The following is an 82,236-nucleotide window of genomic DNA, read 5'->3' on the forward strand; positions in this document are numbered from 1 at the left end:
TGTTCAGCGTCGCCCTCGATAGCGGCGTCAGTACGTACGTTGCGTCGCTATCCCTGGGGCTTACTCGCGACCGGCCCGGCCTGGTCGAGCGACGAGGCGTACGCCACGAGGCCGTAGCGCGACACGCGGCCGTAGGTCGGCTTGAGGCCCGTGATGCCCGACAGCGCGGCCGGTTGGCGGATCGAGCCGCCGGTGTCGGTGCCGGTGGCCGCCGGTGCGATGCGCGCGGCGACCGCGGCAGCCGAGCCGCCCGACGAGCCGCCTGGCACCAGTGCAGGATCCCACGGGTTGCGCACCGGCCCGTAGAAGCTCGTCTCGTTCGACGAGCCCATCGCGAACTCGTCCATGTTCGTCTTGCCGAGCGTCACGGCGCCCGCGTCGTTCAGCCGCTCGACGACCGTCGCGTCGTACGGAGACACGAAATTGTCGAGCATCCGCGAGCCGCACGACGTCTTCACGCCCGCCGTGCAGAAGATGTCCTTGTGCGCGATCGGGATGCCGGTCAGCGGCCCCGCGGAGCCGTCCGCGAGCCGCCGATCGGCCGCCTCGGCCTCCGCGAGCGCCTCCTCCTCGGTGACGGTGATGAACGCGTTCAGCGCGTCGTCGAAGCGCGCGATGCGCGCGAGGTAATGCCGCGCGACCTCCACGGCCGACATGCGGCGCGCGCGTAATGCCTCGGAGAGCTGAGCCAGCGTGAGTTCGTGCATCGGTGGAGAGTTAGACAAAGGTGTCGGACACCATTTTCGCGGGAAAAAAGGTGTCTGACACCTTATTTGGGCGGTCAGTCGATGACTTTCGGCACGAGATACAGCCCCCGCTCGACGGCCGGCGCGTTGCGCTGGTAGAGCTCGCGCCGATCGGTCTCGGTGACGACATCGTCTCGCAGCCGCTGCGGCCGGTCGAGGGGATGCGCCATCGGGACGACCCCGTCGGTGGGCACGGCCTGTAGCTGCCCGACCATCTCGACGATGTCGGAAAGCTTCGCCGACACGTCCGCGATCTCGTCGCTCGTGATCTCGAGTCGCGCGAGCTCACAGAGCTTCGCGATGTCTTGCTCGTCGAGCATGGAAAGAACCGACCGGTGACCGAAGTCTCATTAGAATACACTTCGCTTGCCGATTGTCCTACCCGTTGCTAAAGTCGCCGCATTTATTTTTCCGCGGCTTTGGCGCCCAATGTTGAAGAGCTTTCTCGGGTATTTCTCGAACGATTTATCCATCGACTTGGGCACCGCGAACACTCTGATTTACGTCCGAGGCCGCGGCATCGTCCTGAACGAGCCTTCCGTCGTCGCGATCCGCGAGGAGCCGGGGCGCGGCGGCAAAGTCCTCGAGGCGGTCGGCACCGAAGCGAAGAACATGCTCGGTCGCACGCCGGGTCACATCACGGCGATCCGGCCCTTGAAGGACGGCGTGATCGCCGACTTCAGCGTCACCGAGAAGATGCTCCAGTACTTCATCAAGAAGGCGCACGGGTCGCGCTACTTTCGGCCGAGCCCGCGCGTGCTGGTCTGCGTGCCCTACGGCTCCACCCAGGTCGAGCGGCGCGCGATCCGCGAATCCGCCGAAGGTGCCGGCGCCCGGAAGGTCTATCTCGTCGAAGAGCCGATGGCGGCGGCGATGGGCGCCGGGATGCCCGTGCACGAGGCCCGCGGCTCGATGGTGCTCGACATCGGGGGCGGCACGTCGGAGGTCGCCGTCATCTCGCTGAACGGGATCGTCTATGCGGCGTCGGTCCGGATCGGCGGCGACCGGTTCGACGAGGCCATCACGAACTATGTCCGCCGGAACTACGGGATCCTGATCGGGGAGGCGACCGCCGAGCGGATCAAGCACGAGATCGGATCGGCCTATCCGGGCCAAGATGTGAAGGAGATCTCAGTCAAGGGCCGGAACCTTTCCGAGGGGGTTCCGCGCGCGTTTACGTTAAACAGCAACGAAATCCTCGAAGCGTTACAGGAGCCCTTGCAAGGCATCGTCGGAGCCGTCAAAGTCGCCCTGGAACAGACGCCGCCCGAGCTCGGCGCAGACGTTGCCGAGCGCGGGATCGTGCTGACCGGGGGCGGCGCGCTGCTTACGGACATCGACAAGCTGCTGACCGAAGAAACCGGCTTGCCGGTGGTCGTCGCAGACGACCCGTTGACCTGCGTCGCGCGGGGCGGCGGTCGCGTTCTCGAGCTGTTGGACGAGTACGGGCCTGCGGCCTTTTCGGTGGAGTAGGCTCGGGCCTTGCAGGGCACTCGGTCTCGGGCGATCTCGTTAGCGAACAACTGCCGCCTCGAGCTCGGGGGTCCTAAGGGGAGGCTGCGCGCCGCGGGGTGGGCATGGGCGCTCCAAGCACAGCAACGGACGGTCTCGGCCGCGGGGGCGCCCCGCTCGGGGCCCGCTTTCTCCTGCTCGCGCTCGCGAGCTGCGCGCTGATGGTCGTGGATCACCGCGAGGAGCACCTCACGCCGGTCCGCCAGGCGCTGTCGCTCGCGCTCTACCCGGTGCGGCTGCTCGTCGACGCGCCGTTCAGCGCATGGCGATGGGCGCGCGTCACACTCGCCGAGCGGAGCGCGCTGCTCGAGGAGAACGCCAGCCTCGAGCGCGAGCTGCTGCTCGCGAACGCGCGGCTGCAGCGGCTCGACGCGCTCGAGGCCGAGAACGCGCGTCTCAGAGAGCTGCTCGATTCCACGGCACGGGTCACGGACCGCGTGCTCGTCGCGGAGATTCTCGCCGTCGATCTCGATCCGTACCGTCAACGGTTCAATGTGAACCGCGGCGAAATCGACGGCGCGTATGTCGGGCAGGCGCTGCTCGACGCGAACGGTGTCGTCGGTCAGATCGTCGAAGTCGGTCCGTTGACGTCGGAAGCGGTGCTGATCACCGACGCCGACCATGCCGTCCCGGTCATCGTGAATCGCAACGGCTTGCGCACGATCGCGGTCGGCACCGGCGACAGCGGCCGGCTGCGCTTGCCGTATCTGACGAACAGCGCCGATATCCAGATCGGGGATCTGCTGCTCTCGTCCGGCCTCGGCGGCGTCTTCCCGGCGGGCTATCCGGTCGGCCGCGTCGTCGAAGTGCACATGCGTCCCGGCCAGTCGTTCGCGGAGGTCATCGCCGAGCCTGCGGCCGCGCTCGACCGCGACAGCGAGGTGCTGCTCGTCTGGACGGGGGACGACGACGAGCTTTCCGACCCGACGGCGGACCGGAGTGCCGCAGCGAGCCTTGCGGAGGCGGCGCCGCGATGAGGCTCGCCCCGGGGCTCACGTTGTTCCTCGCGCTGCTCCTCACGGCCCTGCCTCTGCCGCCGTCGGCCGCGGCGTTCAAGCCGGATTGGATTCCGGTCACCTTAATCTACTGGTCGCTCGCGTCGCCGCCCGCGTTCGGCCTGTTGGCGGCATTCGTGATCGGCCTCGGGCTCGACGCGCTCACCGGGGCGCTTCTCGGCCAGCACGCGCTCGCGCTCGTCACGGTCGTGTACCTGGTGCGGCGCTTCCGCCTGCGCCTGCGCGCGTTCCCGTTGTCGCAATGCACGATCGCGGTCGCCGTGGTGCTCGCGCTCTACGAGTTCGTGCTGTTCTGGGCGGACGGCGTCGCCGGACGCACGGTGCCGATCGGCGAGCGATGGCAGCCGGTCCTGTCCGGCACGCTGCTGTGGCTGCTCGTCTGGTCCGCGTTCGACCATGGGCGCGAGCACGCGCCCGCGAGGCTCTGACTGCCGATGGCGAAACGCTCGCAGACGCTGAAGGACCACTGGCGCGAGCAGCGGCTCTTTTTGTCGCGCGTGATCGGCGCGGCCGTCGTCGTCGTCGTGCTGACCGGCGTGCTCGTCGCGCGGCTCGTGCAATTGCAGATCGTCGACTATCAGCGCTTCAGCGAGCTGTCGCAGGACAACCGCTTGCGAATCGAGCCGCTGCCGCCGACGCGCGGGCTCGTCTTCGACCGCAACGGGCTGATCATCGCGGAGAACGTGCCGATCTGGCAGCTCGTGGCGATTCCCGAGCAGATCGACGACCTCGACGCCGTGCTGCGCGACCTCGAGTCGCTCGATCTGATAGACCCGAGCGAGCATACGGTGCTCGTCGACCTGATCCGCTCGCACCGCGCATTCGAGCGCGTGAAGCTGCGGGATCTGACGGAGACCGAAGCGGCGCGGTTCGCGGTCCGCAGGCACCGCTTTTCCGGCATCGACATCCAGGAGGGGCTGATCCGCTACTACCCGTTCGGCCCGGCGAGCGCCCACGCCGTCGGCTACGTCGGCAGCATCAGCACCTATGATCTCGAGCGCATCGACCGGAGCAACTATGCGGCCACGTCGCAAATCGGCAAGAGCGGGATCGAGCGCAGCTACGAGGACGTGCTGCACGGGCAGGTCGGCTATCGCCAGCAGGTCGTGAACGCTCAAGGCCGCGTGCTGTACGACCCGGCTTCGGCCACCGGCGACGGCGGCATCGCCGGGCTCGAGACGAAGTGGCCGGTGCCCGGCCGCAACGTCGTGCTGTCGCTCGACATGCGGCTGCAGCTCGCGACGCAGCAGGCTTTCGCCGGGCTGCGCGGCGCCGCCGTCGCGATCGACCCGGCGAACGGCGACGTGCTCGCGCTCGTCAGCGCGCCGAGCTTCGATCCGAACCGCCTCTCCGGCGGCTTGAGCCGCTCGGACTTCGCCGCGCTGAACACCGATCCCGACAAGCCGCTCTTCAACCGCGCGCTCGCAGGACGCTATCCGCCCGGCTCGACGATCAAGCCGTTCATCGGCCTCGCAGGCTTGCACCACGAGACCGAGCTTGCGCACGGCACCGTCTATTGTCCGGGCTTCTACACGCTTCCCGGGCACAGCCATCGCTATCGCGACTGGCGGCCTCAGGGGCACGGAACCGTCGACCTTCACGATGCGATCGTCCAGTCCTGCGACGTCTACTACTACCAGCTCGCGGTCGAGCTCGGCATCGATCGGATGGCCGCGGCGCTCGCCGGGTTCGGCTTCGGCGCGCCGACCGGCATCGACATCGCGGGCGAGGTCGGCGGCGTCGTGCCGTCGCGCGAGTGGAAGCGCAACGCGTTCAGCAGACCGGAAGATCAGGTCTGGTTTCCGGGCGAGACGGTGATCACCGGGATCGGCCAGGGGTACACGCTCGTGACGCCGCTGCAGCTCGCGAACGCCACGGCCGTGCTCGCGGCCCGGGGCCGGCGCTTCCGGCCGCGGCTCTTGATCGCTACGCAGGATCCGGTCGACGGCGAGATGCACCGGCTCGAGCCCGAGGCGCTGCCTCCGGTCGAGATTGCGCCCGAGCACTGGGAGACGATCCATCAGGCGATGGTCGGCGTGACGACGGAACCACGCGGCTCGGGGCGCACCGCGATGCTCGGCACCGAGTACGTCGTGGCCGGCAAGACGGGCACCGCGCAGGTCTTCACCCTCGAGCAGGAAGAGGACTACGACCCGGAGGAGATCGACGAGCGCCTGCGCGACCACGGTCTGTTCATCGCCTATGCGCCGGCCGAAGCGCCGGAGATCGCTGTCGCCGTCGTCGTCGAGAACGGCGGCGGCGGAAGCAGCGCGGCCGCGCCGGTCGCGCGCAAGATGCTCGACGCCTACTTCGCGGCCCGGCCCGCCGCCGAGATCGGGGACTATGTCGCTCGCCAGCCTTGAATGGGGGGCGAAGACCCGCAAGACGCTCGGCCGGCCGCTGCTCGGGAGGCTGGTCGTCGATCTGCCGCTGCTGTTGACACTGCTCGCCGTCACGGCGATCGGTCTCGTCGTCCTGTACAGCGCCGTCGGTGAGGATCTCGGGCGCGTCGCCCGCCAGGGCGTGCGCGCGGCGGCCGGCTTCGCCGCGTTCTTCGTGTTGGCGCAGCTCCCGCCGCGATATCTTCGCCTGTGGGCGCCGTGGCTCTACTGCGGCGTGCTCGGCTTGCTGCTCGCGGTGGCCGTCGAAGGCGAGATCAGCCAGGGCGCACAGCGCTGGCTCGACATCGGCATCATGCGCTTTCAGCCGTCCGAGCTGATGAAGCTCGCCGCCCCGATGATGGTCGCGTGGTTCATGCACGACCGCACGTTGCCGCCGACGTTTCCGCAGCTGCTCGTGCTCCTGCTGATCGTCGCCGTGCCGTCCGTGCTGATCGCGGAGCAGCCGGACCTCGGCACGGCGCTGCTCGTCATCGCCGCCGGCGGCCTCACGGTGCTCCTCGCCGGCATCAGCGTGCGGCTGATCGCGTTCGCAGTCGCGCTGTGCCTCGGACTCGCACCGCTGCTGTGGATGTCGATGCTCGATTATCAGCGCGCGCGCGTGCTCACGTTTCTGAATCCCGAGTCCGATCCGCTCGGCGCCGGGTACAACATCATTCAGTCGAAGATCGCGATCGGCTCGGGGCATCTCTTCGGCAAGGGATGGCTGAACGGCACGCAGGCCCACCTCGAGTTCCTGCCGGAGCGGTCCACCGACTTCATCTTCGCCGTCCTGGCCGAGGAGTTCGGCCTGCTCGGCCTGCTGTTGCTGCTCGGCCTCTACCTCGTGCTGATCGGGCGCGGCCTGTACATCGCCGCGCAGGCTCAGGACACTTTCACGCGCCTGCTCGCGGGAACGCTCAGTCTCACGTTCTTCGTCTACGTGTTCGTCAACGCGGGAATGGTCTCGGGGCTGCTTCCCGTCGTCGGTGTGCCGTTGCCGCTCGTCAGCGCCGGCGGCACGTCGATGGTGACCCTGATGGCCGGTTTCGGTATCCTCGCGGCGATCAACGGCCACAGGAAGTTGCTACCGGCATGACGATCCGGAACGCGTCGCGCAGCAGCCTGCTCCTCGCTCTTCTCGTCGGGCTGGTTGCCGGTTCGGCTTCTGCCGACGCGGATCCCGACGCGGTCGAGCATGCCAAGGCGGCGTTCGTCGAGCGCATGGTGTCGCGCCACGGATTCGCGGCCGACGAAGTCGAGAGCGCGCTCGCCGGCGTCGAGATCAACGAGAAGATCCTCGAGACCATTGCGCGGCCGGCGGAGCGCGTCGTGCCGTGGTACGAGTACCGGGAAATTTTTCTCACGCCGGAGCGGATCGCCGCGGGTGCCGAGTTCTGGCAGGCGCACGCGGCCGAGATCGCTCGCGCGAGCGAAAGCTACGGCGTCGCGCCGGAGATCCTCGTCGCGATCGTCGGCGTCGAGACCTACTTCGGTCGCCGCATGGGCAGCTACCGCGTGCTCGATGCGCTCGCGACCCTCGCGTTCGCGTATCCGCCGCGCGCGGATTTCTTCGCGTCGGAGCTCGAGTCCTTCTTTCTGCTCGCGCGTGACGAAGGTGCGGAGTTCTTCGACGCGGTCGGCTCCTATGCCGGCGCGATGGGCGCCGGGCAGTTCATCCCGTCGAGCTTCCGCGCCTATGCGGTCGACGCCGACGGCGACGGCCGGCGCGATCTGTGGGGCGATTGGGACGACATCCTCGCGAGCGTCGCGAACTACTTCAAGGCGCACGGCTGGCGGGAGTCCGGGCCGGTCGCCGACCGCGTCACCCTGACCGACGCCTGGTCCGGGCATTCTCCGGCGAACGGCCTCGAGCTCGACTACACGGTGGGCGCGTTGAGGCGTCTCGGCTACGCGCTGCCGGCCGAGCGGGCGGAGGACATGCCGGCGACGATTCTCGCGCTCGAGGGCGGCGCGGAGGCGCTCGAGTATTGGGCCGGGTACCACAACTTTCGCGTGATCACGCGGTACAACCGCAGCGCCAAGTACGCGCTCGCCGCGCACGAGTTGAGCCGCGCGATCCTCGACGCGCATCGTACCGCCTCGGCCGGAAGCGGCTGACGATGGGCCTTCGCGTGCGCCGCTGCGCGGCCCTGATGTGTGTCCTGCTCGCGCTGCTCCAGTGGGGCTGCGCGTCGCGGCCGGAGCGGGCGTCCGCGCGCGCGCCGGACCCGATCAACCCGCCGCGAAGCGCGCTCGGCAACCCGCCGTTCTACGAGGTGCTCGGCAAGCGCTACTACGTGCTCGAGTCGAGCGACGGCTTCGTCGAGCGGGGCATCGCGTCATGGTACGGGCGCAAGTTCCACCGGCATCGGACGTCGAGCGGCGAGCGGTACGACATGAACGCGATGACGGCGGCGCACAAGACGCTGCCGCTGCCCACCTGGGTCGAGGTGACTAACCTCGACAACGGCCGGCGCGTCATCGTCAAGGTCAACGATCGCGGCCCGTTCGTCGACGATCGCATCATCGACTTGTCCTATGCGGCCGCGGAGGCGCTCGACATGGTACGCGCCGGCACCGCGCGGGTCGAAGTGCGCGCGCTCGGGGCCGCGCCGATCGTCGCCGAGGCCCGCGGGCGGCGGTCCCGTCGCGAAAGGCGCGCGGCCCTCTCGCTGATCAGCGAGGCGCACGCGGCGTCGCCCGCACGCGAGGAGCGCGGCTCGGGCGCTCTCTTCATCCAGGTCGGCGCGTTCTCGCAGCGGGACAACGCCGCGCAGCTCGTCGAGCGGCTTCGCGACAGCGGCTTCGACAAGGTGTTCGTCGTGTCGGGATCGGACGACCGGCTTCATCGCGTGCGCCTCGGGCCGTTCACGACCGTCGCGGAATACGACCGCGTCACCGAGGGGCTGCGTCGCGTCGGCGTCGCAGATACCCGGCTCGTCGTCGGACCCTGAGCGCGCGGCTCGGGGCGTGAGAGCGGCTCGCAAAACCTATGCGATGTGTTGCTGGGTGCTCGCGGCGGCGCTCGCGGCCGCGGGCCACGCGAACGCGAGCGGCGTCGCGTCTCCGCCGTCCGTTCCGGCCGAGGCGTATCTGCTCGTCGATCACGTCACCGGGAGCGTCCTCGCCGAAGCGAACGCGGACCGTCCGCTGCCGCCCGCGAGCCTGACCAAGCTGATGACCGCCTACGTCGTCTTCGACGCGCTCCGCAACGGCCGCATTGCGCCGGACGATCGGGTGCTCGTCAGCGAGAAGGCCTGGCGGACCGGCGGGTCGCGGATGTTCATCGAGGTCGGCACCGAGGTCGCGGTCGCGGACCTGCTGCACGGGCTCATCGTGCAGTCCGGCAACGACGCGGCCGTCGCGCTCGCCGAGCACGTGGCCGGCTCCGAGGAGGCGTTCGTCGCGATGATGAACGAGCGCGCGGCCGCGCTCGGCATGGCGTCGACGACGTTCCGCAACGCGACCGGCCTGCCCGCCGCCGGGCACTTGACCACGGCCCGGGACCTGGCCGTGCTCGCGCGCGCCCTCGTCGACGACTTTCCGGAGTACCACTCGCTCTACGCCGAGCGGGAGTTCACGTACAACGGCATCCGGCAGTACAACCGCAACCGGCTGCTTCGGCGGGACCCGAGCGTGGACGGGCTGAAGACGGGCTATACGAGCCGCGCCGGGTACTGCATCGTCGTCACGGCCGCCCGCGAGGGCAGGCGCCTCGTGGCCGTGGTGCTCGGCGCGGATTCGAGCCGCGCGCGGCGCTCGGCCGCGCAGTCGCTGCTCGACTACGGGTTCTCGGCCTTCGAGACGTACAAGCTGTTCGCGAAAGGGGAACCCATCGGCGCGGCGAGGGTCTGGAAGGGTGTTGCGGACAGCGCCGCGGTCGGGCTCACGCAGGACGTTTACGTGACGATCCCGCGGGGTGCCTACGGCGCGCTCTCCGCCGTGATGCAGCTGCCCGCCGCGCTCGTCGCGCCCGTCCAGTCGAACGTCGAGATCGGCGAGGTCAGCGTCTCGCTGGACGGCGAGCCGCTGCTGACGGCGCCGCTCGTCGTGCTCGACGCGGTCTCCGTGGGCGGGTTGTGGACGCGGGTGAAGCACGCTCTCCTGATGCGGCTCGAGGACGATGAGTGACTCCGAATCCCTGCTGAAATTTCCGTGCCGGCTGCCGATCAAGGTGTTCGGCCGCAACGTCCCCGCGTTTCGCCGCACCACGATCTCGATCGTCGAGCGCCACTTCGGATCGCTCGATGCGACGGATGTTTCCGAGCAGCTGAGCCGTCGCGAAAGCTACGCGAGCCTCACGATCGTCGTGCACGCGGACAGCCGCGCGCAGGTCGACGCGCTCTACCGCGAGCTGACCTCGAACGACGACATCCTGATGGTGCTGTGAGCGCCGCGCCGCCCGCCGCCGACCCGACCCCCCGCTCGCGGGCGGAATTCGTCGTCCGCGATCTCGGCCGCCGGCCGCTCGAGCCGGTCTGGGCGGAGATGCGCGCGTTCACGGAAGCGCGGAGCGCCGAGACACGCGACGAGATCTGGTTCGTCGAGCACCCGCCGGTCTTCACGCTCGGCTTGAACGCCGACCGGTCGCATTTGATCGCGCCGGGCGACGTCCCGGTCGTGCAGATCGATCGCGGCGGCCAGGTCACGTACCACGGGCCGGGGCAGGTCGTGGCCTACGTCCTTGCCGACATCCGCCGCCTGAATCTCAACGTTCGCACGCTCGTGCAGGCGCTCGAATCAGCGGTCGTCGACACGGTCGCCGCGTACGGAATCGACGCGCAGCCGCGGCGGGACGCGCCGGGCGTGTACGTGGGCGGGCGGAAGCTCGCGGCCATCGGCTTGCGGCTGAGGCGCTACTGCTCGTACCACGGGCTCGCGTTGAACGTTGCGATGGACTTGTCGCCGTTTCGGCGCATCCACCCCTGCGGCTATGCCGATCTCGAGGTCACGCAGATCGCCGATCTTTGCGACGTGAACGACCCCGAGCGCGTGCGCCGCGATCTCGAGCCGCATCTCGTGCGCCGATTGACGGCGTTCGCGGCCGGGCCTTAGGCCCTCGGGCTCACAGCCGCTCGAGATAGCTGCCGTACGTAAACGTGAAGCCGACGACGAGCCACACGAGCCAGACGAAACGCGTCAGCTCCGGCAGCCAAGCGCGCTTCACGAGCCAGTAAGCGGCGGCCGGGATCGCGCAGACGGCGGCCGTGGCCCCGAGGAGGAGCAGCGCGTCGGCGGCCGCGGCGACGAGGCGGACGTCGCCGAGCGCGCCGACGCGAAGACCGCGGTTCAACACCGCGAGCACGGCCGTGGATGCCGCAAGCGCCGCGATGTGCCGCCATCCGAGCCCGGAAGGCGCCGCGCTCGGCGCGGGCGCGGCTTCTTTCGATTCCACGTAGATCGACGCGGAGCGGACGTACGCGCGCTTCGTCGACACCGACCGCCGTGCGAGGAGCCACAGGAGGAGGGCGAGCGCGAGCGCCGCCGCCCAGTGCGCCGCGCGGATTGCGTCGCTCGCCGCCGCGGCGATCGCGACGCTGCCGATCGCCCCGGCCGCGCCGGAGGCGGCGAGCGTGACGCTGGCCGGGCCCGTTCTGCGGTACGCCGCCGCATGCAGCGCGAGGAGCGCGAGCAGCTGCGGCACGCCCGCGTAGGGCAGGGCGGCGGCCCCCGGCGGCTGCACCTCGTTCTCGAGGACGGTGGCCGCGAGCATTACCGTCAGGACCGCGCAGGCGTAGAGCGCATAGTCCTTCGCACCCTTGTTCGGGCTGACGACGAGGAATCGGCGGGCGGCCGCGAACGCGCCGGCCGCGATGATCACATTCGCGATGACCGCGAGATACGCGGCGCCGAGCGCCGCGAGGTCGATCGACCCGTCAGCGAGCGGCGGCCAACCCAGGTGCGCTGCCACGGAAGGCATCGTCCCCGAGCCTCATTTCTCCGCGGCCGTCTTGTACGCGTCCGGTGCTTCGGCCGCGAGAAATTCGTACTTGCGCTTCCACGCTTCGACCGATTCGGTGAGCTTCGCGATCGTCGTTTCGTGCTCCTTGATCCGATTCCGTAGGCGCGCGGTCTGCTCCGCATCCGGCGGCCGCTTCGCGGCGCCGCCCTTCGGGTCCGCTCCGTTGGCCTGGCGCGCCACGGCTTCGCGGAGCGCGGCGACCTCCCGCTCGAGCGCGTCGATGTGCGCCTTTTGCTTATCGGAGATGCCCTTCAGGCGCTGCGTCTCGGTCTCCGAGCTTCGCAGCTTCGTCAGCTTGCGCTGCTGCTCGTCGGAGTCCTTCTCGAGCCGCGCGATCAGCTCGTTCTTCGCGTCGAGCTCGCGCCGCAGCTCATCGAGCTCGGCGCTGCGGTCGGTCCGTGCCTGGTTCAGCGCCTTCGCGGTCTTCAGCTCGTCCTCGAGGGCCTGGATGATCTCGACCTGATCCTTCGCCCGTTTCTCGAGCTCCGCGATGCGCGCGGCCGACTCGACGAGCTGCTCCTTCGCGTGCGTCGCGCCGTGATGTCGCGCGAGCGTTTCCTCCTGCTCCTTGATCTTCGCCTGCAGCCGGTCGATGCGCGCGAGGAGCTCGTGCTGCTTCGCTTCGGCCGCGGCCTTGTAAGTGCGCAGGCCGTCGAGGCCGGCCTTCAGCGCCGTGTTCGCCTTGTGCTTCGCACGGATGCGCTCGATCAGCGCGGCGATCAGCCGCTTGCGGCGCTTCACGAGCCGCTCGAAGTGCTGCGCCTTGCCGAGGCGCCACTTCGCTTCCTCGTAGCGCTCCTCGGCCTCCGCGAGGCGATCCTCGAGCTTCGTGATGATCTCGCGCCGCTCGTTCGCCACCTCGCTCAGGTTATCGGTGCACTCCTTCTCCTCGCGAAGCTCCTGCTCGAGCCCGCCGATCTGATCGACCGCCGCTTGGAGGGACTCCTCGAGGCTGGCCGCCTGCTCGCGCGCCTCCCGGAGCGCCTGCTCGAGCTCGGCGGCGCGCGCATTGGCGCCGCCGGCTTCTTGCTCGGCCGACTCGGCGCGCGCTCGGACTTCCTCGAGCTCGCGCTCGAAGCGTTCCGCCCGCGCTCCGGATTCGGCGAGCTCGCGTTCGAAGCGTTTCGCTCGCTCTCGGGATTCGGCGAGCTCGTGCTCGAGGTGTTCCGCTCGCTCTCGGGATCCAGCAAGCTCGCGCGCGAGCTGTTCCGCCCGCTCTCGGAATTCGGTCAGCTCGCGCTCGAGCCCTCCGGTCCGCTCTCGGGATTCGGCGAGCTCGCGCTCGAGCCCGGCGGCGCGCTCCTCGGCCGTGCGCAGCTGCCCTTCGAGCTCGGCCGCGCGCGCGCCGTCGCGCTCCCGGTCGCCGGCCGCCGCCTCGAGCTCCGCGCGGCGCGCGTCGAGCTCGGCCGCGAGGCGGTCCTTCTCGCGTGCGGCCTCGTCGAGCTGGCTGCGAAGCGCCGCCGCATCGGCGTCGAGCGCCCGGTTCCGTTCCGCGAGCTGCTCGGCCTCCCGCCGGGCGGCATCGAGCGCTGCCCGCAGCTGCTCCGCGTCGGTGCCGTGCGTCTCGATCGACGCCTGCAGCTCCTCGGCGCGCGCGAGCGCGTTCGCGAGCGAGGCTTCCGCGTCCGCGAGCGCGGCTTCGCGCTCTTGCAGCGCGGCGCGCAGCCGCTCGGCCTCCGCACGCGCGCCTTGCAGGTCGCTCGAAACGGATTCGGCGGCCTGCCGCGACGCTTCGACCTCCGATTCCAGCCGCGCGTGCCGCTCCTGCAGCGACGTCGAGCGCTGCCGCTCCTCGGCCGCCTCGGCCCGCAGCCGCGACGCCTCGGACGTGAGCGACTCGAGCCGCTCGTCGCGCTCGCGGAGCGTCGCGCGAAGCTCGTCCGCTTCGGCCAGGGAGCGTGCGTTCTGCGCGGTGAGCGCCTCGATCTGCTCGTCGCGGCGGCGTAATGCCGCCCGGCCGTCCTCGAGATCGTTCTCCAGCTGCCGCCGGCGGTCGTGCTGAGCGAAAACGTCGAGCCGCAGCCGCTCGAGCTCCGCCGAAAGCTGCGCGATCCGGCTCTCCCGCTCGGTCAGCGTCTCACGCAGGCGTTCGATTTCGGCCTCGAGCGAGCGCCGGACCTCGGCCGCGTCGGTGCCGCCGGCGCCGCCAGCCGCGGTCAGCTTCGCGATCAGCTCGTCGCGCGCGTTCAGCTCGTGGCGCAACTGGGCGAGACGGGCCTTGTACTCGCGGCTCGATTGATCGAAGTCGTCGATCTTCGAGCGCCAGAAGTTGACTTCCTTCTTCGTGAGCTTCTCGGGCCCGGATTCCGCGACCTCGAGCTTCTTCTTCAGCTGCTCGACCTTCGCGCGCTCGGCCGCGACGACCTCCTCGAGCTGACCGACCTCGCGCTGGAAGCGGTCGCGCTCGGCCTCGACGTTCTCGAGGCGATGCCGCAGCACGTCGACCTGCTCCTCGAGCCGATTCTTCGGGGAGCGCTTGCGGCCAAGCTCCTCGTTCAGCTTCGCCGCACGCGCTTCCGAATCGCGCAGAGCGTCCTGAAGGAGGGCGAAAGCCTGCTCGGCTAATTCCCGCGGGTTAGCCATTTCGTCCGATCGTTGCCGCTTCGAGGGGCCGAGCCTACAGACTTTGAATACATGCGACCTGGTACTCAGTCACGTTTTGACATAAAAATCCGTGGCATACTGCTCGCGCTTCTCCGAGGGACATTCGCGCAGTGGCGGCTCCGAAGACGATCGCGCAGGCCATCATGGACGGTGACGAGCGTGCGCTCGATCGCGTCGCGGCCGGTCTGCTGAAGCCGCTCGCCTGGAACTTCGTCGAGCGGCCGTGGGGCGGCATGCGCATTCGAGCCTACAAGGGGCTCTGCCCGCTGCCCGACCAGGCGCGGCTCACGGGCTCGGGGCTCGGCGAGGCGTTCGAGATCGCGGCCTACGACGCGGACGAGGAGGCGCGCGCGTATCCGAGCCGGCTGCGCTTCGAGGACGGCTCCGAGCTCGCGCTGCCCGCGCTGCTGCGCCGGCATGCCGACGTCCTGCTCGGGCCCGCGCTCGCCCGCGCTCACGGCGGCGCGTTTCCGCTGCTGCCGAAGACGCTCGACGTCAAGGAACTGCTGTCCGTGCAGGGCCATCCGGCCGGTCACACGGAGGTGTATGTCGTGATCGAAGCGGATCCGGGCGCGACGATTCGCGTCGGCTTCAACGACGACGTGGACCCCGAACGGCTCGAGCAGGAGCTTCGGGCCGGGCGCGCGCGCCAGCAGCGGCTGCTCGAGACGATCGGCACGCGCTTGAGCACGGCGCGGCTGCAGACGCTACTCGCGCCGTGGCTCGCGGCCCGGGAAGCGGGGCTCGCCGATCTCCCCGACGAGCTCCGCGATGTCCTCGGCGGCGCCGGATGGTCCGCGGCGGCCGAGCTCCTCGAGCGGCTGAAGGACGTTTACTGGTGGGTGCTCGACCGCATGAACGAGATTCCGGTCGCGGCCGGCACGATCGTGCACAACGCGAGCCCGGCGCGCGTCGTCGCGCCGGGCGGCGTACCGTCGGCCGAGGTCCATGCGCTCGGCAATCCCGAAGGCCGCGAGATCCTCGCGCTCGAGATCCGGCGGCCGGGACCGACGTTCCGGGCCTGGGACAACGTGCGCTTCCCGCTGCGGCGCATCGACATCGATACCGCGATCGCCGGATTGAACCTGCGGCGCGTCGCTCCGGAAGAGCTGCTGGCGCGCCGCGTGCTCGATCGCGCCGGCGTCTATCGCTCGGTCGCGGACCCGAGCTTCGCGCTCGAGCACCTGTGCCCGTCGCCGGGGACGCCGGCGGTCGTGCCGGCCGAGGCCGCGCACACGCTGCACGCGATCGCGGGTCGCGTCGACGTTCTGAACGAGGAAGGGCGCCTGCTCGGCTCGCTCGCGCGCGGCGAGAGCGCGCTCGTGCCGGCAGGCGTCGGCGCGTACCGCGTCGCGAGCGACGACGACGGCGCCGAGGTCGTGAAGGTGACGCTGGACGGCGCACGATGAGCGCCGCCTCGCCCGACGACCGGCCGCCGGAAGCGTCCACCGTCGGCCCCGCCATATTTCGTCATCGGATTGCCTCCGAATTGACGGAATCGACCGCGCCGGCGGCCCGATTGGGCCATAGTCTGCGCCCGATGAGCACGTCTGCCTCGACGCCGTATCGGCCGGCCCGGACGCTTCTCCGGTCCGCCGCGCGGATCGCCGCAGGCGGCCGGAGACCGTCGTAGTGGCGTATTCGTACTCGTTTCCGCTGCCCTCGTTCAGCCCGTCGGCTCCGGCCGCGCCGGGCGTGCTGATCGTCGACCTCGACGCGCTCGCGCGGAACTACCGCCGGGTCCGCGACGCCGCCGCACCGTCCGAATGCGCAGCGGTCCTCAAAGCCGACGCGTACGGCCTCGGTCTCGTGCCGGTGGCGCGCCGGCTCGCGCGGGAAGGCTGCCGGCGGTTTTTCGTCGCGAGCGCCGCGGAAGGCGACGAGCTGCGGCGGCTGCTGCCGCAGGTGCGAATCTACGTGCTCGACGGCGTCGCTGCGGGCGACGAGAAGCTCCTTCTCGACGCGGCGCTGACGCCGGTCCTGAACTCGCTCGAGCAAGTGGAGCGCTATCGCGCGGCCGGAGGGGTTGCCGCGATCCTGCACGTCGACACCGGCATGTCGCGGCTCGGCCTCGATGCGGCCGAGATCGACGCGATCGCGCGCCGGCCGGAGCTGCTCGACGGGCTCGTGATCGAGTACGTCATGACTCATCTCGCGTGCGCGGACGAGCCGGAGCACCCGCTGAACGCCGACCAGCTGCGGCGCTTCGACGCGCTCCGCGCGAAGCTTCCCGCCGCGCGGACGTCGATCGCGAACTCGGCCGGCGTATTTCTCAGTCCCGCGCACCGCGGCGACCTCGTGCGCGCGGGCATCGGCCTGTTCGGCGGCAATCCGTTCGTCGATCGGCCGAGCCCGGTCGAGCCGGTCGTGACGCTGCGCGCTCGGATCGTTCAGGTCCGCGACGTCGCCGAGGCGACGACCGTCGGGTACGGCGCCACCTACGTGGCCCGCCCACCGTGCCGCCTCGCCGTGTGCGGAGTAGGCTACGCCGACGGCTATCCGCGCGCGGTCGGCAACCGCTGCGCGGCATCGTTCAACGGGCGGCGGCTTCCGGTCGTCGGGCGCGTGTCGATGGATCTGACGTGCCTCGACGTCTCGTCCGTGCCGCCCGGCGAGATCGGGCCGGGCGACTACGTCGAGCTGGTCGGCAAGGAAACGACCCTCGACGAGATCGCGGCCGCCGCCGGCACGATCAGCTACGAGATCCTGACCGGCTTCGGCAAGCGGCTCGAGCGCCGGTACGAGGGCGACGGTTGACCGATCACTTCCGGAGCATGACCAGCGTCGACGGCGTCGTCACGCCGACCGAGGACGCGAAGGTTCCGGTGCTCGACAGGGGCTTCCTCTACGGCGACTCGGTCTACGAGGTGTTTCGCACGTACGACGGCGTGCCGCTCTTCTACGACGAGCACTGGGAGCGCTTCCGGAACTCGGCCGCGATGATCCGCCTCGAGATCGGTCTCGACAAGGCGGAGATGACGCGGCGTATCCGGACGGTCGTCGCCGCCACCGGCGCCGCGCGCTCGCGCACCGACGTGTATGTGCGCTACACCGTCACGCGCGGCGTCGGCCCGATCGATCTTTTCCCGGCGGAGACGCTGACGCCCTCCTGCGTGATCATCGTGAACCGGGCGCCGGCGTGGAGACGCGAGCTCTACGATCGCGGCGTCCGCCTCGTCGTGCCCGAGACGCGGCGCAACTCGGGCAGCGCCCTCGACCCGAACATCAAGGGCGGCAACTACCTCAACAACGTCCTGGGGCTCATCGAGGCGCGCGCGCTCGGCGCGGACGATTGCCTGATGCTGAACGACGCGGGCCTCGTGACCGAGGCATCGAACAGCAACGTCTTCTTCGTGATCGACGGCGAGCTCGTGACGCCTTCGCAGAAGGCGCGGAACCTGAAAGGCCTGACGAAGGCCGCCGTTCACGAGGCCTGCCGCGCCCGCGGGCTGCCGACGTTCGAGCGCGAGATCGGCGAGCGCGACGCGGCGCGGGCCACGGAGTGCTTCCTGACGAGCGCGACGCGCGAGGTCATGCCGGTCGCGAGCCTGCGGCTCGGCGATGGCCGGGAGGTCGTGTTCCCCGCCGGAGGCGGGGAGCTCACGCGGCGCGCCGCACGCTACTACCGCGAGCACGTCGCGGAGTACGTGGCGCGCAACCGCGGGCTGTCGCTGTTCGAGTAGGCGCCTGCGTTCGTCTTTCGCTCGTCCCGGCAGTGTCGTACCGCACCGTTCCTTACTCTTGAAAAATCTATAGCCATGCTAATAGCTCGTCGGGTGGAACTTGCCCGGGACGTTCGGCAGAGTCGTACAGGGGCTCATACACGACAATTCGGCCGGCGGACGCGAGCTCGCGCCCGACCAGACCGGTGCTCGAAAAAGGGGGGACGCTCGGAACGATGTTTCGACGTGAAGATCGCGCGAGCCGCGGCGCCGCGCAATGGGGAGGTTCGCTCGATGCTAGGAATCGCGGCGGTGTGCTGCGCGCCGCGGTGAGCCTGGCGCTCGCGTCGGCCGCGGTGGGGGTCGCTCACGGACAGGAGCCGCCGGCTGCGATCGAGGAGATTCAAGTCACCGGGACGCGTATTCAGCGCACCGGCATGACCACGCCGACGCCGGTGACCGTGATGACCGCGGACGAGCTCGAGTACCTCGCCCCCGGCACGCTGATGGATTCGCTCGACCAGCTGCCGCTTTTCATGAACAACAACACGGTGGAGACGGCCGGCTCGTGGACGACCGTGGGCGGTCAAAGCACGCTGAATCTGCGCGGCGTCGGGTCGAACCGCACGCTCGTGCTGCTCGACGGCCGACGGGTCGTGCCGTCGAACCGGCTGAGCACCGTCGACATCAACATGTTCCCGCAGATGCTGATCGAGCGCACCGAGGTCGTCACCGGCGGCGCGTCGGCGGCTTACGGCTCGGACGCGATCACGGGCGTCACGAATTTCATCATCGACAGCGATTTCACCGGCTTCTCGAGCAACCTCCAGGGCGGCATCAGCGACGTCGGCGACAACGAGAACACGCGCGCGTCGTTCGCGGGTGGATTTCCGGTCGGCGAGCGAAGTCATGTGGTCGTCGGCGCGGAGTACTACCGCGCGGAAGGCATTCCGAACTACGACGACCGCGACTGGTTCGACAGCTGGGGAACGATCAATTTCGGCACGAACGCGGCTGGAGAGCCGAACGTGCTGCCGCAGCGAATCCGGGTGGCGAACGTCAAGTCGCGCACGTACACCTACGGGGGATTGATCCGCACCGGCCCGCTCGCGGGCATCCAGTTCCTGGAGGACGGGACGCCGGCCGAGTTCTGCGACGGCGAGATCCTCGACTCGGGGGCGCTGCGTGCGCAGGCCGAAGGCGAGATTGCGGGCTCGCAGGTCGGCGGCTGCGGCGACCAGCGCGACCGCGACGACATGGTGCTCGCGGGGCAGGAGCGAGGCAGCCTCTTCGCGCGTGCGAGCATCGACATCGGCGAGGACACGCAGTTCTACGTTCAGGGTCTTTACGGTTACAACAAGATCGAGAACGCGAAGTTCGGCTACGTCTTCACCACGCCGTGGGCGCTGACGATCTACGACGACAACCCGTTTCTGCCCGAGGAAATCCGCACGCGCATGCAGGAGGAAGGCATCGAGTCCTTCCAGCTGCACAAGCAAATTCCGGAGCGGGATCCGCTGAATAACGCCAAGGCGCCGCTGACCGGCGACATGGTCTCGATCACGGCGGCCGTCGAAGGCGGCCTCGGCGAGCGCTGGCGATACAACGCCTACTACCAATACGGCGCGGCGAACCGTGATCTCGAGCTCTACGGCTTCCGCGTCGACCGGTTCTTCCGCGGCGTCGACGCGATCCGGGATCTGAGCAGCGGGGAGATCATCTGCGCGTCCACGCTGATCCAGCCGGACGATGGCTGCGTGCCGATCAACGTCTTCGGCCTCGGTAACGAGAGCCAGGCGGCACGCGACTGGGTCCACGATTCGATGTGGCTGAATGCCGACGTGACGCAGCATGCGGCCGAGTTCATGGTCGACGGCGAGGTCGCCGAAAGCTGGGCCGGGCCGATCTTCGTCGCCACCGGCACGAGCTGGCGGGAGGACCGGCTCGACCAGGTCGGCGGGAACGCGGGCGGCAGCCCGATTCCGGTGCCGCCGAACGGGCCGGTCACGGCCTTCGACGAGGACGGCAACCTGCTCTATCGCGGCCTCCCGCCGGTGTACGAGGGCTACAACCTGATCGACCGAGCGGGCGGCCCCACCATCAAGGGCGGCTTCTCGGTGTGGGAGGTTTTCGGCGAGACCTCGATCCCGCTGGCGCGCGACGCCGCGGGCGCCCAGGCGCTCGATCTGAGCCTCGCCACGCGCTTCGCCGACTACGAAGGCAGCGGCGGCGTCTGGGCCTGGAAGGTCGGGCTCGACTGGCAGATCACGGACGCGTGGCGGTTCCGGCTCACGCGCTCCCGCGACATCCGCGCGGGAAGCCTGTCCGAGCGGTTCGACGTGACGAGCACGGGCGCGAACATCACCGACCGGTTCCTCCCCGACGAGCCGACTTACACGATCCGCACCGTCATCGGCGGCAATCCCGAGGTTGAGCCCGAGAACTCCGACACGATCACCTTCGGGTTCGTGTTTCAGCCGGTTGCCGTGCCGGGGCTCGGTCTCTCGGTCGACTACTACGACATCAAGATCAACGGCGCGATCTCGCAGATCGGCAACCAGCGGATCATGGACTACTGCTTCGAGTTCGGCTCGTTCTGCGATCAGATCGTGCGCGCGCCCGACGGCACGGTCGACAGCATCTTCAATGTCTACATCAATGTGGACGAGGCGAGGACGCGCGGCGTCGACATCGAGACGAGCTATCGGCGCGGGATCGGCGCCGGCGACCTCGTGTTCCGCGCCGTCGGCAGCTATCTGACGGAGGCGTCGACGACGCCGTTCGACTCGCCGAAGATCGATCGTGCGGGCGAGGCCGGCGTCGCGCCGCCGTGGAACGTGACGCTCGTGTCGTCGTATCGGCGCGGTCCGCTCAGTCTCGGATGGACCGAGCGCTGGGTCAGCTCGGCGAAGGTCGACGCGTTATGGCAGGAAGGCATCGACATCGACGACAACACCGTCCCGTCGCATTCGGTCTCGAACTTCCGCGTGACGTACGATCTCGACCGCCAGGGTCGGACCTATTCCGTCTATGGTATGGTCACGAACGTCTTCGACGAGAACCCGGGGAAGTTGATGGGGCTCCCGAGCATCTACAGTGTCGTCGGGCGCACCTACACGGTGGGCTTCAACTTCAGGAACTGAGGCGAGGGAAGATCGGGCGGGCGCCGGGCAGCGCTCGCCGAACGGAGCTTGAGATGCCGTTCCTGCCCTTCGGGGCAGGGCCGGCGCACGACAGGACGTAGATGCGATATCGAGCCGTTGCCGCCGCCGGCGTGGGCCTCGCGTTGATCGCGGGCGGGTACTTTTTCCACGGCGCTTCTCGCAAATCCACGGAAGAGGCGTGGGCGCTGTTCGACAGCTACTGCGTCGACTGCCACAACCGTATCGATCTCACCGCGAACATCGCGTTCGATGCGCTCGACCCCGCGTCGGTCCCGCACGAGCCCGAGATCTTCGAAAAGGCCGTGCGCAAGCTGCGCGCGCGGATGATGCCGCCGCCGGGTGCACCGCAGCCGGAGCAGGCCGGCGTGGACGCGCTGGTGGAGTGGCTCGAGAGCACGCTCGACGCGGCCGCCGAGTCGGATCCCCATCCCGGCCGCGTCGCCCTCCACCGGCTGAACCGCAAGGAATACGAGAACGCCGTGGAGGATCTGCTCGCGCTGCCGATCGATGCCTCCGAGATGCTGCCGCGCGACGAGCGCAGCGACGGCTTCGACAACGTGGCGAGCGTTCTGCAGGTCACGCCGTCATTCCTGAATCAGTACGTCTCGGCCGCCCGCGAGGTGGCCGTGCTGGCGGTGGGGGAGGCCGCGCCGACGCCGGGCAGCAAGCAGTACTTCCGCCCGGCGGATGCCGAGGGCAAGCAAACCTTCCACGTCGACGGGCTGCCGCTCGGCACCCGCGGCGGCTGGGCAGTCGAGCACTGGTTTCCGGCCGACGGCGAGTACGAGATCAACATCCAGGACATGATCCAGGACATCTACTTCCTCGGCACCGAGCATTACCAGACCGTGCTCGTGACGCTCGACGGCGCCGAGATCTACCGGACGCACATCGGCGGTCCGGACGACCTGAAGTGGATCGACCAGGATCAGTCGCCGGCCGCCGATGCGATCCGTGCTCGACTGAAAGGCATAAGGTTTGAGACGACGGCCGGGCCGCACGACGTCGGCGTCACGTTTCTCGCGCGGAGCTTCGCCGAGTCGGATTCGCGCCTCTCGCCGCTCGTGCCGGGCGGCGGCATGGACCGGCTGATGCGCGTGACGGGCTTCGAGGTCCGGGGGCCGTTCGCCCCCACCGGCTTGAGCCCGACGCCGAGCCGCGAGCGGATCTTCAGCTGCTATCCGGAGCACCCGAAGGACGAGCGGCCGTGCGCCGAGCGCATCCTCGCGCGCCTCGCGCGGCTCGCGTATCGGCGGCCCTTGACCGACTCCGACTTGGACGTGCTGCTCGAGTTCTATGATTCCGGGGCGCGCCACGGTGGCTTCGAGGAGGGCGTTCGCGCCGGCATCACGCGCATGCTAGCGAGCCCGCACTTCCTCTATCGCGCCGCGGTCCCCCGGCCGGAGAACCGCGTAACCGACTCGATCTACCGCTTGACGGATCTCGAGCTCGCGTCGAGGCTCTCGTTCTTCCTGTGGAGCAGCATTCCCGACGACGAGCTGCTCACGCTCGCGGAGGCGGGCCGGCTTCGCGATCCGGGCGTGCTCGAAGCGCAGATCGAGCGCATGCTCGCGAGCCCGAAGGCGAAGACGCTCGCATCGAACTTCGCATATCAGTGGCTTGGGCTGAGCAAGCTCGACGAGATCGATCCCGATCCGAACGTCTACCCGTACGCGGCGAACCACCGCAGCGTCGTCGGCATAGACGGGGACATTCGCGAGGAATTCGTCGAGGAGGTCACGCTCTTCGTCGACAGCATCCTGCGCGACGACCGCAGCATCGTCGATCTCCTGACGGCCGACCACACGTTCCTGAACGAGCGCCTGGCCGTTCATTACGGCATCAACACCGTGAAGGGGGACCGCTTCCGGCGGGTCACGCTCGAGGATCCCGCGCGCTGGGGATTGCTCGGCAAGGGGGCCGTGCTGATGGTCACGTCCTATCCGAACCGCACCGCGCCGGTGCTGCGGGGCGCCTGGATTCTCGAGAACATCATCGGCGCGCCGCCGGCGCCTCCTCCGCCCGAGGTCGAGGCGCTCCTCACCGAGATCGACCCGGCGACGAAGGTCTTTCCTACAGTGCGCGCGCGGCTCGAGGAGCACCGCTCGCAACCGAGCTGCAACGGCTGCCACGGCGTGATGGACCCGCTCGGCTTCGCGCTCGAGAACTTCAACGGCGTCGGCGTGTGGCGCGACGTGGAGGAATTCACGGCCACGCCGATCGACTCCACCGGCCAGCTTCCCGACGGCACCGTTCTCGAAGGGCCGAAGGATCTTCGCGAAGCCCTGGTCCGCCGCCCCGAGCAGTTCGTGCAGACGTTCGTCGAGAAGCTGATGACGTACGCGCTCGGCCGCCGGATCGAGTACTACGACATGCCGACGGTTCGCGAGATCGTGCGGCACGCGGAGGAGAACGGTTATCGCTTCTCGTCGATCGTCGCGGCGCTCGTGCGGAGCGATCCGTTCCAGCTTTACGAGATCGAGGAGACGCCCGCGGATGCGGAGATCCTTTCGGTCGCGACGACGTCGGCGACGGACGCCGAATAGGCTCGTGGCTCGCGGCCCATGGGATGAGGAGATAGGCGAATGTTCGTGACGAAGAAGGCACTGTCCCGGCGCACCGTCCTGAAGAGCGCGAGCGCGGCGATCGCGCTGCCGCTGCTCGACGCGATGATTCCGGCCGCGACGGCGCTCGCGCAGACGGCCGCGAAGCCGCGGCCGCGGCTCGGCTTCGTCTACGTCCCCCACGGCTCCGTGATGGCCCGCTGGACGCCGGCGACGACCGGCACCGAGTTCGAGCTGCCGCAGATCCTCGCACCGCTCGAGCCGTTCAAGAGTGCGCTGACGATCGTCTCGAACTTGCGCAACCGCGCGGCCGAGAGCCCCACGCCGCATGCGATCACGGCCGGCACGTGGCTGAACTGCGCGACGCCGGCCGTGAGCCACAGCCCTGTCGCCGGCACCAGCGTGGATCAGGTGGCGGCGCAGCAGTTCGGCGCCGAGACCACGTTCCCGTCGCTCGAGCTCTCCACCGAGGGCGGCGGCCCGTGCGATCCCGCTTACGGGTGCAGCTACGGCCACACCATCTCGTTCCGCACGCCGACGCAGCCGCTGCCGATGGAGTACAACCCGCGCAAGGTCTTCTATCAGCTCTTCGGCCGCGGCGACACGCCTGAGGAGCGAAAGATGATCGTCGTCGAGACCAAGAGCTTGCTCGATTCGATCACGGACGAAGCCGCATCGCTGCAACGCAAGCTCGCGGTGCCCGACCGCGCGATGGTCGCCGACTATCTCGACTCCGTGCGCGAGGTCGAGCGGCGGGTGCAAAGCGCCGCGCAACGCGACATGTCCGGCCTCGACGTGCCGCCCGCTCCGGTCGGCGTGCCGAACGACTTCGACGCGCACGTGAAGCTCATGTTCGACTTGATCGCGCTCGCCTACCAGGCGGACTTGACGCGCGTCGTCACGTTCATGATGGGCAAGGAGGTCAGCATGCGGACCTTCAACAACGTCGGCGTGCCGGACGCGTTCCATCCGTTGTCGCATCACGGCAATAATCCCAGCAACATCGACCGGCTGGCCACCGTTTACACGTACCACACGGAGGTTTTCGCCGGATTCGTCGAGCGTCTCGCGAGCACGCCGGACGGCGACGGCTCGCTGCTCGATCACTCGATTCTGCTCTACGGCAGCAACATGAGCGACGGCAACCGGCACAACCACGATCCTCTGCCGGCGGCCGTGCTGGGCCGCGCCTACGGCCGGATCAAGGGCGGGCAGCATCTGAGCTACCCCGCCGACACGCCGCTCGCGAACCTGCTCGTCACGCTGCTCGACCGGGCGGGCGTGCCGGTCGAGTCGATCGGGGACAGCACGGGGCAATTCGCCGAGGTGTAGCTTCGTGATTGCGCGCTTCCGGCCGCCTTTCGCCGTTCGACGTCGAGACGATCCGTGCGCTCGAGGCGCGCGGCGCGGTACCGAGCGCGCGGCGGCGGCTCGTATCGCGTTCGCGCCGCTCGCTTTCGCGGCCGCGGCATTCCTCGCGTGGACGCCGGCGGGCTTTGCGGCCGGTACGCTCGTCGACGCCGTGAAGACCGGCGACCGCGCTGCAGCGCTCGAGATGATCGCGCGAGGCGCCGACGTCGACGCCGCCGAGGCGAACGGTACGACGCCGCTGCACTGGGCGGTGTACCGGGAAGACGTCGCGCTCGTCGAGCGGCTTCTCGATGCCGGTGCCGATCCTTCCGTCGAGAACGACTTCGGCTCGACGCCGATGGCGGAAGCCGCCGTCACGGGCAACGCCGAGATCATCCGGCTGCTGCTCGACGCGGGCGCGGATCCCGAGTCGCCGAACGCCGAGGGCCAGACCGCGCTGATGGCCGTGGCGCGAACCGGCGATCTGGAAGCGGCGAAGCTGCTGCTCGATGCCGGCGCCGACGTGAATGCGACGGAGCATTGGGGCGGGCAGTCCGCGCTGATGTGGGCGGCGGTGCAGTGCCATCCCGAGATGATGCGGCTCCTGATCGAGCACGGGGCCGAGGTCGATGCCCGCGGAGCGGTGCGGAACTGGCAGCGGCGCGTGACCGCGGAGCCGCGGCCCAAGGATCTTCACCGCGGAGGCTTCACGCCGCTGCTCTATGCCGCGCGCGAGGGCTGCGTGGATGGCGCGCGCGTGCTCGTCGAAGCCGGGGCGGACATCGATCTGGCGGATCCCGACCGCGTCACGCCCCTCGTCCTCGCGCTGATCAACATGCGCTTCGACACGGCGGCCTATCTGATCGAGGCGGGCGCCGACGTCGACAAGTGGGATTTCTACGGCCGCACGCCGCTCTATGCCGCGGTCGATCTGAGCACGCTGCCGCGCGGCGGTCGGCCGGACGTGCCCTCGACCGACGAGACGACCGCGCTCGAGGTCATCAGAATGCTGCTCGAGCGCGGCGCGAACCCGAACATTCAGCTCAAATGGCGTCCGCCGTACCGCAACGTGATCTTCGACCGCGGCGGCGACAACGCAGTCCTGACCACGGGCGCGACGCCGCTGCTGCGCGCGTCGAAGGTCGGCGACAATCTCGAGGCGATTCGGCTGCTGCTCGCGCACGGCGCGCGGGTCGATCTGCCGAACGAAGCCGGCATCACGCCGCTGATGGCGGCCGCCGGCATGGGGCACAGCGACAACCCGACCCGCGGGCGCTTCAACACCGAGGATGACGGTATCGCGGCGCTGCGCGTGCTGCTCGAGGCCGGCGCCGACATCAACGCCCGGAACGCCGACGGGCAGACCGCGCTCCATGCGGCCGCGCAGAAGGGCTGGACGAAAGTCGTGAAGTTCCTCGCCGCGAACGGGGCGGAGCTCGACGTGAAGGACGCGGCCGGGCGCACACCGCTCGACTACGCGAGCGGTAACTACCGCGTACGCCGCGGGGCGCCGGAGGCGCATCCCGAGACGGCTGCCGTGCTCGAGGAGCTGCTCGGGCGCTGAGGCGTCCGTCGGGATTCGCAGCATGACCTCGTCGACCCGCAGAGCTTTCATTCGCGCCGCCGCGCAAGGGGCAGCGGCGCTCTGCGTGGCGCCGGGGCTACTCCGACCATCGGCTGCGCAGACCTCGTCGGGCGGGAAGATTTCCGTGTCCCCGCTTCGGGGCGGACTCCTGCTCATGCAGGGCGCGGGCGCGAACGTGATCGCGATGCCCGATGCGGACGGCGTCGTGATGGTCGACGGCGGCCTCGCGTCGCATTCGGCCGGGCTGCTCGACGCCATGCGGCGGGAGACCGGCGCCGAGGTCCGCACGCTCTTCAACACGCACTGGCACCCGGAGCAGACCGGCTCGAACGTGCCGCTCGGCAAGGCCGGCGCGACGATCATCGCGCACGAGAACACGCGGCTGTGGCTGACCACGGACGTCACGTGGCCGTGGGCGCCGGAGCATACGTTCCCGCCGCTGCCGCCCGAGGGGCAGCCGAACCAGACCTTCTACACCGAAGGCGAGCTCGACAGCGCTCGCGGCGCTATCCGCTACGGCTACTTGCCGAAGGCGCACACGGACGGCGACATCTACGTGCACTTCGAACGCGCGAACGTGCTCGCCGCGGGCGGCGCCGTCACGGGCAAGGGCTGGGCGTTCATCGACTGGTGGACTGGCGCGTGGATCGGCGGGCTCGTCGACGCGCAGGCGAAGCTCCTCGAGATCGCCGACGCGCAGACCCTGATCGTGCCGGCCGACGGCCCGGTCGTCGATCGGGCCGAGCTCGAGGCCCAGCACGAGATGTACGCGACGGTCTACGAGCGCCTCCGCGACCTGCTGAGGAGCGGGCGCAGCCCGGACGAGGCGATCGCCGCGGAGCCCACGAAGGAGTTCGACGCGAAGATGGGCGACCCGCGGGAGTTCGTCCGGCGGGCGTTCGAGAGCCTGTGGGGGCCGATGTCGCCGGATGCGTGACGGCTAGGCTAGAATGGCGGTCCCCGGGCGGGGCCGCTCCCGCCCGCGCCCAGCCATCAGCGCGCCCGTAGCTCAGCTGGATAGAGCATCGGCCTACGAAGCCGGGGGTCGGGAGTTCGAATCTCTCCGGGCGCGCCACCTTCCATGTTGTCCGCCCGGCCTTGACACTCCGAAAACCGTCCCTATATTTCCTGGCACTCTCGGATCTGGAGTGCCAAATCGGCGAAAAATCCTAGACTAAACAGTTGCTTGACTAGGAGGCTGCAAGAGGTGAAGCCGCGTCCCTTGCACGATCGCAGGATCGTCGAGCGCGTGGAAGAGACCGATTTCTAGCCCGAGGCGGGGGGAAAAATGGTGTCTGACACCCTTTCCGCCAGGGCACTACTCACGCGGTCCCCGCGAGGGAGACCGCTTCGAAGACGCTCCGGAGGCCGGAGCAGGAGGCAAGACGCTCAGGAGACATCGGACGCGCGACGACTGTGACCCGCGTCCGAAGCTATGACGGAGGACGAATCATGCGAAGTCGAACGACCGGCGTATCCAACGATCCGCTGAACGTCATCGACGAATCGTTGCTCTACGAGGACTTCGACGTGGAGCGATTCCTCAAGTCCGTCGAGAAGCTCGACGTCGCCGCGAGACGCGCTCGCGGCCGTCGTGGAACCGCCCTCCGGGCGAGGAGGGAGTTTCCGCCTGAGAGAGACCGGCCCGCGCAACGCGGGAGGTAAGCGCGGGCCGCCGGACGGGCCCGCGCGGCTCGTCCCCCGAAACAGGGTGTCTGACACGAGGAAACAGGTGTCTGACACGATTTTTCTTTCGCCGCAGCCACACAACGGAGGGACACGAGCATCATGAGCGCCGACTCGAGCGGGGCGGCGATCCGCCGCCTCCGGCCGTACCGTCACGAAGGCGCGACGCGCGTCGCGATCATCGGCAGCTACGTGCCGAGGCGTTGCGGCATCGCGACCTTCAGCGCGGATCTGGCCGCCGCGATCACCGCCACCGGCGAAGCCGAGGTCGACATCGTCGCGATGAACGACCGCAGTGACGAATATGCCTATCCGGACGAGGTCAAGTTCGAGATTCCGCAGAACGTGCTCGACGGTTACGGCAAGGCCGCCGATTTCCTCAACATGAATCTCGTCGACGCCGTCTGCGTGCAGCACGAGTTCGGCCTTTACGGCGGCGCGGACGGCACGCATCTGCTGAAGCTCCTGCGACAGCTGCGCATGCCGGTGGTCACGACGCTGCATACCGTGCTCGAGAAGCCGTCGGATCGTCAGCGCGACGTGCTCCGCGAGATCGCGGACGCGAGCGATCGGCTGGTCGTAATGACGGACACGGGCCGTCGGTTTCTCGAGCAGGTGTATGCGGTGCCGCCGTCGCGTGTCGAGGTCATCCCGCACGGCATCCCGGACCTGCCGTTCGTCGATCCGAACTTCTACAAGGATCAGTTCGGCGTCGACGGCCGGAAGGTGATCCTGACGTTCGGGCTGCTCGGCCCGAGCAAGGGCATCGAGACGATGATTCGCGCGCTGCCGGCGATCACCGCCGCGCATCCGGACGCCGTCTACGTCGTCGTGGGTGCAACGCATCCGCATGTTCGCCAGGCGTCGGGCGAGTCGTACCGGCGCTCGCTGCAGCGGCTCGCGGCGGAGCTCGACGTCGACCGTCACCTGATCTTCCACGAACGATTCGTGAATCTGACCGAGCTCTGCGAATGGCTCGGCGCCGCGGACATCTACGTCACGCCGTATCCGAGCAAGGACCAGATCGTGTCGGGCACGTTGGCCTATGCGATGGGAGCCGGCAAGGCGGTCGTCTCGACGCCGTACTGGCATGCCGCCGAGATGCTCGCGGATCGTCGCGGAGAGCTGGTGGCGTTCGGCGATCCGGACGAGCTCGCACGCGCGATCGCCCGGCTGCTCGACGACGAGCGCGAACGTCATGCGGTGCGAAAACGCGCCTACATGTACACGCGCTCGCACACGTGGCCCACGGTCGGCGCCCGTTACGTCGAGCTCTTCGATCGCGTGCGTCGCGAGCGGGGCACGCGGCCGAGGGCCGCGTTTGCCGCCAAAACCGAGCGCGATCGGAGCCAGGCGCTGCCCGCCGTCCCGCTCGCGCATCTCGAGCGCCTCACGGACGACGTCGGCATTCTGCAGCACGCGAAGTCCTTCGTGCCGCAGCGCGAGCACGGCTACTGCACCGACGACAACGCCCGCGCGCTGATCGTCGCGCTCAAGCTGCGGCGGCACGTCGAGGATCCTGCGGCCCTCGACGAACTGATCGTGCGTTATCTCGCGTTCCTCGAGCACGCATTCGACGCCGAGCGCGGCGCGTTCCGCAACTTCCTCGGCTACGACCGCCGATGGCTGGAGGAGGCCGGGTCGCCCGACTGCCACGGTCGCGGGATGTGGGCCGCGGGCGTCGCGGCCGCCGAGTCGGAAGATCCGCGCATCAAAGGCGAATGCATCGCCTTGCTGCGCGCGGCGCTGTCACACATCGGGACCGTGCCGGATCTGCGCGCCCACGCAATGGCGCTGCTCGGCCTCGCCGCCGCGCACAAGGAATTCGCCGGCGATCGCGGCGTGAAGCGCGCGCTGCGGCGCCTCGGCGAGCGGCTCCTCGAGGCGTTCGGCGCGAGCCGTGAAGACGCCGAGTGGCCGTGGCCCGAGGAGATGCTCACGTACGCGAACGCGATCCTGCCGCACGGCCTGATCGCTGCGGGCGATGCGCTCGGGCGTGCGGACATGATCGCTGCGGGCGCCGCGGCGCTGCGGTGGCTGATGGGTGTGCAGACGATCGACGGACGCTTCGTGCCGATCGGCAACGACGGCTGGTACCGCCGAGGGGGGCCGCGTGCGCGGTTCGCCCAGCAGCCGATCGAGGCGGACACGTCGATCGCCGCGTGCGCGGCGGCCTACCGCGCGACCGGCGACACGACGTGGATCGGCGAGGCCACCCGAGCCTATCGCTGGTTCGTCGGCTATAACGACCTCGGCGTGCCGCTTTGCGACGAGAGCACGGGGGGATGCCGCGACGGGCTCGGTCACTCGAGCGTAAACGAAAACCAGGGCGCCGAGTCGACGCTCGCGTGGCTGCACGCGCTCGCGGAGATGCACGAGCTCACGGCCGCGCGTGAGCTCGAGTGGCAGCACGGCCAGGCGCAGCTCTACGGCGCGCGGCTCCGCAATGCATCGTGACGTGAGTGAACGGGGCAAGCGAATGACGGAAGCGAAAGCAATGACGCGGCCGGCGGCCGCGGCTCCGGATCGAAGGGAGGCGAGCACGGCGCCCGAGGTCTTCAAGCGGCATCCGGACAATCCGATTTTGACGGTCGACGACCTCGACTATCGCGCAAACAGCGTCTTCAATCCGGCCGCCGCGATCGTGAACGGCGAGACGATTCTGCTGCTGCGCGTCGAGGACAGGCGCGGCTTCTCGCACTTCACCGTCGCGCGCAGCGCGGACGGCATCGGCGGGTGGCGGATCGGCCCGACACCGACCTTCGAGCCGTCGCCCGCGACTCATCCGGAAGAGATCTGGGGCATCGAGGACCCGCGGATCACGTATCTCGAGGAGCAGCGCCGCTGGATCGTCGCCTACACCGCGTTCTCGCGCGGCGGGCCGCTCGTGTCGCTCGCGGCCACGTCCGACTTCGTGTGTTTCGAGCGCCTCGGCCCCGTGATGGCGCCCGAGGACAAGGACGCGGCGCTGTTCCCCGAGCGGATCCAGGGGCGCTGGGCTTTGATCCACCGGCCGGTGCCGGGCGCGATGTCGCTCGGCGCGCACATGTGGATCTCCTTCTCTCCGGATCTGAAGCACTGGGGGGATCACGAGATCCTGCTGCGCGCCCGTCAGGGCGGCTGGTGGGACGCGAACAAGATCGGCTTGTCGCCGCCGCCGCTGAAGACCGACGAAGGCTGGCTGATCCTGTACCACGGTGTGCGCAGCACGGCCGCGGGCTGCCTGTATCGGCTCGGGCTCGCGCTGCTCGACCTCGAGGATCCGCGGCGCGTGATCAGGCGCTCGAACGAATGGGTGTTCGCGCCGCGCGAGAGCTACGAGCGCGCGGGCGACGTGTCGGACGTCGTGTTCCCGTGCGGCTGGACGCTCGTCGGCGACGAGATCCGGATGTACTACGGCTGCGCCGATACATGCGTGGGGCTCGCGACGGCGAATCTCGGGGACCTGCTCGATTGGCTTCGGGCTCACGATTCGCCGTCGCCCGAGTGACGAGATGAGGCGCTCGTGCCGCTGTGAGAGAATGCGCCCAAAGGCGGCGTAGTGACCGGAACGGGCTGCTTCTCCGTACCGGGCTGCCTCGCGGGGAGGGCACCTCATGAACCTCTATGCCGTGCGGGTGTTCGTGCGCGACTGGGAGCTCACGCGCTTTCGCGTCGCATGGCCGCGAGGCAACGGGTCCGCGGTGCTCGCAAGCGCTCAAAAGTCGTACTGCAGGCTCACGCCCCAGGTGCGCGGAGGCAGATACGTGACGCCGATCGTGCGCGCCGTGGAGAGCGCGAACGTGCTCGTGGCGCGATCCACGTCGTTCGCGTTCTTCACCCAAAGCTCGGCGGAGAACTGCTCGTCCGCCGGCCTGTAAAGCAGCGCGAGATCCACCATCGTGTAAGCCTCGGCGCCCTCGAGGAGCCGGTTGAACTCCGTGAAGAAGACGTCGTCGCGATAGAAGACGTCGCCGAGGAACGTCAGGCCGCCGCCGCCGATCTGCCCCGGGATGTCGTACTCGACGTGCAGGTTCGCCGACCACTTGGGCGAATTGCGGGTCGGGTTGCCCGCGAGTTGAATTTCCGGCTCGTTCGGATTGAAGCCCGTGGGATCGTCGGGGAAGCCGGGCGGGCCGGGCGTCGCCACGTTGCGGGGATTCAACGGATCGGAGGTCAGGAAATCGTCGTACTGTGAATCCAGATACGCGACCGACGTGAAGAGCCGGAGCTGATCCGTGATTTGCCCGAGGAGCTCGACCTCCAAGCCGTCGGCCGACGCTTGCGCGGCGTTCTCGAAGATCGTGCTGAAGCCGGCCGGCCCGCCGCCGACGGTCTTGTTGATCTGCTGGCCTTCGAGCTCGTAGGTGAACGCAGCAACGTTCAACGCCAGGCGATCGTCCGCGAGCGTGGTCTTGTAGCCGATCTCGATGTTCTCGACGGTCTCCGGGTCCACGATGATCGTGCTTCCCGCCGCGTTCTCGCCGGCGCCGGCCTTGAAGCCTTCCGCGGCCGTCACATAGAGCAGCGGACCGCCGCCGCCGCCCGGTCGCCATTCGACGCCGACCGTCGGCGTGAAGTCGTCGAAGGAGCGCTCGACGGAGGTCCCTTCCGTGGTCGTGATGATGATCGGCCCGAGGCCGTTGCGCGCCACGACGAACGACGGATTCGCCGACGTGCGGGTCTCGTCGTTGTAGCGCCCGCCGACCTTGACCGCGAGATTGTCGGTCACGGCGATGACGGCCTGGCCGAACAGCGCCCAAACCTCGGTGCCGAGGTCCGACTCGATGCAGACGCGCTTCGGCGGAAGCGGACGCTCGCGGTCGATGCCGCCGCCGATGTGCTCGAACGTGTCGCAGAGATCGTGGGCGAACGCGGGATCGATCGGCACCTCCGGTACGAACTCACCGTCGATCTCGAGCCCAGTGGGTCCGATCGGCGGGAACGCGCCGACGGCAGGGTTCGCCATGACGTCGAGAATGTGCTCCTGCCCCAGCAGCGGCCCGAGACCCACCGTGTCCACCGGCTCCTGGTCCTCCTCGAAATAGAAGAGCCCGAATACCGCATTGACCCGATCCGTGTCGAAATTGACCTGAAACTCCGTGCTGAACTGATCGGCCTCGACGTCGCGGCGCTGCACGGTAGTGTTGAAGCCCGTCGTGGCCTGACTGTTCACGATCGCGGAAATGTCGAGGTCCTGCGTGATGAAGCCTTCGTACTCGCGGTAGTTCGTGATGTTCCTGAACGTGAAGCGGTCGCCCACCTGCCACTCCAAGGTCTCCGTCAAGGCCCACGTCTCCGCGAAGCTCTCCGGATCGAACTCCGAGGCGAGGTCGCGGGGATCGACGGCATAGCCGCCGATGCCCGGCGATCTCAGCCGCTCCACGTCGGGGTAGCTGACCGCCCTGAACTTCAGTGCCCGCGATGCGTCGTGCTGCGTGTAGTACTCGCCGGTGAGCAGCAGGCTAACCGTTTCGGACGGCAACAGCTCGAGGTGGCCGCGCGCCATGCGGCGGTTCAGGTCGTCGACGTCGTTGCCGGTTACCGGATTCACGCCGAATCCGTCGCGCGTGTCCGACTTGAACGCGAACCGCCCGAGTACCCGGTCGGTGATCGGGCCGCCGAAGGCACCTTCGATGTCGAGCTGATCGTAATCGCCGAGCGTCACCTGCCCGTAGCCTTCGAACTCGGGGGTCGGCTTCCTCGTGATCAGGTTGACGGAGCCGCCCACGGCGTTGCGCCCGTAGAGCGTGCCTTGGGGGCCGCGCAGCACCTCGACGCGCTCGAGGTCGAACAGCGACGTGAGCTGCGCCTCCGCGCGGGCGATCACCGCGCCGTCGACATGCACCGCTACCCCGGTCTCGCTGCCCGTGGTGGACGTATTGGCGCCGACGCCGCGAATGAAAAGCTTCGCCATGTTGAAGTCGTTGCCGAGCGTGATGCTCGGGACCGCGATCTGAAGATCCTCCAGCGTGTTGATCCGCGCGCTTTGAAGCCGGTCGCTGCCGACCACGGAGACGGCCGCGCCGACGTCCTGCAAGGACTGCTCGCTGCGTTGCGCGGTAACGATGATTTCCTCGAGCTGCGCCTCGGCCGGGGCCCAGGGCAGCGCGGCAGCGGCGGCGACGGCGCACGGCAAAGCGACGCGCACCGCGTTGATCTGAACGGGCATCGTCGTACTCCCCCTTGCGAGTGATCTCGATCCAGCCGATCGGATATCCGCGCCGCCGCCCGCTGCGGCGGCGACTCATCCCCCGGCCGACGCCGGCGGGGGTGCGGTCCAGCATGCAGGATGCGTACCACCAGGCCCGCTTCCCGGGGAAGGATAGAGCGGCGATATAGCGGCAATATAAGGGGGCCGGGATTCACGTCGACATCGTATCGGGCGAACCGCATACTCGGACCAAGTGGAGGAACGCGATGAATAAGGAACGCGCAGTTCTCGCCGGCGGATGCTTCTGGGGCATGCAGGATCTCTTTCGTCGACACGACGGCGTCCTGTCGACGCGGGTCGGCTACACGGGCGGCCGTGTCCGCAACGCCACGTACCGCAACCATGAAGGGCATGCGGAAGCGATCGAGATCATCTTCGATCCCGCCCGGGTCAGCTATCGGGAGATCCTCGAGTTCTTCTTCCAGATTCACGACCCGACCACGCTCGATCGCCAGGGAAACGACATCGGTTCGAGCTACCGATCGGCGATTTTCTACACGAGCGAAGAGCAGAAGCGCATCGCGGAAGACACGATCGCTGACGTCGACGCATCGGGGCTCTGGCCCGGCAAGGTCGTCACCGAGGTCGTGCCGGCCGGCGACTTCTGGGAGGCCGAGCCCGAGCATCAGGACTACCTCCTGAAGAATCCCGGCGGCTACACCTGCCATTTCGTGCGGCCGGGCTGGAAGCTGCCGAGGCGCAAGGACGAAGCGAAGCGGGCACGGCATACGCTCTGAAGCGAAGCGTTCGATCCCTCGACTGTTCTTGCGCTCGCCCTCCGGCGAGACCCCAAAACGTTGCGTGCTCCGATTGCGGCTCGAACGCGGTCGCTGCTCGGCGTGTCGATACATGAAGGAGCGCGAGTTCATCGTCGCCGACCGGCTCAGCGTGGCCGACTTCAACGCCGCGTACACGCTGGACTGGGCGAACGAAGTGAAGCTGCTCGACGGCACACCGCGATTGAGCGAGTACCTGAAGTCGATGTATGCCCGCCCGACCGCTCCGCCGACCATCGCCGAGGCGTTCGCGGCGCTGCGAAGCTAGTATCGTGTCCCGCAAGTATTTGCGGGACGCCACACTAGGCTAGGTACATCCTCGTATTGTCCTCCGAGTGCGCGGTGCTACGTTGAAGTAGGCTCCGGCGGTCCGGCACGACCGGTCCGCGGGTCCTGGGCCATACGTATACGTAGTTGAACTTACGTAAAGGAGGAGTGGCCATGCCGATCGGAGACATCGTACCTTGGAGATGGGGTGGTCTTCGTCGCGGAGAACCGGAGGAGCGATCGTTCGAGAGCTTTCGCCGCGAGATCGAGACGTTGCACCGGGAGATGGATCGGCTGTTCGAGGGCATGTGGCGGGAAGGCTTCCGCGCGTGGCCGTTGCCGGACTACTGGGCGCGGAGAGAGCTCGTCCCGCAGCTCGACGTGAGCGAGGACGACAAGGCCTTTCACGTCAAAGTCGAGCTGCCGGGCATGGACCAGCAGGACGTCGACGTCACGCTATCGGACCGCACCCTGACGATCAGGGGCGAGAAGAAGGAAGAGCGGGAAGCGAAGGACAAGGACTACTACCGGCGTGAACGCGCCTACGGAGCGTTTCGCCGCAGCATCGAGATACCGGCTGCGGTCGACCCGACCAATATCGAGGCGTCGTTCAGCAAGGGAGTCCTGACGATCGTGCTGCCCAAGACCAAGGAGGCGCAAGAGAAGGTCAAGCATATTGCGATAAAGGCCGCGTAACGGGCCTTCATTCGGGCGCGGCTTGCCCGCAAGCGGCACCGCGCCCGATCTTCCCCGAAGAAGGTGTCCCCCAAAATAGGTGTCAGACACCTTTTTTCCGGAAAAGGTGTCTGACACTTTTTTTCAGCGGACACCTTTTTTCAGCGGGTGACGTCAGTCGCCGTCCCGGCCCAGCCCGTCGGCGAGCGTCAGCAGCTCCACGACCTCCTCGTCCCGCAGCTGCGGGAAGCGCTCGTACCACGCGCCAACGGCGATGTACGGCTCGGGCGTGGACAGCACCACGACGTCGTCGGCCACCCCGCGGAGCGTCTCCACCGAATCCACCGCGGCCGTCGGCGCGGCCACGACGACGGCGGCCGGCGACAGCGCTCTCGCGGCCTGCACGGCCGCCTCCACGGTCGCGCCCGTCGCGATGCCGTCGTCCACGAGCACGGCGGTCTTGCCTCGCAGCTCGATGGGTGGACGGCCCGAGCGGTAGAGCCGCTCGCGCCGCTCGACCTCGGCGCGCTCCCGGGCCACCGCGGGCGCGACGTCGGCTTCGTCGAACGACAGCATGCCCAGCGCGTCGCGATGGAGGACGGTGACGCCGCCGGTTGCGACGGCGCCGATGGCGAACTCGGGGTTGAACGGCGCGCGGAGCTTGCGCACGACGAACACGTCGAGGGGCGCCCGAAGCGCCGCAGCCACCTCGTAGGCGACCGGCACCCCGCCGCGGGGGAGCCCGAGCACCAGCAAGTCGCGGCCCGCATACGTCCCGGCGAGGCGCGCCCCGAGCTCCCGGCCGGCCTCGCGCCGGTCCGCGAACACTCTGCCTGTCGGTCGGTACCACATGGCGGCGGACGGCCATTACTCCGGCCACGCTCGAGCAAGTATGCTCTCGGCAAGGACAAGGAGCGGATAACGGCTCATACCTATCGAAGCCCGAAGGCGGGCGTGCCATGACCAGCGTGCCGCAGGAGGTCACGTTCGTCGCGAAGGCGGCGTTCCTCGCGCGATGCGAGTCGTTGCCCGACCGGCCAGCTGCCGTCGAGCGCATCGACACGCATTTTGCGCGCGTGTTCCTCTCGGATCGGCTGGCCTACAAGCTCAAGAAGCCGATTCGCGTCGAGCACGCGGATTTCACCCGTGCGGCCGCGCGGCGCGCCTACTGCGAGCTCGAGGTCACGCTGAACCGGCGGCTCGCGGCGGACACCTATCTGCGCACGGTCCCGCTGGTCGAGACGCCGGCGGGGCTCGCCCTCGACGGCCGGGGCGTGCCCGTGGACTGGCTGGTCGAGATGCGGCGCCTGCCGGCCGCGCGAACGCTCGAGGCGGTCGCTGCGCAGGGCGCGGTGCGTGATGCCGATCTCGTCGCGATCGTGCGCAAGCTCGTGCGGTTCTACCGCGAGACGCCGCGCGCGCCGTGGGACGCGCAAACGTATGCGGCCGTGCTCGAGCGTCGGGCCGGCGACTACGCTCGGCGGCTCGCGGCGCCGGAGCTCGAGCTCGACGCCGCGCGCGTGGCGCGCGTGGCGGCGGCGCAGCAGGCATTCGTCGCGGCGAACCGCGACGCGCTCGCGCGCCGCATCGCGGCCGAGCGCGTCGTGGACGCGCATGGTGACTTGCGGCCGGAGCACGTGTTCTTGACCGACGATCCGCAGATCATCGATTGCCTCGAGTTCTCGATCGAGCTGCGCTGGCTCGATACGGCGGAGGAAATCGCCTTCCTCGACCTCGAGCTCGAGCGGCTCGGCCACGCCGAGCTCGGCGCGCGCCTGACGGCGCTCTACCGCGAGGTCTCCGGCGACGACGCGCCGCGGGAGCTCGCGATGTTCTACCGCAGCCAGCGGGCCGTCGTCCGCGCGCTGCTCTCGGCCTGGCATCTTCCAGGGCGAGGCGGCGCCGACGCGGACCGCTGGGCGGCGCGGGCGCGGTGGTATCTCGGCGCCGCGGAATCATCCCTCGCGCAGGCCGGCGGGGTGTGCCCGTGATGCGCGTCCGCGCACGTCGGTTCTCCTCTCCTGACACGTGCCGCCGCCTGCCAGGCTCGCCCGAGCGAGCGTTCGCATGACCACACCCACCCCCGAGCCGCAGGCGCGCTACGAGCACTTTCCGCACGACGCGGACGTCGGTGTGCGCGGCTTCGGCAGGAGCCCGGCGGAAGCGTTCGAGCAGGTCGCGCTCGCGCTCACGGCGGCCGTCACCGACCCAAACAAGGTCGCGCCGGATCGAGAAGTGGCGCTGCGCTGCGAGGCGCCGGATCAGGAGCTCTTGCTCGCCGATTGGCTGAACGCCCTCGTGTACGAGATGGCGACCCGCAACATGCTGTTCGGCAAGTTCAGCGTGCGCATCGACGGCGCCAGGCTCGAAGGCCGAGCGTGGGGCGAGCCGGTGGACGCCGCGAAGCACGAGCCGGCCGTCGAGGTCAAAGGCGCGACGTACACGGGCCTCAGGGTCGCGCAGGAACCGGACGGCACGTGGCTTGCCCAATGTGTGGTCGACGTCTGAGCCATGGAGACGTGTGAGCCATGGATCTGACACTGCTCGAACGCGAATCGGAGTATGCCTGGCGCATCGAGCCGCACGGCGACATGCGCGTGCCGGGCATCATCTACGGCGACGAGGCGCTCGTCCGCGCGATGGACGCGAAGGTCCACGAGCAGGTGTGCAACGTGGCCACCTTGCCGGGCATCGTGCGCGCCTCGTACGCCATGCCGGACGCGCACTGGGGCTACGGCTTCCCGATCGGCGGCGTGGCCGCGTTCGACCCGGACGACGGCGGCGTGGTCTCCGCGGGCGGCGTGGGCTTCGACATCTCCTGCGGCGTGCGGAGCCTCCACACCGGGCTCGAGCGCCGGGACGTCGAGCCCGCGAAGGAGCGCCTGGCCGATCAGCTCTTCCGCGACGTGCCCGCGGGCGTCGGCAGCACGGGCCGCATCCGCCTCGACGACGACACCATGGACGCCATGCTCACGGGCGGCGCCCGCTGGGCCGTCGAGCACGGCTATGGGGAGCCGCGCGATCTCGACCGCATCGAGGAACGGGGCGCGATGCCGGGCGCCGATCCGTCCCGCATCTCCGAGCGCGCCCGCAACCGCCAGCGCGACGAGATGGGCACGCTCGGCTCCGGCAACCACTACCTCGAGATCCAGCATGTCACCGAGATTTACTCGCCGGACATCGCCCCCGTGTTCGGCCTCGCGGAGGGCGACGTGCTCGCCACGATCCACTGCGGCTCGCGAGGCCTGGGCCACCAGATCGGCACGGAGTTTCTGCGCAGCATGGCGACGGCGGCGCACGAGCACGGCATCCGCCTGCCGGACCGCGAGCTCGCCTGCGCGCCCATCCGCTCGCCGATCGGCGAGGCGTACCTGGGCGCGATGCGCGCGGCCATCAATTGCGCGCTCGCGAATCGCCAGATCATCACGCACTTGGCCCGGCAAGCGTTCGCAAAAGTGCTGCCCCGCGCGGAGCTCACGCTGCTCTACGACGTCTCGCACAACACGTGCAAGATCGAGGAGCACGCGGTGAACGGCACGCGCAAGCGGCTCTTCGTGCACCGCAAGGGCGCGACGCGCGCCTTCGGCCCCGGTCATCCCGATGTGCCGGAGGCGCTGCGGGCCGTCGGCCAGCCGGTGCTCATCGGCGGCTCGATGGGCACGGGCTCGTACGTGCTGGCGGGCGCGCCGGGCAACGAGGCGCTGTCGTTCAGCTCCTCGTGCCACGGCGCGGGCCGCGCGATGAGCCGGCACCAGGCGAAGCGCACGTGGCGCGGCCGCGCGGTCGTCGACGAGCTCGCGCGCCGCGGCATCGTCGTGCGCAGCCGCTCGCTTACCGGTGTGGCGGAGGAGGCCCCGCACGCCTACAAGGACGTGGCCGCCGTCGTGCAGGCGGCGCACGACGCGGGGCTGTCGCGCATGGTGGCGCGCGTCGAGCCGCTGGTCTGCATCAAGGGCTAGCAAGCGTAGGGAAAGTTCCTGCTTGAATCGACGCGAGATCGTCACGGTCGCGTCATCGGTACATTACGGTTTCGATAGGGAGCGCGACGGAGAATCGGTCGATTCGACGACTCTCAAGGGCCCGTTCGCTCGAAGCTCGGGGCATACGGGCTCGGCTTTGAAATTTCTTGCGGTTGGTACTAGATCCGCGACCCGCCGCAGCGTAGATTCGGTGCCCCTGGAACGTCACGGGAATTCGGTCGGATCGATCGGTACTGCATTGCTGATTCGCACGTCTCTCGCGCTCGGGCGCGTCGATCCCGGCTTTAATCCGGAAGACGTTCTCATGATGCAGACGGACCTGACGGAGCCGAGGTTCAACCATCTGGCCGCGATGGAAGACGTCACCAGGAGCACGCTGGACAGAGTCCGTGCCATTCCGGGTGTTGCAGCGGCGACGGCTACTTGCTGCGTCCCGCTGCACTCGGGCTACGGAATGGTGTTCAACATCATAGGCCGCGAGCACGAGCGGCCGTTCACGGGCGGCGGCGACTTTTCGATGATCACGGGAGAGTACTTCGAGACGTTCGAGATCCCGGTCCTTCGAGGCCGCGTGTTCGACGAGCGCGATCGCTCCAACTCGCCTCCCGTCATAGTCATCAGCCGTGAGCTGGCCGAAAGGTATTGGCCGGAAGGCGAAGACCCGATAGGCGCTCAAATGCTTGTCGGCGGGGGAGGAGCGTTGTATCCGGAGCTCGCCGACGAGCCTGTCCGAGAAGTCATCGGTATCGTGGACGACGTCCAGGCGGTAAGCCTGTCCGCGCCGCCCCGACCCGGCATGTACGTCCCCTTGGAGCAGTACTGGCGCGCCGCCGGCCAGGACGAGAATACGTTGGAGTGGGTCGTTCGAACGAATGTCGATCCGATGCGGCTATCCGCGACGATTCAGGACGCGATTCAAAGCATAAGGAACATGATCCTTCGGCAGGGCCTGCTGCTCGTAGCGATCGGCACGGTGATGGGACTCGTGGCGGCGTTCTTCCTGGAGGATCTTCTGGTCTCGGTGTTGTTCGGGGTCGAGCCGCGCGACCTCGTCACGTTTGCCGGGATACCCTTGATCCTGATACTCGTTGCACTCGCAGCAGTGTCGATCCCCGCATACCGAGCCACGCGGGTCGACTCGCTCACTGCACTGCGCTACGAGTAGACCGAGGGTTCGCGGCGTTCGAAGAGCGTTCGCCTCAGTGGCTAACTAGCGCCGCTCAGCGCCGCGATCGCCGCCGCGAGCAGCGGCGCGCTGCCGAGCACGGTGAGCTTCGGGCCGAGCGACGGGCAGCGCGCGAGCGGGTCGCCTGCGGTGTCGGTCAACACGAGCGAGTCGAGCTCGGGCAGGGCGAGCGTCTCCGCCGCGCCCTTGCCCAGCACGCCATGGGTCGCCGCCGCGTGCACGGCCCGTGCGCCCCGCGCTACCGCCGCTCGCGCCGCGCGCGCGAGCGTGGTGCCGCCGCTGACCAGGTCGTCGACGATGATCACGGCGGCTCCGGCCACGTCGCCCGCGAACGCCTCGCCGGACACGCGCCCCTCGCTGCGCTGCTTCTCCATCACCGCGAGCTCGACCGCGCGCCCCGTGCGCTCCTCGAGCGCCGCCGCGAAGCGCTGGGCGCGCTTCATGCCGCCCGCGTCCGGCGACAGCACGACCACGCGCTCGTCCGCGGCGAGCCGCGCGGCGAAGTGCTCCACGAGCAGCGGCGCGGCCTCGACGTGCACCTTGCGGCAACGAAAGGCGTTCTCGAACGCCGCCGGATTGTGGACGTCCACGGTGACGACGACGTCGACGCCCACGGCCTCGAAGAGCGCCGCGACGTAGCGCGTGGTGATCGGGTCGTGCGGCTTGGTGCGGCGATCCTTGCGCGAATAGGCGAGATACGGCACGAGGGCGATGACCTCGGCAGCGCCGTCGTCCTTCAAGGCACCCACGAAGAAGAGCAGCCGGCAGAGCTTGTCGCTCGCGCTGCCGCGCGCGTCGCCGCTCAAGGTCTGGCACACGAAGACCCGCTCCCCGGCCACGCCCTCGAGCGGACGCACCTTGAACTCGCTGTCCTCGAACTCGCGCTCCTCGTGCGCGGCGAGCGGCACGCCCGCGTCGGCGGCGATGCGTTCGCCGAGCGGACGAGTCGCGTCGAGACAGAAGAGCTTCATCGCCGTCGCCATTCGGGGCCCGACGACTATATTAGGCCGAGACCCGGGCGATGCGGTGGACGCAACCCCGCGCTCGTGCTCGTCGCGACGGCGGCCGTGGCGGCCTATCTTCCAACGAGGCGCGTGGCTCGCGTGGATCCGATGGGGGCGTTGCGGGCGGAGTAAGGAGTCGGGACCGTTCGCTCATTCGAATGCGGCGAATGAGGGGTAATAGGCCGCTGCCCGCGTCGACATTCTTGACAGTGCACGGCCCGCGGGTGGGCTACGAACTCCTAACCTTCTGTTTTATCTCCAACGGTACGAATTTTGCATAAATGGTACTTTCCTGAGAGCAGGGGGCAAGCGAAATGCAACGAAAGGCCAGCGTCGTCTTGCGGTGCCGCGGTAATGCGCACGTCTTCCTCGCCCTGTCGCTGAGCTGCGCCGCATCGAGCGCGTTTGCGATTCCGATCTCGTCGGAGCTTACTGCGCATTCGGCCGCTCAACTGACAACCACCGGCGTCGTCGTCACGGACCAAGTGACGGACGGCGTATCGCAAGGTGCCACAATAGATCCCCTGTCGGCATCCACGTTCCTGACGATCAACGATGGATCAACCACGGCAACGGTGAGTAGTCAGGGCGAGGCAACTTGGCTCAACCCGAATGCGGGCACGGTAACGCTGAACACCTTCTTCGAGACGGTGGGCACGGCGAATGGGTTCGTCTCGGGCGGCGTTTTTCCAAGCGTGGAGTTCGCATATACGTTCATCGCGGATTTCGACGGCACGCTGAGCGTCGCTTACGAGACGGTGAGCGACTTTTCCATACCTTTCGCGATCATTGTGTCCGGGTTTTCGGGGTCGCACTTCGCCCTGGGGAATACCGCTGGTACCGCGATATTCGATCTGCTGGTCGGGGAGACGTATCGGTACAGCATCGTGTCGTCAACAACCCGAGGAGGCGAAAATCTGGGGGAAGGCCAAAGCAACTCGATGGGCACCTTTGACTGGGCTTTCACCCCGACCGGAACGACAACGCCGCCGACCAGTGTGCCGGAGCCGGCACCGCTCACCTTGCTTGCACTTGGGCTCTTCGTCTCAGTTCTTTCGCGGCGCCGAGCGAAATAGAAGAAAGCGGTTCTGCGGCCCCGCAGGTCATCGCCGCCCGCTCTTGCAGCCTATGCTCCAGGCCGGCGGCACGGCTACACTTACAGGGCGCTGCCGATCCGATGTGCCGGATTGGGCGAGAGGCAGCGACGGGGTCGAATCGAAGCCCGACACGGAGACGCGGAATGAAGATGAGAGTTGCTCTAGCAGTTCTGGTTGCCGGCAGCCTGGCCGCATCGGCCTCGGCGCAACAGCCATCACAGCCTGCCGAGGGCGCTAGGGCGGCCCGTCCCGCCGGCGCGGCGCCGCGGCGTTCGCCGCTTCCGCCGCCCGAGCCGATCGAGCACGTCAAGGACAACATCTACAAGATATTCGGCGGCGGCGGGAACACGCTGGTCGTCGTGCAGGAAGACGGCGTCGTCCTGGTCGACACCAAGATGCCGGGCAACGGCCCGGCGATCCTCAACGAGGTCAAGAAGGTCACCGACAAGCCGATCAAGCTGATCATCAACACGCACAGTCACCCTGATCACGTCGGCAGCAATGACTATATCCGCGAGCAGTATCCGAACGTGCGCATCGTAATGCACGAAGGCGCCAAGGAAGAGCTGAGCGGGCCGCGCGGAAATCCCAACCTCCTGCCGACCGAAACCTTCACGGATCGCATGACGATCGGCTCGGGGGCAGACCGGATAGAGCTTTATCACTTCGGCCCCGGCCACACGAACGGCGATACATTCGTGCTGTTCCCTGCCGCGCGTCTGTTGTGCATGGGCGATGTCATGGCGTGGAACATGGCGCCGTTCCTGCCCGCCGGCGGCGCCGAAGCGATCGCCGAAGAGACCGAGGCCCTCGTCGAGGCCATGAGGGGGAAGGTCGACCTGGTCGAGGAAGGCCACGGGCACATGAATACCTGGGAAGGTCTCGAGCGCCTGGCCCGCTTCAACCGGGCTCTGGTCGACGCCGCGAAGCTTCACTACGACCGCGGAGACCCGCCCGGCATGGCCGTTGCCGACTTGCAGAAGAACCCGGACTTCGCGCCGCTGCTCGATACTCACATCAAGAAGGGGCTCGAATACGGCAACACGCCGCTCGCGCGCGCGCACATGAACGTGAATGTCGCTTATGCCGAGCTCGCCGGTGAGACGATCGGTTTCGGGCTCGCCAACGGCGCGCCGCTGCCGGCCACCGACAAGCACAAGGGCTCCGACCCCAAGGACACGGCTCGGCCGACTCCTGACATGCTCGCGGACGCAGTGGACAAGTAGGCTTGCACCAGGCCCCGAAGCTTCGGCATCGGCATCTCTCCCGCCGCCGCTCGGCGCCGCCTGCAAATGCAGCCGACGATATCGGTCGAGGCCGCTTGCCAAGATCGAGAATGCCGAGCCCGATCTCGGCTGGTTCAGCCTGATGATCCTGAAGCACGACCTCACGGGTGATCCGGTCCTCGAAACGCCGCCGTTCAAGGAGCGTCGCTACCGGATACGCGGCCGCTGAGGCGGCGCCCGCCGGCGCCGTTCATTGTCCATCGGCGTTCACGAGCGGCGAACCAGGCCGCAGAAAAAAAAAGCGGCGGGCCACGAGGACCCGCCGCGAGTTTCAGGACGAAGCGTATCCGAAGCTAGAATCGAACCGCCAGACCCAGGAAGTACCGTCGACCGAGCGTGTCGTAGTAGCCGGCGTCGATGGTGCCGGGATTCGACAGACTGGTGGTCGGGGGTATGCAACCGGGAGCACCGTTGCAGACCGCGCCCAGATCCGTCCCGGGGGGATAGCCCGCGTCCGCGCCTACCAGCTCGGGATCCGTGTCGAACAGGTTCGTGATCCCGCCGCGCAACGACATCGACTCCGTCAGGTTCCAGTTGAACGACAGGTCAAAGATGCTGTAGGCGTCGGTCTCGATCTCCGAGCTCGGCGTGTAGCCCAGCAGAATCCCCTCGCCGCCGGCCGCAACACGCTGGTTGTTCTCGATGATCGCCTGCTGCGCCGCGTAGTCGGCCGTCCAGACGGGCGGCAGGTAGCGCATGCGCAGGTTCACGGTCCAGTCTCTCATCGAGTAGTTCAGCGAGCCGAACAGCCGATAGTCGTACGCGCCCCCGTCCGTGCCCGACAGGTTCGGGCCGAGAGAGCCTGCCCAATCGATTTCCGGGTCGAACGGGGCGGGCGACTGCTTGGTGCGGTAGTAGTCCAGGATCGTCGCCTGCATGTTGAGGCCCAGCGTGCCGGCGAACAGCGGCCGGGTCCAGTTCACCGCGAGGTCCATGCCTGAGGTTTCGATCGTGGCCTGGTTGTCGAACGACAGCGACGTCGTCAGCGGAGCGCCGTTGTTCTGGTCGCGGGGCAGGAGCTGGCACGGTCGCGTGGCGGCTTGCGCAGCCGCCTCCTCCGGCGTGCTGACGATGTTCGTGCCGAAGCACAGGAAGTTCGCGTAGTCGATCGAATACAGCATGATCGCGTCTTCGATCTCCACCTTGTACCAGTCCGCCGTCAGCGTCACGTTGCCGACGTCGGCAACGAGACCGAAGGTCCACGTGTCTGCCGTCTCCGACTTCAGATTCGGATTGCCTTCCTGCAATACCCACGCGAAGATGTCGCCGCTCTCTCCGGTCGCGTCCGATCGGTCGTAGAACTCTACGGCGCCGGTGCTGCCCGCACCGCCCATCAGCTCCTGACAGATCAGGTAGGTGCTCTGCGCGCCGGCTTCGGTCTGGCCGGGCGCGAGCCCGAGGTCCCTCGGATCAGTCTCGTCGGGTTCCTGGTTCGGATCTCCCAGGAGGCCGCGCATGCCGAACGGCGAGTTCGACCGGATCCCGCACGGATCGCCGAAGTTGCCGCCGGCGGTGAAGACCTCCTGCGAGTTCAGGAACAGCTCGCCGAGGTTCGGCGCCCGGGTCGCCCGGTTGAACCCGCCGCGGAAGCGCAGCCTGTCGTTGACCTGCCAGTTCAGCAGGCTCTTCCAGGTGTCCTCCTTGTCGGTGTGCTCATAATCGGAGGTTCGCCAGCCCAGCTCGAGCTCCAGCCGCTGGAACGCCGGCTTGTCCTGGATAACCGGCACCAGAGCCTCCAGGTAGTAGTCGTCCACCGAGGTGGATGCATCGAGGTAGCCGGTCGGATAGACGCCGACGACCTGGTCGGTGAAGGACACCGTCGACTGCAGGATGTCCGGGTTGAACACGGAGCTGTTGCGGCGCTTCTGGTAGCCCGCCGCCAGGCGCACGTCGCCCGCGGGCAGTTCTGCGACCGGCCCCTGGAAGTTCAGCTCGATGATGTCCTGCGTGTTTTGCGTCCGCGTTTGCAGCGTCGCGTTGATCGCATCGAAGCAGTCCTGCGAGAGCGGAGCGTCGCCCGAGAAGAAGGTGTCGTAGAAGCCGGACGTGCACGTGATGTCGGCTGCGCCGAAGTTCGGCCGGATGCTGTTCTCGTTGCCGGAGATCTTGGCGCCGCGGCCGTAATCCGGCTGCTCGATCAGCGCCCGGTAACGCTCGAGGGACAGATTGCCCGCCGCGACGTTATACGTGCTCGACTCGCCTCGCCCATAATAGGCCTCGCCCGTCCAGTCCGCGCCCAGATCGAAGTTGGCGCCCATTTCGATCTGCCAGACCTCGTTCGTATTGAAGGTGCTGCGCGGCGGGAGGCTGTCGTCCGGGTTCCAGTCCGGCTGCCAGCGCCCGGTCGGGTCGATACGGCTGTTCAGCAGAATGGCCAGCTCCACCGGAACCGGGTGCTGGGCGCCCGGTTCACCCGTCGCGATGAAGTCCGGGTTCGCAAACGCGTCCGGATTGTCGCGCACGGCCGTGACGACGTCCGGGTCGGTGTAATCCAGGCTCGGATCGACGGGGCTGTCCGTCGTCGGGTTGTAGGGAATCGTCCCCTCCCAGCCCGCGATCACGCTCGTGCCGAACAGCACCGTCTGCGTCTTGCTTTGAGCGAACGTCGAGCGCGCGAACAGGGAAACGCGGTCGTTGAGGTCGTACGTACCCGAGGCGAAGAACGATTGCCGCTCCTGCGGCGCGCTGGCGAACGCTCGCATGTTGTTCCACTTCAGGCCTTCGTACGTGTCGCCGGGGTCGAGGAAAGTGGAGCCGTCGAGGGCGATCGTTCTGACGTATTCCCGACCGTCCACGGGACCGCGGTACCGGGACAGACCGCCGGCGCCCGTGTTGGCGAAGATCGTGCCGTCCGGGTTGAAGGCGAATTGGGTCTGGAAGTTGCCGTAGCCAAACGGCAGAAAGATGGGTCTGCCTTCGGACGTGTCCGAGAAGAGCGCATTCACGGTGCCGAAATCGGGACAGTTCGCGATGGTCGGCCCGTCCGGGTCGGCCGGGTTCTCGATCCGAGTGTTGCAGTTGTAGCCGTTGATGCCCTGCAGGAACAGGAAGCTCCCCGGTGAGCGCGGATTGCTCCGATACTCGACGTAGGGATCGTGATTGATCTCGTAGGCCGCGTCGCGGTTGTAGCTCTCCACGCCGAGCGCGATGTTGCCGCGGCCGTCGTCGAAGTTGCTGCCGAACACGGCCGAGATGCGCGACTCGTCTCCATCACCGGCCGACGTTGCGCCGTACTGCATGTCGACCTCGAAGCCCTCGAAGTCGTCGCGCAGAATGAAGTTCGTGACGCCGCCGATGGCATCCGCGCCGTACACGGCCGACGCGCCGCCCGTGATCGTCTCGACGCGCTCGATCAGCGCGGAAGGGATGCTGTTGATGTCCGTCCACATCAGCGCGTTGATCGGCACCTGACGCTTGCCGTTCACGAGCGTCAGGCTCCGGTTCGGGCCGAAGCCGCGCAGCGAGATCGTTGCCACGCCGACGGAGTTGATCGGCGTGATCTGCACGTCTTGCTCGGTCGTGACGGGCGAAGCGGCGGGGTTGTACTGCGGCATCTGGTTCAGATAGGACTCGATGTTGAGGCCCGTCTGCGTTTCGAAGTCGTCGTTGTCGACGGTGACGATCGGACTGTTGGACTGAAAGTCCTGGCGCACGATGCGCGAGCCGGTCACGACGATCTCCTCGAGCGATTGGGGCTCTTGCCCATACGCGCTCGAGGAAACCGCAGTCACTGCCATCGACGTGATCGCCGTCGCAACGGATACGGACAGCAAGGATCGCTGTAGCTGCTCTGGTCTTTCGGACATAAAGAACCCCCCCGGTACGCAAGGTACCGTGTTCTTGACGGGATGTTTCCATTCATCGCCGGCATTTGTTGCTCTGGGGCAACAATGGCCGACGCCCCGACCGGCGAGTGTTACAACAATCGGACGCGAATTCAATCAGGGCGTCGCATTATTGTGACACCCGGACGGTCTCGGAGTGAGATGGGGTTTTCCGAAGCGGAAGGTGGAGCGACGACGGGGCGGCGCGGCTGATCAGTCGCGCCGAAAGCGGCGCCTCGTCGATCTAGGTATCGAAGCGGTCGGCGTGAGCGTGATCGGCTCGGTCACGACGCGCGAACGCGAAAGTCAAGCCAGTTTCCTTCGACATAACCGCGATCATCGGCTCGGACGGGACGCGCCCGTCCGGGCCGGCCGCGCCTTCACTCGCGCTTGCGTTCGCTCACGTAGATGTCGCTGGTTCCGCCGACCGGGACTCGGCCGAAATAGAGACGCTTGCCGTCGTGCGACAGCGTTGCGCGTTGCTCGGTGCCGTCCGTGTTGACGACGCCCAGATTGACCGGCGGTGTCCACGGTCCCGGCAGGAACCACGCGAACGACATGTAGACGTCCTGGCCGCCCTTCGGCGCCGGACCCAACGGCGAGCGCGTGCGGTTCGAGCTGAACACCATCTCGTAGCCGCCTTCCGGCCGCTCCCGCACGTTCGGCATCAGGTCGTCGAAGTCCGGCGTGCTGAGCGCCGCGATGGGCTTGCCCGGCCCGAACGTACCGTTGCTGCGCATGACGCTCACGTGTATGTCCTGATTCACGCCGATGGAGCCGTTCGCGGCGTTGCCGTTCGTCGAGTAGAACAGGAAGGTGCCGTACGGCGTCTCGACGAGCGACGGGCTGCGCTCGCCGCCGGCCGTGTTCGGGCCGTCGGGAGCGCATGCCAGATGGACGGGCTCGCTCCAGCCGCCGGCCGGGCTTTGCCGCGAGAGGTAGATGTCGCCGCCGGCGGCCTGTTCGCCCGGGCAAGCACCGGGCCGGGTCGACACGAACAGCAACGAGCGTCCGCGCACGGGCGTCGGGCAGAAGTCGCCGGCAGGCGAGTTGACGGGTGCTTCGAGCTTGCGCGGCTCGGACCACGGATCGCCGACGCGCGTTCGGTCCGCCGCCCAGATGTCGTTCGGATCCTCCCGGCTCGACGCGAACACGAGGCTCAGGCCGTCGGCAGTCTCGATCGGGCACCCGTCGCTCACGCCCGGCTTGCTGACGCCGTTCTCGCCCGGTCCCACGAGCTCGGCCTCTCCCCAATTCGGTGCGAACGGCCAGCCGTGCAGCTTGAAGAGCCAGCCGTGCGCGCCGGCGGGGATCGCGCTCCCCGCCCACACGGCCAGCACGGCCGCCCCGCCCGAGATCGTCTTACGCCACATTGTTGTTCCTCCTTCGATTTGGGTGGCTCGGCTGATTGAGCCGCAGGGCGCCCGGAAAGACATGGCCAAACCATGGAGATTTCGTGGAGAATCGTGGAGGCGGGCAAAAACCGAGGCGTTCGATGCTGTATCGGTTCGGTGATTGCGAGCTCGACATCGAGCGCTTCGAGCTTCGCCGTGCCGGTCGGCGCGAGCCGCTCGAGCCGCGAGTGCTCGAGCTGCTCGCTTACCTCGTCGCGAATCGCGACCGCGTCGTCACGCGCCGCGAGCTGAATGAGCACGTGTGGCACGGCCGGGTCGTCACCGACGCCGCGTTGAACAGCTGCATCAAGGCCGCGCGCGCCCACATCGGCGACGACGGCAAGACCCAGATCCGGATACGTACCGTGCACCGCAAGGGCTACCGGTTCGTCGGCGATGTGGTGGAACGGAACGGCAGCCCCGCGCCCGCGGCGCGCGGCGATGTCGAGCCGATCGTGGCCGCGGGCGACCGCCTGGACGGACTCGAGCTCACGCTGCCGAGCCAGCCGTCGGTGGCCGTGTTGCCGTTTCGGCTCGCGGGCGACGAGCACGCGCATGGCGTGCTCGCGGACGGTCTCACGCACGAGGTGATCACGCGGATCGCGCGCGCACGGTGGCTCTTCGTGATATCGCGCGGTTCCGCGTTCAAGTTCCGCGCGGGCCCGTACGACGCACGCGACGTCGGCCGCGCGCTGGGCGTCCGTTACGTCGTGCAAGGCGAGGTTCGCGCGGTGGGGGACGAGATCAGCGTTCGCGCGATGCTCGCCGACGCGGTCAGCGGACAGGAACGCTGGGCCGAGCATCTGCGCCGGCCGCTGCGCGACGTTCTCACGGTTCAAGAGGAGATGGCCGAGCTGATCGTCGGCTCGGTGGAATCGGAGGTCGAGCACGCCGAGCGGCAGCGGGCGGCCGTGATCGCGCCGGCGAACCTCGACTCGTGGAGCGCCTACTATCGCGGCTGCTGGCACATGTATCGGTTTACCGCGGCGGACTACGAGCTCGCGGAACAGTGCTTCCGCCGCTCGATCGAGCTCGACCCGCGCTCGCCGCGCGCCTACGCCGGCTTGTCGTTCATTCATTGGCAGCGCGCGTTTCTCGAGCTCGCGCCGGACCGCGCCGCCGAGGAGCGCCGCGCGATCGGCTTCGCCGAGGAAGCGTTGATGCTCGACCCGCGCGATCCGCTCGGTCACTGGGCGCTCGGCCGCGCGTATCTCTTGAGCCAGGATCTCGGCGAGGCGGTCGACGAGCTCGAGACCGCCGTAGAGCTCAACCCGAGCTCCGCCGTCGGCCAGTACTCGCTCGCGTTCGCATTGATGCAAACGGGCGACTCTCGGCGCAGCAACGAGGTCGTCGACAAGGCGCGGCGTCTGAGCCCCTACGACATGATGACGTTTGCGATGTACGCCGTGCGCGCGCAGAACCTCGCCGTGCTCGGGCGGTATGCGGACGCCGCCGCGTTCGCGACGCGTGCGGCGCGGCAGCCGAACGCGCACTACCAAGTGCTCGCGATCGCCGCGTACTGCAACATGCTGGCCGAGAACATCGAGGCGGCGCGGACGTTTTACAGGGAGCTGCGCACCGTCCGTCCCGCGTACGCGAGCGCGGACTTCTTCCGGGCGTTTCGGCATCAGCCGCGGGACAATGCCGCGTTGATCGAGCGGGCGTTCCGGCAGCTCGAGCGGCTGCGCTGAAGGCGCGCGACACCGCCGTCGAAAGCTCTTGCCGAAAGGGGGGCTTTCCCTATAGCCGTCCCCCACCGATGAGTTCTACCTTTCTCGAGGAAGCCCGAGGATGCCGGCCGGGACAGACCGCGCCCAGCGCGTTCGGCGGTCAAGACCGGCGGGCGGAAACGGCTCGCCATTCGAGGGTTGCGGGCCATGCTGCGTCGCTTCGCATTCGATCTACTCCATCTCCGAGGGCGACGCAACGCCCGTCTCGGCGGGAGCCGTTTGGCTCGACGAGGAAGTGGAGACGCGAGAGGAAGGCATCGAGCGCCTCCAAGACTTGATCGTCGCGAACGTCGACGCCGCGAGGCCGGCGATCCGGAGGCTGCTCGGCCTGCCGCCGTTGGAGCGAGCGCCGTTGCCGGAAGGCGCGGAAAGATGAAGACCCTGGGCGCGCGCGCCATCAAAGGTGAAGAGCGCGTTCCTCTCCAGGGCGACCGCCGGCTAACCGACTTGATGTGTCGGTCATCGACTCTTCCGATTCGAAGGAGATGAAGCATGGCAACCGACGCTCAAATGCCCGAGCCGAAGCAGCGTGAAGCGACGCCGCGGTCGATCGCGGCCGAGACACCGGCGAGCGCGCACGCCCACGAAAATGCGGACGCGCGGGCCCGAGAAATCGAGCAGCAGATGACCGACGACGAGCGCTTTTCGCTCGTCATCAGCGTGCTCGGCCACGTGCCGGGGGGCTTCGCCGGGGGGCGCGACCCGCGCATTCCCGAAGACGTCGAGAACATGAGCGCCGGCTACACGCCCGGCGTGCCGCGCCTCGGCATTCCGGCGATCCAGAGCTCCGACGCCAGCATGGGCGTCACCAATCCGGGCTACCGGCCGGACGACGAGGGCGCCACCGCATTCCCGTCGCTGATTGCCCTGGGTTCGAGCTTCAACCCCGAGCTCGTGCGCGCGGGAGGCGAAGCCATCGCCCGCGAGGCGCGGATCCGGGGCTTTAACGTTCAGCTCGCCGGCGGCTGCAACCTGGCGCGCGATCCGCGCAGCGGCCGCAACTTCGAGTACTACTCCGAGGATCCCTGGCTCAGCGCGGTCCTCGCCGCCGAGCAGGTGAACGGCATCCAGAGCCAGGGCGTCGTCTCGACGCTCAAGCACTACACGCTCAACTGCAACGAGACGAACCGCCACTGGCTGGACGCGATCATCGATCCCGACGCGCACCGCGAGTCGGACCTGCTCACGTTCCAGATCGCGATCGAGCGCTCGCAGCCCGGCTCGATCATGAGCGGCTACAACAAGATCAACGGCGAGTACGCCGGCGGCAACCATCATCTCCTCAACGAAGTGCTGAAAGGCGCCTGGGGCTACAAGGGTTGGGTGATGTCCGACTGGGGCGCGACGCCCGAGTGGGAATTCGCGCTCAAGGGGCTCGATCAGGAGTCGGGCGTCCAGGGCGACCGCGTGATGTGGGGCAAGGAGCCGTTCACGCAGGACCTCAGGGAGGCATACGCCAGCGGCAGACTGCCCAAGGAGCGCCTTTCCGACATGGTGCGCCGCATCCTGCGCTCGCTCTTCGCCGTCGGCGTCGACAAGTGGGGACCGGCCCCGAAGGTCGACATGGCGAAGCACCACGAGATCGCGCTGGAAGGCGCGCGCCAGGGCATCGTGCTGCTGAAGAACGAAGGCGTGCTGCCGCTGCCGACCGATAAGCCGCTGAAGATCGCCGTGATCGGCGGCTATGCCCAGCAAGGCGTGATCAGCGGCACGGGGTCGGGCGCGGTTGCGCCGGTGGGCGGCTTCGCCGGTGTCATCAAGATCGGCGGCGCGGGCATCATGGGGAAGCACCGTAACCTCTTCCTGTCGGCGCCGTCTCCGCTCGACGAGCTGAGGAAGCAGTTTCCGCAAGCGCAGCTCGACTTCGACCCTGGGTACACACCGGCGGAGGCGGCGTTGACGGCGAAGCGCTCGGACGTGGTCATCGCGTTCGGAATTCGCGTCGAGGGCGAAGGTTTCGACATGCCGGACCTGTCACTGCCGTGGGGGCAGGACGCAGTGATCGACGCGGCGGCGAGCGCGAACCCGAACACGATCGTCGTGCTCGAGACCGGCAACTCGGTGTCGATGCCGTGGCGCGACAAGGTGAAGGCGATCGCGCAGGCGTGGTACCCGGGCCAGGCCGGCGCGCAGGCGATCGCCGAGGTCCTCGCCGGGACGGTCAATCCATCGGGCCGCCTGCCGATCACTTTTCCCGCAAGCCTCGATCAAACCCCGCGACCCGAGCTGCCGGGGCTCGGAACGCCGTGGGGCAGCGCGGTGACCATCGGGTACAACGAGGGCGCCGAGGTGGGCTACCGCTGGTTCGCACTGAAGAACGAACGGCCGATGTACGCGTTCGGTCATGGCCTCGGCTACACCACCTTCGATTACGACGATTTGAAGCTCGACGGAGGCGAAACGATTACCGCGAGCTTCACCGTGAAGAACACGGGCAAGCGCAAGGGGGCCGACGTTCCGCAGCTCTATCTGACCGAGGCGGCCGGGGACAAGCGCATGCGCCTGCTCGGCTTCGAGCGCCTGGAGCTCGAGCCGGGCGAGTCGCGGCGCGTCACGCTCGCCGCCGATCCCCGATTGCTCGCGCGCTTCGACGGGAACAGCGGCAAGTGGAGCATCGCCGACGGTACCCATCGGGCGGCCGTCGGCAAGTCGGCAATGGATCTGGTGCTGACCGGCGCAACGCGACTGTCCGCGCGGCAGTTCGGCGTGTAGGCGTGCCGGGTCGATCTGGATAACCACCGCGCGGGCGGCGGCGAGGCGCGGCGTCGCAATGTACGCCGCTCGAAGAACCTCGCTGCGCTCGGCCGGTGCGCTACACCGCGAACCGCTCAGGCGGCGGCCGAAGCCTGCGGCACGCGCTCGGGCGCGATTCCGGCCGCGATCGCCGCCTGGGCCGCCGCCATCGCGGCCTCCCGCGCGTCCGGTCCGAAGCCCATCTTCTCCGCACGCACGAACGCCACGTCGTCGATGCCCATGAAGCCGAGCAGGTGCTTCAGATAGGGCTCCTGGAAGTCGACCGCGCGAGCGGGGCCGTTCGTGTACTCGCCGCCGCGGCTCTCGACGACGATCGCGCGCTTGCCTTCGAGCAAACCGCGCGGCCCGGCTTCGGAGTACGCAAACGTCTCGCCGGCTCGCAGCACGTGATCGAACCACGCGCGCAGCGTCGTCGGCATGCCGAAGTTGTACATCGGCGCACCGATCACGATCACGTCGGCCGCGCGCAACTCTGCGATCAGCGTGTCGGAAAGCGCGCGCGTGCGGCGCGCGCCCGGCGTTGGCGCATCACCGCGGGCGAGGCCGTCGAGCGCGTCGGCCGTGAGGTGCGGAATCGGCTCGCGGCCGACGTCGCGCTCGACGACGGACGCATGCGGCGCTTCGCGCTCGAGCGCCTCGACCACGCTGCGGACCAGCACCCGCGAGGCCGCGTCGTTGCCGGACGCGCTGCTGTTGATCACCAGAATGTTGCTCATGCTGCCTCCTTGATCGATGAGTGGCGAGCATGGTGATCCCGCGGACCGCTGGCAGGTAGCCCTCCAACGCGCAACCCGGTGTCGCGAATCGAGCAACACGAAGGCGGCTATGATCGGCGAGGAGTCGCTGCAAGTGCGACAATGCGACCGCCACCCACGCATCACGAGGATCGCCGCCGTGCTCGCCCTGGAGGATCTCGAAACCTTCGTCGCCGTCGCGGACACCGGGGGCATGACGCCCGCCGCCCGTCGCCTCGGCCTGTCCAAGTCGATCGTCAGCCGGCGCCTGCTGCGCCTCGAGGGGACGCTCGGCGTTCAGCTGTTGACCCGCACGACGCGCGGCGCTGCCCCGACCGAAGCGGGCGCGACGTTTCGCGAGCACGCGGCACGCGCGCTCGCCGAGCTCGACGCCGCACGCGACGCTCTGTCGCCGGACGGCGATCTGCGCGGTCTGCTGCGCATCGCGGCGCCGCTGTCGTACGGACCGACGCATCTCGCGCCGGTGCTGGCCCAGCTCGCGTGCCGTTATCCGCGGCTGCAGATGCACGTGTCGTACAGCGATGAGATCGTCGACCTGATCGGCGAAGGCTATGACGCCGCCGTGCGGATCGGCTCGCTGCCCGACTCGTCGCTCGTGGCACGGCGAATCGCACCGGTGCGTGCTCACGTCGTCGCGAGCCCCACGTACCTCGAAAGGCATCGCGCACCGCAGTCGCTCGACGAGCTGCTCGAGCACGAGGCGGTGCTGTTCAGCACGCTCACGTGGCGGCTCACCGACCGCGGCAAGCCGGTGACGGTGCGCCCGCGCGGACGCTTCCGCGCCGACAACGGCATGGCCGTGACGGCGGCCGCGCTCGCCGGCGTCGGCATCGCGCTGCTGCCGGATTTCCTCGCCGATTCGCATCTCGAGACCGGCGCGCTGGTCGAGCTGCTGCCGCAGCACGCGCCGCCCGACGTCGCGATCTACGTCGTGCGCCCGCCGGGCGCACGGGCGCCGCGCAAGGTCGCGGTGCTGACGGAGCTGATCGTCGAACGGCTCGGCAAGCGATAAACACGGCCGCGGGCCTCGCCGGGACTCTGCCGGCGCGGCGCAGGAACCGTGCCGAAGCGGTGTCAATCAGACCATGGTCCTACGTCGCTTCACACCGATTGACAGCGCAGAAAAATCGCTTTCGAATCGAAAATCTACGATGAACAAACACAGCCGTCCGGCCGTCAGACCGCCGTCGTGGCCGGGGCTCGTCGTCGGCACGTTGTTCTTCGCGTTCTCGCTGACGCCGAGCCTGCTGCCGCGCTCCGCGCTGATGCAAGGCGTGGTCTCCGGGGTCGCGCTCGCGGCGGGCTACGGCGTGGGCGTGCTCGCTCACGCCGTCTGGCGTTACCTAGGGTTGCCTGCGCCGGGGCCGCCGCGCGTCGCGCGAGCCGTCAAGTACGCCGCCGCGGGTGTCTGCGCATTGGCGGCTGCGTTCTTCCTTTGGAAGGCCTCCGAGTGGCAGAACTCCATTAGAGCGCTCATGCAAATGGAGCCGACCGAAGGCACGCAGCCGCTCGCAGTCGCCTTCATCGCGATACTGCTGTTCGGCATCGTGCTCGCGATTGCCCGTTTGTTTCGGCTGATGTCCTTGGGGATAGAGCGATTTCTCTCGCACCACGTGCCGCCGCGGGTCTCGCTCCTCGTCGGCGTCGTCGCGGCGGCGGCAGTATTCTGGTCGGTCCTCGACGGCGTGCTGTTTCACGTCGCGCTGCGCATCATCGACGGCTCCTTCCAGCAGGTGGATGCGCTCGTCGAGCCCGACGAGGCGCCGCCGCAAGATCCGCTTCGAAGCGGGAGCGCCGCGTCCGTGCTCGAGTGGGAAGATCTCGGGCGAGCCGGGCGCCGCTTCGTCTCGTCCGGTCCCACGCGAGCGGACCTCGAGGCGTTTTTCGGCCCAAGGGTCCATGTCGAGACGCCGATCCGCGTCTACGTGGGCCTCAACGCCGCGGAGACCCCGGCCGAGCGGTCCCGGTTGGCGCTAGAGGAGCTTGAGCGCGTCGGCGCGTTCGAGCGGTCGATGCTCGCGATCGTCACGCCGACGGGGACGGGCTGGGTGGATCCGGGCGCCATCGACACGCTCGAGTATCTGCAGCGCGGCGACGTCGCGAGCGTCGTCGTGCAGTACTCGTATCTCGCAAGCGCGCTCGCGCTGCTGCTCGAGCCCGAGCTCGGCTCGGAAACGGCGCGAACCGTCTTCGCCGATATCTACGGCCATTGGACGCGTCTGCGGTCCGATCGCCGTCCGGCTCTCTACCTCCACGGGCTCAGCCTCGGCGCGCTCCTCTCCGATGCGTCGTTCGACATCTACGACGTGGTGGGCGACGTCTTCCAAGGCGCATTGTGGAGCGGCCCACCGTTTCGAAGCGAGACGTGGCGCGCCGCGACCGAGCGGCGGGATCCGGGCACGCCGGCATGGCTGCCGCGCTTTCGCGACGGCAAGATCATTCGCTTCACGAATCAGGAGAATCGGCTCGAAACGCCGGGGGGTGCGTGGGGGCCGCTGCGCATCGCGTTCCTGCAATACGCCAGCGACCCGATTACGTTCTTCGAGCCGAGCATGCTCTACCGCGAGCCGGAATGGATGGCGCATCCGCGGGGCCCCGACGTCACGCCCGCGCTGCGCTGGATCCCGATCGTCACGATGCTGCAGGTGATCGCCGACATGCGCGCCGGCGACATCACGCCTCACGGCTACGGCCACAACTTGGCCGCCGAGGACTACATCGACACCTGGCTCGCGCTGACGGGGCGGCAGGACTGGACCGACGACGACATCCGCCGGCTCAAGGCGGTGTTCGTGCATCGAGAGCGGGCGGCCTCCGGCGAATAGGTGCCTTCCGCGGGCGAGTCGTCGAGCTCGATCGTGCGCGTCGAGAGGCCGTCCGGCAGCTCGTGATCGACCGGCAGAACGGGTGGGCGCCCGACGTATTGGACGAAAGTCCAACTGTCGGACGGCCGCCAAGCGCGCGACCATCGGTATGTCTTTGGTTTCGCTGATTACCGGCAACGGGTAATCGAACCATGAAGGAACGTTTCTTGACGAGCGCGAGGCGCTTCCTGATCGCGTCCATCGGCCTCGCCGGCCTCGCCGCATGCGAGACTCAGCGCGTCGGACAGAGCGCGACCGTGCAGTTCGGGATCGTCCGCGCCGCCGAGGAGGTGACGTTGGACTCGGCGGCGACGCAGGGCGCGGTGATCGGCGGGAAGCTTGGCCTCTTGACCGGCGGAAACCGCTCGAACGTCAGCAACGCGATCCGAGGCGCCGCGATCGGCGCCGCAGCCGGCGCCGCATCGGACGGCGGTCGCAGGGGCATGGCGTACACGGTCGACTTGACGGACGGCTCGTCTGCCCGGATCGTCACGGATCAACGCGAGATCATGCCGGGAGACTGCGTCGCCATCGAGCGAGTCCGTGACACTGCGAATATCCGTCGCAAGTCGCAAAGCTACTGCGACAGGGCCAGCCAGGACGCCGTCCGAGCGATACAAGTCATGGTCCGCTCCGACGCTGCCGAATGCCGAAGCGCGAAGCAGGAGCTCGTCGAAGCGCGCACCGAGGAGGAGGTCGACCTCGCGAGCCGCAAGGTGGACTTGCTCTGCAACGGCTGAACGCGGCCGGCGACAACCGATAGGCGCATCCGTGCCCGCCCCTACAGTCCGACGCGGACGACTCGGCCTGTGAAGTTCTCGGCGATGTAGATCGCGCGATCTTTCGCGACGTACACCATGCCGCTTCCGCCGATGATCGGTGCGGCCACGACCTCGGGCTTCGCGGTCGGGCTCGACAGGCGCAGCAGCCGTCCAGGCATCTGCTGCAAGAGGTCGGTGGAGATTTCGAGCACGTAGTACTTCCCGTCGACCTGCAGCACGTCCGTCACCGTCGTCAAGCCCGAGATCAGCGTCGACTGCTTGCCGGTGTGGATGTCGACGAGCCGCACGCTCGCGCCGCCGCTCGCGTACGGAATGCCCGTAAGCAGCGATACGAGATATTTCGTGCCATGGAGATGGCGGATCGAGGTCGGGACGGCATCCGACACGGGCGGGCCGACGCCGCTGACGTTCGGCACGGGCGGGAAACGCACCAGTGTCTTCGGCGGCCCGAACAACCCGGCCTGAATGATCGCGTTCTGGCCGGCATCGGCGATGAGCAGCCCCTCCAGCAACGAGCCGTGCGTCACGGCATAGGGATTCGAGCCGCGGTGATCGACGATCGGGTCGGGACGGAAATCCTTCACGTCGGCGACCATCCGCACGAAGAGGCGCTCGCCCGCCGCGTTCTCGAGACGCACGGTCAAGCCGTCCGCAAGCCTGTTGTGATCGGCGCGGGCTAGCGTGAAGCTGTCCGTCACGCCGTCGATCGGACGGTCGAACTGCAAACGCAGCACGGAGCTGAAGATCGGCGATACCGACGGCACCGGGTTCGGAACTTCGTGCGGTGGTCCATTGAATCGCAGCGCGTCACCCTGCCCGATCAGCAAGTGGACGATGCAGCAGCCGTAAACGTCCACTCCACTCGGGCCCGACACCCCGCCGGTGATAGCGACTCCCGACGGCAGGCCGCCGAGCAGCGTCCACACGGCGCCGCCCCGATCGATGCGCGACAGCTCCCCATCGTTCTGCGCCGTGCCGGCTTCGCTCACCAGCAGCGCACCGCGGTTCGTGACGTCGAGCTTGTACGGAGTGGACAACCCGGCCGCGTAGGCCGTCGGTTGGGCCTGGCCGGCCGCGGACGCGAGCCCCAGGCAGGCGGCCAAGGACACCGACCGGGCGATACGGCTCGTGGCGCGCCGTCGTGACGCGAGAAGCCACAGGGTCTTCATGGCTGAGCTCCTTGTTGGTTGTTCGTAAACGGACGCCGTGGAGCGCGAGCGTCGTAGTAATGAAGCAGCAGCCGCTCCGAGATGTAATTAGAATCTCGCTGAAAGTTTGTGCGAATTTCTGAGAGCCGTTGCCATGAGCGTCACCAGGCCGGAGATTTGCCAATTCCTCGGGTACCGCCTCGACTTCGTGCGGCGTCGGCTGCTGGCCCCGGACGGTTCGCCCGTGGCGCTGATGCCGAAGGCAATCGATACGCTCATGCATCTCGTCACGCACGCCGGCCGGACAGTCAGCAAGGAGGACCTGCTGAAGGCGGTGTGGCCGACCACCGTGGTCGAAGAGAACAACCTCACGCAGAACATCTCCGCGCTCCGCAAGGCCTTCGGCGAGAAGCGCCGCGAGCACCGCTTCATCGTTACGATCCCGGGTCAGGGCTACCGGTTCGTTGCGCCGGTAAGCGAGTTGTCGCGGGATGACGGCCTTCTACGCAATCACGCCGCCGTCCCGGTCGTTGCGTCGGGCGCAGCCGCGTCGGTCGATAGCGCCGGCTCGACGCGGCCTCTGACGGTCGCAGTGCTCCCGTTCAAGCCGCTCTTGCAGGAACAGCGTAACGAGGCACTGGAGCTCGGCATGGCCGACAGTCTGATCATGGAGCTCAGCCGAAGCACGCGCCTCATCGTCCGTCCGCTGAGCGCGACGCGGCGCTTCACGTCGCTCGATGAGGACGCGATCGAGGCAGGTCGAAGGCTGGACGTCGATGCCGTGGTCGACGGGACGATCCAGATCGGAGACGGTCGTCTGCGCGTCTCCGCCCGTCTGCTGCGCACCGAGGACGGCCGGAATCTCTGGGCCGGAAAGTTCGACGAGGAGTTCTCGAGCCTGTTTCGCGTGCAGGACGCCATCGCGCAGCGCTTGGCGCAGGCGCTGGAGATCCGCCTCGGTCCGCCTGCGAGCCGCCAGACCGAGAATCTGCAGGCCTACGAGCTGTACATGCGCGGACGCTTGCATGCATTGCGGCTCGTGATGCCCGAAGTGCGGCGCGGAATCACCTTCTTCGAGCAGGCCATCCTGGCGGACCCTTCGTACGCGCTGCCTCAGGCGGGCATTGCAGACGCCCTGCGCGCCATGGTGTTGAGCAACGACACGAGCCCCGCAGAGGTCGCGGCGAGGTCGAAAGTATCGGCCGAACGTGCGATCCAGCTCGCGCCGGATCTTCCCGAGGCGAATATCGCGCGCGGTCTCATTGCGCTCTTTTTCGACTGGGATTGGAGCGCCGCGGAGGACTACCTCGCGCACGCCGTCGAGCTCGCGTCGAACAGCGGCGAGGCGCACATCTATCTTGCGCATCTGTGCTCGATTCTCGGCCGCCATGGCGAAGCCCTCGCGCATGCGCGTCGGGCGAGGGAGATCAACCCGATCAGCCCGATGATCGTCGCGCTCGAGGGACAGTTCCTGGGTTTCGGAGGCGAGTCGGAGGCGGCAATCCGGCGGCTCAACGGCGCGATCACGATGGCCCCCACGTTCTGGCTGTCGCACCACCTGCTCGCCCAGGCGCTGATCGATGCCGGTCGGTACGAGGCCTCTTTGGCGGAAAGCGCCGAAGCCAAGCGTCTATCGCCGATGCAGACGTACTCCGACGCGCTCACCGGCGTGGCGCTCGCACGGCTCGGCAGACGAGATGAGGCTCGAGCGATTCTGGCGTCGTTGACGACCGCCTCCGATGAAAAATATGTGCCGCCGACGCATCTTGCGCTGTTGGAAACGGCCCTCGGCGCCTACGGCAACGCGATCGCGCATCTCGAAGCAGCGCTGTCCGTGCGAGACGCGCGGCTCGTGTTCCTGAAAGTCGATAGGAAGTGGGATGGTCTACGCTCGCAGCCGGGCTTTGAGGACATCACGCGGAGGATGGGTGTTTAGGTAGATCTTCGTATCGTGGCCCGCTCGCCTCGAGACTAACGTGGAAGTGCTCGTGCGGAACGGCCACCGGAGGTGAGCCATGACGATTCCAACCAGCGAGCAGCGGACGGAGACGCTGCGCGACGGCAGCCGCGTGCTGACCCGCCCGATTCGACCCGAGGACGCGGCCGCCCAGGCCGGATTCATCCGCGAGCTTTCGGCCCACAGCAGACACCTGCTGTTCCTCGGAGGCGTCACCGAGCTTCGACCCGCGGAGCTCGAGCGGCTGTGCGCGCCGGACTACGTTCACGACATGGCGTACGTCGCAATGGCCCGCGACCGCGACGGTGAGCGCCAGGTCGGGCTCTGCCGCTACGCGTCCTCCAAGCCGCCGTGCGACGAGGCCGAGATCGCCGTGGCCGTGGCCGACGCCTGGCAGCACAAAGGGCTTGCGACGCTGCTGCTGCGGCGCCTGATCGAGCATGCACGCTCGCACGGCGTCAAGCGCCTGTATTCGATCGATTCCGCGACCAATTACCGGATGCGGAGCCTTGCTCGGCACCTCGGATTCGTCGAGCAGCCGGATCCCGACGACGTCCATCAGGTCCTCTACTCGATGCGGCTCGATTGAGCCGCAAGGTGAGACTCCGGACGTGGTATTTCTCACTTGGCGTGAAGTCGATTTCGGCGGCGTGCTGCTCGCGGGCCTGATCGCCGGATATCTCATGGCGATCGCCGGGCTCTGGGCAGGACAGGTTCCCGGTCTCGTATCCGTCGACATCTCGGATTACGGCCGCCGTTACATGGTCTCCGATCGAACCAGCGCCTGGCTGCTCGGTTTCGCCTCGCATCTCGCGAACAGCATCGGCCTCGTTTTGCTTTGGGCGTGCGTCATCGAGCCGAACCTCTCGTGGCCGCGGCCGCTCGAAGGACTGCTGTGGGGCGAGGTCCTCGCGCTCGTGCTCGCCGGCTCCGTCGTCGCGCCGCTGTCCGGGCTGGGTTTCATGGGCCGCAAGACGGGCTCATCCCGGTTCGCTTTCACGACGATTCTGCTGCACGCGATTTGGGGCCTGACCCTCGGTTGGGTTTACGTGCCGTTGCAATGAACGGAGGCGTGCGCATCTTTCAGCCGAGAATCGTGCTCCATGGAAGCGGCGTCGCGATCGTCTCGGACATCACGGGACAACTTCACGCGGAAGAAGCCACGGCCTCTTCGCCGGCGACACGCGCGTGCTCTCGACCTACAAGTTTCAGGTCGGCGGCAATGCCTGGACGCTGCTCGGCCAGGCACGGACCGGCCATGGCAGCGCCCAATGGCATTTTCAGAATCCCACCTTGCGCGACGAGCGCGGGCTGCTCGAAGCGGGCACGCTGGCGCTGTCGCTGAGCCGTCGCGTCGACGGGGCGATGCATGACGACTTTGCGTTGCAGGCGTATGCACAACGCCCGGTGCTATGTCGGTTTACCCTGCAACTGGACGCGGATTTCACCGATCTATTCGAGGCAAAGGGCGGCTCTGTTCGCGCGCCGCTGCGCATGCTGAAGATCAGCGAACGCGGCAAAGGCCTGACGTTCCGGTATGAGCGAGGCGGCTTCCGGCGCGCGCTGCACGTGCGCATCGATTCGAGTGAACGTGATATGTCACTTGCGGGCACGCGAATCACGTTCGTGCTTGCCCTCGATCACGCGAAAAGCTGGCATTGTTGCCTCGACGCCGAGCCGGAAGTTCAGCGTCGCATCCTCAAGCTCGCCGGCGATCCGCACGCAACGCAACCGCAACGTGTTCCCGAAAAGAGAAGCGCGCTGACTCTGCAGTCGGAACGGTTGCTCGAGGAGGCGTTCGCGTGTGCGCGCGAGGATCTTCATGCGCTCGCGATCGAGCGCGGTGAGGCGCTGCCGTTTCTCGCCGCCGGTGTGCCGTGGTTCCTGACTCTATTCGGCCGCGATTCGTTGCTGCCGGCCGTCATGGCAGGCTTGGACGGCGCCTGGTCGGCGAAGGGTGCCCTGGCCGCTCTGGAGGCGCATCAGGCGCGCGAGCGCGACGATTTTCGCGACGAGCAGCCGGGGAAATTTCCGCACGAGCTGCGCGACGACGAGCTCACTTTCCGGGGGGAGCTGCCGTACTCGCCTTATTTCGGCACTCATGATGCGCCGTCGCTGTACTGCCTGACGTTGTGGAATGCGTGGCGGTGGACCGGCGACGACAAGCTCGTCTACCGGCACATCGACGCGGCGACGCGCGGGCTCGAGTGGTGCGAACGGCACGGCGACCTGGACGGCGACGGGCTTCAGGAGTACGCGACGCGCAGCCGCAAGGGCTACCGTAACCAAGGGTGGAAAGATGCCGGGGATGCGATCGTGGACGGCGATGGCCGACAGCCCGAGCTGCCCCTTGCGACCGTGGAGCTGCAGGGATACCTCTACGCTGCTCGGCTCGCCATGGCGGACTTGCTCGCCGTCGTGCGGCAACCGCAAGAGGCGCAGGCAGAGCTTCGGAAAGCGCACGCGCTTCGCCGCCTCGTCGAAGAGCGCTACTGGCTCGAGGAAGCTCGGTTTTATGCGCTCGCGCTCGATAAGGACAAGCGGCGTGTCGACGCGATCGCGTCGAATGCCGGCCACCTGCTGTCGTGCGGGCTGCCACGACCCGACCGCGCGTCTGCGGTGGCACGGCGCCTGCTGGCCGACGATATGTTCAGCGGGTGGGGATTGCGCACCCTGTCGTCGCACAATCCGGCCTACAACCCGCTCTCGTATCAGCGAGGGTCGGTCTGGCCGTTCGACACGCTGCTCGCGGCGGCGGGCCTATGGCGATACGGCGAGCATGACGCGGCGTTCAGGTTGATGCAGGCGATCCTGGAGGCCGCGGGCCGCTTCGAATCTTCGAGGCTACCCGAGCTTTTCGGCGGTTTCCCGCGCTCGCACGGCGTGCCTGTCCCATACCAGGAAGCGAATATTCCTCAGGCCTGGTCTGCGGCCGTCCCGATCATGATCGTCCAGCTCGTCTTGGGCCTCGTGCCCGATGCGCCGCAGGGCCGGTGCTACGTTCAACCGCGGCTGCCGCCGTGGTTGTCTCACATGACCGTGGCCGGTATCGAAGTAGCCAACGGCCGGCTCGACATCAGCCTGAGCCGACGCGGCCGGGAAACGACGATCGATCGCGTAAGCGCCACAGGGGTCGAAGTGGTCTGCGAGACTCCGCCGGCCGTGCTTTGGGGCAAGCCGCTCACCCCGACCCAAAAGGCGGTCTGAGTGTACTGAATCGGGCGTCGGTTTCATCGTATACTCGCGGAGATCCCATAAAAGAAAAGATTGCCAAGCAGGAGGGCCTTCGAAATGGCTGTATCGGCCAAGCACCGAGCACGACGGGCCGCGCCACCGCCGGCGGCGAGTGTCTTGCCGGGCATCGCTCTTGCAATCGGCCTGACGGTACTCGCCACGGCGCTTCCGGCGGCCGCTGACGACGAGGCCGAGGCGGCGCCGGCGACTTCGGTCGCCCGGCAAGCCCATGGCCTGGACGGCGCGTCCGAAGAAGCGAGCACCGACGAAGCCGCCGACGAGGCGATACCCGTGACGGCCGTCGTTGATGCTGTCGATCGAACGCCCGAATCGCAGCGGCAAGAGTGCCGGCAAGTGAAGGTGACCGGCTCGCGGATACCCAAGGGGATCTGCACGACGAAGGAGGAATGGGAAGCTTTCAGCGAGCTGACGTCCGAAGCGGGAAAAGAGTATCTGCGACGAACTCGTCAGAACGCGGAACCGCGCAAAGACCCCTTCACGACGACCCGGGCCGTCGGCGGGGCCTTCTAATGAGCTGATTCGGGCACGCTCGATCGGAGCCGGCTCCGCCTCTTTCGGCGCTCACGCGAATCCGAACAGCGGCGGGAAAAGAAACGCGACCACCGCCGCCCAGGCGGCGAGGACGTAGAGATAGAACGTCTGCCAGGCGCACAGGCGCGCGAAGGCGACGCCGCCCCGGACGAACCGGGCATACAGGATCAAGGAGCCGGCCAGATTGACGAGGAGGACGAGGTTCTCTCCGAGAGCCGCGACCCGGTTGGGCGTGAACCCGAAGTCCGAGATCCGGCTCCCGATCGCCCAAAGCGCCACCACGTCCACCACGAGCGCGCTCCCGACCAGCGTCAGCTGAATCCAGTCGAGGAGGCTCGGAGGCGCCGACGGATCGCGGGCCGAGACCGAGTAGAGCAGCAAGCCGAAGACCACGACGAGCAGGAGGTCGAAGGCGATGAGCACCTCCCGCTCGACGTCGATGCCGCGTCCGGTCCACACCATCGTCGCGACGAATGCGAGGAGCACGAGGGCGAAGAGCGGGGCGAAGATCCGAGTCAGGACGGGCGCCATGTTCTCGATGACGCTCTGCTTCGCCTCCACGAGCCACATGGCGACCACGGCGGCGCCCGCAACGCCGCAAGGCAGGATCCACCCTTGCACCTGCCGCTGCACATCGATACCGATGGCTTGGAAGAGGCCGAAGGTCAGGCCGATCAACACGCCGCCGCCGAGCGCGATCAAAACGTAGTAGATGAAAAGCTCGCCGGTGAAGCGGACGAAATCCATCCGCCGATCGCTCCCCGGCCACCGTCCGCCGACGTAGGCCACGCCCACGGCGAGCCACAGGGCGATCGGCAGGTGCAGAATCGTCAGGAACTCGGTGTCGGCGCCCGGCGAAGGGGAGAAGGGGAAGGCGTTCACGACGATCGCCGCCAACACGAAGACGGCGGCCAGCCACCACCGGGTCGATCGCGGAAGCGGCCGCTCCCACGCGAAGTACGCGACCATGAAGGGAAGGGTGAAGAAGCCGAGGTTGAGCGCGTAGAACGGGGCGCGGTCGACGAAGCCGATCCCGAAGAGGGCCGGAACTTTGATCGCGATGCCTGCCGCGACGGCCAGTGCGAGGGCGACCCACAGCTTTCGCGACGCGTCGATGGCGGGCATATCCGCCGCGCCGGCCCATCCGTCGCCGGCGAGAACGAGCTGCTTCCAGAGCCGGTCCGAATGCTCACGGGCGAACTCTCGTGTCAGGGCGTCGATGGCCCCGAGGCGCTTGACGGCCACCAAGAAGGCCTCGTCGTCGGCGAGCCCGCCGGCACCGAGCGCGGCGATCTGCTCGCGCAGGTGATCTTCGAGCTCCTCCGCGTCCGAGCCGGAAATCGCCCGGCTCTTGCGGAGGTGAGCCCGCCACGAATCGATCTGCTTCTCGACGCACTCCACCGCGGGCTCGCCCGGGCGCTTTCCGTCCATGACTCAACTCCGCTGGGGCACGGGGTCGGCGCTTCCATCGCTGTCGACGGAATCGGCCAGCGCCGACCAGATGTTTCGGAGCGTCCTGTCGACGGTCCGCCATTGGCGGCGCTCGTCGGCGAGCTGCTCCCGCCCGGCTGCCGTCAGCCGGTAATACTTCCGGCGCCTGCCGGACTCCGCCTTCTGCCACCGCGATTGGACGAGGCCGGAGCGCTCCAATCGATGCAGAACGGGGTAGAGCATGCCGTCGGTCCACTCGAGCGCGCCCCCGGACAGCTCGCGAACCCGCTTCAGAATGGCATACCCGTAGCTGTCCCCTTCGGCCAGGATGGCGAGCACGAGGGGCGTGGACGACGCCGCGACGAGGTCCTTGTTGATGCTCATCGCAGCGGCGGTGTCTTGGAGCGGTCGAGGCGGCGGATCGTATGCATAGCGGCATTATACATAGCTCTGCCATGTATAGCTAGCGCGGGTGCTTCCGCCGCGGGCGTGCTTCGCCGACGAGCCTTCCAGGGAAGCGTGGGCTAGCGAGGGGCGGGCTCTTCCCGCCGGCGTGCCATGGCGTGCGCCGAGCGGGCCGGCGCCGCTCGCGCCGCCCGGATCGGCGTGGACTCGCCAGGCCCGGATCGTCGGCTACGTGGCCTCGGCCAGGCCGTCGTCGACCTGAACGTTCTCCGGCTCGAGCACGAGCCCCGAGGCCTTCGCCTGCTCGACGAGCAGGATCGCGAAATCGCAGTCGACGCGGCCCGCCTCGACCGCGCGATTCACGATGTCGCGCGTGACCTCGGTCACCGGCAGCGGCACGCCGAGCCGGCGGCCGGCTTCCAACCCCAAGTCCAAGTCCTTCCGCAGCAGCACCGGCGTGAACGTCGGCTTCATGTCGAGGTTCACGAGCGCCGGCGTCTTGTAGCGCGTGAACATCGAGCCCATCACGCTGTCGTTGATGAAGCGCAGGAAGTCGTGGCGCGAGACGCCGCCTTTCTCGGCGAGCACGGTGATCTCAGCGAGGGACTGCGCGACGGCGCCGAGCAGCAGGTTGTGGCAAATCTTCACCATCCGCGCGAGCTCGCCTTCGCCGACGTAGACGGCCCCGCGGCCGAGCATCGCGAGATAGGGCTCGGCGGTCTCGAACGCGGCTCGAGGACCGGAGGCGACGATCGTCAGCTTGCCGGCGCGAACGACCTTCGCGTTGCCGCTGACCGGCGCGGCGAGCATCGCAGTCCCGTGCCGGGCGGCTTCCGCGCGCACCTCGGCGGAAGCCTCTTCCGAGACGCTCGAGCAGTCGATCAGGAGCTTCGGGCGCCGTGCGCCGCGGAGCACGCCGTCCGCGCCGATCGTGACGTCGACGAGATCGTTCGACGCCGACACGGTCGTGAAGACGATGTCGCGATCGCCGAGATCGCGCGGCGATTCCGCGAGCTCGGCGCCGCGCTCGGCGAGCGGCTCGACCTTGCTCCGGGTGCGGTTGTAGACGGCAACGTCGCACCCTGCCTCGAGCAGCCGCTCGGCCATCACGAAGCCCATGCGGCCGCCTGCGCCGATCCAGCCGATCTTGTGCGAGCGGACGGCGCCGGAAGCGGCTTGCTTGTCCATGTGCCGGTTCTCCTTTGGGGCGGCGCCGGCGCTAGAGCTCGAACGTGACCTTCGCGTAGAGCAGCCGGCCGCGCGGGTCGTGCACCTTCGAGTCGTACCCGCCGTTCGTCGCGACGTGCGGCGGATCCTCGTCGAAAAGGTTGATCGCGCCGAACGTGAGGAGCGGGCCGAAGTCGCGGTCGAAGCGAAACGAGTACTGCGCATCGACCGTGGTCTGGCTGTCGATCGGCGTGAACGCTTCCGGGCCCTCGCCGAGGGCCACCTGATCGTCGACGTAGGAGTCGATGTAGCGCACGAACACGTTGATGCCGTGATTCTCGCGCTGCCATCCCATGAACGTGTTGACCCGCCACTCCGGCGCCGACGTCGCGAAGTTCGCGAAATTCCGCCGCCCCGCGCCGTCGACGGCGCCGGCTTGCGGGTCCACGAGGTCATAGCTCGCGATGTAGGTCGCCTCTCCGCCGAAACGGAACGACCCGCGCGCCGCGTCGAGCGTCTGCACGATCGAGAGATCGAACCCGTCGGTCTCGAGCGACGACGCGTTGTCGTAGAACGAGTCGACGCGCAGCAGCAATCCGCTCACGGGGTCGCGGATCACCTGGCTCCGCGCCTGCGGATCGTTTTGCGCCGCGGCGTTCAGAATGGCCTGCGCGTTCTGCTGGATGATCACGTTCGAGTAGTCGAACGACCAGTAGTCGACGCCGAGCTGCAGCGAGTCCGTGATCGACCAGCTCACGCCGATGTTCGCGACGTCGGCTTCCTCCGGCTCGAGCGGATCGCCCTGCGGGTCGGGCTGCGTGCGCACGGGGAAGAACTGCGGCGTGCCGACGTTCGGATCGATGAGCTCCGCAAGGGTCGTCTGCGTGCCGAACGACTGGTACAGCGAAGGCGCACGGAACGCCGTGCCGACCGAGCCGCGCAGCGAGAGGGACGGCGTGGGCCGCCACAGCACCGTGACCTTCGGGTCGGTGGAGTCGACGGGACCGTAGTCCTCGTAGCGGGCGGCGAGCTGCATGTTCAGCGCTTCGGTGAGGGGCAGCGCGAGCTCGACGAAAGCCGCCTGAACGTTGCGATCCCCGCCGAAGTCCGGATTGCCCGTGACGAACAGGAAGTTGTCGCGGTTGGCGTTCTCGTCGTAGTCGTACGTCAGCTCCTCGCCGCGATATTGCGCGCCGACGGCGAGGCCCGCGGTGCCGCCCGCGAGCTCGCCGAGCGGCTTCGAGACGAAGCCTTCGACCGTCGCGAGCTCGCTCTGCGCATCGAAGCTGAAAAAGTCGATCATGTCGTCGAAGAGCTCGGGCGGGTTGATCGTGCCCGTGCCGGTGAGCGCCGTGCCGAACGGGTTGAAGTACAGGCACGGGTCCACGCCGGGCGTGCCGGTCTCCGGATCGCACTCGGGTCCGCCGAAGCCGTTGATCGCCGCGTCGAAGCGGTCGACGAGGACGTCGGGCGCGCTCCCGAAAAAGTCGTTCTCGCTGTACTGGACGCTCGCCTCCCAGATCAGGTCGTCGAGGGTGCCCGTCAGCGACGCGGCGAGCCGCCACGTGTCCGACTCGTGGATGCTCTCGATCGCGGTGCCGCCGGCGCCGATCACGCGGCCGATGAAGAGCACGTCGGTCCCATAGGGGTTGTCCGGGTGAGTGGCCGCCACCGTCGGGAACGCCGCGAACGGGAACGACGGCGAGTTGTTGCGCTTCGCCTCGTTGTCGGCGAAGTGGAGCTCGACCTGGCCCTCGATCCGGTCGTTGAAGAAGTGATCCACTTCGACGTACGCGCTCGCGCGCTGCTCCTCGGGCACGATCGACCAGAAGCTGCCGAAGTCGAACTGGCACAGTCCGATCGGGATCGGGCCGGCAGGGCTCGGCACGGACTGCACGATGCCCGGCACGACCTTCGGGTCCTGCGCGGCGATCGTCGTGCAATCCTGGTCGGCGAACACCGGCGGCCGCGCGTCGGGCACCGGGTCCAACCCGAGCTGCGGCTCGACGAAATCGGCGACGCCGTTCAGGTTGCTGTCGAACGCGGCGGTCCAGACGGATTGGTAGGCCGGGTTCCCGGGCAGCGACGGGATCAGGAACGAGCCGGGGTTGCCCGCCTGGCTCAGATCGTCGGCCGGGGTCGAGAGCCGGCGGTCGTTCGTCGTGAGCGGCTCTCGGTCGAGGTACGAGAAGGCGGCGAGAAGATGCGTGCGGTCGTTGCCGACGCCGTAGACGCCGCTGAGCTGCGTATCGTCCTGCGGATGCGCGTCGACGGTTTGCAGCGCGAGCTCGAGATCGAAGCCTTCGAACGTATCGCGCGTGATGAAGTTGACGACGCCGGCGACGGCGTCCGACCCGTAGAGCGCCGTGGCGCCGTCCTTCAGCACCTCCACGCGGTCGAACGCGATCATCGGCGGCAGCGACGACGTGTCGACGAAGTTCTCGCCGCGGTCGGTCGTCACCGCGCTTTGCGTCTGCCTCCGCCCGTTGATCAGCACGAGGGTCGAGCTCACGCCGAGACCGCGCAGATTCACGTTGCTCGTGCCGGTCGTCAGGTTCTGGGTGAACGCGTCGGCATTGTTCTGCGAGCCGGTATTGATCGTGAGATCCACGATCATGTCGCCGATCTCGTTGACCCCGAGCGCGCGGAGGTCCTCGCTGGTGACGGTCACGAGCGGCGAGGGCGAGTCGAACTGCGACTGGCGGCGGATATACGTGCCCGTGACGACGACTTCCTCGATCGGCCCGGCCTGCTGCTGCTGCGCGGCGGCATCCGGCGCCGCGAGCGCGGCGCCGAGCGGCGTCAGCAAGACGAGCGGCGTTCGCGGCATAGCGTCATGTTCACTCCACGAGGCTCGTATCGTTGATCGGGATCACGCTGCCGTTCGAGGCGGCGTACGTCACGGCTTGAGTCTGCATCTCCGTCGTCACGGCCCGGTCGATCGACGGATCGAGCAACGACCCGTGCCCGCCGGCCGTGAAGCGCACGATGCCGCTCACCGTGCCGGGCGCCGGCACGATGGCGTCCGTGCTCACGGTCGGCAGCCCCCAGAGCGAGGCGAGGTAATCGGTCGGCGCGTTCGGGACCGTGGTGTCGCCCCGCACCTCGATCACGTGGAGCGGGTGGAACGCGCGCGTGCTCACGGCGTAGTTCACGGGATCGACCGGGTCGATGATCGCCTGCAGATCGCGCACGAAGTTGTCGAAATTCGCCGTGCCCGGCGGCAGGCCTTGCGCGGCCAGCGCGTCCCGGATCGGATCGCCGAAGACCACCGCCTCGGGGTCGGTCAGGATCGCGGTCCACGGCCCCGCCGGGCTCGAGAGCGTGGCCGTGCGGACGTCGGTGTCGACGCCGAGAAACACGCTGCCGATGATGCTGCCGAGCGACGCGCCGACGAAATGGATGCGCGAGGCGTCGAGGTCGGGAGCCTGATCGCCGTCGAAATCGAGGGTCGGAATCGTGCGGGCGAGCTGGATCAGGTCGGAGACGGCCTGACGGAGGTTGTCGCGTGCGTTCAGGGGGTTCTGCAGGTTCAGAATCTGCCAGCCGTTGTCGATCTCGCCGTCCGGCACGAACACGCCCGTGTCGCCGACGTTGTCGAGATTGAAATGCCGCTCGTTGTCGCCGAAAGGCGTGCCCGGGCCCTGATAGAACGGGCTTTCGGTGTCCCTGACGCCGTGCAGCGGCAGATCGATCGCGACGACCGCGAAGCCCTGCGCGGCGAAGCTGTCCGCGATCGCGAACATCGTCGTGCGGTTGGACGTGATGCCGTGCACGTAGATGACGACCGGCCAGCCTTCCGCCGGTTCCGGGTGGCCGCTTTGAGCGTTCGGGAGCGTCGCGAGCAGCGGGATCGGAAGCTCCGGGACGCGCGCGACGGGGACGGGGTTCGCCGCGTTCGGCGGCATCAGATCGGCGTTCACCCAGAAGCTCGCGAGCGGATTGGCCGGATCCCCGAAGTACGGCACGGCGATCGTGCCCGCATACACGTCGGCGATGCCGGGCAGCCCCAGCCCGAGCTCGCCGGTGCTGATCCCGAGCGGCTCGAGCACGGCCGGCCGTGCCGTCGCCGACTGGCTCACGGCCTCGAGCACGTCGCCGACCGACTGCGTGCGCATGCTCCACGCGACGACGATCGATTCCCCCGGGATGCCGAGGAGCCCGACGCCGGCGTCGATCAGCGGCGTGATGGCCGGAAAGAGCGGATCGAGCTCCGGGGTGCCCGGCACGCTCCCGAGGCCGGCGAGGTGCGCGTCGCGGACCGCGCCGAACACGGTGTCCGCGGAGGCCGGCTCGCCGAACGTGTTCTCGATGCCGTCGGTCAGGATGAACGCGTACTGCGTGCGGGGCTCGAGCGGCACGAGCGGCACGATCTCGACGAGGCCGCCGCCGGTCCCGGCCGCCGTCGAGACGCGCACGTCGTAGTCGAGGCCGGGGACGAGCGGCGTACCGGCGGTTGCGTTCAAAACGAACACGGTGCCGCCCGACTGCGGGTTCGCGGGATCGAACGGTACCAGGGTCTCCGGATCCACCGGTCCGTTGAACGGCACGGTGATCGGAGCCGTCGTCGAGAAGCCGTCGAGCGTATTCAGCGCCTCGGCGAGCGGGCTCGTGATGCGCTCGGGCACCTCGAGCTTCTGGCCCGTGGGATTGTAGAGGTCGCTCGGGTAGGGGCCGACGTCGATCGGCGGGGCGTAGACGGCCACGAAGCCTTCGCCGGATGGCGGCGGCGCGGGCGTGAATTCGACCGCCTCCGGGCCCGTGGACGAGCCGCTTTCGCAGCCGGCGAGCACGGCGCCGACGAGCACGAACAGGATGGCAGAGCGCGGCATGGAACCCCCCTCGGAAGCGCCGCTGCCAGTATATGCATTCGTCGTCGGGAAGATAGCTTCGCAATCTGCGGAGTTCTCTTCTGCTGCGCTTCCTCGGTCCCGCGTCCGGGGCGCGGGCCCTGTCGGCCGGACTCCGGCTGCGGCGATTCGCGGGAGCCGAAACGGCGGCCGGCCTGTCTATAATGGGTGCTTCGAAACGGTTATCGAGGGACAGCCCATGAGCATGCCCGAACGCGCAGCCGCGCCCGATACGGAAATCCAGAATCTCGTCGAGAAAGCACGTGCCGCGCAGGCGGCTTTCGAGGCGTTCTCTCAGGAGCAGGTGGACGCGATCGTTCGCGACATCGGCAAGTACGTCTACGACAACGCCGAAATGCTCGCGCGCATGGCGGTCGACGAGACGGGCATCGGCGACTACAGCGACAAGGTTCTGAAGAACAAAGGCAAGGCAAGGATCATCTGGAACAGTCTCAAGGGCAAGAAATCGCGCGGCGTCATCGGCGAGGAGCCGGAGAACAACCTCGTGCTCGTGGCCAAGCCGATGGGCGTCGTCGCGTCCGTCACGCCGGTCACGAATCCGATCGTCACGCCGATGTGCAACTGCATGTTCGCGATCAAGACCGGCAACGCGGTGATTTTCGCGCCGCACCCGAAGGCCCAGAAGTGCACGCGGCATCTGACGAACGAGTTCATGCGCATCGTCAAGGCGCACGGCGGCCCCGACGATCTGATCCAAATGGTCGAGAACGGCTCCGTGGAGAAGACGCAGGAGCTGATGCGCTCGGTCGACGTCGTCGTCGCCACGGGCGGCGCCGCGATGGTGAAATCCGCTTACTCGTCCGGCAAGCCGTCGTTCGGTGTCGGCGCGGGCAACGTGCCGGTGATCATCGACCGCGACGTCGATCTGAAGGAAGCCGTCGAGAAGATCGTCGCGGGCGCGGCCTTCGACAACGGCATCATCTGCTCGCACGAGCAGTTCGTGCTCGCTCCGGAGGAGCGCTACCAGGAGACGCTCGAGGCGTTCGCGGCCACCGGCAAGGTATGGTTCACGAACGACGAGGCGCAGATCCAGAAGATTCGCGACGTCGTGTTTCCGGGCGGACAGCTGAACAAGGACGTGGTCGGCAAGCCGGCTCGTGAGGTCGGCCGCATGGCGGGCGTCGACGTTCCCGAGTCGGCCCGGCTGATTCTGGTCCCCGCGCGCGGCGCCGGCGAAGCGGACGTGCTCGCCCGCGAGAAGCTCTGCCCCGTGATTGCGATCTTGCCGTACAAGGAGTTCACCGAGGCGGTCGAGAAGGCCAAGGCCAACCTGCTCGTCGAGGGCGCGGGGCACTCCGCGGCCGTTCACTCGAACAACGAGGAGCACATCCGCAGCGCGGGCGTCGCGCTGCCGGTCAGCCGTCTCGTCGTGAACCAGGCGAGCTCGCTGACGGCGGGCGGTTCGCTCACGAACGGCTTCGCGCCGACGACGACGCTCGGCTGCGGCTCGTGGGGCGGGAACTCGATCTCCGAGAACCTCGACTACAAGCACCTGATGAACGTCTCGCGGATCGGCAAGGTCATCAGCGGCAAGAAGGTGCCGACGGACGAGGAAATCTGGGCCTGAGCGAAGCGAGAACTGCGCGGGGCGCAGCTGTCGAGTTCCCGCTGCTCTACACGTCCGAGGAGAAGGCGCAACGCTGGCGAAGTCCGTCTCGACCCCTCCGAGCATGCGCAGCACGGGTGGTTCTCGTTCGAGGAGAGCCTCGCGCGTGTCCACTACCGAGGGCTCGAGGACGGGCTGCGATCGGTCCACGAGTACGTGACCGGTACGCCGAGCCCGGCCAGGGAGCTCTGCCTCTACCCGTCAGAGACCTGAGCGAGCGCGCTGCCGGGTGGCGCTTGCGGCGGCTGACTGCGAGCTGCGCGGTGTGGTGAGCTCGCGCTGTGCGCGGCGTGCGTCGCGCTCGGCCGAATCAGACGCCGAAGAACAGATAATCGATCGCGGCGAAAATGTCTTCGCGCCGATCGGCCAACGACGCCACCGGTGTGCCGAGGCTCGTGGCCGGTAAGGTCGTCAAGGACGTGACGAGCAACACGAAGTCCTTTCCCTTGATCCTGACGAAAGGCGTGAGGCGCCCCGGGATGGCGGGCAACGCAGCGCGAGGGACGGTCGGGGCGACCGCGCGGTCGCGGCCGATGTGCGCGACCTCCGATTGCAGCACGACGACATACGGGTAAGTGCGGCGCGCCCGGGTGATTGGGTTCGCGAAGACCTCAAACTGCTTCATCGTCCGAGGCGAAATGCTCCCGGGCGAGATCGGCGAACGAGCCGTGCTTCTCGACGTAATCGTTGACGGCGGCCAAGTCGAGGCGAATTTCGGCGGCGAGCGCTTCGGCTCGGCGCCGCGCGACCTCGTTCGCGAGCGCTTCCTCCGCGACTTTCGATGTGTTCACGTTCAGCTCCTTGGCCTGCCGGTACAGCTCCGCGTCGATCGTAAGGCTCACCGTTCGCTTCGGCCCCTTCGCTTTTCCGGCGAAACCGCGCATAGCTCCTCCGTGTAGAGCACCGACAGCGTACGCCCGTGCAGAACACGTGTCGAGCACACGGGTTTTGCGCGGCCCGGCGGTTGCAGCCGGCCGGGCCGGCTTCTCTTTCCCGCGCTCGCTGGTGACCACGGCTCAGAGTACGGGCGGTGCCTGAATCCCGCCCGCGCCGGCGGGTTGACGCTGGGCGCTGCGGATGTGCGAGACTGGCTCGAGCGCGATGCTGCCCCGTGCTGCGAGTGCCGCGGCGCGGAAGGAGGACCATGAGGGGAGAGGCCGTTCCAGCCTGGGCGAGCTGGGTAGGGACCGTCGCCGTCGTCCTCGGCGTCTTGCTGACGGCCGAGCGCGGCACCGAGTGGATGAAGCAGGTGGTGATCGCGAATGCGACTCCGGTGAGCGGTCAGCTACCCGACGCCGAATGCCCGACCGACGAGCTGATCGAGGAAGGGTTGTCGGCGGCCGAGTGCGAGCAACTCGTCGCCAACGTGCGCAATCACATCGTCTCGGCGCCTCCTTGGTTCCCCGGTGTGCAGACGCTGTTGGCAGCTACGGCGACGATTCTGGCGCTCCTGTCGATCGGCGTCGGTGCGTCGCTGCTGGAAGGCCGCGCTTGGGCTCCCGGCGCGGCGGTCTATACGTTCGGGGCGCTCGCACTCGTGGACGCCGCGGGATTCGTGGCCGCCGTCAACGCGGGTCCGATCTTGCGTGACGCCTACTTGTGGGGGTTCCTGCTGTGGTTCTTCATTCATCTGATGATGACGATCGGCGTTGCTGCCGGTCGCGCGGGGGTGATTCGCCATGGATGATGCTCGAAACTGGGAAGCAACCGCGACGGACGACGCGTCCGACGGCGAGCTGACTCATGATGACGTCGAGCCCTACACCCGGACGGCCGTCGTCGTTCATTGGCTGATCGCGGTCGCGACGATTTTTCTTTTCGCGTCGAGCTGGTGGATGCTCGCATTGCCGCTGCCGTCGGACGACTTCACGTTCCGCGAGTTTCCGTTCCAGCTCCACAAGAATCTCGGCCTGACCATCGTCGTGCTGCTCGGCGTGCTGCTGTATGTGCGGCTCAAGCACCGGACGAGGGCGACGCGCTCTGCCGAGATGCGCCCCTGGATGCGCACGCTCGCCGCGGTCGATCACGTCGCGCTCTACGTGCTGATCCTGGCCGCCTGCGTCAGCGGCTACCTGTCGTCGTCCTACAGCGGATGGGCGACGACCTTGTGGTGGTCCGTCGACCTGCCGCATTGGGGCTACGAGAACGAGGAGCTCAACATCCTCTACTCGGACATCCACCTTTGGACGTGCTGGGCGCTGCTCGCGGTCATCGCCGTGCACGTCAGCGGTGCGCTGTATCACGGATTCCGCAACGACGGGATCGTGCGGCGAATGCTGCATCTGTAAAAGCGAGTGCTGCGACGCCGCAGCCTAGATCTCCACCGACCACTCGCTCCGTTCGAGGATCTTCCGGACCCGATCGAGGAACGCGGCGGAGTATGCGCCGTCGACGGCGCGGTGATCGAACGATTGCGCGAGGATGCCGACGGGACGAATCGCGATCGCGTCGCCTTCCGGTTGCTCGATCACCACAGGCTTCTTGCGCACGCCGTCGGTGGAGAGGATCGCGACCTGCGGCTGGTTGATGATCGGCGCGGTGATCAGCGTGCCGAACGTGCCGGAGTTCGAAAGCGTGTAGGTGCCGCCGGAGAGGTCGTCGGGCTTGAGCCGGCCCTGCCGTGCGCGGGACGCGACGTCCTGAATCGCCTCCGCAAGCTGCGCGACCGACCGGGTCTCGGCCGAGTGGATCACGGGAGCGACGAGCCCTTCGGGGCCCAGGTCCACGGCGATCGCGAGATTGACCTGCTCGTGCAGCACGAGCGAGTCGCCGTCGACGCTCGCGTTCAGGTGCGGGAACTCGCGCAGCGCCTCGCAGACCGCGCTCGCGATGAACGGCAGGTACGTCAGCGAATAACCGTGTCTGCCGCGCCACGCCTCGCGCACCGCCTTCCGAACGCGATCGACGTTCGCGAAGTCGACCTCGACGGCCTGCAGCACGTGCGGGCTCGTGGCCTTCGAGCGCACCATGTGCTCGGCCGTGAGCTTGCGGATGCGATTGAACGGCACGACGCCGCCCTGAAGCGAGACCGGCGCCCGGGCACGGCCGGTGTCGCGAAGGGCGGCAGGCTCCGCGGCCGGGCGCGGCGCGGCGCCGGGCGTTCCCGTTTGCGGGCGCGCCCCGGGCGACGGCCCGCGCTCTGCGGCCGGGGGATTCTGGAGATAGCGGATCACGTCGCGGCGCGTGATCCGCCCGTCGCGGCCGGTGCCTTCGATCCGCCCGAGCTCGAGACCGTGCTCGGCCGCGAGCCGGCGCACGGCGGGCGAAAGCCGCTCACCGGCCCGGCGCCCCGCTACGCGCCGCGCGGCAGCTTGCGGCGCACCGGCTTCGACGACCGCCGCCCCGTTGCTGCCGTTCGCGCCCTGAGCGGCGACGGCCGGCGACGCGGCGCGGGCGGGCGTCGATTCCGGCTCCACAGCCGCTTCGCCTTCCACTTGCACGACCGCGAGCACCGTGCCGACGGCGACCGTCTCGCCGGCCTCGACGAGAATCTTCGCGAGCGTGCCCGAGCCCGGCGACGGAATCTCCATCGAGACCTTGTCCGTCTCGACGTCGAGGATGATCTCGTCGGCTTCGACCCGGTCGCCGACTTGCTTGTGCCACGCGGCGACCGTCCCCTCGGTGACGGTCTCACCGAGCTGCGGCATCAATACGTCCATCCGTCCTATCCGTGAAGCAAAGGCCCCGAATTCCCCCCGGCGCCGGACGCCCGATCGCGGCGCCGCTGCGCGTCAGTCGACGAGCTCCCTGACGCTCGCGACGATCTTGTCTGCGCTCGGCAGTTGCGCGTCCTCGAGGTTGTTCGCGGCCGCGAGCGGGACGTGCGGCGTGGTGACGCGCACGATCGGGCCGTCGAGATCCCAAAAGAGCTCCTCGGCGACGATGGACGCGATCTCCGCGCCCCAGCCGCAGAGCCGCGGGTTCTCCTCGACGGTGACGAGGCGGCCGGTCTTCGCGACCTCGGCCAGGATCGTCTGCGTGTCGAGCGGCACGAGCGAGCGTACGTCGACGACCGTGGCCGAGATGCCGTGCTGCTCCTCGAGGATCTTGGCCGCCTGCATCGCGCGCGGCACCATCAGCGCGAGCGCGCAGATCGTGACGTCGTCGCCCTGGCGCAGCACGTTCGCCTTGCCGAGCGGAACGACGTGCTCGCCGTCCGGGACCTCGCCCTTCGTCGCGTACAGCGACTTCTGCTCGAAGAAGAGCACGGGGTCCTCGTCGCGCACGGAGGCCGCGAGCAGCCCCTTGACGTCGGCCGGGCTCGACGGCGCGACGACCTTGAGGCCCGGCACGGCCATCGCCCAGTTCTCGACGCTCTGCGAGTGCTGCGCGCCGAAGCGCGAGCCGCCGCCGTTGCCGGAGCGGATTACGAGCGGGAGCGTGACCTGACCGTCCGTCATGTAGCGGGTCTTCGCGATCTCGTTCGCGACGATGTCCCAGCAGACCGCGAAGAAGTCCGAGAACATGATCTCGGCGATCGGCCGCAGGCCCGTCATCGCCGCGCCCATCGCGGCACCGAGAATCGCCTGCTCGGAGATCGGCGTGTCGCGGACGCGCTGCGGACCGAACTCGTCGAGCAGCCCGACGGTCGCCTTGAACACGCCGCCCGCGGCGGCCACGTCCTCGCCGAGGAACACGACGTTGGCGTCGCGGCGCATCTCCTGCGCGATGCCGGCCGCGACCGCCTCGCGATAGGTCAGTTCCGCCATGCGCTGCCTCCGTCGGCCCAAACGTCCTTGTAAGCGATGCTTTCGTCCGGCGGCGGCGCGTTCTTCGCCTCCTCGGTGGCCTTGTCGATCGCGGCCTGCGTCTCGGCCTCGATCTTCGCGAGCGCGTCCTCGGGGATGCCGAGATCCGTGAGGCGCTTGCGGTAGCGCGGGATCGGGTCCTTCGAAAGCCACTCCTTGACCTCGTCGTCCGGCCGGTACTTGCCGGGATCGGCGCGCGAGTGGCCGCCGTGGCGGTACGTCTCCGCCTCGATCAGGCTCGGGCCGCCGCCGCGCCGCGCGAGGTCGAGCGCGCGCTGCGCGGTCTCGTAGACGACGTCGACGTCGTTGCCGTCGATCAGCACCGGCTCGAGGCCGTAGGCGCTCGCGCGGTCCGCCGCCGGGTGCTCGACGGCCGTGACCTGGTCGATCGCGGTGTACTCCATGTAGCGGTTGTTCTCGCAGACGAACACCACCGGCAGCTTCCAGACGACCGCGAGGTTCAGCGCCTCGTGGAACGCGCCGATGTTCGTGGCGCCGTCGCCGAAGAAGCAGACCGCGACCTGCTCCGTGCCGCGATACTGTGCCGACCACGCGGCGCCCGCCGCGATCGTGAGATGCGCGCCGACGATCGCGTACGACCCCATCATGTGGTGCTTGATGCTGGTCAGGTGCATCGAGCCGCCCTTGCCGCGCATCAGGCCGGACGAGTTCCCCATCAGCTCACCGAGGATCTGCGTCATCGAGACGCCGCGGACGAGCGTGTGGTTGTGGCCGCGGTACGTGCAGAACGTGTAGTCGTCGGGGCGCATCGCGACGCCGAAGCCGGCGGCGACCGCCTCTTGCCCGAGCCCGAGATGGCTCGTGCCCTTGATCAGGTTCTGCATGAAGAGGTCGTACGCGCGCTTCTCGAGGGCGCGGCATTCGAGCATCGTGCGATAGAGCTTCAGGCGTGTTTCCGGGTCGAGCGCCGTGCGCGCCTCCCGGAGCGGAGCCGCGGTATTCGTCGAATATGCATCCACTGCTGCTTGCCTTGTTATTCGAGTGTCGTGAGCCGTCCGGCGGCTCGGGTGCCCGAGAGGTCAAAGGCCCGGCGCAGCGCCCGCGCGAAGCGGGCGCGGCCGGCGGGCTCTCGACCGCCTAGTACTGATTCGCGACCGGCAACTCCTCGGCCGGGAAGAGCGTGATCACACGGCAGCCGTCGGACGTGACGACGACCTCCTCCTCGATGCGCGCCGCGGAGAAGCCGTCCTTCGCCGGGCAGTACGTCTCGAGCGCGAACACCATGCCTTCCTTGATCTCCATCGGATTGTCGAGCGATACGAGGCGGCTGATGATCGGCCGCTCGTGCAGCGCGACGCCGAGGCCGTGGCCGAACTGGAGGCCGAAGCACTCCATCTCGCTCGAGAAGCCGAGCTCTTGGGCTTTCGGCCACACCGACGCGACCTGAGCCGTGCTGACACCCGGCTTGATGAGGTTGATCGACGCGTCGATCCACTCGCGCGCGCGCTTGTAGGCGTCGCGCTGCGCATCGTTCGCCCGGCCGACGTTGATCGTGCGGTAGTAGCAGGTGCGGTAGCCCATGTAGGCCTGGATGACGTCGAAGAACGCCTGATCGCCGGGGCGTACCATGCGGTCCGTGAAGTTGTGCGGATGCGGGCTGCAGCGCTCGCCGGCCACGGCGTTGATGGCCTCGACGTCGTCCGAGCCCATCTCGAACAGCATCTTCGTGGCGCGGGCGACGATGTCGTTCTCGCGCACGCCGGGCTTCAGCTCCTCGTAGATCATGTGATACACGGCGTCGACCATCGAGGCCGCGACGTTGAGCAGCATGATCTCGTCCTGGCTCTTGATCTCGCGCGCGTCGAGCAGCACTTGTTGCGCGTCGCGGACGTCGAGGCCGAGCTTCTGCAGCTCGAAGAGCATGGGGGGCTCGACGAGGTCGACGCCGAGCGGCTGGTCGGCCACGCCGTTGGCGACGAGCAAGTCTTTGATTTCCTTGGCGGCATCCCGCATGAGACCGGACGTAGGCGGCACGGCGCCGCGCAGACCCAACATGCCCGCATGGCAATGCGTCTTCGGCAGCCAAGGTGCGTAAATTCGGTGGTGAGCGGCGGCGGAGCCGAAGTCCCAGAGGTGCGGATCGGCGTCGCCCGCGAGCAGTGCGAAGCGGCACATCTTGTCGCGCGACCACTCGCAGATGTTCGTGCTCGTCATGGAGCGAATGTTGTTCGCGTCGAACGTGAGCACTGCACCGAGGTCGGAGTTCTTGAGCGCTTGACGCGTACGGGCCAAGCGATAGCGGTGCAGGCGCCGGAAATCGATGCGCTCCTCGAAGTCGACGTTCATGACGCCGGGCG

The 82,236-nt window shown here is 68.1% G+C and carries 64 protein-coding genes, 1 tRNA gene and 2 pseudogenes; 45 read left to right on the plus strand and 22 right to left on the minus strand.

What is annotated here, in order from left to right; translation table 11 throughout:
• Nucleotides 1–65: 65 nt before the first annotated feature.
• Nucleotides 66–707 (minus strand): annotated as a pseudogene (locus VF329_12170) (amidase).
• A 74-nt stretch (nucleotides 708–781) separates the two neighbouring features.
• Nucleotides 782–1,066: an Asp-tRNA(Asn)/Glu-tRNA(Gln) amidotransferase subunit GatC gene (gene gatC / locus VF329_12175; GenBank protein ID HEX7081761.1), complete on the minus strand. Its 285-nt coding sequence runs from the start codon at nucleotides 1,064–1,066 to the stop codon at nucleotides 782–784.
• Between the two features lie 109 nt (nucleotides 1,067–1,175).
• On the opposite strand from gatC, the gene VF329_12180 reads away from it, so the two are divergent.
• The 10 genes from VF329_12180 to lipB all read left to right on the plus strand — a co-directional run bounded on the left by VF329_12180 (nucleotide 1,176) and on the right by lipB (nucleotide 10,710).
• Nucleotides 1,176–2,219: a rod shape-determining protein gene (locus VF329_12180; GenBank protein ID HEX7081762.1), complete on the plus strand. Its 1,044-nt coding sequence runs from the start codon at nucleotides 1,176–1,178 to the stop codon at nucleotides 2,217–2,219.
• Nucleotides 2,220–2,323: 104 nt separating this feature from the next.
• Nucleotides 2,324–3,235, plus strand: a complete 912-nt coding sequence (gene mreC, locus VF329_12185) for a rod shape-determining protein MreC (protein HEX7081763.1) — start codon at nucleotides 2,324–2,326, stop codon at nucleotides 3,233–3,235.
• Nucleotides 3,232–3,702 (plus strand): rod shape-determining protein MreD, encoded by a 471-nt coding sequence (gene mreD, locus VF329_12190; protein ID HEX7081764.1) that lies wholly within the window; start codon nucleotides 3,232–3,234, stop codon nucleotides 3,700–3,702. The genes mreC and mreD overlap by 4 nt, the downstream gene beginning before the upstream one ends.
• Before the next feature lie 6 nt (nucleotides 3,703–3,708).
• On the plus strand, nucleotides 3,709–5,637 hold the full coding sequence (mrdA, locus tag VF329_12195) for a penicillin-binding protein 2 (protein ID HEX7081765.1): 1,929 nt from the start codon (nucleotides 3,709–3,711) through the stop codon (nucleotides 5,635–5,637).
• Nucleotides 5,618–6,751 carry a rod shape-determining protein RodA gene (gene rodA / locus VF329_12200; protein ID HEX7081766.1) on the plus strand — a complete coding sequence of 378 codons (1,134 nt, stop codon included), beginning with the start codon at nucleotides 5,618–5,620 and terminating at the stop codon, nucleotides 6,749–6,751. The genes mrdA and rodA overlap by 20 nt, the downstream gene beginning before the upstream one ends.
• Nucleotides 6,748–7,773 carry a lytic murein transglycosylase B gene (gene mltB, locus VF329_12205; protein ID HEX7081767.1) on the plus strand — a complete coding sequence of 342 codons (1,026 nt, stop codon included), beginning with the start codon at nucleotides 6,748–6,750 and terminating at the stop codon, nucleotides 7,771–7,773. The genes rodA and mltB overlap by 4 nt, the downstream gene beginning before the upstream one ends.
• A 2-nt stretch (nucleotides 7,774–7,775) precedes the next feature.
• Entirely contained in the window at nucleotides 7,776–8,609 is an 834-nt protein-coding gene (locus VF329_12210; protein HEX7081768.1) for a septal ring lytic transglycosylase RlpA family protein, read from the plus strand.
• 43 nt (nucleotides 8,610–8,652) lie between these two features.
• A complete protein-coding gene (locus tag VF329_12215) occupies nucleotides 8,653–9,786 on the plus strand; it encodes a D-alanyl-D-alanine carboxypeptidase family protein (protein HEX7081769.1) in 1,134 nt (377 codons plus the stop codon).
• Nucleotides 9,779–10,045 (plus strand): DUF493 domain-containing protein, encoded by a 267-nt coding sequence (locus tag VF329_12220; protein ID HEX7081770.1) that lies wholly within the window; start codon nucleotides 9,779–9,781, stop codon nucleotides 10,043–10,045. Before VF329_12215 ends, VF329_12220 begins: the two co-directional genes overlap by 8 nt.
• Complete coding sequence (gene lipB / locus VF329_12225) at nucleotides 10,042–10,710, plus strand: lipoyl(octanoyl) transferase LipB (GenBank protein ID HEX7081771.1); 669 nt, start codon at nucleotides 10,042–10,044, stop codon at nucleotides 10,708–10,710. Before VF329_12220 ends, lipB begins: the two co-directional genes overlap by 4 nt.
• A 10-nt stretch (nucleotides 10,711–10,720) precedes the next feature.
• Here lipB and VF329_12230 read toward each other — a convergent pair whose 3' ends face one another.
• Together VF329_12230 and VF329_12235 are read right to left on the minus strand one after the other, a co-directional pair.
• On the minus strand, nucleotides 10,721–11,566 hold the full coding sequence (locus tag VF329_12230; protein ID HEX7081772.1) for a hypothetical protein: 846 nt from the start codon (nucleotides 11,564–11,566) through the stop codon (nucleotides 10,721–10,723).
• A gap of 21 nt (nucleotides 11,567–11,587) precedes the next feature.
• The gene (locus VF329_12235) at nucleotides 11,588–14,200 is read right to left on the minus strand and encodes a hypothetical protein (protein ID HEX7081773.1); all 2,613 of its coding nucleotides are present in this window, start codon (nucleotides 14,198–14,200) and stop codon (nucleotides 11,588–11,590) included.
• A 131-nt stretch (nucleotides 14,201–14,331) separates the two neighbouring features.
• Between VF329_12235 and VF329_12240 the strand changes: the two genes are divergently transcribed.
• The 12 genes from VF329_12240 (at nucleotide 14,332) to VF329_12295 (ending at nucleotide 31,722) form a co-directional block, all read left to right on the plus strand.
• Nucleotides 14,332–15,630 (plus strand): hypothetical protein, encoded by a 1,299-nt coding sequence (locus VF329_12240; protein ID HEX7081774.1) that lies wholly within the window; start codon nucleotides 14,332–14,334, stop codon nucleotides 15,628–15,630.
• Nucleotides 15,631–15,853: 223 nt separating this feature from the next.
• Nucleotides 15,854–16,978, plus strand: a complete 1,125-nt coding sequence (alr, locus tag VF329_12245) for an alanine racemase (GenBank protein ID HEX7081775.1) — start codon at nucleotides 15,854–15,856, stop codon at nucleotides 16,976–16,978.
• A 17-nt stretch (nucleotides 16,979–16,995) separates the two neighbouring features.
• The gene (locus tag VF329_12250; GenBank protein ID HEX7081776.1) at nucleotides 16,996–17,904 is read left to right on the plus strand and encodes an aminotransferase class IV; all 909 of its coding nucleotides are present in this window, start codon (nucleotides 16,996–16,998) and stop codon (nucleotides 17,902–17,904) included.
• Nucleotides 17,905–18,119: 215 nt separating this feature from the next.
• Nucleotides 18,120–21,026, plus strand: coding sequence for a TonB-dependent receptor (locus VF329_12255; GenBank protein ID HEX7081777.1), 2,907 nt, complete (start codon nucleotides 18,120–18,122; stop codon nucleotides 21,024–21,026).
• 101 nt (nucleotides 21,027–21,127) lie between these two features.
• Nucleotides 21,128–23,593: a DUF1592 domain-containing protein gene (locus VF329_12260; protein ID HEX7081778.1), complete on the plus strand. Its 2,466-nt coding sequence runs from the start codon at nucleotides 21,128–21,130 to the stop codon at nucleotides 23,591–23,593.
• Nucleotides 23,594–23,632: 39 nt separating this feature from the next.
• Nucleotides 23,633–24,943: a DUF1552 domain-containing protein gene (locus VF329_12265; GenBank protein ID HEX7081779.1), complete on the plus strand. Its 1,311-nt coding sequence runs from the start codon at nucleotides 23,633–23,635 to the stop codon at nucleotides 24,941–24,943.
• Between the two features lie 4 nt (nucleotides 24,944–24,947).
• Nucleotides 24,948–26,525, plus strand: coding sequence for an ankyrin repeat domain-containing protein (locus tag VF329_12270; GenBank protein HEX7081780.1), 1,578 nt, complete (start codon nucleotides 24,948–24,950; stop codon nucleotides 26,523–26,525).
• A 145-nt stretch (nucleotides 26,526–26,670) separates the two neighbouring features.
• Nucleotides 26,671–27,483: an MBL fold metallo-hydrolase gene (locus VF329_12275; protein HEX7081781.1), complete on the plus strand. Its 813-nt coding sequence runs from the start codon at nucleotides 26,671–26,673 to the stop codon at nucleotides 27,481–27,483.
• 61 nt (nucleotides 27,484–27,544) lie between these two features.
• Nucleotides 27,545–27,621, plus strand: a tRNA-Arg gene (locus VF329_12280).
• A 377-nt stretch (nucleotides 27,622–27,998) separates the two neighbouring features.
• Entirely contained in the window at nucleotides 27,999–28,211 is a 213-nt protein-coding gene (locus VF329_12285) for a hypothetical protein (protein ID HEX7081782.1), read from the plus strand.
• A 123-nt stretch (nucleotides 28,212–28,334) separates the two neighbouring features.
• Entirely contained in the window at nucleotides 28,335–30,689 is a 2,355-nt protein-coding gene (locus VF329_12290) for a glycosyltransferase family 4 protein (protein ID HEX7081783.1), read from the plus strand.
• Between the two features lie 40 nt (nucleotides 30,690–30,729).
• Entirely contained in the window at nucleotides 30,730–31,722 is a 993-nt protein-coding gene (locus tag VF329_12295; protein ID HEX7081784.1) for a glycosidase, read from the plus strand.
• A 207-nt stretch (nucleotides 31,723–31,929) separates the two neighbouring features.
• On the opposite strand, the gene VF329_12300 is transcribed toward VF329_12295, so the two are convergent.
• The gene (locus VF329_12300) at nucleotides 31,930–34,383 is read right to left on the minus strand and encodes a TonB-dependent receptor (protein ID HEX7081785.1); all 2,454 of its coding nucleotides are present in this window, start codon (nucleotides 34,381–34,383) and stop codon (nucleotides 31,930–31,932) included.
• A 248-nt stretch (nucleotides 34,384–34,631) separates the two neighbouring features.
• On the opposite strand from VF329_12300, the gene msrA reads away from it, so the two are divergent.
• The 3 genes from msrA (at nucleotide 34,632) to VF329_12315 (ending at nucleotide 36,164) form a co-directional block, all read left to right on the plus strand.
• Nucleotides 34,632–35,162 carry a peptide-methionine (S)-S-oxide reductase MsrA gene (msrA, locus tag VF329_12305; GenBank protein HEX7081786.1) on the plus strand — a complete coding sequence of 177 codons (531 nt, stop codon included), beginning with the start codon at nucleotides 34,632–34,634 and terminating at the stop codon, nucleotides 35,160–35,162.
• Nucleotides 35,163–35,274: 112 nt separating this feature from the next.
• Complete coding sequence (locus VF329_12310; GenBank protein HEX7081787.1) at nucleotides 35,275–35,469, plus strand: glutathione binding-like protein; 195 nt, start codon at nucleotides 35,275–35,277, stop codon at nucleotides 35,467–35,469.
• A 173-nt stretch (nucleotides 35,470–35,642) separates the two neighbouring features.
• Nucleotides 35,643–36,164 carry an Hsp20/alpha crystallin family protein gene (locus VF329_12315; protein ID HEX7081788.1) on the plus strand — a complete coding sequence of 174 codons (522 nt, stop codon included), beginning with the start codon at nucleotides 35,643–35,645 and terminating at the stop codon, nucleotides 36,162–36,164.
• Nucleotides 36,165–36,317: 153 nt separating this feature from the next.
• Here VF329_12315 and VF329_12320 read toward each other — a convergent pair whose 3' ends face one another.
• Complete coding sequence (locus VF329_12320; GenBank protein ID HEX7081789.1) at nucleotides 36,318–36,971, minus strand: phosphoribosyltransferase family protein; 654 nt, start codon at nucleotides 36,969–36,971, stop codon at nucleotides 36,318–36,320.
• Nucleotides 36,972–37,102: 131 nt separating this feature from the next.
• On the opposite strand from VF329_12320, the gene VF329_12325 reads away from it, so the two are divergent.
• The 4 genes from VF329_12325 (at nucleotide 37,103) to VF329_12340 (ending at nucleotide 41,288) form a co-directional block, all read left to right on the plus strand.
• On the plus strand, nucleotides 37,103–38,134 hold the full coding sequence (locus VF329_12325; protein HEX7081790.1) for a hypothetical protein: 1,032 nt from the start codon (nucleotides 37,103–37,105) through the stop codon (nucleotides 38,132–38,134).
• Between the two features lie 76 nt (nucleotides 38,135–38,210).
• Entirely contained in the window at nucleotides 38,211–38,651 is a 441-nt protein-coding gene (locus VF329_12330) for an archease (GenBank protein HEX7081791.1), read from the plus strand.
• Between the two features lie 20 nt (nucleotides 38,652–38,671).
• The gene (locus VF329_12335; protein HEX7081792.1) at nucleotides 38,672–40,102 is read left to right on the plus strand and encodes an RtcB family protein; all 1,431 of its coding nucleotides are present in this window, start codon (nucleotides 38,672–38,674) and stop codon (nucleotides 40,100–40,102) included.
• 325 nt (nucleotides 40,103–40,427) lie between these two features.
• A complete protein-coding gene (locus tag VF329_12340) occupies nucleotides 40,428–41,288 on the plus strand; it encodes an ABC transporter permease (protein HEX7081793.1) in 861 nt (286 codons plus the stop codon).
• Nucleotides 41,289–41,329: 41 nt separating this feature from the next.
• Here the strand turns inward: VF329_12340 and prs are convergent, their stop codons facing one another.
• The gene (prs, locus tag VF329_12345; protein ID HEX7081794.1) at nucleotides 41,330–42,280 is read right to left on the minus strand and encodes a ribose-phosphate diphosphokinase; all 951 of its coding nucleotides are present in this window, start codon (nucleotides 42,278–42,280) and stop codon (nucleotides 41,330–41,332) included.
• 347 nt (nucleotides 42,281–42,627) lie between these two features.
• On the opposite strand from prs, the gene VF329_12350 reads away from it, so the two are divergent.
• Entirely contained in the window at nucleotides 42,628–43,389 is a 762-nt protein-coding gene (locus VF329_12350; protein HEX7081795.1) for a PEP-CTERM sorting domain-containing protein, read from the plus strand.
• A gap of 164 nt (nucleotides 43,390–43,553) precedes the next feature.
• A complete protein-coding gene (locus VF329_12355) occupies nucleotides 43,554–44,636 on the plus strand; it encodes an MBL fold metallo-hydrolase (protein ID HEX7081796.1) in 1,083 nt (360 codons plus the stop codon).
• A gap of 353 nt (nucleotides 44,637–44,989) precedes the next feature.
• On the opposite strand, the gene VF329_12360 is transcribed toward VF329_12355, so the two are convergent.
• Both VF329_12360 and VF329_12365 read right to left on the minus strand, forming a co-directional pair.
• A complete protein-coding gene (locus tag VF329_12360) occupies nucleotides 44,990–48,433 on the minus strand; it encodes a TonB-dependent receptor (protein ID HEX7081797.1) in 3,444 nt (1,147 codons plus the stop codon).
• 467 nt (nucleotides 48,434–48,900) lie between these two features.
• A complete protein-coding gene (locus VF329_12365; protein HEX7081798.1) occupies nucleotides 48,901–49,893 on the minus strand; it encodes a sialidase family protein in 993 nt (330 codons plus the stop codon).
• Between the two features lie 122 nt (nucleotides 49,894–50,015).
• Here VF329_12365 and VF329_12370 point away from each other — a divergent pair, with 122 nt between their 5' ends.
• The 3 genes from VF329_12370 (at nucleotide 50,016) to VF329_12380 (ending at nucleotide 54,356) form a co-directional block, all read left to right on the plus strand.
• The gene (locus VF329_12370) at nucleotides 50,016–51,605 is read left to right on the plus strand and encodes a winged helix-turn-helix domain-containing protein (GenBank protein HEX7081799.1); all 1,590 of its coding nucleotides are present in this window, start codon (nucleotides 50,016–50,018) and stop codon (nucleotides 51,603–51,605) included.
• Between the two features lie 274 nt (nucleotides 51,606–51,879).
• Nucleotides 51,880–52,020 carry a hypothetical protein gene (locus VF329_12375; GenBank protein ID HEX7081800.1) on the plus strand — a complete coding sequence of 47 codons (141 nt, stop codon included), beginning with the start codon at nucleotides 51,880–51,882 and terminating at the stop codon, nucleotides 52,018–52,020.
• Nucleotides 52,021–52,268: 248 nt separating this feature from the next.
• A complete protein-coding gene (locus VF329_12380) occupies nucleotides 52,269–54,356 on the plus strand; it encodes a beta-glucosidase (GenBank protein ID HEX7081801.1) in 2,088 nt (695 codons plus the stop codon).
• A 116-nt stretch (nucleotides 54,357–54,472) separates the two neighbouring features.
• Here the strand turns inward: VF329_12380 and VF329_12385 are convergent, their stop codons facing one another.
• Nucleotides 54,473–55,114 (minus strand): NAD(P)H-dependent oxidoreductase, encoded by a 642-nt coding sequence (locus VF329_12385; GenBank protein HEX7081802.1) that lies wholly within the window; start codon nucleotides 55,112–55,114, stop codon nucleotides 54,473–54,475.
• Nucleotides 55,115–55,223: 109 nt separating this feature from the next.
• Between VF329_12385 and VF329_12390 the strand changes: the two genes are divergently transcribed.
• From VF329_12390 to VF329_12400, 3 genes are all read left to right on the plus strand, one after another.
• The gene (locus tag VF329_12390; protein ID HEX7081803.1) at nucleotides 55,224–56,165 is read left to right on the plus strand and encodes a LysR family transcriptional regulator; all 942 of its coding nucleotides are present in this window, start codon (nucleotides 55,224–55,226) and stop codon (nucleotides 56,163–56,165) included.
• A 139-nt stretch (nucleotides 56,166–56,304) separates the two neighbouring features.
• Nucleotides 56,305–57,978: an alpha/beta-hydrolase family protein gene (locus VF329_12395; protein ID HEX7081804.1), complete on the plus strand. Its 1,674-nt coding sequence runs from the start codon at nucleotides 56,305–56,307 to the stop codon at nucleotides 57,976–57,978.
• Between the two features lie 191 nt (nucleotides 57,979–58,169).
• Nucleotides 58,170–58,757, plus strand: a complete 588-nt coding sequence (locus tag VF329_12400; GenBank protein ID HEX7081805.1) for a hypothetical protein — start codon at nucleotides 58,170–58,172, stop codon at nucleotides 58,755–58,757.
• Nucleotides 58,758–58,798: 41 nt separating this feature from the next.
• On the opposite strand, the gene VF329_12405 is transcribed toward VF329_12400, so the two are convergent.
• A complete protein-coding gene (locus VF329_12405) occupies nucleotides 58,799–59,968 on the minus strand; it encodes a ScyD/ScyE family protein (protein HEX7081806.1) in 1,170 nt (389 codons plus the stop codon).
• Between the two features lie 133 nt (nucleotides 59,969–60,101).
• Here VF329_12405 and VF329_12410 point away from each other — a divergent pair, with 133 nt between their 5' ends.
• The 5 genes and pseudogenes from VF329_12410 (at nucleotide 60,102) to VF329_12430 (ending at nucleotide 65,669) form a co-directional block, all read left to right on the plus strand.
• A complete protein-coding gene (locus VF329_12410; protein HEX7081807.1) occupies nucleotides 60,102–61,883 on the plus strand; it encodes a winged helix-turn-helix domain-containing protein in 1,782 nt (593 codons plus the stop codon).
• 79 nt (nucleotides 61,884–61,962) lie between these two features.
• Entirely contained in the window at nucleotides 61,963–62,493 is a 531-nt protein-coding gene (locus VF329_12415; protein HEX7081808.1) for a GNAT family N-acetyltransferase, read from the plus strand.
• A 22-nt stretch (nucleotides 62,494–62,515) separates the two neighbouring features.
• Entirely contained in the window at nucleotides 62,516–62,968 is a 453-nt protein-coding gene (locus VF329_12420; GenBank protein HEX7081809.1) for a hypothetical protein, read from the plus strand.
• Between the two features lie 79 nt (nucleotides 62,969–63,047).
• Nucleotides 63,048–65,111 (plus strand): annotated as a pseudogene (locus tag VF329_12425) (glycogen debranching N-terminal domain-containing protein).
• A 144-nt stretch (nucleotides 65,112–65,255) separates the two neighbouring features.
• Nucleotides 65,256–65,669 carry a hypothetical protein gene (locus VF329_12430; protein HEX7081810.1) on the plus strand — a complete coding sequence of 138 codons (414 nt, stop codon included), beginning with the start codon at nucleotides 65,256–65,258 and terminating at the stop codon, nucleotides 65,667–65,669.
• Nucleotides 65,670–65,720: 51 nt separating this feature from the next.
• On the opposite strand, the gene VF329_12435 is transcribed toward VF329_12430, so the two are convergent.
• From VF329_12435 to VF329_12455, 5 genes are all read right to left on the minus strand, one after another.
• Nucleotides 65,721–67,121 carry a permease prefix domain 1-containing protein gene (locus tag VF329_12435; GenBank protein HEX7081811.1) on the minus strand — a complete coding sequence of 467 codons (1,401 nt, stop codon included), beginning with the start codon at nucleotides 67,119–67,121 and terminating at the stop codon, nucleotides 65,721–65,723.
• A gap of 3 nt (nucleotides 67,122–67,124) precedes the next feature.
• Entirely contained in the window at nucleotides 67,125–67,505 is a 381-nt protein-coding gene (locus VF329_12440) for a helix-turn-helix transcriptional regulator (protein HEX7081812.1), read from the minus strand.
• Between the two features lie 249 nt (nucleotides 67,506–67,754).
• The gene (locus VF329_12445) at nucleotides 67,755–68,714 is read right to left on the minus strand and encodes an NAD(P)-dependent oxidoreductase (protein ID HEX7081813.1); all 960 of its coding nucleotides are present in this window, start codon (nucleotides 68,712–68,714) and stop codon (nucleotides 67,755–67,757) included.
• 31 nt (nucleotides 68,715–68,745) lie between these two features.
• On the minus strand, nucleotides 68,746–71,523 hold the full coding sequence (locus VF329_12450; GenBank protein HEX7081814.1) for a TonB-dependent receptor: 2,778 nt from the start codon (nucleotides 71,521–71,523) through the stop codon (nucleotides 68,746–68,748).
• 10 nt (nucleotides 71,524–71,533) lie between these two features.
• Nucleotides 71,534–73,525, minus strand: coding sequence for a hypothetical protein (locus VF329_12455; GenBank protein ID HEX7081815.1), 1,992 nt, complete (start codon nucleotides 73,523–73,525; stop codon nucleotides 71,534–71,536).
• A 223-nt stretch (nucleotides 73,526–73,748) separates the two neighbouring features.
• On the opposite strand from VF329_12455, the gene VF329_12460 reads away from it, so the two are divergent.
• Nucleotides 73,749–75,131, plus strand: a complete 1,383-nt coding sequence (locus tag VF329_12460) for an aldehyde dehydrogenase family protein (protein ID HEX7081816.1) — start codon at nucleotides 73,749–73,751, stop codon at nucleotides 75,129–75,131.
• A 349-nt stretch (nucleotides 75,132–75,480) separates the two neighbouring features.
• On the opposite strand, the gene VF329_12465 is transcribed toward VF329_12460, so the two are convergent.
• Both VF329_12465 and VF329_12470 read right to left on the minus strand, forming a co-directional pair.
• Nucleotides 75,481–75,795, minus strand: a complete 315-nt coding sequence (locus VF329_12465) for a CcdB family protein (GenBank protein HEX7081817.1) — start codon at nucleotides 75,793–75,795, stop codon at nucleotides 75,481–75,483.
• Nucleotides 75,782–76,012, minus strand: a complete 231-nt coding sequence (locus VF329_12470; protein HEX7081818.1) for a type II toxin-antitoxin system CcdA family antitoxin — start codon at nucleotides 76,010–76,012, stop codon at nucleotides 75,782–75,784. The genes VF329_12465 and VF329_12470 overlap by 14 nt, the downstream gene beginning before the upstream one ends.
• A gap of 302 nt (nucleotides 76,013–76,314) precedes the next feature.
• Here VF329_12470 and VF329_12475 point away from each other — a divergent pair, with 302 nt between their 5' ends.
• The gene (locus VF329_12475) at nucleotides 76,315–76,857 is read left to right on the plus strand and encodes a hypothetical protein (protein ID HEX7081819.1); all 543 of its coding nucleotides are present in this window, start codon (nucleotides 76,315–76,317) and stop codon (nucleotides 76,855–76,857) included.
• Nucleotides 76,850–77,458, plus strand: a complete 609-nt coding sequence (locus tag VF329_12480) for a cytochrome b/b6 domain-containing protein (GenBank protein ID HEX7081820.1) — start codon at nucleotides 76,850–76,852, stop codon at nucleotides 77,456–77,458. Before VF329_12475 ends, VF329_12480 begins: the two co-directional genes overlap by 8 nt.
• 24 nt (nucleotides 77,459–77,482) lie before the next feature.
• Here the strand turns inward: VF329_12480 and VF329_12485 are convergent, their stop codons facing one another.
• From VF329_12485 to VF329_12500, 4 genes are all read right to left on the minus strand, one after another.
• Nucleotides 77,483–78,829 (minus strand): dihydrolipoamide acetyltransferase family protein, encoded by a 1,347-nt coding sequence (locus VF329_12485; GenBank protein ID HEX7081821.1) that lies wholly within the window; start codon nucleotides 78,827–78,829, stop codon nucleotides 77,483–77,485.
• Nucleotides 78,830–78,901: 72 nt separating this feature from the next.
• Nucleotides 78,902–79,879 (minus strand): alpha-ketoacid dehydrogenase subunit beta, encoded by a 978-nt coding sequence (locus VF329_12490; GenBank protein HEX7081822.1) that lies wholly within the window; start codon nucleotides 79,877–79,879, stop codon nucleotides 78,902–78,904.
• The gene (locus VF329_12495) at nucleotides 79,867–80,808 is read right to left on the minus strand and encodes a thiamine pyrophosphate-dependent dehydrogenase E1 component subunit alpha (GenBank protein ID HEX7081823.1); all 942 of its coding nucleotides are present in this window, start codon (nucleotides 80,806–80,808) and stop codon (nucleotides 79,867–79,869) included. The genes VF329_12490 and VF329_12495 overlap by 13 nt, the downstream gene beginning before the upstream one ends.
• A gap of 208 nt (nucleotides 80,809–81,016) precedes the next feature.
• A partial coding sequence (locus tag VF329_12500; protein ID HEX7081824.1) for a M24 family metallopeptidase occupies nucleotides 81,017–82,236 on the minus strand: 1,220 nt, incomplete at its 5' end.

Source organism: Gammaproteobacteria bacterium, assembly GCA_036381015.1.
Classification (GTDB): Bacteria; Pseudomonadota; Gammaproteobacteria; order Steroidobacterales; family Rariloculaceae; genus ZC4RG20.

Bases quoted from the DNA above. Each gene is read 5' to 3' on its own strand.
- gatC (HEX7081761.1), bottom strand. From the start codon at position 1,066: ATGCTCGACGAGCAAGACATCGCGAAGCTCTGTGAGCTCGCGCGACTC.
- VF329_12180 (HEX7081762.1), top strand. From the start codon at position 1,176: ATGTTGAAGAGCTTTCTCGGGTATTTCTCGAACGATTTATCCATCGAC.
- mreC (HEX7081763.1), top strand. From the start codon at position 2,324: ATGGGCGCTCCAAGCACAGCAACGGACGGTCTCGGCCGCGGGGGCGCC.
- mreD (HEX7081764.1), top strand. From the start codon at position 3,232: ATGAGGCTCGCCCCGGGGCTCACGTTGTTCCTCGCGCTGCTCCTCACG.
- mrdA (HEX7081765.1), top strand. From the start codon at position 3,709: ATGGCGAAACGCTCGCAGACGCTGAAGGACCACTGGCGCGAGCAGCGG.
- rodA (HEX7081766.1), top strand. From the start codon at position 5,618: ATGTCGCTCGCCAGCCTTGAATGGGGGGCGAAGACCCGCAAGACGCTC.
- mltB (HEX7081767.1), top strand. From the start codon at position 6,748: ATGACGATCCGGAACGCGTCGCGCAGCAGCCTGCTCCTCGCTCTTCTC.
- VF329_12210 (HEX7081768.1), top strand. From the start codon at position 7,776: ATGGGCCTTCGCGTGCGCCGCTGCGCGGCCCTGATGTGTGTCCTGCTC.
- VF329_12215 (HEX7081769.1), top strand. From the start codon at position 8,653: ATGTGTTGCTGGGTGCTCGCGGCGGCGCTCGCGGCCGCGGGCCACGCG.
- VF329_12220 (HEX7081770.1), top strand. From the start codon at position 9,779: ATGAGTGACTCCGAATCCCTGCTGAAATTTCCGTGCCGGCTGCCGATC.
- VF329_12235 (HEX7081773.1), bottom strand. From the start codon at position 14,200: ATGGCTAACCCGCGGGAATTAGCCGAGCAGGCTTTCGCCCTCCTTCAG.
- VF329_12250 (HEX7081776.1), top strand. From the start codon at position 16,996: ATGACCAGCGTCGACGGCGTCGTCACGCCGACCGAGGACGCGAAGGTT.
- VF329_12255 (HEX7081777.1), top strand. From the start codon at position 18,120: ATGTTTCGACGTGAAGATCGCGCGAGCCGCGGCGCCGCGCAATGGGGA.
- VF329_12260 (HEX7081778.1), top strand. From the start codon at position 21,128: ATGCGATATCGAGCCGTTGCCGCCGCCGGCGTGGGCCTCGCGTTGATC.
- VF329_12265 (HEX7081779.1), top strand. From the start codon at position 23,633: ATGTTCGTGACGAAGAAGGCACTGTCCCGGCGCACCGTCCTGAAGAGC.
- VF329_12285 (HEX7081782.1), top strand. From the start codon at position 27,999: ATGCGAAGTCGAACGACCGGCGTATCCAACGATCCGCTGAACGTCATC.
- VF329_12290 (HEX7081783.1), top strand. From the start codon at position 28,335: ATGAGCGCCGACTCGAGCGGGGCGGCGATCCGCCGCCTCCGGCCGTAC.
- VF329_12295 (HEX7081784.1), top strand. From the start codon at position 30,730: ATGACGCGGCCGGCGGCCGCGGCTCCGGATCGAAGGGAGGCGAGCACG.
- VF329_12300 (HEX7081785.1), bottom strand. From the start codon at position 34,383: ATGCCCGTTCAGATCAACGCGGTGCGCGTCGCTTTGCCGTGCGCCGTC.
- msrA (HEX7081786.1), top strand. From the start codon at position 34,632: ATGAATAAGGAACGCGCAGTTCTCGCCGGCGGATGCTTCTGGGGCATG.
- VF329_12310 (HEX7081787.1), top strand. From the start codon at position 35,275: ATGAAGGAGCGCGAGTTCATCGTCGCCGACCGGCTCAGCGTGGCCGAC.
- VF329_12315 (HEX7081788.1), top strand. From the start codon at position 35,643: ATGCCGATCGGAGACATCGTACCTTGGAGATGGGGTGGTCTTCGTCGC.
- VF329_12325 (HEX7081790.1), top strand. From the start codon at position 37,103: ATGACCAGCGTGCCGCAGGAGGTCACGTTCGTCGCGAAGGCGGCGTTC.
- VF329_12330 (HEX7081791.1), top strand. From the start codon at position 38,211: ATGACCACACCCACCCCCGAGCCGCAGGCGCGCTACGAGCACTTTCCG.
- VF329_12335 (HEX7081792.1), top strand. From the start codon at position 38,672: ATGGATCTGACACTGCTCGAACGCGAATCGGAGTATGCCTGGCGCATC.
- VF329_12340 (HEX7081793.1), top strand. From the start codon at position 40,428: ATGATGCAGACGGACCTGACGGAGCCGAGGTTCAACCATCTGGCCGCG.
- prs (HEX7081794.1), bottom strand. From the start codon at position 42,280: ATGAAGCTCTTCTGTCTCGACGCGACTCGTCCGCTCGGCGAACGCATC.
- VF329_12350 (HEX7081795.1), top strand. From the start codon at position 42,628: ATGCAACGAAAGGCCAGCGTCGTCTTGCGGTGCCGCGGTAATGCGCAC.
- VF329_12355 (HEX7081796.1), top strand. From the start codon at position 43,554: ATGAAGATGAGAGTTGCTCTAGCAGTTCTGGTTGCCGGCAGCCTGGCC.
- VF329_12360 (HEX7081797.1), bottom strand. From the start codon at position 48,433: ATGGCAGTGACTGCGGTTTCCTCGAGCGCGTATGGGCAAGAGCCCCAA.
- VF329_12365 (HEX7081798.1), bottom strand. From the start codon at position 49,893: ATGTGGCGTAAGACGATCTCGGGCGGGGCGGCCGTGCTGGCCGTGTGG.
- VF329_12370 (HEX7081799.1), top strand. From the start codon at position 50,016: ATGCTGTATCGGTTCGGTGATTGCGAGCTCGACATCGAGCGCTTCGAG.
- VF329_12380 (HEX7081801.1), top strand. From the start codon at position 52,269: ATGACCGACGACGAGCGCTTTTCGCTCGTCATCAGCGTGCTCGGCCAC.
- VF329_12385 (HEX7081802.1), bottom strand. From the start codon at position 55,114: ATGAGCAACATTCTGGTGATCAACAGCAGCGCGTCCGGCAACGACGCG.
- VF329_12390 (HEX7081803.1), top strand. From the start codon at position 55,224: ATGATCGGCGAGGAGTCGCTGCAAGTGCGACAATGCGACCGCCACCCA.
- VF329_12395 (HEX7081804.1), top strand. From the start codon at position 56,305: ATGAACAAACACAGCCGTCCGGCCGTCAGACCGCCGTCGTGGCCGGGG.
- VF329_12400 (HEX7081805.1), top strand. From the start codon at position 58,170: ATGAAGGAACGTTTCTTGACGAGCGCGAGGCGCTTCCTGATCGCGTCC.
- VF329_12405 (HEX7081806.1), bottom strand. From the start codon at position 59,968: ATGAAGACCCTGTGGCTTCTCGCGTCACGACGGCGCGCCACGAGCCGT.
- VF329_12410 (HEX7081807.1), top strand. From the start codon at position 60,102: ATGAGCGTCACCAGGCCGGAGATTTGCCAATTCCTCGGGTACCGCCTC.
- VF329_12415 (HEX7081808.1), top strand. From the start codon at position 61,963: ATGACGATTCCAACCAGCGAGCAGCGGACGGAGACGCTGCGCGACGGC.
- VF329_12435 (HEX7081811.1), bottom strand. From the start codon at position 67,121: ATGGACGGAAAGCGCCCGGGCGAGCCCGCGGTGGAGTGCGTCGAGAAG.
- VF329_12440 (HEX7081812.1), bottom strand. From the start codon at position 67,505: ATGAGCATCAACAAGGACCTCGTCGCGGCGTCGTCCACGCCCCTCGTG.
- VF329_12445 (HEX7081813.1), bottom strand. From the start codon at position 68,714: ATGGACAAGCAAGCCGCTTCCGGCGCCGTCCGCTCGCACAAGATCGGC.
- VF329_12450 (HEX7081814.1), bottom strand. From the start codon at position 71,523: ATGCCGCGAACGCCGCTCGTCTTGCTGACGCCGCTCGGCGCCGCGCTC.
- VF329_12455 (HEX7081815.1), bottom strand. From the start codon at position 73,525: ATGCCGCGCTCTGCCATCCTGTTCGTGCTCGTCGGCGCCGTGCTCGCC.
- VF329_12460 (HEX7081816.1), top strand. From the start codon at position 73,749: ATGCCCGAACGCGCAGCCGCGCCCGATACGGAAATCCAGAATCTCGTC.
- VF329_12465 (HEX7081817.1), bottom strand. From the start codon at position 75,795: ATGAAGCAGTTTGAGGTCTTCGCGAACCCAATCACCCGGGCGCGCCGC.
- VF329_12475 (HEX7081819.1), top strand. From the start codon at position 76,315: ATGAGGGGAGAGGCCGTTCCAGCCTGGGCGAGCTGGGTAGGGACCGTC.
- VF329_12480 (HEX7081820.1), top strand. From the start codon at position 76,850: ATGGATGATGCTCGAAACTGGGAAGCAACCGCGACGGACGACGCGTCC.
- VF329_12485 (HEX7081821.1), bottom strand. From the start codon at position 78,829: ATGGACGTATTGATGCCGCAGCTCGGTGAGACCGTCACCGAGGGGACG.
- VF329_12490 (HEX7081822.1), bottom strand. From the start codon at position 79,879: ATGGCGGAACTGACCTATCGCGAGGCGGTCGCGGCCGGCATCGCGCAG.
- VF329_12495 (HEX7081823.1), bottom strand. From the start codon at position 80,808: ATGCTCGAATGCCGCGCCCTCGAGAAGCGCGCGTACGACCTCTTCATG.